General features: G+C 44.1%; 107 protein-coding genes (1 of these 107 running past the window's edge). 14 read left to right on the forward strand and 93 right to left on the reverse strand.

All coding sequences use genetic code 11. The features are described from left to right. Positions 1-146: 146 nt before the first annotated feature. The 7 genes from EUAN_RS06995 to EUAN_RS07025 all read right to left on the reverse strand — a co-directional run bounded on the left by EUAN_RS06995 (position 147) and on the right by EUAN_RS07025 (position 5,908). Positions 147-815 (reverse strand): TVP38/TMEM64 family protein, encoded by a 669-nt coding sequence (locus EUAN_RS06995; RefSeq protein ID WP_425388416.1) that lies wholly within the window; start codon positions 813-815, stop codon positions 147-149. Beyond that, the gene (locus EUAN_RS07000; RefSeq protein WP_071063130.1) at positions 812-1,924 is read right to left on the reverse strand and encodes a (Fe-S)-binding protein; all 1,113 of its coding nucleotides are present in this window, start codon (positions 1,922-1,924) and stop codon (positions 812-814) included. Before EUAN_RS07000 ends, EUAN_RS06995 begins: the two co-directional genes overlap by 4 nt. 34 nt (positions 1,925-1,958) lie before the next feature. Next, a complete protein-coding gene (locus EUAN_RS07005; RefSeq protein WP_071063132.1) occupies positions 1,959-2,663 on the reverse strand; it encodes a TVP38/TMEM64 family protein in 705 nt (234 codons plus the stop codon). Positions 2,664-2,755: 92 nt separating this feature from the next. After that, positions 2,756-3,055, reverse strand: coding sequence for a hypothetical protein (locus EUAN_RS07010; protein ID WP_169817362.1), 300 nt, complete (start codon positions 3,053-3,055; stop codon positions 2,756-2,758). A gap of 104 nt (positions 3,056-3,159) precedes the next feature. Further along, positions 3,160-3,861, reverse strand: a complete 702-nt coding sequence (locus EUAN_RS07015; protein ID WP_071063136.1) for a YdjY domain-containing protein — start codon at positions 3,859-3,861, stop codon at positions 3,160-3,162. 150 nt (positions 3,862-4,011) lie between these two features. After that, entirely contained in the window at positions 4,012-4,704 is a 693-nt protein-coding gene (locus EUAN_RS07020; RefSeq protein WP_071063138.1) for an ABC transporter ATP-binding protein, read from the reverse strand. Between the two features lies 1 nt (position 4,705). Then, on the reverse strand, positions 4,706-5,908 hold the full coding sequence (locus EUAN_RS07025; protein ID WP_071063148.1) for an ABC transporter permease: 1,203 nt from the start codon (positions 5,906-5,908) through the stop codon (positions 4,706-4,708). Positions 5,909-6,141: 233 nt separating this feature from the next. On the opposite strand from EUAN_RS07025, the gene EUAN_RS07030 reads away from it, so the two are divergent. Continuing rightward, complete coding sequence (locus tag EUAN_RS07030; RefSeq protein ID WP_071063150.1) at positions 6,142-6,552, forward strand: DUF4418 family protein; 411 nt, start codon at positions 6,142-6,144, stop codon at positions 6,550-6,552. Between the two features lie 44 nt (positions 6,553-6,596). On the opposite strand, the gene EUAN_RS12230 is transcribed toward EUAN_RS07030, so the two are convergent. The 6 genes from EUAN_RS12230 to EUAN_RS07055 all read right to left on the reverse strand — a co-directional run bounded on the left by EUAN_RS12230 (position 6,597) and on the right by EUAN_RS07055 (position 11,967). After that, positions 6,597-6,740, reverse strand: coding sequence for a FeoB-associated Cys-rich membrane protein (locus EUAN_RS12230; RefSeq protein ID WP_084655818.1), 144 nt, complete (start codon positions 6,738-6,740; stop codon positions 6,597-6,599). 12 nt (positions 6,741-6,752) lie between these two features. Continuing rightward, complete coding sequence (gene feoB / locus EUAN_RS07035; RefSeq protein ID WP_071063152.1) at positions 6,753-8,747, reverse strand: ferrous iron transporter B; 1,995 nt, start codon at positions 8,745-8,747, stop codon at positions 6,753-6,755. Between the two features lie 21 nt (positions 8,748-8,768). Further along, positions 8,769-8,981: a FeoA family protein gene (locus EUAN_RS07040; protein ID WP_071063154.1), complete on the reverse strand. Its 213-nt coding sequence runs from the start codon at positions 8,979-8,981 to the stop codon at positions 8,769-8,771. 71 nt (positions 8,982-9,052) lie between these two features. Continuing rightward, complete coding sequence (locus tag EUAN_RS07045; RefSeq protein WP_071063156.1) at positions 9,053-10,069, reverse strand: NAD-dependent epimerase/dehydratase family protein; 1,017 nt, start codon at positions 10,067-10,069, stop codon at positions 9,053-9,055. An 87-nt stretch (positions 10,070-10,156) separates the two neighbouring features. Beyond that, on the reverse strand, positions 10,157-10,585 hold the full coding sequence (locus tag EUAN_RS07050) for a hypothetical protein (RefSeq protein ID WP_071063158.1): 429 nt from the start codon (positions 10,583-10,585) through the stop codon (positions 10,157-10,159). Continuing rightward, entirely contained in the window at positions 10,585-11,967 is a 1,383-nt protein-coding gene (locus EUAN_RS07055; protein ID WP_211266308.1) for a rhodanese-like domain-containing protein, read from the reverse strand. Before EUAN_RS07055 ends, EUAN_RS07050 begins: the two co-directional genes overlap by 1 nt. A gap of 277 nt (positions 11,968-12,244) precedes the next feature. On the opposite strand from EUAN_RS07055, the gene EUAN_RS07060 reads away from it, so the two are divergent. Then, the gene (locus EUAN_RS07060; protein WP_071063160.1) at positions 12,245-13,654 is read left to right on the forward strand and encodes a sodium/glutamate symporter; all 1,410 of its coding nucleotides are present in this window, start codon (positions 12,245-12,247) and stop codon (positions 13,652-13,654) included. Between the two features lie 58 nt (positions 13,655-13,712). Here the strand turns inward: EUAN_RS07060 and EUAN_RS07065 are convergent, their stop codons facing one another. From EUAN_RS07065 to EUAN_RS07080, 4 genes are all read right to left on the reverse strand, one after another. After that, positions 13,713-14,669, reverse strand: coding sequence for a calcium/sodium antiporter (locus tag EUAN_RS07065; RefSeq protein ID WP_071063161.1), 957 nt, complete (start codon positions 14,667-14,669; stop codon positions 13,713-13,715). Positions 14,670-14,746: 77 nt separating this feature from the next. Next, the gene (gene ftsH / locus EUAN_RS07070) at positions 14,747-16,570 is read right to left on the reverse strand and encodes an ATP-dependent zinc metalloprotease FtsH (RefSeq protein ID WP_071063163.1); all 1,824 of its coding nucleotides are present in this window, start codon (positions 16,568-16,570) and stop codon (positions 14,747-14,749) included. 68 nt (positions 16,571-16,638) lie between these two features. Then, positions 16,639-17,670 carry a sensor histidine kinase gene (locus EUAN_RS07075; protein ID WP_071063164.1) on the reverse strand — a complete coding sequence of 344 codons (1,032 nt, stop codon included), beginning with the start codon at positions 17,668-17,670 and terminating at the stop codon, positions 16,639-16,641. Beyond that, positions 17,663-18,340 carry a response regulator transcription factor gene (locus tag EUAN_RS07080; RefSeq protein WP_071063166.1) on the reverse strand — a complete coding sequence of 226 codons (678 nt, stop codon included), beginning with the start codon at positions 18,338-18,340 and terminating at the stop codon, positions 17,663-17,665. The genes EUAN_RS07075 and EUAN_RS07080 overlap by 8 nt, the downstream gene beginning before the upstream one ends. A gap of 105 nt (positions 18,341-18,445) precedes the next feature. Between EUAN_RS07080 and EUAN_RS07085 the strand changes: the two genes are divergently transcribed. The 5 genes from EUAN_RS07085 to EUAN_RS07105 all read left to right on the forward strand — a co-directional run bounded on the left by EUAN_RS07085 (position 18,446) and on the right by EUAN_RS07105 (position 24,735). Beyond that, complete coding sequence (locus EUAN_RS07085; RefSeq protein ID WP_245674463.1) at positions 18,446-20,806, forward strand: ABC transporter ATP-binding protein/permease; 2,361 nt, start codon at positions 18,446-18,448, stop codon at positions 20,804-20,806. Between the two features lie 21 nt (positions 20,807-20,827). Next, on the forward strand, positions 20,828-21,310 hold the full coding sequence (locus EUAN_RS07090; protein WP_071063170.1) for a DUF456 domain-containing protein: 483 nt from the start codon (positions 20,828-20,830) through the stop codon (positions 21,308-21,310). Between the two features lie 240 nt (positions 21,311-21,550). Beyond that, a complete protein-coding gene (locus EUAN_RS07095) occupies positions 21,551-22,975 on the forward strand; it encodes a uracil-xanthine permease family protein (RefSeq protein ID WP_071063172.1) in 1,425 nt (474 codons plus the stop codon). Between the two features lie 87 nt (positions 22,976-23,062). Beyond that, on the forward strand, positions 23,063-23,371 hold the full coding sequence (locus EUAN_RS07100; protein WP_143000715.1) for a hypothetical protein: 309 nt from the start codon (positions 23,063-23,065) through the stop codon (positions 23,369-23,371). A gap of 62 nt (positions 23,372-23,433) precedes the next feature. Next, positions 23,434-24,735 carry a cyclic 2,3-diphosphoglycerate synthase gene (locus EUAN_RS07105; RefSeq protein ID WP_071063176.1) on the forward strand — a complete coding sequence of 434 codons (1,302 nt, stop codon included), beginning with the start codon at positions 23,434-23,436 and terminating at the stop codon, positions 24,733-24,735. A 20-nt stretch (positions 24,736-24,755) separates the two neighbouring features. Here the strand turns inward: EUAN_RS07105 and EUAN_RS07110 are convergent, their stop codons facing one another. The 15 genes from EUAN_RS07110 to EUAN_RS07175 all read right to left on the reverse strand — a co-directional run bounded on the left by EUAN_RS07110 (position 24,756) and on the right by EUAN_RS07175 (position 39,433). Then, positions 24,756-26,264 (reverse strand): phytoene desaturase family protein, encoded by a 1,509-nt coding sequence (locus EUAN_RS07110; protein WP_071063423.1) that lies wholly within the window; start codon positions 26,262-26,264, stop codon positions 24,756-24,758. A 123-nt stretch (positions 26,265-26,387) separates the two neighbouring features. Beyond that, complete coding sequence (locus tag EUAN_RS12945; RefSeq protein WP_281182083.1) at positions 26,388-26,516, reverse strand: hypothetical protein; 129 nt, start codon at positions 26,514-26,516, stop codon at positions 26,388-26,390. 271 nt (positions 26,517-26,787) lie between these two features. Further along, positions 26,788-27,477 carry an ABC transporter ATP-binding protein gene (locus EUAN_RS07115; protein ID WP_071063178.1) on the reverse strand — a complete coding sequence of 230 codons (690 nt, stop codon included), beginning with the start codon at positions 27,475-27,477 and terminating at the stop codon, positions 26,788-26,790. Beyond that, a complete protein-coding gene (locus EUAN_RS07120; protein WP_071063180.1) occupies positions 27,470-28,630 on the reverse strand; it encodes an ABC transporter permease in 1,161 nt (386 codons plus the stop codon). Before EUAN_RS07120 ends, EUAN_RS07115 begins: the two co-directional genes overlap by 8 nt. Beyond that, complete coding sequence (locus EUAN_RS07125; RefSeq protein ID WP_071063182.1) at positions 28,627-29,289, reverse strand: cobalamin B12-binding domain-containing protein; 663 nt, start codon at positions 29,287-29,289, stop codon at positions 28,627-28,629. The genes EUAN_RS07120 and EUAN_RS07125 overlap by 4 nt, the downstream gene beginning before the upstream one ends. 52 nt (positions 29,290-29,341) lie before the next feature. After that, entirely contained in the window at positions 29,342-30,232 is an 891-nt protein-coding gene (locus EUAN_RS07130) for a questin oxidase family protein (RefSeq protein WP_071063184.1), read from the reverse strand. A gap of 36 nt (positions 30,233-30,268) precedes the next feature. Further along, complete coding sequence (locus EUAN_RS07135) at positions 30,269-30,874, reverse strand: DUF5714 domain-containing protein (protein WP_211266309.1); 606 nt, start codon at positions 30,872-30,874, stop codon at positions 30,269-30,271. 181 nt (positions 30,875-31,055) lie between these two features. Further along, positions 31,056-31,715 carry a hypothetical protein gene (locus EUAN_RS07140; protein ID WP_071063188.1) on the reverse strand — a complete coding sequence of 220 codons (660 nt, stop codon included), beginning with the start codon at positions 31,713-31,715 and terminating at the stop codon, positions 31,056-31,058. A gap of 2 nt (positions 31,716-31,717) precedes the next feature. After that, positions 31,718-32,719: a uroporphyrinogen decarboxylase family protein gene (locus EUAN_RS07145; protein WP_071063190.1), complete on the reverse strand. Its 1,002-nt coding sequence runs from the start codon at positions 32,717-32,719 to the stop codon at positions 31,718-31,720. Next, on the reverse strand, positions 32,720-33,361 hold the full coding sequence (locus tag EUAN_RS07150; RefSeq protein WP_071063192.1) for a cobalamin B12-binding domain-containing protein: 642 nt from the start codon (positions 33,359-33,361) through the stop codon (positions 32,720-32,722). A gap of 15 nt (positions 33,362-33,376) precedes the next feature. Continuing rightward, complete coding sequence (locus EUAN_RS07155) at positions 33,377-34,471, reverse strand: ABC transporter ATP-binding protein (protein ID WP_071063194.1); 1,095 nt, start codon at positions 34,469-34,471, stop codon at positions 33,377-33,379. Between the two features lie 24 nt (positions 34,472-34,495). After that, on the reverse strand, positions 34,496-35,335 hold the full coding sequence (locus tag EUAN_RS07160; protein ID WP_071063196.1) for a carbohydrate ABC transporter permease: 840 nt from the start codon (positions 35,333-35,335) through the stop codon (positions 34,496-34,498). A 3-nt stretch (positions 35,336-35,338) separates the two neighbouring features. Continuing rightward, positions 35,339-36,220: a carbohydrate ABC transporter permease gene (locus EUAN_RS12435; protein WP_071063198.1), complete on the reverse strand. Its 882-nt coding sequence runs from the start codon at positions 36,218-36,220 to the stop codon at positions 35,339-35,341. A 71-nt stretch (positions 36,221-36,291) separates the two neighbouring features. Beyond that, positions 36,292-37,539, reverse strand: a complete 1,248-nt coding sequence (locus tag EUAN_RS07170; RefSeq protein ID WP_071063200.1) for a sugar ABC transporter substrate-binding protein — start codon at positions 37,537-37,539, stop codon at positions 36,292-36,294. A gap of 121 nt (positions 37,540-37,660) precedes the next feature. Beyond that, positions 37,661-39,433, reverse strand: coding sequence for a DUF4091 domain-containing protein (locus tag EUAN_RS07175; RefSeq protein WP_071063202.1), 1,773 nt, complete (start codon positions 39,431-39,433; stop codon positions 37,661-37,663). A gap of 237 nt (positions 39,434-39,670) precedes the next feature. Between EUAN_RS07175 and EUAN_RS07180 the strand changes: the two genes are divergently transcribed. Continuing rightward, positions 39,671-40,669, forward strand: coding sequence for a pirin family protein (locus EUAN_RS07180; protein ID WP_071063203.1), 999 nt, complete (start codon positions 39,671-39,673; stop codon positions 40,667-40,669). A gap of 46 nt (positions 40,670-40,715) precedes the next feature. On the opposite strand, the gene EUAN_RS07185 is transcribed toward EUAN_RS07180, so the two are convergent. From EUAN_RS07185 to EUAN_RS07215, 7 genes are all read right to left on the reverse strand, one after another. Beyond that, a complete protein-coding gene (locus EUAN_RS07185; protein ID WP_071063205.1) occupies positions 40,716-41,225 on the reverse strand; it encodes a DNA-3-methyladenine glycosylase in 510 nt (169 codons plus the stop codon). Beyond that, positions 41,209-42,531 (reverse strand): sensor domain-containing diguanylate cyclase, encoded by a 1,323-nt coding sequence (locus tag EUAN_RS07190; protein WP_211266310.1) that lies wholly within the window; start codon positions 42,529-42,531, stop codon positions 41,209-41,211. The genes EUAN_RS07185 and EUAN_RS07190 overlap by 17 nt, the downstream gene beginning before the upstream one ends. 144 nt (positions 42,532-42,675) lie before the next feature. Further along, entirely contained in the window at positions 42,676-44,259 is a 1,584-nt protein-coding gene (locus EUAN_RS07195; protein WP_211266311.1) for an amidohydrolase, read from the reverse strand. Between the two features lie 101 nt (positions 44,260-44,360). Beyond that, positions 44,361-45,380, reverse strand: a complete 1,020-nt coding sequence (locus EUAN_RS07200) for a PTS sugar transporter subunit IIC (protein WP_071063209.1) — start codon at positions 45,378-45,380, stop codon at positions 44,361-44,363. Positions 45,381-45,558: 178 nt separating this feature from the next. Continuing rightward, positions 45,559-46,035: a hypothetical protein gene (locus EUAN_RS07205; RefSeq protein ID WP_071063211.1), complete on the reverse strand. Its 477-nt coding sequence runs from the start codon at positions 46,033-46,035 to the stop codon at positions 45,559-45,561. A 12-nt stretch (positions 46,036-46,047) separates the two neighbouring features. Then, a complete protein-coding gene (locus tag EUAN_RS07210; protein ID WP_071063213.1) occupies positions 46,048-46,449 on the reverse strand; it encodes a hypothetical protein in 402 nt (133 codons plus the stop codon). Positions 46,450-46,595: 146 nt separating this feature from the next. Beyond that, entirely contained in the window at positions 46,596-46,895 is a 300-nt protein-coding gene (locus tag EUAN_RS07215) for a hypothetical protein (RefSeq protein WP_071063215.1), read from the reverse strand. Positions 46,896-47,590: 695 nt separating this feature from the next. On the opposite strand from EUAN_RS07215, the gene EUAN_RS07225 reads away from it, so the two are divergent. From EUAN_RS07225 to EUAN_RS07235, 3 genes are all read left to right on the forward strand, one after another. Further along, positions 47,591-48,604 carry a hypothetical protein gene (locus EUAN_RS07225; protein WP_071063219.1) on the forward strand — a complete coding sequence of 338 codons (1,014 nt, stop codon included), beginning with the start codon at positions 47,591-47,593 and terminating at the stop codon, positions 48,602-48,604. Positions 48,605-48,699: 95 nt separating this feature from the next. Then, entirely contained in the window at positions 48,700-49,380 is a 681-nt protein-coding gene (locus EUAN_RS07230; RefSeq protein ID WP_071063221.1) for a response regulator transcription factor, read from the forward strand. After that, entirely contained in the window at positions 49,377-51,119 is a 1,743-nt protein-coding gene (locus tag EUAN_RS07235; protein WP_071063223.1) for a HAMP domain-containing sensor histidine kinase, read from the forward strand. Before EUAN_RS07230 ends, EUAN_RS07235 begins: the two co-directional genes overlap by 4 nt. Before the next feature lie 7 nt (positions 51,120-51,126). On the opposite strand, the gene EUAN_RS07240 is transcribed toward EUAN_RS07235, so the two are convergent. The 9 genes from EUAN_RS07240 to rlmD form a co-directional block, all read right to left on the reverse strand. Continuing rightward, positions 51,127-52,056 carry an alpha/beta fold hydrolase gene (locus EUAN_RS07240; protein ID WP_071063225.1) on the reverse strand — a complete coding sequence of 310 codons (930 nt, stop codon included), beginning with the start codon at positions 52,054-52,056 and terminating at the stop codon, positions 51,127-51,129. Positions 52,057-52,085: 29 nt separating this feature from the next. Further along, positions 52,086-52,643: a DUF924 family protein gene (locus EUAN_RS07245; RefSeq protein WP_071063227.1), complete on the reverse strand. Its 558-nt coding sequence runs from the start codon at positions 52,641-52,643 to the stop codon at positions 52,086-52,088. A gap of 184 nt (positions 52,644-52,827) precedes the next feature. After that, positions 52,828-53,268, reverse strand: a complete 441-nt coding sequence (locus EUAN_RS07250; protein WP_071063229.1) for an OsmC family protein — start codon at positions 53,266-53,268, stop codon at positions 52,828-52,830. Positions 53,269-53,466: 198 nt separating this feature from the next. Beyond that, positions 53,467-54,291: a ZIP family metal transporter gene (locus EUAN_RS07255; protein WP_071063231.1), complete on the reverse strand. Its 825-nt coding sequence runs from the start codon at positions 54,289-54,291 to the stop codon at positions 53,467-53,469. A gap of 12 nt (positions 54,292-54,303) precedes the next feature. Then, positions 54,304-54,603 (reverse strand): hypothetical protein, encoded by a 300-nt coding sequence (locus EUAN_RS07260; RefSeq protein ID WP_071063234.1) that lies wholly within the window; start codon positions 54,601-54,603, stop codon positions 54,304-54,306. Positions 54,604-54,628: 25 nt separating this feature from the next. Continuing rightward, positions 54,629-55,804, reverse strand: a complete 1,176-nt coding sequence (locus EUAN_RS07265; RefSeq protein WP_071063236.1) for a M20 metallopeptidase family protein — start codon at positions 55,802-55,804, stop codon at positions 54,629-54,631. Between the two features lie 77 nt (positions 55,805-55,881). Beyond that, positions 55,882-56,868 carry an aromatic ring-hydroxylating oxygenase subunit alpha gene (locus EUAN_RS07270; RefSeq protein ID WP_071063238.1) on the reverse strand — a complete coding sequence of 329 codons (987 nt, stop codon included), beginning with the start codon at positions 56,866-56,868 and terminating at the stop codon, positions 55,882-55,884. Positions 56,869-57,200: 332 nt separating this feature from the next. Continuing rightward, positions 57,201-58,076, reverse strand: a complete 876-nt coding sequence (locus EUAN_RS07275; RefSeq protein WP_071063240.1) for a DUF5050 domain-containing protein — start codon at positions 58,074-58,076, stop codon at positions 57,201-57,203. A 238-nt stretch (positions 58,077-58,314) separates the two neighbouring features. Then, positions 58,315-59,643, reverse strand: coding sequence for a 23S rRNA (uracil(1939)-C(5))-methyltransferase RlmD (gene rlmD, locus EUAN_RS07280; RefSeq protein WP_071063242.1), 1,329 nt, complete (start codon positions 59,641-59,643; stop codon positions 58,315-58,317). Positions 59,644-59,786: 143 nt separating this feature from the next. On the opposite strand from rlmD, the gene EUAN_RS07285 reads away from it, so the two are divergent. Further along, the gene (locus tag EUAN_RS07285) at positions 59,787-60,683 is read left to right on the forward strand and encodes a sensor domain-containing diguanylate cyclase (RefSeq protein ID WP_071063244.1); all 897 of its coding nucleotides are present in this window, start codon (positions 59,787-59,789) and stop codon (positions 60,681-60,683) included. A gap of 15 nt (positions 60,684-60,698) precedes the next feature. On the opposite strand, the gene EUAN_RS07290 is transcribed toward EUAN_RS07285, so the two are convergent. The 9 genes from EUAN_RS07290 to EUAN_RS07330 all read right to left on the reverse strand — a co-directional run bounded on the left by EUAN_RS07290 (position 60,699) and on the right by EUAN_RS07330 (position 70,175). Continuing rightward, positions 60,699-61,031: a branched-chain amino acid transporter permease gene (locus EUAN_RS07290; RefSeq protein WP_071063246.1), complete on the reverse strand. Its 333-nt coding sequence runs from the start codon at positions 61,029-61,031 to the stop codon at positions 60,699-60,701. Continuing rightward, positions 61,028-61,753, reverse strand: a complete 726-nt coding sequence (locus EUAN_RS07295; protein WP_071063248.1) for an AzlC family ABC transporter permease — start codon at positions 61,751-61,753, stop codon at positions 61,028-61,030. Before EUAN_RS07295 ends, EUAN_RS07290 begins: the two co-directional genes overlap by 4 nt. 90 nt (positions 61,754-61,843) lie before the next feature. After that, positions 61,844-62,245, reverse strand: a complete 402-nt coding sequence (locus tag EUAN_RS07300; protein ID WP_071063250.1) for an acyl-CoA thioesterase — start codon at positions 62,243-62,245, stop codon at positions 61,844-61,846. A 16-nt stretch (positions 62,246-62,261) separates the two neighbouring features. Next, a complete protein-coding gene (pyk, locus tag EUAN_RS07305) occupies positions 62,262-64,013 on the reverse strand; it encodes a pyruvate kinase (RefSeq protein ID WP_071063251.1) in 1,752 nt (583 codons plus the stop codon). A gap of 11 nt (positions 64,014-64,024) precedes the next feature. Further along, positions 64,025-64,990 (reverse strand): 6-phosphofructokinase, encoded by a 966-nt coding sequence (gene pfkA, locus EUAN_RS07310; protein ID WP_071063253.1) that lies wholly within the window; start codon positions 64,988-64,990, stop codon positions 64,025-64,027. Positions 64,991-65,007: 17 nt separating this feature from the next. Then, positions 65,008-68,490, reverse strand: a complete 3,483-nt coding sequence (locus EUAN_RS07315) for a DNA polymerase III subunit alpha (protein WP_071063255.1) — start codon at positions 68,488-68,490, stop codon at positions 65,008-65,010. A 51-nt stretch (positions 68,491-68,541) separates the two neighbouring features. After that, positions 68,542-68,796 carry an HPr family phosphocarrier protein gene (locus tag EUAN_RS07320; protein ID WP_071063257.1) on the reverse strand — a complete coding sequence of 85 codons (255 nt, stop codon included), beginning with the start codon at positions 68,794-68,796 and terminating at the stop codon, positions 68,542-68,544. Then, on the reverse strand, positions 68,777-69,754 hold the full coding sequence (gene whiA, locus EUAN_RS07325; protein WP_071063259.1) for a DNA-binding protein WhiA: 978 nt from the start codon (positions 69,752-69,754) through the stop codon (positions 68,777-68,779). The genes EUAN_RS07320 and whiA overlap by 20 nt, the downstream gene beginning before the upstream one ends. A gap of 1 nt (position 69,755) precedes the next feature. Continuing rightward, positions 69,756-70,175, reverse strand: a complete 420-nt coding sequence (locus tag EUAN_RS07330) for an NUDIX hydrolase (RefSeq protein WP_071063260.1) — start codon at positions 70,173-70,175, stop codon at positions 69,756-69,758. A gap of 134 nt (positions 70,176-70,309) precedes the next feature. On the opposite strand from EUAN_RS07330, the gene EUAN_RS07335 reads away from it, so the two are divergent. Next, positions 70,310-70,981 carry a beta/alpha barrel domain-containing protein gene (locus EUAN_RS07335; RefSeq protein ID WP_071063262.1) on the forward strand — a complete coding sequence of 224 codons (672 nt, stop codon included), beginning with the start codon at positions 70,310-70,312 and terminating at the stop codon, positions 70,979-70,981. A 27-nt stretch (positions 70,982-71,008) separates the two neighbouring features. Here EUAN_RS07335 and EUAN_RS07340 read toward each other — a convergent pair whose 3' ends face one another. From EUAN_RS07340 to ftsE, 17 genes are all read right to left on the reverse strand, one after another. Further along, on the reverse strand, positions 71,009-72,286 hold the full coding sequence (locus EUAN_RS07340; RefSeq protein ID WP_071063264.1) for a YvcK family protein: 1,278 nt from the start codon (positions 72,284-72,286) through the stop codon (positions 71,009-71,011). An 18-nt stretch (positions 72,287-72,304) separates the two neighbouring features. Beyond that, positions 72,305-73,159, reverse strand: a complete 855-nt coding sequence (gene rapZ, locus EUAN_RS07345; RefSeq protein ID WP_071063266.1) for an RNase adapter RapZ — start codon at positions 73,157-73,159, stop codon at positions 72,305-72,307. A 2-nt stretch (positions 73,160-73,161) separates the two neighbouring features. Beyond that, complete coding sequence (locus EUAN_RS07350) at positions 73,162-73,911, reverse strand: PHP domain-containing protein (protein ID WP_071063268.1); 750 nt, start codon at positions 73,909-73,911, stop codon at positions 73,162-73,164. A gap of 18 nt (positions 73,912-73,929) precedes the next feature. Next, positions 73,930-74,847, reverse strand: a complete 918-nt coding sequence (murB, locus tag EUAN_RS07355) for a UDP-N-acetylmuramate dehydrogenase (RefSeq protein ID WP_071063270.1) — start codon at positions 74,845-74,847, stop codon at positions 73,930-73,932. A 102-nt stretch (positions 74,848-74,949) separates the two neighbouring features. Beyond that, positions 74,950-78,480 carry a pyruvate:ferredoxin (flavodoxin) oxidoreductase gene (gene nifJ, locus EUAN_RS07360; protein ID WP_071063272.1) on the reverse strand — a complete coding sequence of 1,177 codons (3,531 nt, stop codon included), beginning with the start codon at positions 78,478-78,480 and terminating at the stop codon, positions 74,950-74,952. Positions 78,481-78,643: 163 nt separating this feature from the next. Next, entirely contained in the window at positions 78,644-79,369 is a 726-nt protein-coding gene (locus EUAN_RS07365; RefSeq protein WP_071063274.1) for a phosphatase, read from the reverse strand. Continuing rightward, positions 79,366-80,319, reverse strand: coding sequence for an HPr(Ser) kinase/phosphatase (gene hprK, locus EUAN_RS07370; RefSeq protein WP_071063279.1), 954 nt, complete (start codon positions 80,317-80,319; stop codon positions 79,366-79,368). Before hprK ends, EUAN_RS07365 begins: the two co-directional genes overlap by 4 nt. Before the next feature lie 6 nt (positions 80,320-80,325). After that, positions 80,326-82,191 (reverse strand): excinuclease ABC subunit UvrC, encoded by a 1,866-nt coding sequence (gene uvrC, locus EUAN_RS07375; RefSeq protein WP_071063427.1) that lies wholly within the window; start codon positions 82,189-82,191, stop codon positions 80,326-80,328. 20 nt (positions 82,192-82,211) lie between these two features. Beyond that, complete coding sequence (locus EUAN_RS07380) at positions 82,212-82,598, reverse strand: hypothetical protein (protein WP_071063281.1); 387 nt, start codon at positions 82,596-82,598, stop codon at positions 82,212-82,214. A 15-nt stretch (positions 82,599-82,613) separates the two neighbouring features. Further along, positions 82,614-85,436, reverse strand: coding sequence for an excinuclease ABC subunit UvrA (uvrA, locus tag EUAN_RS07385; RefSeq protein WP_071063283.1), 2,823 nt, complete (start codon positions 85,434-85,436; stop codon positions 82,614-82,616). 5 nt (positions 85,437-85,441) lie between these two features. Beyond that, entirely contained in the window at positions 85,442-87,430 is a 1,989-nt protein-coding gene (gene uvrB / locus EUAN_RS07390; RefSeq protein WP_071063285.1) for an excinuclease ABC subunit UvrB, read from the reverse strand. A 97-nt stretch (positions 87,431-87,527) separates the two neighbouring features. Next, positions 87,528-88,751, reverse strand: coding sequence for a S41 family peptidase (locus tag EUAN_RS07395; RefSeq protein ID WP_071063287.1), 1,224 nt, complete (start codon positions 88,749-88,751; stop codon positions 87,528-87,530). A gap of 96 nt (positions 88,752-88,847) precedes the next feature. Further along, positions 88,848-90,080 (reverse strand): murein hydrolase activator EnvC family protein, encoded by a 1,233-nt coding sequence (locus EUAN_RS07400; protein WP_071063288.1) that lies wholly within the window; start codon positions 90,078-90,080, stop codon positions 88,848-88,850. A gap of 22 nt (positions 90,081-90,102) precedes the next feature. After that, positions 90,103-91,248 (reverse strand): 3D domain-containing protein, encoded by a 1,146-nt coding sequence (locus EUAN_RS07405; RefSeq protein WP_071063290.1) that lies wholly within the window; start codon positions 91,246-91,248, stop codon positions 90,103-90,105. A 75-nt stretch (positions 91,249-91,323) separates the two neighbouring features. Further along, on the reverse strand, positions 91,324-92,469 hold the full coding sequence (locus EUAN_RS07410; protein WP_071063292.1) for a C40 family peptidase: 1,146 nt from the start codon (positions 92,467-92,469) through the stop codon (positions 91,324-91,326). Between the two features lie 37 nt (positions 92,470-92,506). Next, positions 92,507-93,406: a permease-like cell division protein FtsX gene (gene ftsX / locus EUAN_RS07415; RefSeq protein ID WP_071063429.1), complete on the reverse strand. Its 900-nt coding sequence runs from the start codon at positions 93,404-93,406 to the stop codon at positions 92,507-92,509. Further along, positions 93,396-94,085: a cell division ATP-binding protein FtsE gene (ftsE, locus tag EUAN_RS07420; RefSeq protein ID WP_071063294.1), complete on the reverse strand. Its 690-nt coding sequence runs from the start codon at positions 94,083-94,085 to the stop codon at positions 93,396-93,398. The genes ftsX and ftsE overlap by 11 nt, the downstream gene beginning before the upstream one ends. A gap of 371 nt (positions 94,086-94,456) precedes the next feature. On the opposite strand from ftsE, the gene EUAN_RS07425 reads away from it, so the two are divergent. Then, positions 94,457-95,029, forward strand: a complete 573-nt coding sequence (locus EUAN_RS07425; protein ID WP_245674464.1) for a 5-formyltetrahydrofolate cyclo-ligase — start codon at positions 94,457-94,459, stop codon at positions 95,027-95,029. Between the two features lie 41 nt (positions 95,030-95,070). On the opposite strand, the gene EUAN_RS07430 is transcribed toward EUAN_RS07425, so the two are convergent. From EUAN_RS07430 to folP, 19 genes are all read right to left on the reverse strand, one after another. Then, positions 95,071-96,627 carry a glycoside hydrolase family 26 protein gene (locus tag EUAN_RS07430; protein WP_071063296.1) on the reverse strand — a complete coding sequence of 519 codons (1,557 nt, stop codon included), beginning with the start codon at positions 96,625-96,627 and terminating at the stop codon, positions 95,071-95,073. A gap of 9 nt (positions 96,628-96,636) precedes the next feature. Continuing rightward, positions 96,637-97,575 carry a transketolase family protein gene (locus EUAN_RS07435; RefSeq protein WP_071063297.1) on the reverse strand — a complete coding sequence of 313 codons (939 nt, stop codon included), beginning with the start codon at positions 97,573-97,575 and terminating at the stop codon, positions 96,637-96,639. Next, positions 97,568-98,398, reverse strand: coding sequence for a transketolase (locus EUAN_RS07440; RefSeq protein WP_071063299.1), 831 nt, complete (start codon positions 98,396-98,398; stop codon positions 97,568-97,570). The genes EUAN_RS07435 and EUAN_RS07440 overlap by 8 nt, the downstream gene beginning before the upstream one ends. Positions 98,399-98,480: 82 nt before the next feature. Next, the gene (locus tag EUAN_RS12790; RefSeq protein ID WP_071063301.1) at positions 98,481-99,239 is read right to left on the reverse strand and encodes a WecB/TagA/CpsF family glycosyltransferase; all 759 of its coding nucleotides are present in this window, start codon (positions 99,237-99,239) and stop codon (positions 98,481-98,483) included. A 9-nt stretch (positions 99,240-99,248) separates the two neighbouring features. Further along, positions 99,249-100,343: a polysaccharide pyruvyl transferase CsaB gene (csaB, locus tag EUAN_RS12795; protein ID WP_071063303.1), complete on the reverse strand. Its 1,095-nt coding sequence runs from the start codon at positions 100,341-100,343 to the stop codon at positions 99,249-99,251. Next, a complete protein-coding gene (locus tag EUAN_RS07455; protein WP_071063305.1) occupies positions 100,336-102,498 on the reverse strand; it encodes a DUF5693 family protein in 2,163 nt (720 codons plus the stop codon). The genes csaB and EUAN_RS07455 overlap by 8 nt, the downstream gene beginning before the upstream one ends. A gap of 17 nt (positions 102,499-102,515) precedes the next feature. After that, entirely contained in the window at positions 102,516-104,333 is a 1,818-nt protein-coding gene (locus EUAN_RS07460; protein WP_071063307.1) for an LTA synthase family protein, read from the reverse strand. A 104-nt stretch (positions 104,334-104,437) separates the two neighbouring features. After that, positions 104,438-104,797 (reverse strand): type II toxin-antitoxin system PemK/MazF family toxin, encoded by a 360-nt coding sequence (locus EUAN_RS07465; RefSeq protein ID WP_071063309.1) that lies wholly within the window; start codon positions 104,795-104,797, stop codon positions 104,438-104,440. Next, positions 104,782-105,063, reverse strand: coding sequence for a CopG family transcriptional regulator (locus EUAN_RS07470; RefSeq protein WP_071063311.1), 282 nt, complete (start codon positions 105,061-105,063; stop codon positions 104,782-104,784). Before EUAN_RS07470 ends, EUAN_RS07465 begins: the two co-directional genes overlap by 16 nt. Before the next feature lie 126 nt (positions 105,064-105,189). Then, positions 105,190-106,374 carry an alanine racemase gene (alr, locus tag EUAN_RS07475; protein ID WP_211266314.1) on the reverse strand — a complete coding sequence of 395 codons (1,185 nt, stop codon included), beginning with the start codon at positions 106,372-106,374 and terminating at the stop codon, positions 105,190-105,192. Continuing rightward, complete coding sequence (locus tag EUAN_RS07480; RefSeq protein WP_084655823.1) at positions 106,364-107,602, reverse strand: NAD(P)H-hydrate dehydratase; 1,239 nt, start codon at positions 107,600-107,602, stop codon at positions 106,364-106,366. The genes alr and EUAN_RS07480 overlap by 11 nt, the downstream gene beginning before the upstream one ends. Before the next feature lie 18 nt (positions 107,603-107,620). Further along, the gene (locus tag EUAN_RS07485) at positions 107,621-108,235 is read right to left on the reverse strand and encodes a coiled-coil domain-containing protein (protein ID WP_071063317.1); all 615 of its coding nucleotides are present in this window, start codon (positions 108,233-108,235) and stop codon (positions 107,621-107,623) included. 72 nt (positions 108,236-108,307) lie between these two features. After that, entirely contained in the window at positions 108,308-109,660 is a 1,353-nt protein-coding gene (gene glnA, locus EUAN_RS07490) for a type I glutamate--ammonia ligase (RefSeq protein ID WP_084655824.1), read from the reverse strand. A gap of 104 nt (positions 109,661-109,764) precedes the next feature. After that, positions 109,765-111,762: a methyl-accepting chemotaxis protein gene (locus EUAN_RS07495; protein ID WP_071063318.1), complete on the reverse strand. Its 1,998-nt coding sequence runs from the start codon at positions 111,760-111,762 to the stop codon at positions 109,765-109,767. 100 nt (positions 111,763-111,862) lie between these two features. Then, a complete protein-coding gene (locus EUAN_RS07500; RefSeq protein WP_097678063.1) occupies positions 111,863-113,149 on the reverse strand; it encodes an amidohydrolase in 1,287 nt (428 codons plus the stop codon). Positions 113,150-113,151: 2 nt separating this feature from the next. After that, positions 113,152-114,048 (reverse strand): cation diffusion facilitator family transporter, encoded by an 897-nt coding sequence (locus EUAN_RS07505; RefSeq protein WP_245674465.1) that lies wholly within the window; start codon positions 114,046-114,048, stop codon positions 113,152-113,154. A gap of 44 nt (positions 114,049-114,092) precedes the next feature. Then, positions 114,093-114,569, reverse strand: a complete 477-nt coding sequence (gene folK / locus EUAN_RS07510) for a 2-amino-4-hydroxy-6-hydroxymethyldihydropteridine diphosphokinase (protein ID WP_071063320.1) — start codon at positions 114,567-114,569, stop codon at positions 114,093-114,095. Next, complete coding sequence (gene folB / locus EUAN_RS07515) at positions 114,562-114,927, reverse strand: dihydroneopterin aldolase (protein WP_071063322.1); 366 nt, start codon at positions 114,925-114,927, stop codon at positions 114,562-114,564. The genes folK and folB overlap by 8 nt, the downstream gene beginning before the upstream one ends. Further along, positions 114,915-115,343: the 3' end of a dihydropteroate synthase gene (gene folP / locus EUAN_RS07520; protein WP_084655825.1), read on the reverse strand. The gene runs 438 nt beyond the window's last position; 429 of the gene's 867 nt are visible here — the last part of the coding sequence; its start codon lies beyond the right edge, outside the window — the gene reads right to left on this strand; its stop codon occupies positions 114,915-114,917. The genes folB and folP overlap by 13 nt, the downstream gene beginning before the upstream one ends.

The raw sequence follows: 115,343 nt of genomic DNA on the forward strand, positions 1-115,343 counted from the left end.
ATAATCTTCACATACTTTAATTTTAATCTCTTTGCTATATTTAGGTGTTCTGCTCATAAAAAAATACCTCCAAGTAGATTATCTAATTTTAATTAATTAGACTGTCCACTTTGGAGGTATCATATCAATGCCAGGTCTGGCGTTTTTTAAGATGCTTCGTCTTTTCTTTCAAGCCTTTTCTTTACAAATATCGACCCCACTGTCAGTGCTATAAGAAGAGCTATGGAAATACAAAATCCGCTCGAACCAATGTCCGAGGACTTGTCTCCGAGATTCGTGTACACTACGATACCGGGCATTGACCCTATAACTGTCGCAATTGCAAAATCCTTGGCTTTTACATTTGTAAGGCCTGCACTGTAGCTCACGACTTTAAACGGAAACATCGGTATCAGCCTGAGTATCAGTATCAAGAAAAATCCGTTCACCTTGTTGTTCTTGCCCTTGAAAGCAGATATATCTTTTGCATACTTCTGAACGAAATCCTTGCCTACATACCTGGATATGTAGAAGGATATCATTCCCCCTAGAAGAGAACCTATAGAAGTAAGTACTGTTCCCCAACCCAATCCGAAGGCCATGCCTCCCGCTATAACTATCAATGAGTCTGGAAAAAGCAATAGTGGCAACAGAGTAAGCAGCACTACGTAGACTATTGGCCCTAAGCTGCCCTTGCTGTCTATAAACGACCTTATATCCGATATTCCTATATTTTTAACCGCATCTGTCTTATTCATAAAAAACATGCACACCATAAATGCCACAAATAACCCCAATGCTATTTTAACTTTTTTATCAGATTTCAATTTTCTCACCTCTTCCAATTGCTCAGTGCAAATCGATTAGCCCACTTAGCTATGAGCTTGCTTTCTTCAAAGCTCAAGCCGCTGTAGTCTCCAAATAGAAAATCCAGTACGTGGACTGACTTCATACCCTGCTTCTTAAAAGACTCTGTGCACTCCTGGCAGTAAGTCACTATCTGCTTTGACTTGGACTCACCACATCTTCTCTTCATATGGCTTTCCGCTATATCTTTTTGGGATATGCTGACCATAGCTCCTGCTCCGCAGCAAAGTGTCTCTCTTTTATTTAAATCCATCTCATGATAACCTATGCCCATTTTGGTCAAAATGCTTCTAACAGATTCGTGTATATCTTCGTCGGTCCTGCTTGGGCATGGGTCGTGAATTGTGGGGTCTATTGCAAGGCTTGAGTAGTCTAAGCCTAAATCCTCCACCACCTCAAGCTCATCTAGCACAGTCCAGAGAGACTTCACCTCTACGTTTTCAAGCGATTCATCCAATGTCTTGTAGCAGTTTATACATCCGGCCACAACTGTCTTAACTCCTGTTTTATTTAGTTCACTCTGTATCTTCTCTATATTGCCCTTGAACTTTTCGTCTTTACCCATATACCTAGTAGGCTTGCCACAGCAGTGAGTCATTATGTCGCAGCCATTTAGCTTTGCATCCAGGTAAGAGTTGACTTTCAATACCTCGCTTGATTTTGCACCCATAAGTGCACATCCTGGAAAGAAAACAGTTGACTTGTCGTTTTTAAGGCTTTTAGAGAAAAGCTTGGAAAAGCTCAGTCTCTGATGAAGCTCCACTCCCCCAAGATTGAGGTCCTTGGGAAGCTTCCCTCCAGACAGCTGTTCTAAGTCCTCTCTACATCTAAAGAACAGTTCATTGAAGCTGACATCTACGGGGCATACTTCCTCGCAGTATCCGCAGAGCATACATGAGTATGGTAGCTCTTTGCTGAACTGCTTTTCTATATACAATTCATCCAGCAGTTCTTTTGGATTTTCACAGAATTTATCCAGCATAGGACAACCGACCATGCATTTCTTGCACCCTATGCATTTTTCACTTTCCTGGGCTGTGAACTCCGCTGTTTCTTCTGTCATATTATATTTTTCCATGCATTTCACCTGACTTTTCACAAAAAAAGCTGCCTTATTCGGCAACTTTCTTTTCTGATTTTTTAGTTCTGTCGTTGTATACTTTCTTTACAAGGAATATAAGCACTGTCACAGAGAAGAGTATCAGCAGTCCTGTTACAAAGAGCTTAGCTCCACCTGTCAGCATTCCTCCTACGTAAGAGTACACTATAGTGGCCGGTAGCTGTCCCAGCCCTGTAGCCCATAGGAAAGAGAACAGGCTCATAGCCGTCAGTCCTGCCCCGTAGCTTACAAAGTCAAATGAAACAAAAGGCAGAAGTCTAGCTATCAGTATCGCATATCTTCCGTATCTGTCGAAGAAGGCATCCACTTCTTTTACCGCCGTCTTTGTAGTCAGCTTTTCAACTGTCTCTCTTCCAAATATTCTGGCTATATAGAAACAGAGCACCGCTCCTACCATCGCACTTGACCACGAAAGAAGCGCTCCCCACTTCCATCCAAATAGTGCCGCATTAGAGAAAGTGATTAAAAAGGCCGGAAGCGGCGCTGCAACCGATTGAAACACCATCAGCAAGAAAGAGATTATTGGGGCCCAAACTCCAAATGAAAGAATGTACTCCTTTATCTTGTCTAAATCCAAGCTTGAAAGCACACTGGCGAACTCATTTATAGTCCTGTTTACTGGCGCTACAAAAAAGTATACCAATGCCAACAATATTACAACACCTATTTTGGCAATTGTAGTTTTTTTGATATTCATCTTATCATTCCTCAACTATTATTTTATTTTCACTTCTAAAATTCAACTTAAAAGGCTATTGCCATAACTCTAGCAATAACCTTTTGTCTTTATCAGTAACCTCTAGCCTTCCTTTTTTTGTTTTTCAGGGCAATTATCAGCACAGCCGTATTTGCTATTAAAGCCACTGGTACAATCCAAAATGATATGGCTTTTATACTCGTTCCAAACTCTATCATCAGATCTTTAAACAAGTAGATTATCCGACTCGACCTTCCCGTAGCCATTGATACTACCAAGAGCAGTCCCTCTAGGGCAAAGAACACCCAGTAGCGATTCACCTTCTTGAATAGACCTACTATGACTCCTATAACTGTACCTGCCACAATGAAATTAGCTAAGTTTATTCTCATCTCTACCCATACACTAAATCCCAAAAAGAAAGACGCCATCAAACCTAAAACAAATCCACATAGTCCGAAGTAAAGGACGTTTTCCAGTTTACTTTTCATCTAAACTATTTTGCAACTTTAAAAGTCACTGCCACTAGTGTTCCGTCCTCAGGAAGAACGTCTTTATTTCCTGTAAACACTACTTCATCTCTCTTCTCAACAGCCCCATAAGTGTATGTTGCATTGCTGACTATTCCAACTGGACAGCTATCAAGACACATTATACATCCTGTTTGATTCTCTTCTGAAGCTTTAAGGTTCCCTCCGAAACGCATCTCTATCGGCTTTCCGTTGCTGTCGTTTATAACTTCGTCTATTTTATACTCTTTGTCGGCACCTTCCCAAGTAAAAGTAGTCTCTATAGCGTCTCCCTCTACGTTGGTTTCAGCTGCAGTGTCCTTGAACATGTTGTTTCCTGCAGTAGCTCCTATTTCTATCAGTCCGTTGTAGAAGTCTATTTGATCTCCTAGTCCTGTGAATATGGACTTACTTCCAAACTTTCCTCCCTCGTATACGACTGCATGACGAGTTCCCTCTTCTAGATATTTTCCGTTCACCTTAGAAAGTACAGTCACAGTGCCCGCTTCTTTGTCCACTTTTATTGGTTTTTCAACTGAAACCCCGTTTATCTCTGAACTTGCTTCACTTCCGTTGCTCTCGCTTTTATTCTCATTTTTGCTTGTTTCTGTTCCACCACTACTACATGCCGCCAAAAGAAGTGTTGCAGAAAGGCATGCTACTCCCAGTACTCTAAAAAATCTTTTCATTATGAATCATTCCTCCTACTTAATATATAGTTTTAAAATCTTCCTCATCTAGTCAAAATTTTATCATACAAAGCAAATATAGACTATCCCAATAGGTCATGTTCTGATATCGATATTCTCTATCATTTTATCTTTAACTATAGTCTTTTTCTATGCATCTTGTGTAATATGAGCTTGAATCAGCTTTCCGCCTTCAAGCTCAAGTATTTCTTTGGCGCATTTTGCCCACTTTTCATTATGAGTTACAAACACCACAGCCTTTCCTTCCTCTGAAAGTTCCTTGAATATCTTCATGACCTCCATACTCCAGTGATCATCTAGATCGTTTGTAGGCTCATCTGCCAGTATCAATTCTGGATTCCTTATAAGTGCACCAGCTATCATAGCTCTTCTCTTCTGGCCGCCACTTAGCTCCTGTGGAAGATGATTTCTGTAGTCACTTAGCCCAAGCCTCTCCAGTAGACTCTCTAGCCTAGCTCTCTCTTCTTCTCCAAATTTTTTTCTGTTTATCGTGCTTATAAACTTCAGGTTCTCCTCTAGCGTCAGCGCTTTTATAAGATTAGCTTCTTGAAAAATATATCCTATGAAGTTGCCCCTGATTTCTGTCAGCTCATCGTCAGTCTTTCGAGATATAGGCTCGCCCATGTAGTATATCTCCCCTTCTGCTATCTTTAGCAAGCTCCCTATGGCGTACATAAGCGTGCTTTTTCCAACTCCTGACGGCCCCTGTATGCATATAAAGTCGCCTCTGTTTATGGAGTAGCTTATTCCGTCAACAGGGTATATCTTTTCTCCAAGGTCATAGTATTTTCTTATATTCTCCAGTCTGCACAGCTCTTGCATATTACATGTCCCCCTTTGAAATGGCCTCTTGAGGCTCCAGCCTTGAAGACATAAGAGCAGGGTATATAGCTGAAGCTATTCCTATTATCAAAGACAGCCCAATCCCTACAGCTGCATTTTTGACTGCTATCATCATGTCCCACTCTCCTGATGGCAGAACCATTATCTCTGAAACCGTATTGTATAGAGGACTCGTCAAAGCGACTCCGCCTAAAGCTCCTACAATCCCTCCTACAGCTGCTATCATCAAAGCCTCTGTAAGAATCAGCCTCACTATCTTAGATTTCTTCAGCCCCACTGCATGCAGGTAGCCTATCTCTTTCTTTCTTTCGCTCGCCATGGAGTTGAACCTCGCCGCTAGTGCCAACGACGAAGTGAATATAAGCGCCAAGCTGAATCCTCCCAGTATCTTGGACACTGTTTTTATCTGATTTGAAAGCTTGGATATATTGTCTGCTGTAGATATCACCTGTGCGTCAATCTCATTTGACTTTATCTTTCTCATCATATTCCTTGGATCTACTCCGTCTTTTGTTTTTATGAGTATAGATGAAACCAACTGATCTGTGTCTCTTCCATCGAATATATTGTCTGGATTCATTCTTGTGGCCAGGTCCCTGGCCTCTTCTATGTCCATAAATATAGACTCGTCAATGCTGCTTCCTGTCCTGTAAATATCCCCAACAATACTGTACTCTTTATTGAATATCATGACTTTGCTTTCCAAGGCTCTCTCTACTCTTCCACCTATCAAAATTTGATTTTTAGAAAGTCTTTCGACGTTGAAGTCGTTGAACCAAGGCTTCAGTATAAAGTCGGTATTTTGATTTATCCCCACTATTCTCTGCTCTTTTTCATAGCCGCAGCACCCTGTATTCGCCAATGTCTTTATGAAGAACTGCTCTGTTATGCTCTCCACATCCTCCATCGGAATCTTTCCCTTTATTACATCCTTGTCCATATATTCAAGCATGGGGACTCCTGTAAACATAGTCTCTATTTCATTTACATTCGCTTCATTTGGAAGTATCACAATATCTGCTCCCATCCTATCTGCACTTAGCTTTATTCCAGATTCAACTGTTGAATAAAGTGAAAATACAAGTGTAAATATAGCTATAGTTATGGAGACTATTACACCTGATACAAGTGACTTTCCGAACCTCCTCGTCACATTTAAATAAGCCAGTCTAGTTAAATTCATTGTTCCTCCTAGTTTGCTAAATTTTAATCTATCTGATTTCACAAAACTAATTATACCATAGTGAAACTTTCTTTCGATTCTCTAGATAGACTATGACTATTTTATTATTAAATAATACATCTTATTTTTATTTGTTTTTTCTATGCAATTACATCTCCTTTTGTCGGCTCCCCACTTGAAATGGTTTGCCTTTTGCTATACTATTTACCGGTAAGAAAAAAGGAGGGTTTGTTTTGAAAAAGGATTTGTCTAAAATAATTTCTTTTGTTTTAATAGCGCTTGGATTAATCTCGATAGGATCTGTCTTTATATGGGCTCCCGTCTGTGGCGATTTAATTCCTCTAGCTAGTGGGAAAATGGTTCCTATGAAATGCCACTACACCGGTCAAGCTGCTCTGCTGCTTTCTATACTCCTTATAGTAAGCGCAGTTGAGTCTTTGGTGAAAAAATCTCTAAGACCTTGGACTGTCATGGCCATTGGTGCAATGCTGTTTTCTCTTTCATTTGACTCCGTGATAGGGATATGCATGAAAGAGTCTATGTCTTGTCATAGCACCGCCCTATGGATAAAGGTTGTTGGAGCTTTATCTGTGCTATGTGGATTAGTCGACTTATTCAGCAAAACAAAGCAGGTTAAAAACTAAAAACCTTGATTCGGAAACATAAAACGTTTCCGAATCAAGGTTTTTTATCTACAATCTTTTCTCTGCTGTTCCGAACATCCTCCCGAACATCCAGGACACGAATTGTTCTTCATACTGTTTACCGACCTGTATGCTCCATATCCAACTATCCCAAAGAATACAGCTCCTATAACTACACTAGCCATCATATCGCTCACTCCTTATTTAGTAGCGTGTGCATAAACTCCTACCGACTTGTCTTTTCGCTTTATGAGGTAAGTCACTACCCCAACCACAATCACCAATACTACAAGCGAAGCCACAAATCCATTTGCCAGCTCTCCGTATAGAATAATCGTACCAAGCTGGTTTACTACCATGGCTACAGTATATCCAACTGCAAGCTGGAATAGCACAGCCCTTCCAAACCATTTGTTGCTTCCTATCTCTGACTTTATAGCTCCAAGTGCTGCAAAGCAAGGTGGAGTAAAGAGGTTGAACATCAGGAACGATATTGCCATAACTGGAGTGAACATCTCTGAAAGCACCCCGCCTGGAGCAGATATCGCCTCTTCAGAAGCCACTAGCATTATCGCAAGCGTTGCAACTACGTTCTCTTTAGCTATAAAGCCTGTAAGTGCCGCGGCGGCCATCTGCCATCCCACAAAACCTAGCGGTATAAGCAGAGGAGCTATGATACCTCCGACTGATGCAAGTATGCTGGCGCCTGGATCCTCTACAACTTGGATATTCCAGCTGTAAGTCTGCATAAACCAAACAAGAGTGTTCATTACAAGTATTATGGTCGAAGCTTTAACTATGAAGGCCTTGGCCTGATTCATCATCTGTTTAACTGCATGCTTTAAACTAGGCGCTTTGTAGCTTGGAAGCTCTATTATAAAGCTAGATTTGCTCTCGAATTTGAATATCTTCTTAAGCAGAAGTCCGCCTAGAACTATCATAACTCCAGCCATAACGTATATAGCTGGGAACACCCAAGTAGCTCCAGGGAAAAACACTCCAGCGAAAAGCGCTATCACAGGAAGTTTCGCTCCACAAGGTACGAAAGGCGTCAGCATAGTAGTTATTTTTCTCTCGTTCTCGTCTTCCACAGTTCTAGCCGCCATAACCCCTGGTATAGAACATCCAGAGCCTACGACCATAGGTATTATGGACTTTCCTGAAAGACCTATTTTCTTGAAGTATCTGTCCATTATAACTGCAACTCTCGCCATATATCCGCTGTCTTCAAGCAGCGCAAGGCAGAAGAAGAGAAGCATTATAAGCGGCAAGAATCCTATGACAGCTCCAACTCCAGCTATAGCTCCGTCAACTATAAGGCTCTGAAGCAGCGGGTGGACTCCCAGTCCCTCCAAGAATGCATTTGCTGCATTCGGTATAGTCTCTCCGAAAAGCGATTCGTTAAGATAGTCCGAAAGGCTACCTCCAAGTCCATTTATAGAAAACGAATATATTGCCCACATTATAAGTCCAAATATAGGAAGCCCCCACAGCGAGCTTGCCAGCACCCTGTCTATTTTATCGCTTGTAGTTATTTCAGATGGACTCTTAGCCCTCTTCAAGTACTTGATTGTTATCTGCTTTATCTTCTGCTGTCTCAGCTTGTCCTCTTCTGGACTTCCAAGACCTTCAAATTCCAATGAGCTTTGAGTTTTCTTAGACGCCGCATCTATAGCTTTGCCCATGAGTTCATCTAGACCTTTCGAGTCGTTTGCAACAGTCTCCACTATTTCGCACCCGAGTTCTTTAGACAGGCCTTTTACGTCGATTGCATTTCCGCTCTTTTTAAGTATATCCTGCTTGTTAAGCGCTATTACAACTGGAATTCCCAGCTCCATAAGCTGAGTCGTAAAGAACAAGCTCCTCTCTAGGCTTGTCGCGTCTATTATATTGACTATCACGTCTGGGGACTCGCCTGTTACAAAGTCTCTAGTTATAGACTCCTCGCTTGTATAAGGCGATATCGAATAGGCCCCTGGAAGGTCAACTACTCTTACCCTGTTCTTCCCACTCTCCGATTGTCCGCCTTTTTGATTCCCTAGATTCATCCCAACTTTAAACTTTCTCTTTAAGTTAGCTTCCTTCTTCTCCACTGTAACTCCAGGCCAGTTTCCAACGTATTCCGTCTTTCCTGTTATCTCGTTGAAAAGAGTTGTCTTGCCCGAGTTCGGGTTTCCAGCTAATGCTATCTTCATCTCAATTCCTCCTAAAATATTCTACTCCAGCTCTATAGTGCCTGCCATCTTCTTGTCTATAGCATATCTGCTGTCCTTGATCCCAACTATATAGTTGCCTGCCAGTACGGAAACAAGCGTTATCTCTTCACCCTCTGAACACCCAAGTGTAAACAGAAACTTCTTAGTCTTCGGATCTCCTGACACACTCTTTACCACTCCTGTATGCCCTAGCTTCAAATTTAGTAATGACATAAGTACATCCCCTTTTCCGTCTCGTAATTGATAACGATTATCATGATAACTAGATTATATGGGATATTCTTTCACTTGTAAAGAGGTATTTCGAAATATTTTCCTTTTGATATCCAGCTAAGCGTATCTTTTATGCTCTCCTCCATCTCTCTAGGCCTAAATCCCAGCTCTTCGCATGCCTTTTTGTTGCTGAAGTTGGAGTTGCTGGTCAATGTATATAGCGAATAGCTGGAGTAGAGCGGCTTCTGCTTCCTCAGCTTGTAGTAAAGCTCAGAAATAGGGGCAGTGAGTTTCGCCAGAACCATTGGAATTCTATGCAGTATATCCGCTTTCCCCGATAGCTTTGAAAGCAGTGATATAAACTCCTTTACGCTTACATAGTGTCCCGAGAATATATAGCTCTCTCCTTCTCTAGCTCTGTCTATGGCGCTTATTATTCCATCTGCTACGTCTCTGACATCTACAAAGTCGTACCCACCCTCTACTGTCGCCCAAAGCCTTCCCCTGAGATAGTCTAGTATAAGCTGTGTAGTGTGGCCGCATCTGTAATCTTCTGGGCCTATTATTCCTGAAGGATGTATCATCACGTACTTAAGGCCTTTTTTCTGGCTGTCCAAAACCAGCTGGCTAGCCTCAGTCTTTGTCTTGGCGTACACGCCCTTGACCTTTTCGGGGTCGAAGCTTCGAACTTCTTCTATGAGGTCCTTGCCCTCCTCCGGTATTGCATGCACAGAGCTCGTGTATATCATCCTCTTTACGCCGTGATTTATGCATCTGTCTATTATATTCCGCGTTCCCTCTACGTTGACCTGTCTCACTTTTTCCCTGTCTTCAGAAGTTGTAGAGACTATTCCCGCCGCATGCACCACTATCAGGTCAATGCCTTCTGGCACAATGAATGCAGCCTCTAGCGATTCGTATTTGCAGACATCGCCTTCGTAAAGCTCCACATCGTAGCCCTCATAAACTTCTTTCCCAGGCATGCTCCTTACAAGCCCCCTGACCTGCTCACCCTTGTCAATAAGCCTCTTTACTAGCACATTCCCAAGATGTCCCGCAGCTCCTGTTACTAGAATTATCCTGTCCATATCCTCTCCACCTTGTCTTTTTTATAGCCCTATATACCCTAAATACCCTTTCGAGCAGAATTTTTTCAAAAAAAGAGACCCCAAACATCAAAGATGTTTAGAGTCCCCTATAGTCACTATTAAAAACTGCATCGCAAGCACTATCTCGAATACTACTATAAAGTAATGGTACGCTATCTTGCCTGTAAATAAATATGTGATTGCCAGCGCAAACCCTGAAATCACAAGCCCTAGCAAATTTTGCACTTTCCAGAATTTGCTTTTTTCTTTCTTTACGCTTCTGATTGCAGAAAATGCGAAATACCCAGCCAGGACGAGCAGTGCCGCCCTGTGGATATGCATATTCCCCGATGAAAAAACAGTCTGCTCGTATTGGGCTTTTCTGTAGTAGATATGGTGCATCACCCCGGCGCTTTTTTTAGTCAGCTGCTCTAAGTAAAACACCGCCCCTATCAGTGATACCTGGATAAAGAATATCAGAGCATACGCGATTTTCCTCAGCTTTTCTCTTGTCATTACTGCTTTTTAGGCTCCCCAGTCTCCACAGGGTTGCTTGCATCGTTGCTCCAGCCTATCCATCCGTCGCTGTAAAGCGAAACGTCCTCTAGTCCCATAGCATTTGCATAAGTCAGCACCTCGGCAGCTCTCCATCCGCTTCCACACATGAAAGAAAGATGCTTGCTGGTGTCTATTCCTGCTTCTTTCCACATTTCACTTATTTCATATGCATTTCTCATAGTGTCGTCTATATTCCTGTAGTAGTCCAGCGTAGTTGAATCGCCTTTACCTGCGTATCCGAATATAGATCCTGGGATTCTTCCCTTCTTGTCGTGGTAGCTGTATCCAGACTCTTTTCCTATATGCTCGTCCCATGTACGGTTGTCTACAAGCACGAACTTGTCAGGGTTTTCAAGCCCTTCTTTTGCTTCCGCTATTGTATCTATCAGATCAGGGTTTCCTGGTATCGTTCCACCGAAGTCATCTGAAGGCTCAGGTTTGTTCGAAGTAGTCTCAAGCTCGTAACCAGCGCTTGTCCAAGCGGCGTTTCCTCCGTTAAGCACCCTTACATCTTCCACTCCTATATATCTCATGACAAGGGCCACACGGTAAGCTGCCATTGTAGCTTCCCCAGTGACTATTACAGTGTCGTCTTTTTTAAGTCCCAGTTTTTTTGCAAGCTCTGCAAGCGCTTCATCGTTTGCCAGCATCCATGCAGGTGGCGGCTCCACCCAGTCTGTGTTTACGTGGAATGATGTAGGAACATGTCCCTTTGCGTAAGAAGTATCTTCCTCTCCCCAGCTGGCCTCCACTATCTTTATAGCTCCTGAGTTTTCAAAGCTCTCAGGCTTTTTGCCGTCTATTACTTCCTTTACGATCGAAGCTGGAACTATGGCCTTGTAGTTTTCATACTTTGCCATAGGCAGCGATTCGTCTGCAGCCCACTCTTTCACATCGTATACGTATAGGTTCTTGTACCCCTTTTCGCTCAGGTAGTCTGCAACTGCCTTTGCATCTTTTCCGTTGGCGTCATAAAGAACTATATTCTTCTCAGTGTCTATGCCCTTTGTCTTTAGGGCTTCGTCAAGTATCTCGTCTTTTTTTTCCTTTTCTACCTTAAGCCAGTTGGCAGAAAAGTCCACAGCACCCTCTATATGTCCCCCTCTGCTCACTCCCTCTAGAGTCCAGCCATTGTAAGCATCGTTTATACGAGTGTCCACTACTTTCCAGTCCTCACTCTTGTAGTTCTCTTTTAATTCCTCTGTTGTTATAGTCTTAACTGTTGCTGTCTTAGCTTCGTCAGCCTCTTTTTTCTCTTCATTCTTTGTACTGCAGCCTGAGAAAATCATAGCCATAGTCAAAGCCATCGATAAAAGCAAAATCAAGTTTCTCTTTTTCAAACAAAGCACCTCTTTTCTATTTTATTGTATAAATTACTAAGCCCATTATATTATAGTAAGTTTTCACTTACAATTTAATCTAAAGCCAAGGGTTATAACTATTTCCTATGTCGTATTGATTATGTATTTGTTTTTTCTATTGAAATACATGATCTTCATTTGTTTAGTTTTATTCATATATTTGTGCCAATATTTACATATTTATTTTTCTGGTTTATAATTTAGTTTATCTTATTTTTTAGACTTGTATACAACTTGCTTTAAAGGAGGTTTTTTTATGTCACCGTCTGTAATAGGTTTTAGCCTGCTGATACTAGGCTTGCTTCTAGTCGTAGGCAAGATCATCAGGGTCAGAACTCCTGTTCTACAGGACTTATTTTTGCCAAGCTCACTTATAGCTGGCTTTGTTGCACTTATACTGGGACCTGAAATCCTTGGCCAGTTTGTGGATTTTTCCAAATTTTTCAGCCCTATGGACAGCGGACTTTTCCCTGCCGAAAGCCTTGAAGTCTGGAGATCTCTGCCTTCACTTATGATAAACGTAGTGTTTGCAACTCTGTTCCTGGGCAAGAAAATACCAAATGTAAAGTCCATATGGAGGCTTGCTGGTCCTCAAGTAATACTTGGATACATAATCTCTTTTGGGCAGTATGTGGTAGGTCTTTTGCTCGTCGTATTCTTGCTTACTCCAGTCTTCGGAGTGAATCCGATGGCCGGAGCCCTTATAGAGGTGGCTTTTGTAGGAGGGCATGGAACAGCAGCCGGACTTTCTGACACATTTGTCAGCATGGGCTTTCCAGAAGGGCAAGCTCTTTCAACAGGACTTGCTACTGTCGGAGTGTTGGGAGGAGCCATTTTTGGAATTGCACTTATAAACTGGGGCATACGAAATGGAAAAGCCAAGGTTGTCTCTGAGATACAGTCTAGAGACGAGCTAGAGAAAAAGGGAATTACCGAGTTCGACGACAGGGACCCCGCTGGATACCTGAGCACCAGACCTGAGTCTATAGAGCCGCTTTCTCTGCACTTTGGATATATAGCCATTTCTATTATGATAGGTTACGCTATTTTACAGGCACTGGTGAAGATTGAAGCTATGACATGGGGCGCTGCTACAGGTGTATACCTACTTGCATATGTTCCACTATTCCCTATAGCCATGATTGGGGGCATAGTGACACAGATGTTGATAAATAAAAATGACAGGTATCAGACATTGGACACCGAGCTTATAAACAGGCTCCAAGGCCTCGCGCTAGACATACTTATAGTCAGTGCGCTTGCTACGCTTCAGCTCTCTGTCATAAAAGACAATATAGTTCCTTTCCTTGTACTCAGTATTGGAGGTACTCTTTGGACTGTGTTCGCATTTCTTTTCCTCGCTCCAAGAATACTTTCGCTCTACTGGTTTGAAAGAGGAATAGGGGATTTTGGACAGTCTATGGGTGTCACTGCTACTGGACTTATGCTTATGAGGATAACTGATCCTGAAAACAAGACTCCTGCACTTGAAAGCTTTGGTTACAAGCAGCTTTTGTTTGAGCCTTTCGCTGGTGGAGGTATTTTTACAGCGGCGTCAATACCCCTCATATACCAGTTCGGATCTGTAAATATCCTCATACTTACGTCAGTCATACTTTTGGCTCTTTTGATATTTGGATTTACCTACTTCAAAAAATTAAATTAAAAAAACAGCTGAAGCTTCTAAACTAGAAGTTTCAGCTGTTTTGCTTTTAAGGATTCTCTTAAGAAACTGTGCGGAATACAAGGAATGCCGTGTAGACAACATATCCCAGGACCATTATCCCGCCCTCTGCTCTGCTTAGTCTCTTCCCAGTGTACATAAGAGGTATCAACAGCACCGCCGAAGCTAGCAGTATCCATATGTCCACAAAGTTCTCTCTAGCTATAGTCACAGGGGCTATGGCGCTTGAAATACCTAGTACAAACAGCGCGTTGAATATATTGGACCCTATTATGTTTCCGACTGCAATGTCATTCTCACCTTTTCTCGATGCCACTACAGAAGTTATAAGCTCTGGAAGGGAAGTTCCCACAGCGACCACAGTGAGGCCTATAAGCGTCTCCGAAAGTCCCAGCGACTCCGCTATAGAGATGGCGTGCTTCACAGCTAGATCCGCTCCAAATATGACTGCTCCCAGCCCTCCCAGTGTAAACAGCACGCTCTTGCCTACTCCAAGCAGCTTTATGTCGTCCTCTGGATACTCCTCTTTTCCAAGTATCGATATCTCAATCATTGAATAGAGGTAGATGGCAAAGAAAAGAAGGAGCAAGAACCCTTCAGTCCTCAAAATCACACTGCCGTCTGATCCGTCCAGCAAACTGTCCATAGCCATTACCATCATGGCTACAGTTGTCAGAATTACAAATGGAACTTCCTTGAATATAGTCTTCAGCCTTATGTTTATAGGCGATATGAGAGCTGAAATCCCCAGTATCAGCAGCACATTGACTATATTAGAGCCCACTACATTCCCGAACACTATTCCATTAGATCCCTTCAGTGATCCGCTCACGCTTACTGCAAGCTCAGGTGCGCTTGTTCCAAAAGCCACAAGTGTAAGCCCTATGACCATGCTCGGTATGTTGAATCTCTTGGCTATAGAAGAGGACCCTTCCACAAAGAAGTCCGCTCCCTTTACCAGTATTGCGAAACCAAAAATCAAAAGCACAAAGTTCATAATATTCCTCCACAGTCAGAATTATTCCATTTCTACACATCAATTCTATTGATGGAGTCTCCATAAGTCAAGGCTTATTAGCCTTCAAGTATCCTCATGAACTCTTCTCCTGTTATGGTCTCTTTCTCTATCAAATACCTGGATAGCTCGTTTAGCTTGTCCATATTCTCTTTTAGTATATTTATGGCCTTTTCATGAGCGCTCTTTATTATATCTAGAACTTCTTCGTCCACTCTTGAGGACGTTTCAGATGAGCAGGAAAGCGAGGCATCTCCTCCAAGGTACTGATTTGTAACTGTCTCAAGTCCCATCATATCGAAATTTTTGCTCATTCCAAGCCTTGTGACCATCATCCTGGCCATCTTTGTAGCTTGCTCTATGTCGTTTGAAGCTCCAGATGTGCAAGTCCCAAATACAAGCTCCTCGGCAGCACGCCCTCCTGTATAGGTGGCTATCTTGTTGAAAGCCTCCTCTTTCGTCATAAGCACGCTTTCAGCCTCGGAAATCTGCATAGTGTAGCCGAGAGCCCCTGATGTACGTGGAACTATGGTTATCTTGTGTACAGGAGCTGATTCCGTCTGCTTGGCGGCCACTATGGCATGTCCTATCTCGTGGTAGGCTATCATCTGCTTCTCTTTAGGAGATATGACTGCTCCCTTTCTCTGGTATCCTGCTATTACAATTTCCACCGACTCCTCTAGGTCAGTCTGGATTACATAGTTCCTTCCGAACTTCACAGCCCGAAGCGCCGCCTCATTGACTATATTGGCAAGCTCCGCCCCTGAAGCCCCCGAGGTTGCTCTGGCTATGGCATTGAAGTCTATATTGCTGTCTAGCTTTACTTTCTTGGAGTGCACTTTCAGGATTGCCTCTCTCCCCGAGAGGTCAGGAAGCTCGACTGGGACTCTTCTGTCAAATCTCCCCGGCCTGAGAAGCGCTTTGTCTAGCGACTCAGGCCTGTTTGTAGCCGCGAGTATCACGACTCCTTTTTCTCCACTGAAGCCGTCCATCTCTGTAAGCAGCTGATTCAGAGTCTGCTCTCTTTCGTCGTTTCCTGAAAACCCTCCACTGTCACGCTTCTTTCCTATAGTGTCTATCTCGTCTATAAAGATGATACACGGAGCCTTTTCCTGTGCCTGCTTGAATAGGTCTCTCACTCTGGCGGCCCCCATGCCGACAAACATCTCTACAAACTCAGATCCAGATATAGAGAAAAACGGCACCTTGGCCTCTCCAGCCACAGCCTTGGCCAGAAGAGTCTTTCCTGTTCCAGGAGGCCCTACAAGCAACGCGCCTTTAGGCATTACAGCCCCTATGTCTTTGTACTTTTCTGGATTGTTCAAAAAGTCCACTATCTCCGTAAGCGCTTCCTTAGCCTCATCCTGTCCTGCGACATCTGCGAAAGTCTTTCCTGTTTTAGTCTCGACGTATACTTTGGCGTTGCTGTTACCTATGTTCATCATGCCGCCCATATTTCCGCCCATCTTCTTTCTGACCGACCTCATGAACAGCTGGCCTAGCGCTACAAATATAAGTATCGGGAAAAGCCAGGTCAGTACAAAGTTGGTCAGTGGCGAGTTCTCCTTTGGTATCACTTTTGAAAACTCCACGTCGCTTTCATACAGCCTGTCCACAAGCTCAGGGTCGTCCATTATGCCTGTGACGTATATAGCTTCTTTTCCATCTTCATCTAGTGCACTGTAAGCTATCTGCTTCTCCCCTATCTCTACAGTCTTTACATCTCCCGCCTCAACTTTTGCGAGAAAAGTTCCGTAGTCCACCTGCACTATATTTCTCTGCTCGAATATCGGGAACACAAAAGCATTCAACAGCATTACGACTGCCATAATAATGGCATAGTAGTAGATTATAGGCCTTTTAGGACTCTTGTCTTTATTCAAATTTCTCAGCTCCTATCTATTGGTCTTCTCCTTATTCTAAATCCTCATTGTAAACTGAATGTAAATTTTCACTCGTTTTTAGGAAGTCTGACTATGAATTCACTTCCCTTTCCTATCTGGCTTTTGACGGATATTCGCCCACCGCACAGCTCCACTACACGCTTCACAAGGGAAAGCCCCAGTCCGTTCCCCTCTGACTTTCTAGACGAGTCCCCTTGATAGAACTTTTCAAATATATGAACCCTCGTTTTGTCGTCCATACCAATGCCCTCGTCTTTTATATTCACTTTCACATCCGACATCTCCTCTGCGCATCTTATAGAAATCGAACTGTTGGGCTCGCTGAACTTGATGGCGTTTGAAATTATGTTTGTCCATACATAAGACAACATCTCCTCGTTCCCAAAATACTTCAAAGGATCTAGGTCGAGCTCAAAATCTATATTTTTCTCTTCCCACTGCTGCTGTAACAACAGTATGCAACTCCTTATCTGCTCGTCTAGAAAAAAATCCTCTTTCCCAGTTATTATCTCTTGGTTTTCAAGCTTTGTAAGCAGGAGTATGTTTGAAGACATATTCGTCAACCTCTCGGCTTCACTGACTATTATCTCTGCATATTCCTTTCTCTGTTCATCTGTTAGGTCGCTGTTTTGAAGCTGCTTTGCAAAGCCCCTAATAGAGGCTATTGGCGTCTTGAGTTCGTGGGAGAAGTTGTTTATAAAATCCCGATGGAACATGCCTATGCCCTTTAGCTCTCTTGTCATGTAGTTGAAGCTCTTCACTAGCTCTCCTATTTCATTGTCTTTATCTAGTTCCTCTACCTCTACTTCAAAATTACCCCTTGCCACCTCTCTAGTTGCCTCTATCAGCTCATTTAGAGGCTTAAGCACTTTTCGGCTCAGTGCCAGCGCCAGAGTCGTACCTATGACTATACTGACTCCAAGCGAAACTAAGGATAGCACAGTCGGAGCCATCCTTATGTCTGAAATCAGCTCGTATCTGTAGAGCAGATGTATTATAAGACCTGTAGATGCAGCTGAACAGGCCATGATCAAAAATACAAATACCACAAGCGCTAAATTCAAAGTCCTTCTATTCATGATTTGCCACCGCCTTGTAGCCAAGCCCCCTCACTGTCACTATTTCAAAGTCGTCATTTCCCTTTAGCCTGTCCCTTATTCTGTTTATATGGACGTCTACAGTTCTTCCGTCTGTATCCGTATCTGGGCCCCATATCTCGTCCATAAGCTGGCGTCTGGTGAAAATCTTGCCTCTATAGGAAAGCAGCTTGAAAAGTATCAAAAACTCCTTCTGGGGTAGCTCCTGAGATTCTCCATCCACGCTCACAGTCATGGAGTTGTAGTCAAGCTTTGTACTGCCTATGGTGAGCTGATGATCACTTGTGGCCTTGTACCTCCTTAAAAGAGCAGCTATCCTGAGCAGCATCTCCTCTTCATCTACAGGCTTCACCATATAGTCGTCTGTTCCGCTCAAGAAACCTCTTTTCTTGTCTTCAAGCGACTCTTTGGCTGTGACCATGAGTATAGGGATTTCATATCCATGCTCTCTAAGCGTATAGGTAAGCTCATATCCGTCTATATTCGGCATCATCACATCTAGAACTATCAAGTCTATGTGAAGCCTGTCTAAAAGCTCAAGAGCCTCTGCCCCATCACTTGCCGAAATTGCTCTGTATCCGCTTCTCTCCAACACTGTCTCCATAAGCTTTCTGGTGTTCTTGTCGTCTTCCACAACCATTATTTTGAACAAATTTATCCCCCTCTCAGCTTTCTTCTATTTTCTATAGATATCTACCCAGTTTATATTTAGTTCATATTCCTATTATATATTTTATACACCTCAAAAAGAAAGGAGATGAACGACTTGCTTCAATTAAAAAATATATCTAAAAGCTATACTACAGGGGACTTCACCCAAATCGTCCTCGACAACATCAGCCTCAACTTCAGGCAAAGCGAGTTTGTAGCTATTCTAGGACAGAGCGGCTCGGGCAAGACAACCTGCCTTAATATAGTGGGAGGTCTCGACCACTACGACAGCGGGGACCTTGTTATAAACGAAAAGTCTACAAAGAGTTTCAAAGACTCCGACTGGGATGCCTACAGAAACAACAGTGTCGGCTTTATTTTCCAGAGCTACAACCTCATAAACCACCTCAGCATAATGGACAATGTAGAGCTTGGAATGACGCTCAGCGGAGTATCCTCCGAGGAAAAACACAGAAAAGCATTAGAGGTGCTAGACCGTGTAGGCCTTAAAGACCATATCCATAAAAAGCCCAATCAGCTCTCGGGAGGACAGATGCAGAGAGTTGCCATAGCCCGCGCCCTTGCAAATGACCCAGATATAATACTGGCTGACGAACCCACTGGCGCTCTAGATACACGTACAAGTGAACAGATAATGGAGCTTATAAAGGAAATAGCTGACGACAAGCTTGTTATAATGGTAACTCATAACCCAGAGCTTGCTGAAAAATACGCAGACCGTATAGTCAACTTCCAAGACGGAGTGATAGCAGGAGACAGCAACCCATACGATGCAATCTCCAAAGAGTCTGAGTACAGCCTTAAAAAGACAAGCATGAGCTTCTTTACAGCCCTAAAGCTCTCAGGCCGAAATATAGCCACCAAGAAATGGAGGACACTGCTTACAGCCTTTGCATCCAGTATAGGAATAGTGGGAATTGCGCTGATACTCAGCCTTTCTTCCGGATTCCAGATTCAAATAGATAAATTCCAGGAAGACGCGCTTTCGGAGTTCCCCATAATCATATCTCAAAACGCCATGAAAACAGATCAGGAAAGCCTAAAGGAAATGCGCGGCGAGTTGAGCGGAAAAAAAGAGTTCGAGGACTCTGAGAGGGTATATCCTTACGATCCATCCGAAAACGAATTGATCCATAAGAACAATATCACAGACGAATACCTTGAATATATAAACAAAATGGACCCCGATGTACTAAACAGCATAGGATATACAAGGCTGACTGGAATGAATCTTCTCAGGAAAGACGGTGAAAAGACTTTTCCTGTATCGCTCTCTATGGGAACCAATACAGCTGGCAACTCCTCTCAGCAGATGGGAGATATGTCGAGCATGAGCAGTGCCGGGCTCTCTTCCTATCCAGAGACTTTAGACGAGAGCTCGCAGTCATACCTTGAAAAAAACTATGATATACTGAGTGGAGTGTATCCAGCTGACGAAACAGACTTGGTGCTGGTTGTGGACAATAAAAATCGAGTAGGAGAATCTGCTTTAGAAAGTTTAGGTTTTGATACTTCGAAAGATTCCTTAAACTTCGAGGATATAGTAGGAACTAAGTTCAAACTTGTTTCAAACAACGACTACTATCAGAGAACTCCTCTTGGAAACTTCATCCCTAAAACAGACTATGAGAGCATGTATGACTCCCCTGACAGTGTAGAGCTTGAAGTCTCAGGGATTGTACGCCTTAAAGAGGATGTGGATATAGGTACGCTTGGAACAGGACTCGCCTACAGCGATTCGCTTGTGCAGCGGGTTATAGACAATTCCAATGACTCTGAGATAGTCTTGGCTCAGCGTAGCTCTGACAAAAATGTCATCACTATGGAAAACATAGATGAGGATACGAAAAAAAGCCTTATCTCTTATCTTGGTGGCGACTCTACTCCGTTTGTAGTCTATCTTTATCCGTCAGACTTTGAGTCCAAGGACGAGATAATCTCCTACCTCGACAGCTATAATGAAGGCAGACCCGACAAAGACATGGTGCTCTACTCAGACCTTGCAAGCTCTATAACCGAGATGACAGGCGGAATAATGGATGCAATAACGCTTGTGCTTGTAGCCTTCGCAGCGATATCGCTGGTGGTTTCGCTTATAATGATAGGCATAATCACCTATATATCTGTCCTGGAGAGAACAAAAGAGATAGGCGTACTGCGTGCTCTTGGCGCTAGAAAAAAAGACATAACGCGAGTCTTCAACGCAGAGACCTTTATAATAGGGACTTGTTCAGGCCTGCTTGGAATAAGCATTGCATACCTTCTCACTCTGCCTATAAACATATTCATAGAGAATATGGCAGATTTAGAAAGTGTAGCTAGACTCAATCCACTTCACGCTATTCTACTCGTTGCAATAAGTGTTATACTGACTCTGATCGGCGGAGCCATCCCGGCAAAAATAGCTGCTAAAAAAGACCCCGTCGAGGCTCTAAGGTCCGAATAATTCGTATAGGAGGTTTTTAACTTGAATGCAACAGCTCTCTTAATTGCTATAGTCTTTTTTGTGATCGGATTCATTGGGACAGTGCTCCCAATGCTTCCTGGTCCTATTCTTGTATACGGTGGCATGGTGCTATATGGCTTTATGACAGACTTCCAGTCACTAGACGTTCTCTTCTTTGTGGTCCAAGGTGTCGTTCTGCTCTTGATATTTGCAAGCGACTATGTTTCCTCTGCAGCCGGTGCAAGGTTTTTCGGCGGAAGTCCAAAATCTTCGGTAGGGGCTGTGCTGGGAACTCTAGTTGCAGTTCTATTTCTAGGTCCCTTGGGAATAATAATCGGACCGCTTGCAGGAGCTTCAATTGTGCACTTTCTACAAACAGGTGATTTTAAAGGTGCTTTGAGAGCAGGATTTGGAACTTTTTTAGGCACCCTGGGAGGCACTATTTTCAAGCTTTTTGCAGAAATCGTCATGGTGATTTATTTCTTTGTTACAATACTTCTTTAGCTCAATCTTATTGCAAGATTTGTTTATTAATGATATGTTGTTTTGTGTATATGTGCTTTAACTTATTTTGCTTTCCCACTTCTCCTGTAGTTTCTAATGCAATTTTCATTAGATTTGTTTCCTAGTCATACGTTCAAACCGTTTTTTGATAAGCTTTAAAAAACAGGCCATATACTGTTATAGTGGCTTGTTCGCTTGCGGAAAACGTTTATTATATATCAATATTAAAGGAGGGTTTTTTTGAGTACAAATTTAGAAACAAAGTCAAAATCAGCATTTGAATTCTATGGCAAGCCTGAATTCAGCACTGCGCTGCCACTAGCTATTCAGCATATCCTGGCCATGATAATAGGAAATATAACTCCTGCTCTAATAGTTGCTGGAGTTGCAAACGGTCTTGCAGCTGAAAGAGGTGTGGAATCTCTTGGAGGAGATCCTACAGTCCTAGTTCAGAGCGCACTTTTCATAGCAGGTATAGCAACACTTGTTCAGCTTTTTCCCATAACGATAATAGGGTCTAGACTCCCTGTAATAATGGGTGTCAGCTTTGGATATATTCCAACGCTTACTGCGGTAGGCGCGCAATACGGTCTTCCTGGGATTCTTGGAGCTCAGGTTGTTTCAGCCGTGGTTGGTATTGTGGTAGGTCTTTTCATAAAGAGACTTAGAAAATACTTCCCACCTATAGTCGCTGGAACTGTTGTTCTCAGCATAGGGCTTTCGCTCTACTCTACAGCTGTAAGCTATATAGGAGGAGGCGCTGCTCTGAAAGGCACTCCTGAGTTTGGATCTCCTAAATACCTTGTAGTTGGAGGCCTTACATTAGTTACGGTCCTACTTATAGGTCAGTTCGGAAAAGGTATGCTAAAGCTCTCTTCTATCCTTGTCGGAATAGCGGTAGGATATATTGCAGCCCTAGCATTCGGAATGGTTGACTTCGCGGCTATAGGCCAAAAAGGATGGTTCGCCCTTCCTGCTGTGGGACAGTTCAAGATGGAGTTCCACATCCCGGCTATAATTTCTATGTCTATAATCTTTATCGTCAACTCTGTTCAGGCAGTAGGTGATTTTTCAGCCACTACTATGGGTGGATTTAACCGTGAAGTTACAGATGAAGAGCTTCAAGGTGGAATAGTTGGTTGTAACGTAAGTTCTATGGTCGGAGCTTTCTTTGGAGGACTTCCTATAGCTACTTATAGCCAGAATGTCGGAATGGTCTGTACAACTAAGGTAGTAAGCAGATTTGTTTTTGCAATGGCTGGAATCATAGTTCTTATAGCAGGATTCGTGCCTAAGTTCGGTGCACTTATGACTACAATACCTCAAGCTGTTATAGGTGGTGCTACTATAGGGGTTTTCGCCAGCATAACTATGTCTGGAATAAAGCTTGTTATACAAGAGGAGCTTTCCTACAGAAATACAACTATAGTCGGACTTGCACTGGCTTTGGGAATGGGTATAACTTCTACTCCTGAGATACTTGCAAGCTACCCTGACTGGGTTGGCATGATATTTGGAAGCTCTCCTGTAGTAATAGCTACTTTGGTGGCTTTCACTCTCAACATAATCATACCTCAGAAATCACTTGCTGAAGAGCAGCGTGAAAGAGATGAAATGGAAGCTGAGAAAAACTCTGCGCAGTTGAAGGAAAGTCTTAGCTCGTAGATTTTAAAACTAAAATCATCTTCACTTTTGTTTAGAGGCTTTTCCGAGGGGTATACTATGAGAAACATAGTTCAGGGAGGGATTGTCATGAGTAATTTGAAATTTGAATTCGGAGACGATGTCAAGGAGTACCTAAAATACGAGGTGAGCGATACGCTTACAATAATTCGAGAGCCTCAGCAGAGCGAGTATGCTGTACAGTGTGAGTTTATCACAAGCACTACTCCTCCAAAAGAAGGTGATGGGGACTTCGAAAAGTTTGTTCAAGACGGTATAACTTTCCATGTTTCTAAGAAAAACATAGACCTTTCGGAAGTAAGCGCCATAAAGCTTAAAGTAAGTGAATACGAAAGCGACCTTGCAGGAAGAAACATCGATGTAGAGCTCGTAAAGTAGGTTTTGGCCTGTAAACTTCGGTTTGCGGGCCTTTTAATTTTACATAGAAAGGCGGTTTTGACATGGACAACATTATAATAATGGGAGCGGCAGGTAGGGATTTCCACAATTTCAACACCTATTTCAGGGATAACCCAGACTACAGAGTTGTCGCTTTTACAGCGAACCAGATACCGGGAATAGAAAACAGGACTTATCCCTCTTCTCTATGTGGCAAAATGTACCCAGAGGGTATACCTATACTGCATGAATGCAATTTGTCTGAGATTATAGAGCAATACAATGTAGACCAGGTGGTGTTTTCATACAGCGACATCTCGCACGAGGATGTAATGCACAAGGCTTCTCTAGTTCTCTCTTGCGGAGCGGATTTCAGGCTTCTTGGCCCTGAAAACACCATGATAGCGTCCTCGCTTCCTGTGATTGCGGTTACAGGAGTGCGCACAGGCACTGGAAAAAGCCAGACTTCCAAGTACATATGCCAGATGCTTATCGCCTTAGGCAAGAAAGTCTCGGTGATAAGGCACCCTATGCCCTATGGGGACCTTGAAAAGCAAGCTGTTCAAAAATTTTCAACCTACAAAGACCTCCGTATTCACAACTGCACCATAGAGGAGCGGGAGGAGTACGAGCCCTATATAGAGCTTGGAATGAGCGTATACGCCGGAATCGACTACGAAAAGATACTTCGTAAAGCAGAGCTTGAATCTGATGTGATTGTATGGGACGGAGGAAACAACGACCTCCCCTTCTACTTTCCAGACCTCCACATAGTTGTAGCCGATCCGCATAGACCAGGCGACGAGCAGAAGTTCCATCCAGGCGAAGCCAATCTGAGGATGGCTGATGCGGTCATCATAAACAAGGTGGATTCGGCAGCTGACGGCGATGTGGAAGCTGTAAGAGCCTCTGTCCTGTCCTTAAACCCCGATGTAGAGTTAGTGCTTGCCAACTCAATCATCTCAGTTGAAGACGGAGAAGTGCTTAGAGAGAAAAGTGTACTTGTAGTCGAAGACGGCCCCACCCTTACACACGGAAATATGCCCTACGGTGCAGGATTTCTTGCCGCAAAGATGTATGGAGGAGTTCCTGTAGACCCCAGAGTCTATGCCACTGGAAGCATAGCTGACACTTTCCAGAAGTGGAGCCATTTAGAGAGCGTGCTTCCAGCCATGGGGTACAGCGAAGGCCAGATAAATGATTTGGAAAAGACTATAAACAACACCCCTGCCGATTTAGTGCTTATAGGTACACCTATAGACCTCGCCAGGTTTATAGATATAAAAAAGCCTACTTTAAGAGCTAGGTATGTACTGCAAGAGGTCCAACCTCTGCTTGAAGACATAGTAAAGAGAGTCCTGTAGTTAAATACAGGGCTCTCTTTCTAGTTGAAATCGTCTTCAGGATTGTCTCGCCTAAGCTCCTCTGCGCATATCTTTCCGCTCTCCAACACTATCGGAACGCCGGCTCCTGGATGTACGCTCGACCCTGCAAAGTACAGATTCTCGCAGCTCTTGCATTTAGCCTGTGGCCTCCAGTGGTTGCTCTGGCGAAGTGTCGGCTGAAGCCCGAAGGTCGCTCCGTTGTATGCGTTGAACTTGCTCTCAAAATCCTTTGGAGTCATCATTGTCTCTGTCACTATTTCATTTCTGACGTTTTCACAACCTGGAAGCTTCTCTATCTTCTGAAGAGCCTTCTCTCTGTACTTGGCTATGATTTCATCGTTGTACTCGTACTTTGCTGTTGAAAGCTCTGAAGTCGGCATCAGTACGTAGAACGCATCCTTGCCCTCTGGGGCCATCTCCTCGTCTCCCCTAGAAGGTATGCTCAGGTATATTGAGGCGTCCTCTATATACTCTCCACTGAATATCTGGGTGAGGTTCTTATCCAAATCCTCTGAGACTACAAAAGTATGTGTCTCCACACCCTCGTACTTCTTGTCCATTCCCCAGTAGAATATAAGGCATGAGCAGGAGTAGTCCATGCTGTCCAACTTGCGGTCTGTGTACTTGCCCTTGCTCTTCTCATCTTTCACCAAGTTCTTCATAGTGTAAGGGAAATCGGCATTTGAAACCACATAGTCCGATTCAAATATCTCGCCATCTACCTTAACTCCCTTTGCCTTGCCGCCTTCTATAAATATCTCCTCTACCTCTGAGCTGTATCGAATCGTTCCACCCAGCTCTTCAAGCAGCTTCGCCATGCCCTGAGCCATGCTGTGCATACCGCCTTTTAGAAACCATACGCCGTACATAATCTCTATCATCGGGATTATATTGTAGAGCGAAGGCCCGTTTTGAGGGGATACCCCTATGTATAGAGTCTGGAAAGCCAGCATCTGCTGTATATCCTTGTCCGGTATATACTTCGCCATCATATTGTTGGCGCTGTCGAAGGTCTTTAGCTTCATGGCCTGTCTTATCATAAAGGGATTGTATATATCTTTCCAGCTCCTGAAAGGCCTTGTGATAAAATGCTTTTCAGCTACTAGATATCTCTTGTAGATCTCGGCAAGGTACTGCTGAAAACCCAGCATAGTCTCCGGTCCCTTCTCTTTCATCATCTCCCCCAGCTTCACAAGGTCCGAGCTCACATCGTACCTTGGATACTCTGGCCTGTTGAAGTAGACAGAGTACATCGGCTCTAGCCTCTTCATCTTTATGTAGTCCTCTGGATCTCTTCCAGCGTCTCTGTATACATCTTCATATATCTTAGGCATCATTACAAGGGTAGGTCCCACGTCGAAAGTGTATCCATCCTGCTTTATCTGATTCATCTTCCCCCCCGGGATTCCGTTTTTTTCAAACAGCTCTACCTTATAGCCTTTCGATTGAAGCCTAACGGCTGTGGCAAGCCCGGCTACTCCAGCTCCTATAACTATTACTTTCTTCATTCCCATCATTCCTCGTTTCTAATTTCGTCTATACCCTAATTCTACCCTTTTTTCTCTGAATCAAAGCAAAATAAAACAGAGAAACTCTTTGAATGGCTTCTCTGCTCTTTCGCTCTATTTGCTTTATTGTGAAAGTTGATATTTGTATACAAGGTCCATTCCGCCTGGTCTCTCTGCCATCATGTACTTCATTATATTCACTCTTACAGGCTGGTTTCTAAGGTTAAACTCCAGCTGTTTTACAGATTCCATATAACTTTTCACAATGTCTCTATCATCCATTGATATTTCTTCTTGCACATCACACGGAAGTGCTATTATAGCGTAAGGGTTTCAACTGGTGCAAGCCTGTGCTATCCTATTCTCCAATGACCTAGTTATGCTTTCTATAAGCTCTTGTTCTATATTTCCACTTTTTCCGAACAAATCAATCACCTCTATGTTTTATTATATTTATATATTGCGATATAACGTTATATAGGTCAAGCTTTTTCTAAAAATAATAAAGAGGCCTTTCGGCCCCCTATATTTTCGAAAAATCACTGTGTATCTTTCCGTCTTTTATCTCTATTATCCTGTCCGTCTTTTCGGCTATTCTCCTGTCATGCGTTATGACCAGGAAAGTCGTGTCAAAGTCTTTGTTCACCTTACGGAGCAGCTCGTAGACCGTTTCGCTTGTGTCGGAGTCTAGGTTTCCTGTCGGCTCGTCTGCAAGCACTATCTTGGGGCTGTTTATAAGCGACCTGGCTATCGCAGTTCTCTGCTGCTGCCCTCCCGACATGCTTCCAGCCATGTTGTTCTTTACGTTTGAAAGCCCTACTATGTCCATAAGCTCGTTGGCCCTCGCCTCAAGCTTCTTGTCTACTCTGCCACTCTTTATATAGTGTGGCATAAGCACATTTTCTATGGCTGTAAACTCCGGAAGCAAATAGTGGAACTGAAATATAAAGCCTATAGTGCTGTTTCTAAGCTCAGCCAGCTCGTTGTTGCTGAGATCAGATACGGCCTTACCCTCTATATATACCTCCCCTGAAGTAGCTCTGTCCAGTGTTCCAAGTATATTTAGAAGCGTACTCTTCCCGCTTCCCGACTGCCCTATTATCCCATTGAAAGTACCTTGCTTTACGCTGAGGTCTATGTCATACAGAACCTGAGTCTTTATCTCCTCGCCGTATATCTTGCTGACCTTTTCTAATTTAACTATGCTATCCATTCCTGATCACCTCTATTGGGGAAAGATTTTTCGACTTTATAGCCGGTATAACCGACGCAATTGTAGCGGACACCACGGCCACAAGCCCCGACACAGCTATAAATAGAGGATCTATATATATAGGCACCACAGGAGTCCCATCTGCATTCAAGGCAAACTTGGTGAACACGAAGAGAAGCCCTATTCCAAATACTATGCCTAGAATCCCTCCGAATATGCCCAGTATAAAGCCCTGCATCAAGAAAACCAGGCTTGCAGTGCTGTCTTTTATGCCCATGGCCTTCAGTATTCCTATCTGTCTGGACTTCTGCATCACAGTTATGGCCAGTACGCTTGATATCCCAAGCACAACCGAGATTATTACAAACACCTGTATCATAAGGCTTGAAGTGCTCTGACCCGAAAGCCCGCTGAGCAGCTGCTCATTCGAGGCTTTCCAGTCCCTGTACCTCAGGTCGTCTCTCGCTATTTCGGACTCAAGCTCAAGCGCTATTGCGTCGGCGCTGAAAGGCTCCTCTACTTGCATCTCTATGGAGCTCACTTCATCTTCTTTAAACCCGAATATCTCTTTGGCCTTCTCTATGTCTCCAACCACCCATGATTCATTCAGAGCCGCCACTTTAAGGTCTATAAAACCAGATACTTTCAGCTCTGTAGACTCAGCTTCCGGCGCTGTCACCTTCACGGTATCGCCTATCTCTATTCCGTTTTCCTCTGCTATGGCAAGTCCTAGAAGCACTTCGTCACCGCTTGGCATCTTGCTTCCCTCTGTAAGTGAATCTTCAAAAGCGTAAATGCCCTCGGCCCTTTCAAAGTCGAACCCTCTGAAAAGCACCTGTATAAACTCGTCACTAAAGGAGATAAAGGCTCCGCTACTTATGTTCGGTGAGACCTCTGTTATTCTGCTTTCCTCCTTCAGCACCTCCTCGATATCTCCGTAGCTTTCCACAGACTCACTCTTCTCTCTGTTGGATATAGTGATATGAGAGGCATTTCCTATAGTGCTGTCTAGAAGATCTATCTGAAGTCCCTCTATAAGTGAGCCAATGAATATAAGCACAGCTATCCCTATGCCTATCCCTAGCGATATAAGAGCAGTCTGTCCCTTACTCTTTGCTAAAAATCTAGTCGCTATCTTGAATGCCAGATTCATAGAATCGCCTCCTTTATCTTCGCCAAGTCGCTGTAGGAATTGGCGAAGTAGTCTGGCTTCACATGCTCTTTAGCTCCCTCTGTATTGGCGACAGCGTATCCTCCCACCACAACAGTGAGCTTATCCGACTTTCCGCCAAAGACAAGCTCTTTTAGAGCATCTATTACCTCCTGCACCTTGACCAAGTTGTAGAAATTACTTACACTTATGCACACCAGTGCTGGCTTCAATTCTATCACAGCGTCTACAGCCTCTTCAGCAGGCGTATTTGCCCCTATGAAGTACGAGTCGAACCCTAGTAGCGTCAGAAAGTCTGTAGTCATCCTGGCTCCCAATTCGTGGTATTCCTCCTCGATGCAGAAAATCATAGCCCTTGGACTGCCACTGTGGACTGTGTCTTTTTTGACTATATATGGATATGAAAGCTCTATGGCCATCCTTACAGTACCGCTTCTCATATGCTCGTCCCATATCCTTATCTTCTGCTCTTCATTGTTTCCAGATATAGACGAAAGCGAGGGAGCCAGCACACCTTCGTAGAGCTCCACTACGCTCAGTGCTCCACTCTCTAAACTTTCTAAAACCAGCTTAGCGCAACCAGTCTTATCTCTTGAAAGCATCTTCTTTTGAAACTCTTCTCTTATTTTCGAAACGCTCAAAAAATCATCTCCTCTCTATGCTGTAATTGACTTATACCCCGCAAAAACTCTATTAGATTTCAATCCTCTTTAAAGCTGCATACTTCAGCTCTTCTAGTCCATACATTTTGTAAAGTTCATATGATGAGTAAGCCAGCTTTACTGCATGGACATCAGAAGCTTTAGAGCCTTTGCAGATTATCTCGTCCCAGGTTTTAGACGATATTTCCATGTCGCTTACTCCGTCCTCAAGTCCGCCGTCAGCCTTGAGGTATGAAGCTATGCAAGCTGTCATTATGTCCACAGCTTTGGAAAAGTCCCTATAGTAGCTCTTCAGCACTGTAAGTGCGTGTATCCCCGTTATGCAGTGTAATGCCACTATGCTCCCCGTGCTTATGTAGTTGGATGTCGCAATCTTCAGCAAAGACTTTATTTTTTCTTCCTGGCTGCTTTCCGCTGCAAGTCCAAGCTCCAAATAGTCTGAGTCCTGTGTATTCCCTGTGAATACATCAGCCTTCTTGTATGCCGTTATATAGTAGGCCAGCGATCTTCGAATCTCTCTAATCATCTCCCTGTCCATCTCATACCCTTCCACCGAGTATGCCAACCTTATAAGTACATGGAAAAGCCCTGAGGACATCCCCGTATCATATCTATTCAGGATATCCTTGATAAATTCATCCTTTTTACAGTCATCTACTCTACTTTCAAACAGTTCCAAGCAGGACTCGTACAGCTCTCTTTTTCCCACGCATTCCTCTAAAGTGTCTACCTTGTGATACTCCGGCTTGACCCTGTCTATTCTGTACATAGATAAGAACAGCTCCGAGTAGTCCTCGACCTTTTTCAAATCTCCAGTCATCTTATAGATTGCAAGCTGTCCCATGGGCAAATGGTTCACAAAGCCGCCCATATAGGGGGAATATTTTTCTCCGTATTCATTTACGATGTTTCCTATCGACATGACAACCACCTCTCTATATAGTGATGTTTAAGCGTACTATGTTAGCTTGGGATAGTACTTGCACCTTTCTTTTCTGCAGCCATGAGGATGCCTTTCGCTATCGCTGCAAGCAATCTCGCATTCGCAAGGAAGTTCGATTTTTAAATATTCTTTCGCCAAAATGCAGCTTTCCGACAGTGCTGTATACACGAAGTTTTTACAGCAGCATGGCCCTGCCTCGTTGGCAATTGCCTCTATTATTTTAGATACGACTTTCATCGTGGTGGCTGTTTCTCTGTCTTTAGGACAAGCCGCCCCCAAAATAACGCTGAACGAAGCCCCTATAGCAGGCGCTATCCCGCATACACCTGTAAGCCCGCAGTATGCTCCAATAGCTTGTCTTCTAGTCCTGTTTAAGGCCTCTCTTATCTGCTCGTCGCTTACGCTTATCGTTCCATTGTTCTTTATCGCAACAAGAAACGATCCTGCAGCAATCCAGGCATGCTCACACCCCAACATGGGAACATGCGACTCAGCTACAATCTTTTCAGCTATGATCAATGGATTTTCGCCTTTTGAAGAAAATATCAATTCCAGTACAGTTTTGAAGTCGTTTTCTCCGTGACAACTGTCGCAGACATAATGCCCTTTTTCGCAGTACACATATCCTGTTTCTATTTTCCCGCACTCTACACACTCAAATTCCTGTCCTATCTCTAAATACTCCAGCTTATTCCCACAGATAAGACAGTTTTCTGCACTTTGTCCCTGGTGCTGACCAGCACTATTTTCTTCAGGCCCTCAACAGCTGCCAACCTTATTTATAATTTCATTAGACATATAGTTACCCCCGCACGGTCTCTTTATCACATTTACTTTCACATCTATCACACATTCCGTAGCTGCACTCTGTTTCCCCAATTCCAAATATTGCAGCCACTGTCTTTAGGGGAATGAACTGACTGCTGCTGTTTATGCTGATCGAATTTGACTCATCGCTTAGCAGCTCATATATAGTTTTCTGGTTTGAAATATCAAAGTCGCCTTGGGAAGGGTATATTTCAGCCGATATGTGAAGCATACCTATCTCTCTAGATATAGATTCTTTGATCCTCTCTTTTACGAAGTCCAGCGCCACTATGCCTATCTTGTCCAATATCATGGCTCTTATCATCTCGGCACTGCTTGAGTGCTCGGCTATTTTCTTCTCTATCTTCTGTCCTACAGTGTAGAGTACAGCATAAACTGAGCTCGAGCCAGCAAGCTCCTCTGCCGCATAGCCGCTTTCAATCACTGCTCCGCCTTCTATCAAGACAGCTTTCTCTTTCGTCTCCACTATCTTAAGCCTTCTGTACAAAACTTCTATCTCCAGCAAATCCTCCGCCTTTTCAAGCTCCTCTTCTAGCTTTTTTAGAATTATCGAAGGGGGCTTTTTGGAACCATACCCCAGAAACTTAAGTACTCGCTCCCTGTCTATTTCTACATGGTCTATATTCAGCTTCATATCTATACCTCTAGGCTGTCCAGCTCTTCATCTGTCATCATACCAGTCTTTATGGCCATCTGAAGCTTCTCTACCGGAGTGTCGTTCATGCAGTTGCACCCGAAGGCGCACATATAGTTGCTGTAAGGCCTCATCTTCTTGAGCAGCTTTATGGTCTCGAGCCTAATGGTCTCTATGTCGGAATTGTAGAGCAGATCCAGCGGATCTAGGTTTCCAAGCAGCACCACGTCGCTAGGGATTCTTCCGGCCACCTTTTCGTAGTCCATGATCTGGTCAAGACTTATGGCGTCTATATGACACTCAAGCATATGGTCCAATAGGTCGGTGGTGTCTCCGCATATGTGGAGCGCCCTCCAGCAGCTAAGTTTATCATATATACTGTTCAGGTTTTTCACGACAGTCTTTTCAAACCTCTTGGGGCTAAGTGTCACAGTTGCAGGCTCTGCTATCGATATATACTGGGCCCCGGCCTTTTCAACGGCCAGTGCATACCTCTTTACAGTCTCTGTGGTGAACTCAAGCAATTCGTGCACAAACTCAGGGTCCTTTATAACATTCCTCAGTAGATGCGTCGCCCCTGCAAGCTGCACTGCCAGTGTGAATGGTCCCTGTATTGAAACGAAGAGAGGCTTGTCTATATTCTCTGCAATCAGCTTGAGGCTCTGTAGGTTCACGGGCATCCTGCCTGAGCTGTAAGGGTCGGGGACGCTGTACTTCTTAAGCGAATCCATGTCCACTATAGGATGCTCCACCACGCTTGGAAAATCGAAATCTGGCTTCAATAGCTCCAGTCCCAGCGTCTCGCAGAATATGGCTCCGTCGCAGAGCGAGTATATGAAATCTGTTTCAAAAGTCTTGTTCATCTTTTTGGCAAGTTCAAGCTGTTTCTCCGGGCTTTCGTACACCTCGTAAGCGGTATATCCGGTTAAAAAAAGTCCATTAGTCCCCATATCCGGCAGAAAGAAGCCTCTTTTTTCGCTGTTTATATATTCAAGCAGTTTCATCTACTTCTCCCCCTCCAGTATCTGTTTTACAAGCTTTACAGCAGTCGGGGCATTTGCCGCATATCCATCTGCGCTTATATCGGAAGAGTAGCTCTCTGTTATGCTCCCTCCGCCTATAAGCACTCTTGGCTTCTTGGGGATGTCCATTTCCTCCAGCTTGTCTATAAGCCTCTTCATCTCGCCTCTTGTGGTCGTCATCATAGAGGAAAGCCCTATCACTTCAGCCTTTTCTGCAATCGCCGTCTCTATTATATCTTCAGGAGTCCTGTTCACCCCCATGTCCACCACCTCGTAGCCTGCCGCCTCGAGCATTATCTTGACTATGTTCTTGCCTATCTCGTGCGTGTCTCCTTCGACGACGGCAAGCACTATCTTGCCCTTGCTCTCGCTGCCTATACTGCCGTATCTTCTGAGCACCTTAAGCCCCTTGTTCAGCACATCTGCACATACTATGACTTCAGGTATGTCGTAGAGCTTTTTCTCATACCTGTCTATGGCCTCCACCATTCCGGCATTCAGCCCCTCTGTATAAATATCCTTAATATCCATATCGTTCATACCTACAGCTTCCACTATAAGCTCTTCAATTTTGTCCTCGTCCATCTCAACTATGCAGTCTGAAATTCTCTTTAAAATATCCATTTCGAATGCTCCCTTCTATATCCTCTCTTCGCTCTCTCTGTCGAAGTAATGAATTCTGGAGATGTCTCCGACTACCTCTATCTCGTCTCCAATTTCAACTTCGGACTCTCGTGACAGCTTAGCCACGATTTCGCTCTCTCTGTATTTAATGAAAACATGCTTCTCGCTTCCCATGTTTTCGACCGCCTCCACTATGCCTTTCAAGAGAAGTCCGCCCTTTCCGATGTCAGCCGACAAGTCCTCTGCCCTTAGCCCCAAGACTACACACTTTCCCGCATATCCTTTCGACTTTAACAGCTCGGATTTTTCAGCTTCTAGCTCTACACTATGACTTCCTAGCTCTAGAGCCAATTTGCCGTCTTTTTCAGCTATATCCGCCTCCAAGAAATTCATCTGGGGACTTCCTATAAACCCTGCCACAAATACATTCACCGGCCTGTTGTATAGCTCCTGAGGAGATGCAAACTGCTGTATAAAGCCGTCTTTCATAACCACTATCTTGTCCCCCATAGTCATGGCCTCTGTCTGGTCGTGGGTTACGTATATGAAAGTGGTCTTCAGCCTTTTGTGGAGCTTGACTATCTCGGCCCTTGTCTGGACCCTCAGCTTTGCATCCAGATTGGAAAGCGGCTCATCCATCAAAAACACCTTAGGACTCCTAACTATGGCCCTTCCAAGTGCTACCCTCTGCCTCTGTCCGCCTGAGAGCGCTTTTGGCTTCCTGGAGAGCAGCTCCCCTATTCCAAGTATATTCGCGGCCTCCTTGACATTTTTGTCTATCTCATCTTTAGAGACTTTTCTCATCTTAAGCCCAAAGGCCATGTTCTCGTACACTGTCATATGCGGATAAAGCGCATAGTTCTGGAACACCATGGCTATGTCCCTGTCCTTGGGCTCCACGTCGTTTACGACTTTCTCGTCTATATAGAGCTTGCCTTCGCTTATCTCCTCCAGCCCAGCTATCATCCTGAGCACAGTGGACTTTCCGCAGCCAGAAGGCCCTACGAATATCACAAACTCCTCGTTTTTTATCTCCAGGCTGAAGTCCGAAACCGCCCTGACTTCGCCAGGGTAGACTTTCCCCATCTTATCGAAAACTATGTTTGACATATATATCTTCCTCTCTCTATTAATCTACTCTTTTACGCCTCCGGCTGCAAGGCCTTTCACAATATGCTTCTGTATCATCAGAAACAGCACAAATACAGGCACTACAGACAGTACAGACGCCGCCATCATGCTGTGCCAAGACGTTTCAAACACCGACTTGTAGGACGTAAGCGCCACAGATATAGTCCTCATCTCAGGCCTTGTAATAAAGGACCTCGAGAAAAGCAGGTCGTTCCAGGACACTATAAATGCGAAAAGCCCTGAGGTGACAAGCCCCGGCGCCATTATCGGCATAAGTATCTTGGTGACTGCCTGAAGCCTTGTGCATCCGTCCAGCATTGCGGCTTCTTCCAAACTTGAGGATATCCCGTCTAGGTATCCGTAGAGAAGCCACACTGTCATTGGAAGCGAAAAGGCTGCGTTCGGTATTATCATGGAAAGATATGTGTTCAAAAGCCCAAGGTCCCGCATTATTCCGTACATAGGTCCCACAAGCACTACTGGTGAAAACATCTGAGTCAAGATTATTGTAAACAGAAATGTCTTCTTGCCCTTGAAGTTGAACCTGGATACGCCGTAGGCTGCGAAGGACCCAAGCAGCACACATATTCCCATGGTGCTTGAAGAGACTATCACACTGTTTAAAAGAGCTCGCTTTATGCTGCCCTCTCCGCTCCACACCGCGCTGTAGTTTTCCCATCTAAGCATTTCCGGTATCCAGCTAGGCGGCCATTTGGTGACTTCCGCATATGATTTTAAAGAGGTGGATATCATTATGAAAAAAGGAGCTACCATAAGCCCCACTAAAAGTGTAAGTATGAATGTGATCAGTATTTTAGATATATTCGACTTTTTTGTATTCATATTCTAGTCGTCCCCCCTGCTTATCTGCTTCCAGTAGTATACGCTTAGTGCCGTAAGCACTATGAACACCGTGACCGAGAGAGTCGAGCTCATGCCCAGATTGTACTTCCCAAAAGCCTCTCTGTATATCCTTATGGTCATAACCTCTGTCCCTCCCATGGGGCCTCCGCCGGTGAGCACGTATATCACGTTGAAGGAGTTGAAAGTCCATATGGTCGTAAGTGTCGTGGCTATCAAGAAGACCTTTCTTATGCCAGGTACTGTAACCCATCTAAACCTCTGAATTACATTCGCCCCGTCTATCTTGGCCGCTTCGTAAAGAGAGTCCGGTATTGCCCCTAGCCCGGAGAGGAACATCATGGCCACAAGCGGAATTCCTATCCATGCGTCTACAAACGAAGTGGATGCAAATGCAAGAGTAGGATCGGAGAGCCAAGCTATAGGCTCTCCGCTGTAGCCCAATTTGCCCAGATAGTAGTTTAGATATCCGTATCTTCCATCTAGAATCCACGACCAGAGTATGGCCACCGCCACCTGCGGTATGGCCCAGGGTATCAGTACCATCACCCTGTAGAGCTTTTTAAGGTATATTCTTCCGTTTAAAAAAAGGGCCACTATAAAGCCCATCCCTATCTTCAGCACCACTGTCAGCGCAGTCCATTTCAGCGTTAAAAAAAGCGTCCCGTAGAAACTAGGGTCTTTTAAAAGGCCTATGTAGTTTTCAAAACCCACAAATTCGCTGCCGTCTCCTATAAGGGAGACCTTTTGAAATGAATACTTAAACGTCAACATCAGCGGGTAGCCATATACAACCCCGATAAAGATAAGCACCGGAATTACAAGCAAGTAAGGTGTGATTCTTTTCTTGTTCAAATCTGTAATCATGTCTTTTCTCCTAAGTAGTTTTTTAAAATCATAAAAAGGTAGCCGGATTCCAGCTACCTTCTTTATTTAAATTAGTTTTTCAAAAGCTCTTCTTCGGCCGACTTAAGTGCCTCTTCAGCAGTTGCAGCTCCCGTCATTACCTTCTGTACAGCTTCTGTGAATTCCTTGTTGAAAGTATCCCATACAGGTACGTGTGGCTCTGGCACTCCGTGCTGTATCATCTCTTTGAACGGCTTTAGGAACTCGTCTTGGTATCTTGCTTCGCCTTCTTCAGCCTTGAGTATAGGGAAGAATCCTATGGCTTCGTCGTAAGCGTTCTGATACTCGAACTTGCCCATATGCTCTACAAGTTTCCATGCAAGCTCCTTGTTCTCGCTCTGCGAAGATATAGAGAAAGAGTCAGTCACAAGAGTCTCAGCCATCTTCTGTCCTGCTGGAAGAAGCGCCACACCGTAAGGAGCCTTTTCAGCGCTTTCGTCTAGCACTTTCTTCTCCCAAGGTCCTGATACGAACATAGCCAGGTCTCCGTTTTGGAACATCTGAGCTTGATCAGCTCTGGCTGTAGAAACTGGATCAGGTATAAGCCCTGCGTCGTTGAACTTCTTAAGATACTCAAGAGTTGCCACGTTTTCAGGTGTATTCAGCTTTATGTTTCCGCTTTCGTCAGTTGCACTTCCACCATTTTGGTAGATGAAGTTGAAAAGCTCGTCTGTTCCAGAAGTTATATCTGTTGGAACAGCAAATCCGTACATCTCAGGGTTTTCCGACTTAACTTTCTCTGCCGCAGCTAGAAGCTCGTCCCAAGTAGTAGGTGCCTTCTCTATTAGATCTGTTCTGTAGTAAAGTGCTCTAGAAGAGAAAGCTAGAGGTATTCCGTACTGCTTTCCGTCTATTTTAGCAGTTTCAAGCACATTCTCCACACGCTCAGCCTTGAAATCGTCTGTGATAAATCCGTCTAAGCTCTCTATTGCTCCCATTTCAGAGAACTGTCTAAGCGACCTAGTTCCAGTTATCATCACGTCTGGAGCTTCATTTGCCTGTATAAGAGAGACTATCTTGCTGTTGGCCTCGTCCCAACCAGCAGGTATAACCTCTACTTCAACTCCATTTTCCTTTTCAAAGTCATTTATTCCAGCGTCGTAAAGGCCTTTCCAAAGCTCGTCTTCATACCCTGGTATGAATATCTGCAGCGCCTGAGTTTCACCTTTTTCTACTTCGCTTTCTCCGCCTTCTTTCTCGTTTCCGCTGCACGCAACCATAGATACAGACAGCAGTGCTGTAGCCATAAGGGCTATTGCCGATTTAAATCTTCTTTTCATCTATTTCTCCTCCTGTTTATGTGTTTTAAACATATGTTCCTATTGCTAATAACATTACAATTCTATAATACCTTGAACATAAGTATCAAATAGGTTTTCTCTATACTTAATCCCATTTATATTACTTTTTTCTATTCAAAAACATCTTGAACATATCGCTTCTGCACTCCTTATAAGCGCTGTAGTCAGCCCTGTACTCTACTTCCATGCTTCTTTCACCTAATACTTTCATTGATTCAAGCCTTCCTAGCAGCGGAGTTATAAATACGTCTTCCAGCTCAGACTTGCTGTATCCACTCTTCTCTATAGCCTTCAACAGCTGAAAGTCCTGTATTCCGAATTTCAGATTTTCCCAGCGTTGAGACCTGACAGGCCTTCCATTTGCACCAGGGTATACAAAGTACATGTCCCCTGCTGACCAATATGGCTGCTTGTAGCTTGGGCTGCTCCAAGGATCAGACGGCCATATAGCATAGTCCCACCTCAAAAACCCGTCAAAACCAAGCAGATAAGTGTACCATCCTACGAGTCTGTTCTCTAAAAGAGGAGAGCTGATAAAGTTGTTCGGCGCTTCAGGAAACCAGCACACATACCATGTCGTCTTGCCGCCCTTTGAATGTATTTCTCTTTTAAGCTCTCTAAGCTCACTTCCCATCTTAACCGAAAGAGGGAGAGATAGTGACACATCGTCTAGCTTCGAGCTGTGCTTTCTTATGACATCTTCCCTGTATATGGCGCTTTTGAACTTAAGCTTCCCGCTTCCTGCGACGCTCTCTATAAACTCCTTGCAGCTTTCAAACACCATGTCGTCAACCGGATGGTCGCTCATTATCCTGGTCTTCTCCAGCCAATTTCGCTCCTCTAGATGATTTAAAAGCTGCGCTATATACTCGGCGAGCTCGTATTTTTCGCTCATATACCTGAATGTGCCTGTGCACTCGTCGTAGTAACTTATCTTTAGCGCATCCTCGTAGTCCTTAAGGGGATTTCCGAATCCTCTGTCCCATACGCCTATAAGCCCGAACAAGTCTATCTCTTTGTCTATCCCAAGGGAAAATGCCAGCTCTACATATCTGTCTAGAGCGCTGAAGTCGCATAGGTAGCCTCCAGCCATGTCTTTTTTCACTCTGACCATATTGTACTCGAATAGATTCGATGGGTTGCTATACTCCTCGTAGCACTTCTGCCCTGCCCAAGGAAAGTCCGAGACTATAGCAGTCACCACCTTATTTCCTGCTGAAGCCAGCTCTCGGAGGTTATGACCTATCACCTCGAAATGATCATCAGACCAAAGCCCCACATGGTACATCCTTGCCCAATTGCTTGGATGCTGCCAAAGATCCAGATAGAACTCACTGCTTTCCGCTATCTCGTCCATGGAAATATCGGCTATTTTGAGCTTTACGCAGAGGCTTTTCACTCTCTGCTCGTCTTCGTATCCCTCCCGCGAGTACATGTCTATAGCTATTTCTGTTTCTCTGAGGTTGCAGCCTTTTGGCACCTTGCCCTCGACCCATATGCACTGTGATATGCCTTTTTCTGCCAGAAGCTCCGTGTCTTCGAGTATAGGGTCACTAACCACAGTTCCCTCGTCGTCTTTTACGTATCCCAGAAACTTCATGTCAAAGCAGCCCTCTAGCTCTGGAGGCGCCTTGAGCTCAAGCCTTACCCTGTCTGTAAGCCCTTTCCAGCTTATGCTGTCCCTCTTCTCCACTGTGTACTGGCACTCTGTATGATTGTAGCAGACCATTATCTGAAATGCGAATCGTTCCTCTTTCGCTACAGACAGCGTCTTGCTATCAGTACTCCAAAACGATTCTGGAAACTTTCTGTACTTAACATGCCTAAACCCTGGGTCTACAATTGTCGCAACTAGCTCTTTTTCGAATTTCATCTAATCAGTCCTCTTCCTGTTCTTATTTACCTTAATTGATATTAACATAGGATTTTTCTATTTTGCTTATTTAGAAGCCCTCTTATCTATAAGCTTTATCTATCAATTCATTGTTTTGGATAGGTTTTTTAAATACACCTTGCTATATATTTTCCATATCCTGAAACTGTTTAGCTCTATGTAAAAAGTGGTACTTTAAAAATAGGAATACCTAGAAAACTTAGAGGAGTTGATTTAATGGCTATATTGGAAAGTGGAATATACCAGCATCAGATGCCGACTCAGAATCCTTTTGTGGCGTCTATGCACCATCTGGACTATTTCCCAAAGGGCGATGCAAATATGAGGCCTGTGGAAAGAACCGATGAAAACAGCGGATTCAACCATAAAGCCGACTGGCGTATGTATCATGGAGAAAATATCCCAGGATTTCCTGCACACCCGCACAGAGGTTTTGAAACTGTAACCATAGTCACAGAGGGAATTGTGGATCACACAGATGGGCTCGGATCCAGAGGGCGCTACGGACACGGAGACGTGCAGTGGATGACTGCGGGAAGCGGTCTGCAACACTGCGAGATGTTCCCGCTCGTAAACGAAGATTCTTCAAATACACTGGAACTTTTTCAAGTTTGGCTAAGTCTAGATGCAGCACATCGAATGGTCGAACCAGACTATAAGATGCTCTGGAACGAAGAGATCCCCAAGCTTAAATTTGGGGGTGCTGGCTCTGAAGTCAGAGTCACGCTTATAGCTGGGGAGCTAGGTGGTGTATCTGCAATTAAGCCGACAAAAGACTCCTGGGCAAGCAACCCTGAAAACAGGCTCTCTATACAGCTTATAGAGCTAGATCCTGGAGCTTCCTACACTCTTCCAAAGTCCAGCCCTACAATGAACCGCTCGTTATACAACTACAGCACGGGAACTGCCGAAGTGGAGAAGCAGGAATTCTCTAGAAAGCACTATATGTTCCTCTCAACTGATGAAAACACTGAGATCTCAAATATCTCAGATGAAGTGGTAAAGCTGTTGCTGCTTGAATCCGAGCCTATAGATGAACCTATAATCTCGTACGGTCCCTTTGTAATGACTACTGAGGAAGAGATAAGACAGGCATACGCCGACTACCAGAAGACACAGTTCGGAGGCTGGCCTTTCTCAGAGTTTGAAGTCGTTCATGAACGTTCTACAGGAAGATTTGCTGAGTACCCTGACGGGCAAGTTGAAAAACCCTAAATTTAAAAGCACCCATGAGATTTTCAAAGTCTCATGGGTGCTTTGTTTAAAGATAAATCAAAGTGAATCTCCAAAGGCGATTTTGGTCCTCTTGGCTTGCATACCCTATCCCTATTCGCTTTCCAGCCTCGAAAACCGGACTGCATCCATCATCTTCCAGCCAAAGTTCTTCTGAAGTCCTCATGTCCGCTCCATTCAAGCTCCTGTCAATCTTCATCGCCTTGGTCAATTTCCCAGGCCCATCGTAGCCTTCAACACCCCGGATCAGGCAAGCTTCCGGAAAGTCCTTTTCTCCTGAAACTATATTCAGCATATTGTGAATTCCATAGCATAGGTATATGTAGGCAACTCCACCCTCTTGGTACATTGTTTTGGTCCTTTCAGTCTTGCCTCTACTTGCATGGCACGCTGTATCATCTTCCCCGAAATAGGCCTCCGTCTCCGTTATCCTTAACTTTATAACCTTGCCATCAACCCTTCTACAGAGCAGTTTCCCAAGCAGTGCCTTCGCCATTTCAGGAGCTCTCATCTTGTAGAAATCATTTTTGACTCTCACTATAGTCCTCCTCTACATTTTTAAAAAACCTTATACCTCCTTTTCCATTCCTTTTGACTTCATACATTGATGAATCAGCATTTTTCAAAAGCATCTCGCTATCGGCACTATCGTCAGGGTATATGGCAACACCTATAGAAGAATTTACACTGCACTCAAAAGAATCTATAGTTATCGCCTCTTGTAAAATATCGTGAATCTTCTTCACAACGCCGTGTATGCTTTTTCTATCTTCAGCATTTCGAATTATAAGTGTGAACTCGTCTCCGCCCATCCTCGCGACTGTATCAGATTTTCTAACGCATTCTTGCAGCCTGTTTCCAGCTGCAATCAGCACTTCATCTCCTGCGTCGTGTCCATATCTGTCGTTAATCTCTTTAAATCCATCAAGATCCAAAAAGAGAAGCGCAAATTTACTTCCATACCTCTCGCCCTCAACTACCATTTGCTCTAGCCTCTCGAAGAACAGTCTTCTGTTTGGCAGCCCTGTCAGCTTGTCGTAATTGGCGTACCTTTGAAGTTCCAGCTCCAGCTTTTTACGCTCAGTGATATCTGTAGCCGAGCCCACTATATGGGTTATTCTGTTTTTTTCATGAATAGGTGTAAGTGTGGTCAGCCAAACACGCTCTCCGCCAGGCAAGTTCAGCTTTTCTTCATATGTTATGCTCTCGCCATTTTCAATGCACTTCTGATAGTTTCTTGAGACTATGTCTCCCATATCTTTGCCCAGCAATTCCTGAGGAGACTTGTTCGCTATCTGCTCAAGAAGAATTCCTGTTTTACTTTGATGCGCAAAATTATTTCGAATATATTGAAAGTCTCCCGCTTTCAAGACTTTTATTAAAAACATGGCATCTTGGGTACCGTTAAACACCCTCTCGTATTCCCTTGCCATCCTCATGAGTTTGCTTTCCGTTTCCTTTAAACCCGTAATATCTGTATGTGCTCCCAGCATACGGATTGCCTTTCCACGCTTGTCTCTAATGGCCAGTCCTCTACACCTTATCCACACAGTCGATCCATTTTTATGCCTATATCTCACAATTTGGTCATAGGGATGGCTGGGGTCAGAGCAGTGCTTTTCAAAGTTCTCTACAGCTAGCTTTAGGTCCTCTTGAAAGATGATATCCTGCCACTCGCTGGCCAAGTGCATTTTTTCATTTGGATCATACCCAAGCGTCTCCCAAAACTTAGGGCTCATCCATTCATTTTCTGGGGCTTCTAAGTCCCAATACCAGACTCCATCCAGTGAGCCCGACTGTATGAACTCAAATATGCTATCGTCAACGCTTATTAAATTATACAACTCGCTCTTTAAGTAATTTTCCCCCATATGCAATAAATCCCTCCATTCTAGTATGTATATTTTACACCATAAGCGCAGAACCCACCATGATTATTGTAATGAAAAAATGCACCTCCAAAAATTTTATTTGGGGTGCACTTCAGTTTATGGTCTTCTGTATATTGTTTTTCCGTCCTTTATGGTCTCCATGACTTTGATATCCCGTATGCCCATGGAATCTACTTCCAGCGGATTCCTGTCAAGCAACACAAAATCTGCATTTTTCCCTGGACTTATGCTTCCCTTGCTGTCTTCCTCAAAGTACTGGTATGCAGAGTTTATTGTAACGGCCTTTAGGGCATTCAAGACGTCTATCCCCTCTTCTTTTGAAAGAGCCTTTCCGCCTTTAGTAATTCTATTTACAGCGCACCACACACTTTCAAGCATATCCGGAGCTGTAACAGGCGTGTCTTGATGGAAAGTGAATCTAATGCCCCTTTCAAGACTCGATTTTGCAGGGCTTATTCTAGAAGCCCTTTCTTCTCCGAAGTTCTCTACATGGATATCTCCCCAGTGATAGACATGCCCTACGAAAAAGGAAGGTATCAAGTTCAGCTCCTTTACAAGCTCAAGCTGATCACGGCCTATAAGCTGAGCGTGGATTATAACAGGTCGAATCTTGTCTATGCTTCTGTATTCACCGATCTTCTTAAACTTCTCTATATACTGGGCTGCTGCCCTGTCCCCATTGCAGTGGGCTATTAACTGAAGATTTTTCTCTAAAGCTAAGTTTATGGCATCTTCTAAATCCTTATCTTCCATAGTTCCATATCCACAGTAGTCAGCTTCACCTTTGTATGGCTCTCTCATCCATGCAGTCCTAGCCTGTGGCGACCCGTCTAGAAAAACCTTGTATCCACCCAGCTTGAAGCCTCGATCGTAAGCTCCTATGGACCTGGAGAATTCTTTCATTATTATTCCAGAATCTTTCACATCGGAGTATCCAACAACGTCAAGCTTGAGCAATCCTCTATCCAACAACGACCTATAAAACGGTATCATCTCTTTTACCATAAATCCCTCTTGAATCGTTGTAATCCCGTAAGAAGCATAGTAGTCCTGGGCTTTTGAATAAGCCTTTAAAAGATCATCTAGTGATGGCATTGGAACTTTTTTCAGGTACTCTACAAACGCATTCTCCTCCATATATCCTGTCAGTACACCTTCTTCTTTCCCTATAAGGCCACCTTCTGGAGGTTCAGTGTTCTCATCTACACCTATCGCTTCAAGCCCTCTGGAGTTAAACACCCCCATATGTCCAGATGAATTCTGTATGACGACTGGGTTTTCAGGACAACAACTGTCCAGAAAAGCCCTGTCTGGATGACGTTTTTCCTTCAGGCTGTTGTGGTCGTAGCCTTTGGCATTTATCCACTCCCCTTTACCGATACCTCTTTCAGCAATAAAAGCTCTTATCTTGTCAGCTATCTCTGAAAAAGACTTCGCATCATCTAGTGAAACTTGAAGGCTTGAATTTGCAGTCGCAGAAAAATGGCTATGTGCATCAATAAAAGCCGGCATCATAATTCTACCCTTTAAGTCCACTTTTTCAAATTCTCCAAAGTCCTCGTCTACATCAGCTAAACTACCTGCGAAGGCAATCTTGCCGTTTTCCTCTATGACTGCCTCTACTACAGGGTTTTCATCTTCCATAGTGAGTATTTTCCCGTTGCAATATAGTTTTTTCAATATTAAGACCTCCCATCTGTCTTATGTGACATTTAATATCTTATTTTTACCCAATTTGCAAATAAAAATACGGACACCTTAGTAGGGTCCGTATTTTTATTTTATGAGTCCGCGAGAGCAGTGCTTTTCTGGACTTTTCTGGACATCATAGTCAGTGTAGATCCTATAAGTCCTGCAAATATTCCCCCTGCTATGGCGAATACAATTGCAAAAATCACATTTTGCGGACTGTTAAATCCGAATGGAGCTATAAGCCCCGGTATTGGCGAGGCCGTTCCAGGAGCATTGTTTATTATGTTGAAGTAGGCCGCTGCTATACCGGCAAGCCCTCCTCCCAAGAAATTCGAACCATATATAGGCACTGCATTTTGAGTTACAACATCTGCCTGAGTAAGCGGCTCCAGCATAACTCCCATGACCTTGCTTGAATCGCCAAGTTTCAGTCTTTTAAACATTATTCCATTCGTAAAGGATCCTCCTACGCAAGCTATAGAGGATATCCCCATGGCTAGTCCTTGAAGTCCAAGCATTGCAGTAACTGCCATAGAGCTTAGAGGCGATGTACATATAACCTTCATTATTCCCCCTAGCAAAAATCCCATAAGATAAGGCGATTGAACCGCTGCTACTGAGACCATATTTCCGATGCTTGCAAGCGTGCTATCTACAACCGGTGCCGATATCATACCTGTAAACCTTGCAATCGGAGCTATCAAAAGCGCCCCGAATATCACATCTACTCCCTTCGGTAGTTTTTTCTCGAGTATAGGAGCTAGCATTCCTACGGCATATCCGGCTATAAAACCTGGTAAAATCCCATATCCCGCCATTGCGGCACCTGCGGTCACTGCAAATATAGGGTTTGCTCCCATATTCAACGAAACCAATATAGTCGCAGCTATTCCTCCTACTCCACCCGATGCACTTCCAACTTCACCTAGAAAGCTCAGATTCAAAAAGTCTCCATTTATGTACTTGTGTATCGCCTCTATCAGAAAAGTAGATATTGCAGCTCCTGAAAGACCCGACATGGCCTCTTGACCTTTTGGAGCTCTCAAGCTAATGCCTGAAAAAATAATTAAAGTTAAAAACAACAATCCCATACCTTTTACTATGTCCATTTAGAAACCTCCCGTTGCTGATTAAGTATACCCTTAGCGTGTATTGTATACACCATACGTATTCTAAACTTTTTGTATACATAAATCAAGCCCTTGTGCATGGGAGTTTTCTATTCATATTTAGATAAATATTCCTTTTAACAATGGGATTAAAAGTCATATAAGAGCTCTTTGCTTTTTAGCTGTCAAATTTAATATAATAAAGGGTGTTGGTATCCAAGTCTATTACTCCCAAGCTGTAATTCCCCGTATGCTCGTAGTATACGTTTGGCTCAGTATCCAGCTCGTTATTTAGTCGATATCTATCCAAGAAAGTCCAATATCCATTGTCTACTTTAGGTATAAGCGCTTCCTCGAACTCGTTGCCATATACCCTTCTCTGAATTTCCAAAGGCATAGGTGTTTTCATCCAATCTCTCTCTGATTTCTCCACTATATCACGTATATGACTGTCTTCTAACTTTGCCTCAGCTATAGTTGCACCATCACCTAGAAATCCTCCGTGAGTGTCTTCATATTCAAATTGCAAAGTTATTGGAATATCAGAATCTAAGTCTCTAGATATCTTCCTGTTTATTGAGTTGTAGTAAATGATATAGCCGACAATTAGAGAAAATATCAGTAGTACAGCTATAGTGATATGCCTTTTTTTCATGTTTAATACCTCCTAGACCCTACTTTCTTGCTTGTCCGCTTTATAAAAACTGGTAACAACTACATATCCAAGTATCAATTGAAACACCCCGGAGTTGGCGAAAATAGCTGAGGTTGAGATTCCTATAAAAGTAGATTTTCCGAAGAATATAAATGGAGAAAACCCAATTATTAGTGAAGGGAGTCCCACTGAAACTAATTTAGGAATATTCACTTTCCAAGGACTTTTCTTTTTTAACTCAGAAATAAAGTCCTCAATCCCTAGCAGTACTCCCAGTATTACATTTATAATCATCGCCCCTAAGTTCCACAACCCAATAAAAGTCATTCCCGCAAGTACGGTGAAGTATTGGCGGCTAAAAGCCATTGTGCAAATAACAAGAGTATATAAAATGTATCTTGTCCACGTTCTCATTTTTAAAACCTCCCTAGACGCCTATTATAGTTAAGAGTTTTTTCTTATATAGATTTTTAACGCCTTTATAATAAGATAAACAATGTACAATGAGCATGTTGGTCACAGATTTCCCCTCCTCTTTCTTGACATGTATTTCAGTAATATTATTGGCGAATGAAAGTCATGATAAGCGGAATAGAGAGTATGACTATAACACTTGTAAAAATCATTATTTTTATAAATTTAGTATTATGAGTCAAAACACTCAGTGCTATACTTGAAGCACTGGCCATAAGCATAACTAAAACAAATGTTCCATTGCTTTGGAATAATATATTTCTAGCTAAAAAAACACCTACTGCAATTATCAGACTTAAAATTGAGCCTAGCTTAAACCAAGATTTCATAGTAACTTTCTCAACCCCTTTAAATATTAAATCGAAAATCACTCCTAATGGATTCAAGCTACCTCCCCCCTCAATGCTTCATTTTTTGATACAGCGCTTTTGTTATCATAAAATGAGGTATCGCGACAATAAAAGATAGCGATGAAACTGCTAGCTTTATTCCCAAACTAAACTCCATAAAACTTAGTGAAAATAAAAATGTCATTATCATAAACGCAATTTGTATGATTAGACTTTGTCTATAGCTTACACTTACCACATTGCCTAATATAACGGTCAGCAAGTGTAGCAGTATTGATGAAAATATGAAAAGCGAAGGTAGAAATATCACAAGTGTGATATCTGTAAATAGTGGAAATTCATTGTTTTCATAGTCGGGATAGAGAGCTCTCAGTAAAAAAACGCAAGCAATAGTTGAGACCATGACCCATAACAAGTATAATTTAGTGTGTATTTTTTCCATTTAGTAATCCCCTTAAAATTCTATCTATCAATCTCACTATACCCAATTCACAGTAAAAAAAACCAAACATATCCACAATCAACATCTCAAAACTAAGTACTCTGATATTACTTCTATTCCAGGCACTTCTACATCTAGCTACTGAATCCGATTCCCTGGATTTTTAGTTTTTAAGCGTATGCTCTCTTTTTTTCCTTTATTATAAAAATCTTTCTAAATTCATATGAAATTCATACGTCCAGGGTATAATTGAGTTAGAAGTAAAATAATATATCCGGGGGGAATTAATATGCTAAATAGAAAGTTCAAAAAAGTTGTAGGAAGTGCAATTTTGGGATCAGTTGTGCTTTCAAGTACAGTTGGGTTTGCAGAAGCTCTAGCTGTGGATGGGGTGCTATCAACTCAAGCCATAGAAGAAGGCTCTACAGATATCTATATCGATGAGGTGCTAGATCCAGTTATGAGTCAGCTTATATCCGAGATAAAAGACCTTTCACAGAAAAAGAAAGCTGAAATCATGCTGAGAAGCATAGAGAATATGAATTCAAAGATCTATGACAAGCATGAGGAAATGGAAAAAATCATGTATAACGAAGATGTACAGTTCAGACAGCTTCTAGACAGCCTTGGCGTGAGTGAGGGCATAACCCAAGACAAGAAAGATGAACTAAGCAACCTCTTCAATCAAGCTTTAAAGGCAGAAGAATCCGGTGACTATGACAAGTCTGGAGAGATTTGGGATAGGATATACACTGAATATACGGATTCAGACAAGCAAAAAGACTACGAGTTCGAAGAGCTTATACAAAATCTAGGCCTAGGAAAGGCTATAACAGATGAGCAGAGGTCAGAGCTTAGAAAGCTATTCGACGAAATTACCTTGGCCGAAAAAGCAGAGAATTACGAAAAGGCTGACGAGATATGGAACCAAATATACGAAAACTATCAAGACTATGAAAACTACGAATGGAATGATGACTGGCAATACAGATACTTAAACGAGAGTGACAAGGCTAAAGTAAAGAAAATATCTGCTGAGATAGATAGTATATATGAGGAAATATCTAAACTATACGAAGACCTTTATAGCGTCATAGACATTGAAGAATATCAGTTCAGATCTTATCTGGACTATACAGGGCTTGCGGACACTATAACGGAAGAGCAAAAAGCTGATATCAGATCTCTATTAAAAGAACTGAACAGCGCATACGAGAATGAAGACTTTGAAAAAGCCCAGCAAATCGAGGATAAGCTGAGCACATTCTATGAGTCGGAGAGTTATGAAATAGAAGCTAGATAGGTCAAAGTTGCAGCTCTAAACTACAGGGCTGCTTTTCTTTTTACCAGCATAATTATGATATTATAGTTATAGTATCAAAAAGAAGAGGTGATAATATGGGAAAGAGGATAATGATTGCAGAAGATGAGGACAGAATAAGAGAGATAGTTGCAGAGTATCTAGAAGATGATGGTCACGAAGTTGTTCAGGCCGAAAACGGTAGAGAGGCAATTGTACTTTTTGATAAGTACAGTATCGACCTTGCAATAATCGATATAATGATGCCAGAAATTGACGGCTGGAGCGTTTGTAAGAAGCTTAGGAACTGTTCAGACGTACCTATTATAATAATAACCGCTAGATCCGACGACGATGACAAGCTAATGGGATTCGAACTTGGAGCGGACGACTATGTCACAAAACCATTCAGCCCTAAAGTACTGAATGCAAGAGTGAAAAGCTTGTTGAAAAGAGCAAATGGTACAGTCGGTGCAAATCCCGACATTTTGAAACTAGGTGATCTAGTCGTAGAAAGAAGATCATATACCGCTAAGCTGAGAGGAGAAAACTTGAACCTAACAACAAGAGAGTATGAAGTATTAAAGCAGCTAATGGAAAATCAAGGGAGCGTGCTGACGAGAGACTATCTTCTCGATACTATATGGGGTGAAGACTACTTCGGAGATGGTAGAATTGTAGACGCACATATAAAAAAGATTCGAAAAAAGCTGAAAGACTATTCTCCGAATATCAAGACCGTACTGAGAGTCGGTTATAAGTTAGAGCTAGATATATGAGATATTTTGGAATAAAGGGCAAACTTTTCACTGTGATACTTATAACCTTCACACTGCTTATAGGTATAATACTTGTAGGCTCTGCATACTATTTTGAGCCATATTATAGGAGTAAGAAAATAAAGAACCTAAAGGAGCAGATGGTCGTATTCAAAGATCAAAACCTTGGATCTAAAATCTATGATAAGGAACTGCTTTTAGATCGAATGAAGGCTTTTTCGGACCAGAACAGCAGCCCTCTTATAGTTGAAACGCCTGACAATGAGCTCTTATATCCAACTGATAATTTCATAGCAACATTGGATAGTGATGGGCAAAGTCTATTGGTAGATCTCTACTACCCCATAGTCGACATGCTAGATAAAGGTGTTAAGTTGAATACAGGACTTGACATAGGGTTCCGTGGATTTTGGGAAAACGATAAGTTTATAGCAATATACCTGAGTGAATTGGATGGAAAGAAGCTGGAGTCTGACGAAGAGATTGATCAGCTCGAGGAATGGCAAGACCTAGAGACGGTTAGAGGTAAGATAGTCTCTTATGATATGCCTAAGTATGATTCTGGATACATATACAGGCAGGAGACTCTCCTCTACTTGATAGATAAATATGAAAAAAATTCTAAAAAAGTAATTCTATACACAGACAACGCGACAGGAATAGACAATTATCTGGTCAAAATAAGTCATGGAAAATTTACTGTTTACTCTATTTTCACAACCCAGCCTATAAACGAGCTCTTGTCTTTCATGCCAGAGTTCATGAAATATGTGATTATAGTGGCTGTATTTCTCAACTTTATAATATCTCTTGTAATAACTAAGTTGATAGTCAGACCGATACTGGAAATACGGAATACTTCTTCTAAAATGGCTAATCTAGACTTTTCTGAACGCATACTGATAAAATCTAAAGATGAGATTGGAATGCTTTCGGAAGACTTCAACCTCATGGCCGACAGACTTGAGTCTACAATCCAGGAAATAGAGTACAGCAACAGAATGCTTTTAAACGAGCTTGAAAAAGAGAAGCAGCTTGAGCAAGCCAGAAAGAACTTTGTAGCAGATGCATCCCACGAACTAAGGACACCACTTAGTATAATTCAGGCATATGGGGAGAGAATAGTTGATAAATATCATTTCGACGACAAGTTTGACAAGTATATGGCTGTTATTCTTGAGGAGCAGCGCAAGATGAATAAGCTGATAGATGATTTGCTTGAGCTTTCAAAGTTGGAATCTTTGACTTACAAGATGAGTCTGGATCAATACGACATAAACGAGGACATATTGGAAGTCATTGACAGACTCTTTGCGATCTTTGAAGATAAAAATTTGAAGTTGCACTGCAACTTAGCTGATAAAGGCACTATAACTGCGGACAGGGAGAAAATGAGCCAGGTTCTGATGAATGTAATATCAAATGCTTTTAAATATACTCCTGACAGCCAAAACATATGGATTGAAACTGTGAACTGTGGTGAATTGCTCAAAGTTTCAATTTCCAATGAAGTCGAAAACATCGACTCAATAGACTTGGAGAAGCTATATGACAGATTCTATAAATCAGATAAGTCTAGAAGTAGAAAAATGGGTGGAACAGGACTTGGTCTTGCAATCACTAGAATGATTCTCAATCTGCACGAGATGGAATTTGGATTTAGGAAGTCTGAAAATAGAATTGAGTTCTATTTTGTTTATGCTTTCTTTGACACTCAAACAGTAGCTCCTCTTGTTTAAGCAAAGTCTATTGTCTTTGAGCAAGACTTTCTATGAAAGTTTTACCTTCCCTATAAATAGTATCTGCCTCAAATTGATGAACATAATGTCCTGCTTCCAAATATATAAGTCTGCATTTAACAAGTTCGGAAAATTCGCTTATCTCTTCTCTGCTTTCTTCGTCACTAGATACAAAGTTTAGAATTGGAACTTCTTTTATCATATTGTATTCAATTCGGTCAAAGTTTTTCAACATAGCTGAAGTTTCATTTCTCATGTCTATATTGAATGCGTTTCTATTTGTCAAATATCTGGCCTGATCCATTTCCAAAGGTGTCAAACCTATGTATTCAACTGGATAGATAAATGGAACACGTTGTAATCCTATAAGTCGTGCCATCTTCATGACAGAATTCGCAATTGGAAGGACTCTTATATTGTCTGCTGCCTCTGGCACAGACATGTCCAGTCCAATAATTCCCTTGACCTCATCAGGATATTTTTGTGCCCAATACAATGACTCTATGCCTGACATAGAATGTGGGACTAGAATATAAGGAGCTTCTTCACCAGCTAGTGAAAGCGCCTTTCGTGTTTCTTCTAGCACCTTATCTAAGTCTCGTGACAATCCGCTTGTTTCTGAATAGCCGTAGCCAGATCGTTCCACTACTGCCGTTCTGTAGTCAATTGAAAATTTAGAGTATATAGCTTTGAAGTCATAAATAGGTGCAGCAGTTCCTGATCCCGATAAAAATACTAGCGTTGGCTTGCCTCTTTTCCCTTCAGAGTAAACATGCATATCGTGTCCATTCACAACAACCATTTTGCCTAAAGGCTCAATCCTAATCGATTCAACTTTCAGCATAATATTATGATATATGGCCTGCCCCACAATTAAAATTATTATAGCGTAAAGCAAGCGTCTACTAATCTTCCTGTTATCTCTACTCTTTTGCATTGACTCCCCCCTGTATAGGACAAGTATCTCTAAAAACCACTGCCTGGCAGCTCCAAGAATTTGAGCTCTTCTTCAGTGGACTTACGGTTTAAAGCCTCGTTCCTATGAGGATATCTGCCGAATCTGTCCAGTATTTCCTTGTGACGGTATTCATAGTCTAGTGTTTCCCTGTCGGCATATTTTTCAAACAAAGTAACTGCCTGTTCATGTATTTTGGATGACTCGGAATGCATAAACGGCATAAGTATAAATTTCCTTGATTCCTCCGACAGTTCAGGAAATCCTGGATGGACTATAGCCTCCTGAGACAGCACCAATGCCATAGTGTCCTGAGTAAATGCACCTGCTTTTCCTCTGCATAGGTTCCTAGAGAACTGATCTAGTACTATTATTTCCGCCAACCTACCTTCAAGGCTCTCTCTCCAGCTTGAAAGAAGCCCCTGGCATCCTCTTTTCCATATCTCATAGAAATTGTCGTATATCTGCCTGTCGAAATCTTCACTTTTTTTGAACCAGTAAGGACGGTTATCTGGATCAAACCAGAAGTCCAGCACCATTTTCCATTCTTCGTTTTTTAATCTACTCATAAGAAATGCACCCCTTTCTAGTATCTTTAATTGTTATTATACCCCAATCTCCATATAAGACACTTTTATAGTCCCATATGGTCTGCAAGTTTTGAAAATTAAAGGCCTGATCCCTTCGAACTATTAGTCGAGAAATCAAGCCTTGTTTTAAATTCTGTATAGTATTTTAAACTTAAGAGTAATTTTAGCCTTCTATAACAATTTCAGAAGATATTGACGCCGAATTCTTTATAGTATCTCCGACAGGGCAAGTTTCTTCTACAAACTTTACAAATTCCTCTATTTCTGCTCTTGAGTTTTTGGCTTTGACATGAGATTTACATCTTATTGCTTGAATTCCAGGCTTCACTGTCTTATCTCCTTGGAATCCACGAACATCTAAATCCCCTTCAACTTCAACCCAGTACTCTTCTAGTTCTATTCCTTTTGCCTTTGCATAGCAAGATGCTACAATAGCTTGACATGCACCTAGCGCGCACAGCGTTGCTGCTATTGGATTCATTCCTGTATCTGATCCACCTAATTCCTTAGGCTCGTCTAGCACAAACCTGTGGTCTCCTGATTGGCACTCTACAGCCATACCTTCCATTAATTTCGCTGTTCCCCTGAATACAGTTAATGACATAGTCATTCCTCCTTTTTGAATGTAGGGACATTATATATAGCCTTTTTACAATCCCTACTATAGTCATAGTATCAGAAAGCTCAGTTTATTTAAATCATATTTTTTTAATTTCATCTCACCGAATCACAACTTTTGCTCTAATGTCTTCCAAGATACAGAGTATCTAGAGTTTGAACCTTAAGATTATCCCTCTTTTTTCTATCCAAGCGCCACGTCTAGAATCATCATCACTGTAAATCCGAACAGACATCCCAGAGTGGCGATGTCCGTCTTAGATCCACCCTCTTCTCTCTGTGCCTCTGGAATAAGTTCTTCCACCACTACGTATATCATAGCTCCTGCCGCAAACGCCAGCGCATAAGGCAGTATATGCTGCATCTTTATGACCGCATAGGCACCTACAACGCCGGATATAGGCTCTACAATCCCCGAAGCCTGCCCATATAGAAAGGCTTTTTTTCTGCTGAATCCCTCTCGTCTAAGAGGAATAGAGACTGCAGCTCCCTCCGGGAAGTTCTGAAGCCCTATTCCTATTGCGAGCGCCACAGCCCCAGCGAGTGAGGCGCCTGTTCCTAGGTCTGAGGCTACTGCTCCGAAAGCCACCCCTACTGCCAGACCCTCCGGTATGTTGTGAAGAGTTATGGCCAACACTAGCAGTATGCTTCTCTGCCAGTTTGTCTTTATTCCTTCGGCCTTGTTTGTATCAAGTCCCATATGCAGGTGGGGAAGCAACTTGTCTACTGCGTAGAGAAATCCTCCCCCTGACAAAAAACCTATCGCCGCTGTAATATATGCAACCTGTCCTAGCTCTTCTGCCATCTCTATACCCGGTGCAAGCAGCGACCAGAAACTTGCAGCTATCATTACTCCAGCCGCAAATCCTAGCATTCCATTGAGAACTTTCTTGTTTATAGTTTTAAAGAAGAAAACGAGCGAAGCTCCAAGCGCAGTGACTCCCCAGGTGAACATAGTTGCAAGCAACGCCTGCTGAACGTGGCTGAATCGTCCTATCCATTCAATCATTTGTATTCCTCCTTAAAACATCTCTATAAGTCCTCGGCTACCATCGTACCAGTACTGCTTCAAGTCTTCGTACATCCCCTCGAGATACCTATCATCTGATGCCGCGCTTTTTCCCACATAGCCCTCTCCTGCCTCGAATGTCTCAAATCTGAACCTGAGACCATCTGTATCTCTATCGCCTACGATTGTAGATATGTAGATTTCGCCCTCTTCAGTAACCCTTATCTGATTGTCCACACTGTCGTCAGCACTTGCGATAAGGTCCTTGAACTCCTCCGGTGTAAGTGTCTTGATATTGTATTTTTTTTGCATTGTAATTCCTCCTTTAAATTTCTTGTTAAATAGTATCTAAAAGCCTAAGCGCTCCAGCAGCCATAGTCCTTGTGCACAGCTTTATGCATTTTTCATCGACGAAAAACTTCGAGCTATGCTGCGGAGCATAGTCGCCTGTCCCCACCATATAGTATACAGATGGGACTATACGCGAAATGTATCCAAAGTCGTCAGCAGTCATCAGGGGCTTATGCTCTGAAACACTCTCGCCCATGACAATTAGGTCGCGGCTGAACAAGTCTCTGATTTTATCGACCAGCTTTTCGTCGTTAACTATGCTCGGATACCCCTCCCGTACTTCTGTTTCAGCATGACCGCCAAAACTCTCTGCAATCCCCCTAGATATAGAGTTCAGGTTTTCTCGGATTGCATCCCTAGACTCCTCCGTGTCGGCCCTTATCATCCCCGTCAGCTCCACGTAGTCCGGCACTATATTATTGGCCCTTCCGCCTTTTATCTTCCCTATGGAAAAAGTGGCTGAAACTCCCGGGTCTACATTCTTGGACAGTATGGAGTTCAGCCCCACTATAACATGTCCGGCAATGTGGATGGCGTCCACTCCGTCTTGAGGCCTTGAAGCATGGGCGCTTTTGCCAAATATCTTTATGGTGAATCCGTCGGAGTTGGCAGTGATGTTCCCCTTTGACAGCAGCAGCTTGCAACTCTCCACAGGCATTACATGGAGCGCCAGTGCTGCGTCTACAGACTTACTCCCTAGCAAGCCGTCATCTAGCATCTTCTTGCATCCGCCGCCCTTTTCCTCTCCTGTCTGGAACATAAACATGACGGTGCCTTTGAAGTCAAGTCTTATGTCTGAAAGAATTTTCGCTACGCCCAGCAGATTGGCCGTGTGGATGTCATGGCCGCAGGCGTGCATAACTCCAGGGTTTCTGGACTTGAATTCGACATCCAGCTCCTCCTGAATGGGGAGCGCGTCCATATCCGCCCTGAGAAGCACCGTTTTTCCCTTTTCATGCCCTTGAAGAACTCCCAGCACTCCGTTCCCCGCTATTCCGCTTCTTGTTTGGATATTCAGCTTCTCAAGCTCCCCAATGACCAGACTGCTGGTTTCATGCTCCCTGAAGCTCAGCTCCGGGTTGGAGTGGATTCTCCTGCGCATATCTATAATGTAGTCTTCATATTTATCGGACAGCGCTTCTATCTTGTCCAAAATCGTCATATTTTCACCTCCTGATTCCCAATCTTTAATCATATATCCTACTCATGACTAATTAATTTGATTTTCTATTCACTCCATCAGCAGTCTCTTTGTCTTTCACTTTTTGACTTAAGCTTCTCTCTTCGTTTTCTGTACTCTATAATTGGCAAATCTCCTTGAATCAGATTCTCTTTCATAGACAGCTCGGTCTTTTTAGGAATCTGGGTGATTACGACTCTTCTGTCCTGATGCAGTATCACTTTGTTTCCCACATTCCCTACAAAGTCGGAGATCCAATTGAACAGAAGCGGAAGTTTTCCCTTTCTATACGACCTGATGTATATATGTGTATTCTCCTCGTCTATCGGGGCAAAAATAGCAACTATCCTGAAGTTCGGAGATATAACGTTCTGCCATAGATTGGGCATTTGAAACTGGAGCGAAAACAGCTTTTCATAGTCCAGTATTTCTCCGGGCTTTTCAGGACTCTGTCCTCTGTCTGTCTGGTTCTTTACGTAGAAAGTCATCAAATTGTCTTGCCACTTCACTACCGGCCCGTTCACTAGCGTCCTGTTTCCCCTGCCGATTGTAGTCTTGTGCACAAACGGCAGATGGACTACGTCAAGCTGGTTCTCTATGGCTCTGCTGTAGTGTACCGGCCATGTTTCAGAAAATCCCCCGTAGAAAAATCCCGACTTCAGCTCCTGAAAAAACGGAATCTCAGGTACGTTCTCTCTGTCTTCGCCGTACCAAATCCATACAAGCCCGTATGCCTCTTTAGCCAGATAGGAGTTAACCTTGAAATTGTCTGGGACTTCGGCGTTCATTCCGTTTGCAGGAATTAGAACGACTTTGCCGGTAGTCTCATACTGGAATCCGTGGAACGGACATTCCACCGCTCCATCCACCAGCTTCCCAGCCGAAAGACTTGCCCCTCTGTGGCAGCATTTGTCGAATATGCAGTGGATCTGACCACCGCTGTCTCTCCAGAACACCAGCTTCTGCGACATCCTTGTAGCTCCTGTAAGCCTGCCTTTCTTCACCTCTTTCGAGTCCAGCACGGCATACCACTGAGATTTAATCATGCAATCACCCCTTCCAGAGTCGCCTATTCTGACTATGCAAAAAGGACAAGAGACCTCGACAGATCTTCTTGTCCGAAATGACCTTCTTCACATAGGCCTTTTTTACTTTATCGACTTCAATATTCTGATATCGTTTAAATTCTTGAATGACCTTCAATCAACTGCTTAAAAATATCCATTATCTGCTTATCCACTCCGAGCATCTCCTTTTCCAAAGACACATAAAAAAACCACACCTAACTGAGTCCATTCTATCATATATCCCTGGATTTTTGAACTGAAGTCAACAGTTATCCATCTATCTTCTTTAATCCTAATATACTCCAATATCCCTACTCAATCCTAACTTTACCACTGCCGTCCAAGTTGATCCTGTAGGCTGCACCCGAGTACTCGATGTAGTAGATGTATTTGTCGTCAACCTCGCATATAGTGAACATCTCTTCCTCGTTCAGCTTCTCTTCAGCTGTTCCGTCCAGCTTAGATCTGAAAAATCCGTCTTTTTTCCCGTAGTACATCCAGTTTCCTTCTATAGCTACGAAATTCCCCTCTACAAGCTTTGATTTCTCAGAACCATCCAGTTTCATCCTGTATGCACCAACTATTTCACCTTTTTTCGACTCTTCGCCGTAGTAGATCAGCCCGTCTTTTATTTCATATATCCAAACTCTTTCTGAAATCCTCTCAGCGCCTGTTCCGTCTGTCTTCATCCTGAACAGATTCTCGCCATCTTCGTAGTAAATCCAACCATCTGAAACCGTCATGCTTCCATTGAAAGAATTTATCTGGGCTATCTTGCTCTTTTCAGTTCCATCTGTCTTTACTCTGTAGACTTCTCCTGACTTGAGTGGATAGTAGATCCAGTCCCCTGAAACATAGAATCCAAACATATTTTGTTCCTCTGTATCCACAACCTTGACTTCTCCTGTTCCATCTATCTGAATTTTCCTGATGCCTTCTCTGCCAAGATAGTATATAGTGTCTTCTTGGATCACGCTGTAGTTAGTAGCGACTCCAGGCTCGAATTTCGTCTTTTCCGAAAAGTCAGGCTTCATCTTGTAGAGCGTATCTTCTTTGATATTTACATAGTATATCCAGCCATTATTCTCCATTATTCTGCTGACAGTTGTCCCGCTAAATGACTCGCAGCCGCTCAGCAACACTATACTTGTAACAAAAAGCAGAAGCAGTCCCATAATTTTTTTCATATCTATACCTCCCTCCGATAAGTCTTCATACTCTTAACGTCTATAGTATAGATATATACCCATGGAAAAAGGCACCTAACCTTTCAGCCAGATGCCTCTAAAATAATTCTATATTCTAAACTTCTTCAGTCGCTCTACTCCTTCACAAGCAGTGTTACGGCTTCAACCGTAAAATTCACCAATCACTCTTCGCTTCGCTCGTGTTCTTGGGCATTTCTGGCATGAGACGTGCCTCTACTTACTTTGTAAGTAGGGCTACGGCTTCAACATGTGAGCTCATTGGGAACATATCCACAGGCTGAACCTTTTGCACGCTGTACCCGTTCTCCACTAGAAATGCTATATCCCTTGCCATTGTGGAAGGATTGCAAGATACGTAGACAACTTTCTTTGGCTCTACCTTGACTAGAATCTCAAGCACTTTCTTTTCGCAGCCTTTCCTAGGTGGGTCTATGACTACAACATCCGCTTTCCTTCCGTCTCTATATAGGTCCGGCATAACGCTCTCGGCCTTTCCTGCATAGAACTCCACGTTGGAAATATTGTTCAGCTCCGCATTCTCTATCGCGTTGGCCACAGACTTCTCCACATACTCCACACCGTACACAGTCTTGGCCTTTTCCGCAAGCATAAGCGTTATAGTACCTATTCCGCAGTATATATCGTACACGCATTCGCTTCCGTCAAGCGCCGCATACTCCATTACCTTGCTGTAGAGAAGCTCCATTCCATCTGTATTTACCTGGAAGAAAGTCTCTGGGGAAATCTTGAACTTGTGCTCTCCTACGTAGTCGTATATATATCCTTCTCCGTACACCACTCTGCTCTTAGGTCCAAGTATACTGCTTCCACCCGCCGTGTTTATATTCTGCACCACTGTCTTTACCTCTGGAATTTCCTCCACCAACAGGTCTGAAAGAAGCTCTATCATAGGCATCTTCTTCGCAGCCGTGACTATTACAACCATAGTATCTCCAGTCTGCTTCGAGTCCCTCACCACTATATGCCTTACGCAGTCTATATGATTTTCCTCTAGCCAGTCTTTAACTAAATCTGCGACTTTTCTGCTGACTTCGCTGTTTATATTGCAGCTGTCTGTGTCCACTACGCTGTGGCTTCCACGCTCATAGTAGCCTATCTTTATCTCGTCGCCGTTCTCTATGTGAAGATTGACCTTGTTTCTATAGTTTTCAGTCTTTTCAGCTGAAATTATGCTCTCGACCTCTACATCTACTTTTGCAAGCTTTGAAAGGGCGTCTTTTACCTTCTTCTCCTTCATCTCCAGCTGCTTCTCATATTTAAGCTCCTGAAGCTCGCAGCCTCCGCATCTTTCTGATACAGGACACCTGCTCTCTATTCTGTCTTTCGAGTACTCAACTATCTCAACCATCTTCGCCTCGGCGTAGTTTTTCTTCATCTTGGTTATTTCAGCCTCTACAGTGTCTCCCACTAAGGCTCTGTCTACAAATACAGCCAGGCCCTCTTCGGTTCTGCCCACTCCTTTGCCCTCATGCGTCATATCCACTATCTTTAACTTAACTTTTGAACCTTTATCCAAATTTATCATCTCGCTCTCTTTTCAAACCAGTTTGCCTGATCTGTATTGTAAAATTATATCCTTTACTCATGATTAAATCAACGCAATTAGAGTTGTATATTTCTACTTTTGGGTTTAAAATCATATTACATATACATATTGGGGGGATTGGATTGAAAAATGAGGATTTTTATAAAAATCTTCTAGACACTGTGGAAGATGGGATTTACTACGTGGACACAAATAGAAAATTAACTTTTTGGAACAGAGGCGCCGAAATCATAACCGGCTTCTCTGCAGCTGAGGTTGTAGGCTCATACTGCTACGACAATATACTAAGCCACGTGGATGACGATGGGAACAAGCTCTGCCTCGGAGGATGTCCTCTTCAAAAGACACTTGAAGACCATACAAACAGAACTGCATCTGTCTACCTTCACCATAAAAACGGACACAGGGTTTCTGTCTCGGTAAAAGTCATACCCATAATCGAAAACGGCACTGTAGTCGGAGCTGTAGAGACTTTCACAGACAACTCCAAGGAAGCGCTCATAATGAAAGACATTGAGCAGCTCAAGATACTGGCAAACCAGGACCAGCTTACAGAGCTTCCAAACAGGCGCTACACTGAGAGTTTTCTTAAGTCCAGGATGGACGAGTTTAACTCTTTGGGGATTCCTTTCGGGGTGATTTTTATGGATATAGACCACTTCAAGCGTTTCAACGATGATTATGGCCACGATATTGGAGACGAGGTGCTTAAAGTGGTTTCAAAAGTGTACAGGGGAGCCAAGCGAAGCCAGGACATTATAGGCAGATGGGGCGGCGAGGAGTTTATAGGGGTGTTTTCTGATGTAAACATGGAGCAGCTCTCGACTATAGCCGAGAGGATCAGGATGCTGGTTGAAAATTCTTCAGTCAGAGGGCATGGTGAGGAGCTTCGTGTCACCATTTCGCTTGGTGCCACTCTTGTCAGAGAAGGTGACTCTATAGAAGACATAGTCAAGCGGGCAGACAGCCTTCTCTATGAAAGCAAGCATAACGGAAGAAACAGAGCGACTTTGGATTAGTCGCTCTGTTTCTTTTTAAAACAATGTCTGGACAAGTGCCATGTACATTGCAGTTCCTCCGCCTATGCTCAGCAGCGTGCTCCGCCTCCAATTGTGCAGCAGCACTATGAAGAGTATGGAAGCAGCCTCTGGAATTCCGTGTGAAGGCCCTTTTAAGTCCACGCTCTTCAAGCAGTATACAACCAGAAGACCCATTGCCGAATAAGGCAGTACTTTCCCCAAATAGTCTATATAGGGATTGCTTGCGTTCTTGCCCTTGAATATGGCAAAAGGCAGAAACCTGGTGATCATAGTTCCAAAAGCCACCATAGCTATTATCACAACTATTTCAAAAGTCGTAAGCTTCACTCTATCCCCTCCTCTAGTACACCGCTTTCGCTTGCAGCTTTGTCCTTTTTGCCTCTAGCCAGTGTAAGTGAGACAAGTATTGAGATCATGGCCGGGATTATAAATCCGTCTTTTCCGAAAGCCAAAAGACTTAGGGCAGAACAGGTCACGCCTATAACTGCCGGCATATGGTTCTCCTGCGACTTCCACTGCTCTACAAAAGTCACTACGAATAGGGCTGTAAGCACAAAGTCCAGTCCCTCTATGCTGAAAGAGACCATGCTCCCTAGAAAAGCTCCCAGAGCTGACCCTGCAACCCAGTAAAAGTGGTTGAGCGCCGTTATAAAAAACATAAACCAGTTTCTATCCACTCCCTCGGGCGGCTCCGAGGAATGGACTATCGAGAATGTCTCATCGCAAAGCCCGAATATGAGATAGGGCTTTAAAGCTCCTGTACCCTTGAATTTATCTAGCAGCGAAATGCCGTAGAATAGATGCCTTGCGCTTACCATTATCGTCATAAGCAGCGCATAAAGCGGATTGAATGCAGTTGTAAGAAAAGTTATTGCAAGGTACTGAGAAGCCCCAGTAAATACAATAAAACTCATAAGCGCTGTCCATCCAACTCCATATCCCTTGCTGTTCATAAGTATTCCGTATGCTATCCCCAAGAAAGTAAACCCCGTGAAGACTGGAATTGTATGTGGGAATGCGGCTTTCAACGATTCTATTTTTTCTTTCAAATCCTTCACCACCTGTGTCTAAACTAAAAAAAACGGCGCAAATTCCCCCGTTATCTAAGTATACCACAACTAGAGTAATCTGCGCCTTTGTTATCTATTCAATTTTTCCCACATCTGTGGATGTTGCTTTTTCAAGTTTATAGGCCTGAACTCTGAGTCCACAAATATATGCTCTGTCCTCCCGGTTGCAAGCAGCTCGGAGTCCTCTTTTCTGAACACCATGTACTCAAAGTAGAACTTGGCCCTCTTTACCTCGGAAAGCCTAGTCTCTACAGTCACTATGTCGTCATACTTGGCTGGATGGCGGTACTTGCAGTTCACTTCAAGCACCGGCACCATTATTCCCTGGCTCTCCATAGCTCTGTAGTCAAGCCCTATATCCCTCAGGTATTCAACCCTTCCGACTTCAAACCAGGCCAGGTAGTTTGCATGGTATACAACGCCCATCTGATCTGTCTCGGAGTACCTAACTCTTATCTCTGTTCTATTCATCTAATTGCAAGCCTTTCTAAACCTTTATAGAATTCTTGTATATAAGCCCTTTAAGCGGATCCATTCTTATGACTTCGTCGTCTTCAAGCCTCAACTTGGCGTCTTCCACCCCGACTATCACAGGTATTCCTATGTTGAGCGCGACTATCGCTCCGTTTGAAGTGTAGCCTCCCTCTTCTGTTATAAGCCCCGAGGCTTTTTCAAGGTATTTAACCATAGGCTTTTCTACGCTCATAGCCACTACTATGTCTCCTGGCCTGAACTTTTTCTTGAAGTCCTCTAGAGTGGATATATTACATACCCTTCCATCTATAGGTGCCCTTCCTATTCCAGTTCCCTTGAGTATACTCTCACCTACTCTCTGGACTTTTATCATATTGGTACTTCCAGCCACCCCTACAGGTATACCTGTAGTTATGACTATAAGATCGCCGTCTCCTATAAACCCGTTGTCTATAGACGCATCTATCGAATGCTCTATCAGGTCATCTGTGGCATCCGACTCAGTAGCTATTACAGGGTATACTCCCCATACAAGCGAAAGCCTTCTGAACACTTTTCGAGACTCTGTAGCTGCTATTATAGGCGACTTAGGCCTGAAGCTCGAAACCACTATAGGCGTGTATCCACTTGCCGTAGGCGAAAGTATCGCCTTGGCCCCTAGGTTCTGGGCTGTGGCACATGCTGAGAAGCTTATGGCATCTGTGATGCTCGAGTCCTGCTGTATGGACTTCTCTTTCAGAATCCTCTTGTAGTTCATGGAGTCCTCTGTCTTTATAGCTATGTTCTTCATGGTTGTGACAGCTTCCACAGGGTATTTGCCCATCGCAGTCTCGCCAGAGAGCATTATGGCGTCTGTTCCATCGAGTATGGCGTTTGCCACGTCAGTGACCTCTGCTCTTGTAGGCCTTGGATTCCTTATCATGGAGTCCAGCATCTGCGTAGCTGTGATTACAGGCTTTCCAGCCTCGTTACATTTCTTTATGATATGCTTCTGTACCATAGGCACGTCTTCAGGCGGAATCTCGACCCCAAGGTCTCCCCTAGCCACCATTATTCCGTCCGAAACCTCTATTATCTGGTCTATATTCTCCACGCCTTCGTGGTTCTCTATCTTGGATATTATGTGTATGTCGGTGCCGTGGTTCTCCTCTAGCACCTTCCTTATGTCCAGCACATCCTGCGCCTTTCTCACAAAAGAGGCGGCTATGAAGTCCACTTCCTGCGCTATCCCGAATTTTATATCCGATACATCCCTCTCTGTGACGGCGGGCAAGTTTATGTTGACCATGGGGATGTTCACGCCCTTGTGGTTTGAAACAGGCCCTCCATTTTTCACCTTGCACCTTATCTCTGTTCCCTCTATCTTGACTATCTCAAGCTCTATAAGCCCGTCGTCTATCAGTATCCTGTCTCCTACCTTCACGTCGTCTGCCAGATGTTCATAGGTGACGCTGCAAATGGTGTTGTCTCCAACTATGTCCCTTGTTGTCACAGTGTAGTCCTGACCGTCCTCCAGTATTACTTCCTTTTCCGCAAAGTCCCTTGTCCTTATCTCTGGCCCCTTGGTGTCTAGCATTATGGCTACAGGAAGCTCAAGCTCTTCTCTTACAGCCTTTATCGTCTCCATCCTGGCCAGATGCTCAGGGTGAGATCCGTGGGAGAAGTTAAGCCTCGCCACATTGAGTCCCCTCTTCATTATCTCGGCCAAGACTTCTCTGCTGTCTGAAGCAGGCCCTATAGTTGCAACTATCTTAGTCTTTTTCATCTTCATCCCCCTTAAATCGAAAGTATGTCCGTCAGCTTGTAGGTCTCCTCATCAAATACCTTTTCCATTGAAAGCCCAATTTCTATTTCCTCTGCTACAAGCACTCCGTTTCGCCTTCCCACTAGCTTCCCTGCATCTCCTTCCAGTAGAAGCTGCACTGCCTTGGCTCCCAGCCTACTGGCAAGTGTCCTGTCAAAGGCAGAAGGACTTCCTCCTCTTTGCAGATGTCCCAGTATAGTCACTCTAGTGTCTATGTCCGTGTTCTTCTTTATAATGTCTCCAAGCTCGTAAGGCGTTACATCTCCAACTCCTTCTGCAAATATTATTATAGAGTGCCTCTTGCCTCTATTTCTGGAGTCTATGAGCTTCTTGCATATATTTACTTCGTCTAGCCCGACTTCAGGGACTATTACGCTGTCCGCCCCACCTGCAAGCCCAGACTGCAGCGCTATATCTCCGCACCTTCTTCCCATCACCTCTATTATACTGGCCCTTCCGTGCGACTCAGTTGTATCCCTTATCTTGCCTATGGCGTCTACCACTGTGTTTACAACTGTGTCGAAGCCTATAGTGTAGTCTGTATACCCAAGGTCGTTGTCTATCGTCCCTGGAACTCCTATGACAGGAACACCTAGCTTGCTAAGGTCCAGCGCTCCTCTGAAAGTTCCGTCTCCGCCTATGACTACAAGTCCATCTATGTTGAACACCTTGAGTATGTTCAGCGCCTTTTCCTTTCCTCTGTCAGTCATAAACTCGTCGCTTCTAGCGCTTCTGAGGATAGTTCCACCTCTCTGGATTATATTGGCCACAGATGAAAGCTCCATCTCCTCTATCTTGCCTTCCATAAGACCCTTGAATCCCTCTTTTATTCCAAGCACCTTCAGGCCGCTGTATATGCCGTATCTCACCACAGCCCTTATGGCCGCGTTCATTCCCGGCGAATCTCCTCCACTTGTAAGCACACCTATTGTCTTCAAACTAATTCCCCCTTGGTTTAAACTACTTTTATATTGCCTGCTCCAAGGAGAGATTCAACTCTCTCCTCTAGGCTTTCCTCTGATATATTTACCCAAAATTCCCTTGAAGCCTTAACTGTTTTCTTATTTTTTTCTAGATATATATACACAGGTATGTCTCCTGGGTAGTCTTTTAGCACGTATTTTATGTTTTCAATTTCAGCTATATCCCTGTCGTATGGCAGTTTTATATACACTTTCTTAAGCCCTTTCGACGCCTCGTCTATGTCGTGCAGTCGCTCCGCTATTATGGACTTTCTGCCCTCATCTTCAGATATGCTGAGTTTTCCGTCTACAAGCACTATCCTGCCCTCTTCCAAGAGCTCTCTGTGCCTCTCGTAGACAGCCGGAAACACCACGACCTCTATGTCTCCGAAGAGGTCTTCTATAGTCACGAAGCTCATCATGTTGTTGTTTCTGGTGAGCTTGTTTTTCTTGGCGCTTATTATCCCAGCTATCTTGACTCTCTTGCCGTCTTTGACCCTTTGGTCGAAAGAGCCTTCCTCTGATCCGTCGCTGTTTATATCGTGTGTGTTTATATTAGAGAGCTTCTTTACAGCCTCCTCGTAGTCTGAAAGAGGGTGCCCAGTTATATATATCCCTGTCATCTCTTTTTCCATGGAGAGAATTATTTGCTTGGAAAACTCCTCTATGTCTGGAAGGCTGTCCAGATCCAGACTCTTGTTCTCTGAAGTGTCAACTGTCTCAAAGAGCGAGAACTGCCCTTCTATGTTCTTCTTCTTTTCCTTCTGCACTCCGTCTAGTATCCTCTCGTATACAGCTATAAGCTGGGCCCTCTTGTACCCAAGAGAGTCGAAAGCGCCGGCCTTTATAAGGCTCTCTATCATCCTCTTGTTGATTGATGAGTCGGCCCGCTTGCAGAAATCCACAAAGCTCTTGTACTTCCCGCCATGCTGTCTTTCTTTGACCATGTCCTCTATGGCATTTTTCCCCACGTTCTTGACCGCCGAAAGCCCAAATCTTATCTTGCCATCCACAACTGTGAACTTGAGATAGCTCTCGTTTATGTCCGGAGGCAGTATATCTATTCCAAGCCTTTTGCACTCGTGTATATACAGCGATACGGAATCCGAGCTGCCCATGACGCTTGAGATAAGCGCCGCCATAAATTCCACAGGGTAGTAGTGCTTTAGCCACGCAGTCCTGTAGGCCACAAGCGCATACGCCGCCGAATGCGATTTGTTGAACGCATATTTGGCAAAATCTATCATTTCATCATAAATCCGGTTGGCGGTGGATTCGTCTACACCTTTCCTGAGCGCGCCCTCTATCTCGCAGTTGCCGTCACTGTCCAGCTTTCCGTATATGAAGTTCTTCCGCTCTTCCTCCATGACGTCCATCTTCTTCTTCCCCATGGCCCTTCTCACAAGGTCCGATCTGGCCATAGAGAAGCCTCCTATGTCCCGGACTATCTGCATTACCTGTTCCTGGTACACCATGCATCCGTAGGTAACATTGAGAATTGGTTCCAGAAGCTTATGTGCATACTCCACACTCTCAGGATTCTCTTTATTCTCTATATACCTAGGTATCTGGCTCATAGGCCCCGGCCTGTAGAGCGAATTGGCCGCAACTATGTTCTCGAACTCAGTAGGCTTCAGCTCTTTCAGAACCTGCCTCATACCCGGGCTTTCAAACTGGAATATTCCAAGTGTCTCCCCACGGCTGAACATCTCGTACACTCCGCTGTCGTCTTCGCCTATGCTCTCAAGCTCCACTTTCCTGCCGTAGTTGCGCTCTACAAGCTCCACTGCATCTCTTATGACAGTAAGAGTTCTGAGGCCCAGAAAATCCATCTTTAAAAGCCCAAGCTCTTCAAGCTCTGTCATGGTGAACTGTGTAGTTATACTGTCCCCGTTTCTGGAGAGCGGCACGTACTCTGTGACAGCTTCCTTGGATATCACTACCCCTGCTGCATGAGTCGAAGTGTGCCTTGGAAGCCCTTCCACTGCTCGGGCCAGGTCTATAAGCTCCTTTGTGTCGTGCTCGCTGTCGTATACAGCTTTCAGCTCCTTGTTGACCTCTAGCGCCTTGTCTATAGTCATTCCAAGCTCCATAGGTATCTGCTTGGCTATCTTGTCCACCTTGCCGTAGTCCATATCTAGGGCTCTTCCCACATCCCTTATGGCCCCTCTTGCCGCCATCGTACCAAATGTGACTATCTGTGCGACTCTCTCTGAGCCATACTTCCTGACTACGTAGTCTATGACCTCTTCCCTTCTCTCGTAGCAGAAGTCTATATCTATATCAGGCATGCTCACTCTCTCGGGATTCAGAAACCTCTCGAAGAGCAGATTGTACTTAAGCGGGTCTATATCTATTATGTCCAGCACATAGGACACGACACTTCCCGCCGCTGATCCTCTTCCCGGGCCTACCATTATTCCGTTGTCCTTTGCATACTTTATGAAGTCCCAGACTATGAGGAAGTAGTCCACATATCCCATATTCTCTATTGTCTTTATCTCGAACTCCAGCCTTTCCACAAGGCTTTCATCTATCTCTGAGTACTTCTTTTCAAGCCCCTCGTAGCAAAGATGCCTAAAGTACTCGCTATGATTTCCGTAGCCTTCCGGAATCTCATACTCCGGGAGGTGGAGTGTGTCAAAGTCCAGCTCCACATTGCACCTCTCACTTATCCTTGCAGTGTTTTGAAGCGACTTTTCTGGAAACAGCTTCGCCATCTCCTCGTAGGACTTCAGGTAGAACTCGTCTGTGGGGAATCTCATCCTGTCCTCTTCCCCTTCTGTCTTGCCTGTCTGTATGCAGAGCAGTATGTCGTGAACCTTTGCATCCTCTTTTCTTATATAGTGGACGTCGTTGGTCGCCACAAGCTCTATCCCGGTTTCCTTTGAAATCCTTATGAGCCCCTGGTTTACCCTCTTCTGCTCCTCTATATAGTGGTCTTGAAGCTCCAGGTAGAAGTTTTCCTCCCCGAATATATCTCTGTAGAGAAGCGCCTTTTCCTTGGCCGTCTCCGGCTGCCCGTTCAAGATATACTTCTGCACCTCTCCTCCAAGACATGCACTAAGAGCTATAATGCCTGTGGAATATTCTCTTAGCGTTTCATAGTCTACTCTAGGCTTGTAGTAGAACCCGCTTACATAACCCTCCGAGACTATCTTCAAGAGGTTCTTGTACCCTTCCTGGTTCTCTGCTAGCAGCACAAGGTGGTACATGCCGGATTCCCCTTTTACAGTCTTCTCTCTTCTGTCTCCGCTGGTCACATAGACTTCGCATCCTATTATCGGCTTTATGCCTTTTTTTCTGGCCTTCTTGTAGAAGTCCACCACTCCGAACATAGACCCGTGGTCTGTTATGGCTATGGAGTCCATCCCAAGCTCCGCTGTCCTGTCTAGCAGATCCCCTATCCTGGCTGATCCGTCTAGCAAGCTGTAAGAAGTATGGACGTGGAGATGAACCATATTTCCTTTTTCCATAAAATCACCTCTTTATTTCAATCAAAAAAAGATAGCATTTTCACACTATCTTTAAAGCTCCTCCAACACTTTCACTATTTCGGACATGGCCCTCTCTTCATCGGGTCCATCCACAATTATCTCCACTTCGTCTCCTTCCGAGATGCCCATGGCCATTATTCCCATTATGCTTTTTGCATTTATCTGGAAATCGTTTTTCTTTAAATATATCTCGCTCTTGTACTTGGAGCATTCCCTTACGAAAAGAGCCGCAGGCCTAGCGTGTAGCCCAAGCTCGTTTTCTATTTTAACAGTTTTCTCTATCAACTCTCTTACCTCCTTCTGACAGTTCATCAGCTATTTCCTCTAGCTTTCTCAGGCGATGGTTCACTCCGGACTTACCCACAGGCGGGCTCAGCAGTTCGCCAAGCTCTTTCAGGCTTGCGTCCTGGTTTTCAATCCTAAGCCTTGCTATCTCCTTCAGGTTTTCAGGTAGATTCTCTATCCCCATCGTGTTGTCTATAAACTCTATCTTCTTTATCTGCCTTAGAGACGCATTTATCGTCTTGGCTAGATTTGCAGTTTCGCAGTTTACAATTCTGTTTATGTTGTTTCTCATCTCTTTGAGCACTCTTATGTCTTCAAGCCTTAGAAGTGCGTTGTGGGCTCCCATTATGTTGAGCAAATCCACAACCTGCTCTCCTTCCTTTATATAGACTATATAGTAGTCTTTCCTTGTCACTACTTTGGACTTAAGCCCAAACGAATTCACAAGCTCAGAAAGGTCCTTGCTGTACTCGTCGTCGTTAGTTATGAATTCAAAGTGGTATGTCCTCTCAGGGTTGCTTATAGAACCTCCTCCGAGGAACGCCCCTCTTATATACGCTCTCTTGCAGCATCTGTCCTTGACTATGTTAGGAGATATCCTGTTACTAAGTCCGTAGTAAATGCTTTCTCTGTCTCTAAGCACCTCTATATCCCTAAGTATATGCTCCACCTTTTCAGACCCCTCTACATTTATCATGTAGCTGTTGTTTTTCTTGAGCTGTCTGTTTTTCCTGACCACTATGTCGCTGTGCACTTCGTATATTACCTTCAGCAGATTGAATATCCTTCTGGCTATGGATGCATTTTCAGTTGTCACCTTGAGGGAAATCCCTCCTCCGCTTATGCTAAGGCTTCCACTCATCTGTATTATAGCCGCTATTTCAGCTCTGAGGCAGCACTTTGATTTTAGTTCAAGTTTCGATATTTCGTCTTTAGTTGTTGTAGAAAAAGAAGGCATCTTAGTCGCTCTCCCCCTTTATCGCCCTAACGGCCCTGTCTATTATCTTCTTTTCGTCTCTGTACTTGAGAAGCGTCTTTGCCCGGTCTATATGAACAAACTTCACGTCTACGAATCCCTCAGATCTTTGAGGAACTGCATTCATGTTCTTGGCCTTCATAAGATACCAGTGCACCGTCTTTCTTATAAGCCTGTGCTCTTCTTTCATGCTTCTGAACTTGTACTTTATATATCCTAAATAAGTTATAATTTCAGCTTTCACTCTTGTCTCTTCCATCACTTCTCTTGTAGCTGCATCTTCTATGGTTTCACCTGGCTCAACTCTACCTTTGGGCAATACCCAATCTCCGTTGTACTTCTTGAGCAGTAGTATTGCATTGCCAAATATGACTATCCCTCCAGAGCTTATTTCTTCTCTCAATTTTAGACCACTCCCATAGTATTGTCTTTATTGATTATATCATATTATAAACCTCACAATGTTATAATTTGTATACTTTAATATGTTTTTATTGTATAATTGGTCTATAATTCTATGAAGAGAGGCGGTATTGTATGGAAAAGAATTTTATCCCAGAGGTATCTAGCTACCTTAGAAAGAATATGATCTACGTGCCTAAGGTTATATACAAGAGTTCTGGCATAAGAGTCAACGGAAAGCTGATCAGATCCCTTGTGTTCTCTACAGATGTTGCTATAATAAGGAATATAAATGCTGACGCTGTTATAGCCGTATACCCTTTCACTCCTCAGCTGGTGGTGACGCAGGCGCTTATGACTGCGGCCGATATCCCGGTCTTCTGCGGTGTAGGCGGTGGAACCACTACTGGGAAGAGGACTGTCAACATTGCGCTTCACGCTGAATTTCAGGGAGCCTTCGGTGTGGTAGTAAACTCTCCCACTGAGAACAGCGTCATAAGTGCGCTAGACGAAACAATAGATATTCCCATAGTTGTGACTGTCGGGTCTGAAAATACAGATATAGATGCCAGGCTGAAAGCAGGGGCGGATATACTGAACGTATCGGGTGGCCCTAGGACTATAGACATAGTAAAGAGCATAAGAGACAGATACCCTGATGTGCCCATAATCGCCACAGGAGGCCCTAACGAGCACACCATACTTCAAACAATAGAAGCTGGTGCAAATGCAATTACATATACGCCTCCTACTACGGCTGAACTCTTTTCCCCTGTGATGGAAAAGTACAGAAATCTGAATGACTAAAAACGCTGGCGAATTTTCGCCAGCGTTTTACTTTAGTCTTGAAGCAAGTGCTATTTTCACTATTATCTGGCTTAACTCGTTGCTGTCATGCCTTATCTTCTCTTTGTCTGACTCTACAAGCTTGTCTTTTACGAGAACTATTCCCTTTGCTCTCAGCTTCTCCTCGTCTTCTTCTGTTATAGAAACCATTTCGGCCCCATCTTCGCTATACCTCTTAAGAGTCTCCTCTGGAATCACACCTATATTGGAGATCACGTAGTCTATCATATCGTCATAGGAGTGTTCAAGCACGGCCTCTACATGGTCGTATATCCCGTATCCATCCGTCTCTCCTGGCTGTGTCATTACGTTCCCTATGTACACTTTAGTAGCCTTCGACTCTTTTACAGCCTTGGCCATGCCTTCCACAAGCAAGTTAGGTATTACGCTTGTGTAGAGGCTTCCAGGCCCCAGTACGATACAGTCTGCATTCGATATTTCAAAGAGGCTTTCATCTAGGGGCTTTGAATGATCCGGCTCTATTCTGACTCTCTCTATTCTCTTCCCTGTCTCTCTGCTCTTTATAGGGATTTCAGACTCTCCCTTCACCTTTATGCCTCCCTGAAGTTCAGCCACAAGCTCTATGTCTTCAAGCGTCACAGGAAGCACCTTGCCTTTTACAGCAAGCACGTTGCTCATCTCTTTTATGGCCTTGTTGAAATCTCCGTATATCTCATTCATGGCCGCTATAAAGAGATTCCCAAAGCTCTGCCCTTTAAGGCTTCCCTCTTTGAACCTGTGGTTTAGAAGCTTCTGCATCGTAGGCTCTGTGTCTGCAAGCGCAAGTATGCAGTTTCTGATATCTCCTGGCGGGAGCATCCCCATCTCGTCTCTGAGAACTCCTGATCCTCCTCCGTCGTCTGCCACAGTGACTATTGCCGTTATGTTGGAAGTGTAATTTTTAAGCCCTCTTAAAAGTACAGAAAGCCCTGTTCCACCGCCTAGGACCACTATCTTTGGTCCCTTTGAAAGCACCTGCTCTCTGTGAATTATCTCATCTACCGCATTGCTGTCGAACACCCTGTAGTTATTGAAGCTTCTGATTATTTTCAGCAATGCCCTTATTCCTCCACTCCCGGCTACTCCCAGCAGAAAGACTCCAAGTATTATAAGCGTTGAGGAAAACATCCTGTCGTTTCTCCAAGGTATCTGCACTCCATAGAAAAAAGTCACCACTCCGGACAGAAAGAGAATGAATCCGAGAGCGCCGAGAGCTATCCAGTGCTTTATATTGAAAAGCAGCCTTCTCCACCTTAAAATCTTCATAGTTATCTCCTCTTGACCTTACTTTTCCTGCTCTCTGTGTATAACCGTAACCCTGTATTCCTTGTCTAGCAGATATTCATTAAGCTCGTTGGCTATAGTGACTGATCTGTGCTTGCCCCCAGTACAGCCTATGCCTATCACAAGCTGGCTTTTTCCCTCTTTTATATAGTATGGAATCAAATACTCCACCATGCCCTTGAGCTTCTCTAAAAAAACTCTAGACTCTTCAAAGCCCATGACATATTCTCTTACCTCGCTGTCGTTTCCAGTAAGAGGTCTGAGTTCGTCTATATAGTAGGGATTGGGAAGAAATCTGACGTCGAAGAGCAAATCTATGTCCATAGGTATCCCCTTCTTGAATCCGAATGACACTACTGAGATGGAAAGCTTCTCGGACTTGCTTCCCTCTAAGAATATCTTCGTTACCTCTTCTTTGAGTTTTCCAAGCGTCATATTCGACGTGTCTATTATATGGTTTGCCTTGCTCTTTATGCCCTTGAGCTCTTCTCTTTCAAGCTCTATTCCCTTTACTATGCCTCCGTCTGGGCTGAAAGGATGTGGCCTTCTAAGCTCCTTAAATCTCTTTGTAAGCACCCTGTCAGATGCGTCTAGGAAAAGTATCTCGTAGTCTATGTCTGACTCACTCAGATCTTTTATGTTTTCAAAAAACTTGTGTATTGCGTCACTCTCTTTGGTGTTTATAAGAAGCGCCACATTCTCGAAATCGCTTTTCTTGCTCATTGTGAGCTCCACAAAGTCCTTAAGCAGCACAGGTGGAAGGTTCGCTATACAGTAGAATCCCTGGTCCTCTAGCACTTTCAGCACTTCACTCTTTCCCGCTCCTGAAAGCCCTGTTATTATTATAAACTTCATCTCTATTCCTCCCAATCTTCTTTCCACTCGCAGTTCTGTTCTACGTTGTAGATCAGCTTTCTGTTCAGCCTAGCCATCTTGACTACTTCCATAGCCCTGCTGACTTCCCCAACCCTTTCAGGGCTGTGAGCATCGCTGTTTATCACAAACTTAACCCCGGTGTCTTTTGCAATATTCAGATTTCTAAAGTTCAGCTGCCCATGGTTGGGGCTTGCATTTATCTCAAGCATAGTCCCATGCTCTTTTGCAACCTCAGCTATCTTTTTTATGTCTACTCTCATCCTGTCGCCTAGATGGGTTATTATATCCACATTGTACTTCTTTATGGCACCTATTATCGCATCGCTGTTTAGCTGCCTTATCTTCTTGAAGCTGAACAGGTTCATTGCATACATCCTGTAGAGATCTATCCACTTCTTCATCCTGGTGCCATAATGGTATCCTACAAGCAGTATATCCATTATATCAAGTATCTCCTGGTCTACATCTATATTCCCGGAGTAGTCCACTATATTGGCTTCAACTCCCAGCAGTATCCTTATATCCTTGTACTCCTGGTTCAAGCTGTCAACCTCTTCTCTCATCTTGAAGAAGCTCTCTCTCTTGGTCTTGAATACAAGGTGTCCTGGCCCGTGGTCTGTTATAGCTATTTCCTTTAATCCCTTTTTCAGGGCTGCCTCCACGTTCTGCCTAATAGTGCCTTTGCCGTGACTGTAAACAGTGTGTGTGTGGTAATCTCCAGTCAGTATCATCAATTCACCGTCCTGTCGCTATATTTCTTCCCCTATTATCCTTATCTCCGGCTCAAGCTGAATACCAAATTTGTCGTATACAGTCTTCTGTACAACGCCTATCAAGTTCAGTACATCTTCTGCCTTCGATTCGCCTAGATTGACCACAAAGCCGCAGTGCTTTTCAGAGACCTGTATATTCCTGTGTCTAAGTCCTCTAAGCCCTGCGTCTTCTATCAGCTTTCCGGCAAAATATCCCTCAGGTCTTTTGAAAGTGCTACCACCACTTGGAAGATGCAATGGCTGCTTGCTTGTCCTTCTCTCTGTGTAGTCATCTATCTTGGACTTTATCTCGTCTCGGTCTCCTCGATTAAGGCTTATCTCTACCTTGAGCACTACAAGCCCTTCAGCCTGGACAAGGCTCTTTCTGTATCCAAAAGCCATCTCCTCTCCGCTGTACTCTTTCACCTGTCCCTCGGAGTCTATACAGGTTACAGCGCTCACATAGTCCTTTATCTCTCCGCCATAAGCTCCTGCGTTCATAGTCACAGCTCCGCCTATTGTGCCTGGGATTCCGCTTGCAAATTCGAATCCACCTAGCGAATGTTCAAGCGCTTTGCTGGATATCTTGCTCATAAGCGCACCCGCCTCGGCCACTATCTTCTCTTCGTATACGCTTACATCCGACAGCAGCTCCGCTATCTTAACCACTACTCCTCTTATGCCCCCGTCTCTCACAAGCAAATTGCTTCCATTTCCTATTACAGTTACGGGGATGTCTTCGCTCCTGCATATATTCAGAACATCTTCGACTTCCTCTATGCTTGAAGGCTCTACAAGCAAGTCTGCAGGCCCTCCTATCTTAAAAGTGGTGTGGCGTTTCATAGGCTCGTCCACCATCACTCTCCCGTTTGCTACCACACTCTCTATCTTCTCTAAAATTCTCTCTTTATCCATCTCTGCACCTCTGCTCTGTTATCTTTCATACCTTAAGTATACTCGGTTTTCATGCAAAATAAAAGACTGAGTAGCTATGTACTCAGTCTTTTTGGGTTTATATTAATACTCTGACAATCTCTTGTAAGTTTCGTATCTTTCTTTTGCCTCTTCTTCTGCCTTGTCAAAAAGCTCTTCAGCTATATCTGGGAACTCCTTAGCAAGTGAAGTGTATCTAACTTCGCCTTTTATAAAGTCCTTGAACGACTCTACAGGCTCTTTAGAGTCTAGCGTGAATGGATTCTTTCCTTGCTCTTTTAGCTCTGGGTTGAATCTGTATAGATGCCAGTATCCAGAGTCAACAGCCTTTTTGGCTTGAGCTTGAGTTCTTCCCATTCCCTCTCTGATTCCGTGGGCTATACATGGAGCATATCCTATTATAAGCGAAGGTCCATCGTATTTCTCAGCCTCTATAAGAGCTTTCAGGAAGTGGTTCTTGTCTGCTCCCATAGATACTTGAGCTACGTATACATATCCGTAGTTTGTAGCCATAAGCCCTAGGTCTTTTTTCTTCACTCTCTTTCCTGAAGATGCAAATTTGGCTATTGCAGCTGTAGGAGTAGACTTAGAAGACTGTCCTCCTGTATTCGAATAAACTTCTGTGTCCATTACAAATACGTTTATGTTTTCTCCTGACGCAAGCACGTGGTCTAATCCGCCGTATCCTATGTCGTAAGCCCATCCGTCTCCACCTAGTATCCAGATAGATCTCTTGACTAGGTACTCCTTGTCTTTCTCTATCTCTTTAAGTAGAGCTTTAACTTCTTCATCTGACTCGCTGTTGTTTGAAAGAAGGTATAGTATCTTGGCTGTAGCCTCTTTCGAACCATCTGCGTCTTCTTTGTTGTCTATCCAAGCCTGTAGTCCTGACTTAAGCTCTTCTGAGATGTTCATCTCAAGAAGACTCTTCATATTGTCTTCTATCTTAGCTCTGGCATGCTTAACTGCCATAGCCATTCCATATCCATACTCTGCGTTGTCTTCAAACAGCGAGTTCGCCCAAGCTGGCCCTTTGCCGTCTTTGTTCGCACAGTATGGCGTAGACGGTGCAGATCCACCCCAGATTGAAGAACATCCTGTAGCGTTCGCTATCATCATTCTATCTCCATAAAGCTGAGTCACCGCTTTTATATAAGGTGTCTCTCCACAACCTGCACAAGCTCCTGAGAACTCAAGCAGCGGCTGCACGAACTGGCTTCCCTTTACAGTTGTAGGAGCCATCAAGTCGTCTTTCACGCTGACTTCTCTTGTAAGGTATTCCCAATGTCCTGCTTCTGCCTCTTGTTGCTCTTCAGCCGACTTCATGATAAGCGACTTCTCCTTAGATGGACAGATGTCAGCACAGTTTCCGCATCCTGTACAGTCGTAAGTCGAAATCTGTATCTTGTACTCCAGGTTTTCAAGTCCTTTTCCTATAGCCTTCTTAGTTACAAGAGTTTCTGGTGCATTTTTCTTCTCTTCCTCGTCTAGCAGGAACGGTCTTATGGCTGCGTGTGGGCAGACAAACGAGCATTGGTTACACTGGATACAGTTTTCAACTTGCCACTCTGGAACCATTACAGCTATTCCACGCTTCTCGTAAGCAGCAGTTCCGCAAGGGAAAGTACCGTCTTCTCTGCCTTTGAAAGTGCTGACTGGAAGGTCATCTCCCTCTTGTCTGTTCATAGGCTCTAGCACTTTTTCTATAAACTCTGGAACCACTTCGCAGTTTACAGTATCTTCTACAGCGCTGCTCCAGCTTGAAGGAACTTCTACCTTGTTAAGCGCCCCTATTCCTCTGTCAACTGCCTCGTAGTTCATATTTACTATCTTTTCGCCTTTCTTTCCGTAGGCTTTAACTATTGCACCTTTTAGATGCTTGACTGCGTCATCTATATCTATTACGCCTGCAAGCTTGAAGAATGCAGACTGCATCACCATGTTTATTCTGTTTCCAAGTCCAATCTCTTCAGCTATCGAAGTGGCGTCTATAGTGTAGAAGTTTATCTCGTTGTCAGCTATATACTTCTTCATGCTTGCTGGCAGCTTCTCGTCAAGTTCCTCTCCAGACCACATGCAGTTCAGAAGGAAAGTTCCTCCTTTTTTAAGTCCTTTAAGAAGGTCATACTGGTTTACATACGCTTGGTTCGAGCAAGACACGAAGTCAGGACTCTGTACAAGGTAAGTAGACTTTATAGGGTTCTTTCCAAATCTCAGGTGAGATATTGTAACTCCTCCAGACTTCTTAGAGTCGTACGAGAAGTAAGCCTGAGCATACATATCAGTGTTGTCTCCTATTATCTTTATGGCGCTCTTGTTTGCACCAACTGTTCCATCTGATCCAAGTCCCCAGAACTTACATCTTATAGCTTCCTTCGGATTTGTGAAGAAGTTTTCATCTATCTCTAGCGATTTATTTGTAACGTCGTCCACTATACCTATAGTGAAGTCGTTTTTCGGACTCTCTTGGTTTAGGTTGTCAAATACAGCCTTTATCTGTGCAGGAGTAGTGTCTTTTGAACCTAGTCCATATCTTCCACCCACTATTACAGGAGCATTCTCTTTGTTGTAGTAGATAGTTCTTATGTCCAGATGAAGAGGCTCTGCTATAGCTCCTGGCTCTTTAGTTCTGTCTAGTACAGCTATCTTCTTGACTGTAGAAGGCATCACGTTGAAGAAGTATTTATCAGAGAAAGGTCTGTAGAGTCTTACTTTCACAAGTCCTACTTTTTCCCCTGCCTCTAGAAGCTCGTCTATTGTCTCTTCTATAGTCTCGTTTACAGATCCCATAGATATTATTACTCTCTCTGCATCTTCTGCACCGTAGTAGTCAAAAGGCTTGTAGTCTCTTCCAGTTATCTTGCTTATCTCAGCCATGTAGTTGTTTACCATGTCAGGCACTGCTTCGTAGAACGAGTTTGCAGCTTCCTTAGCTTGGAAGAATATATCCGGGTTCTGTGCAGTTCCTCTAGTCACCGGGTGTTCCGGGCTAAGCGCGTTGTCCTTGAATCTCTTTATAGCGTCGTAGTCAACTAAGCTCTTGAAGTCTTCATAGTCTATAGTCTCTATCTTCTGTATTTCGTGTGAAGTTCTGAATCCGTCAAAGAAGTGAAGGAAAGGAACTCTCGACTTTATAGCTGCAAGGTGAGCTATTCCTCCAAGGTCCATTACCTCCTGCACGCTTGAAGATGCAAGCATTGCAAACCCTGTCTGTCTTGCAGACATTACGTCTTGATGGTCTCCGAATATCGAAAGCGCATGCGATGCAAGTGCACGTGCACTTACGTGGAATACTCCCGGCAGCAGTTCTCCCGCTATTTTGTACATATTAGGTATCATAAGCAGCAGTCCTTGTGACGCTGTGTATGTCGTAGTCAGCGCTCCTGCAGCCAGTGATCCGTGAACCGCTCCCGCAGCTCCTGCCTCTGACTGAAGTTCAGATACCTGAACTGTCTGACCGAATATGTTCTTCTTGCCATGTGACGACCACTCGTCTGTCACTTCCGCCATATTTGAAGATGGAGTTATAGGATAAATTGCAGCTACTTCTGTAAATGCGTAGGAAACGTATGCCGCAGCCGTATTTCCATCCATTGTTTTCATGTTTTTAGCCATTTGAATTCCTCCTTAGAATTTTTTGCTAGCTCGCTATTTCTTGTATACAATTTTGCCTCATGTTCTAGAGTATACTTGAATATATGCCCTTTAGTCAAGATTCTGAAAATTCTTTTTACGTATAATCAATCTTATTTTCACAGGTTTTTTCTATATTACCACTCTATTTAAACCTATGCTTGCCTTTGCTCTTGAAGTAATCTATCATCTTGTCTTCAGAAGTGCTTAAAAACGAATCTTCGCCTATTGACACGTACTTGAACACTTCCTCTATCTTATCTGTACGCCCGATGTCAAAAGCTATATGAGCATCGCTCCCCACTACCATAGGCACCCCGTACTCCTCGCACATCCTGGCTATCTCCATGCAGTTGCCCATGCTTCCAGCTCTGCTTGAGAGAAAAGAACTATTGTTTATTTCTATAAGTGTGTTCGTCTCCTTGGCCTTCTTGACTACAACTTCCTTGTCTATTGGAAAATTCGGGTTCCCCAAATGTCCTATTATGTCCACATACGGATTTTCCATGGCTTTCATAACGGCATTAGTGTTTTCCTTGTAATTTCCTGGTCTTATGCAGACGTCATGCATCGAAGCTATGACAACGTCAAGATTCTCAAGCACTGAATCCTCTATATCCAGATTCCCCTCGAAGTCCAGTATATTGGCTTCAACTCCCTTTAGTATCTTAACTCCACATATCTCGTCTGGAATTACCTTCTGGTTTATTATATGGTATATATTTGGGCTCCCTGGCATAGACGGTCCATGGTCTGTTATTGCCACCATCTTAAGCCCCTTTTCACTTGCCACTTTCGCTATCTCCATAACAGTGCTGTATGCGTGTCCGCTTGAGACTGTATGGCAATGCGTATCTACTACAAATTTCATTCTATCCACCTCACTTGTTTTAGCGATTCCTTTCTCTTTTGAAGCTCCTCTTTCAGCTTTTTGTCAAGCTCTGCAGCCGCATTGTATCCGAACTGCTTCTGCCTTGTATTTCTGGCGGCCACCTCGACTATCATGGCCAGATTCCTTCCAGGCTGAACAGGAACGGTGACTCTAGGTACATTTATACCCAGTATGTCTTTCGTATTCTCATCCATTCCAACTCTGTCATACTCTTTGTGCTCATCCCAGTGCTCAAGCTCCACCACAAGGTCCAGTATCTCCCAGGTCTTTACAGCCCCAACGCCGTAGAGCCTCTTTATGTCGAGTATACCTATTCCTCTTATCTCCATGAAATGCCTTATGATAGCAGGCGATGTGCCCCTGAGCATGTCGTCTATTCGCTTTATCTCTACGGCGTCATCTGCTACAAGCCTGTGTCCTCTCTTTATCAGTTCCAGCGCCGTCTCGCTCTTTCCGACTCCACTCTTGCCCATTATAAGCACTCCCATGCCGAAAACCTCGAGGAGCACTCCGTGCATGGTGGTCTTTGGAGCCAGCACGTCCTCTAAATAGACTATGAGCTTGCTTATAAACTTGGTGGTCGGAAGCTTTGTCTTCAGCAGTAGCACGCCGTGCTTCTCGGCCAAACTCTTTATGTCCGGGAAAGCGTATATATTGTTGGCTATTATAAAGGCGGGGATTGGGTACTTGAAGAGCGTCTCTATCCTCTCCGACCTCAGGTCTTCAGGGAGCGAGAGCAAATACTCCTTCTCCTGCTCACCTAGAACCTGTATCCTGCTCTGTACGAAGTGCTTGTAAAACCCTGTCATTTGAAGGCCTGGACGGTTTATCTCTATCCCAGATATGTTTATCTTTTCCAACCCCTCTGGCCTGTATATTATCTCTAGCCCTACATTTTTTATAAGGTCGTGCAAGTTGAGAGAATACAAATATCATCACCCCTGTCTCTTTCTAAAGTATTCATATAGTTCACTGGCGACTTTTAAGTTCATGCCCTCCACTTTCGAAAGGCTCTCTATATCAGCGCTTTTTATATTGGCTATGCTTCCGAAGTGAGCCAGCAGGTTCTTCTTTCTCACGGCCCCTATGCCGGGTGCGGTGTCCAGCACAGACTTTATCATCTGCTTGTTCATAAGCTCCCTGTGGTACCCTATGGCAAATCTGTGGGCTTCATCCTGTATTCTGCTTATAAGCTTGAACGCAGGGGAGTTCTTGGCAAACTCTATCTCCTCGTTCTCGTATATAAGCCCTCTCGTCCTGTGAGCGTCGTCTTTCACCATTCCGCAGACAGGTATTTCAAACCCAAGCTTTTTCAAGACCTTCTTGGCAGTGTTGACCTGGCCCTTTCCCCCGTCCATCATTATGAGGTCGGGAAATACAGAGAAGTTCTCTATAGCTATCTCTCTCTTCTTGGACTCTTCCAGTTCCTCAATGCCTCGCCTGAACCTTCTCTCCAGCACTTCTTCAAGCGAGCTGTAGTCATCAGGCCCTTTGACGTACTTTATCTTGAACTTCCTGTAGTCTTTTTTGCTCGACTTCCCGTTTTGAAACACCACCATAGATCCGACCGAGTTTACGCCCTGTGTGTTCGAAATATCGTAGGCCTCTATTCTGAGAGGGATTTTCTCAAGACCCAAGCAAGATTTCAGCTCGTCCAAGGCAAGAGTAGAGTCGTCTTTCGAAGCCCTTATCTTGGTGGAGTTTTTCTTAAGCGACTCGAAGGCATTCTTCTTCACCATCTCCATAAGATCTGCTCTTTCCCCTCGCTTCGGGACTGTCACATGGCTTTTCTTGCCCTTGAGCCCTGAAAGCCAACCCTCCAACAGCTCTAAGTCTAAAAACTCCTCTTCCACCAATATCTCCTTTGGAATATGAGATGCCGTCAAATAGAACTGCTTTATAAAAGAGGACAGCAATTCGCCTTTGGAAAGACCCTCTGTATTGTCCAGCATATAGTCTTCCCTTCCAACTATTTTACCACTTCTGATGTAGAAAATCTGCACGCAGGCTTCATCCAGTCCTCTGGCTATACCTATTACATCCTGGTCCAAGCTGTCGTCTCTCACTATCTTCTGCTTTTCAACTATGGCTCGGAGCGATTCCAGCCTGTCTCTGTACTTTACAGCCTCTTCAAATTCAAGCTTTTCGGCTGCTTCCATCATCTTGGACTCTATCTCTGAGACTAGCTTGCTGCCCTTGCCCTCTAAAAACATGATGACCTCTCTCACCATTTCACCATACTCAATTTCATCTATCTCTTTAAAGCACGGCCCGGGACATTTCCCTATATGGTAGTTGAGGCACGGCCTCTTCAGCCTTGGACCCCTGTCTAAGTTCAAACTGCAGGTTCGGAGTTTGTAGCACTCGCCGATTATATCTATTACGTCGTTTACGGCAGTAGCATTTGTATACGGTCCGAAATACCTCCCGCCCCTCTTTTTCTTGGAGCGCGTCTTTATGACCCTTGGATATCTTTCGTCTGTAGTCACCACTATATACGGATACTGCTTGTCGTCTCTCAGAAGTATATTGTACTTGGGCTTATGCTTTTTTATCAGATTTGCCTCAAGTATAAGCGCCTCCATCTCTGTGTCTGTGATTATATACTCGAAGTGGTCTATATTCGAGACCATGACTTTAGTCTTCTGGCTGTGGCTCTTCCCTGACTGAAAGTACTGGCTCACCCTGTTTTTAAGGGACACGGCCTTTCCCACGTATATTATCTCCTCTAGCTCGTTCTTCATAATATAGACTCCAGGAAGCTTGGGGAGGCTCTTTAGCTCTTCTCTTATATCAAACAAGTCTCTCACCACTGTTCTCTCTATTTCTCAAGTTTTGCGTTCACCCATTCCGAGAGCTCAGCTATCTGGCACTCGTCTAGCTCGCCTATGTTTTCCAGAAACACATGCGTATAAGACTTTTCATCTAGCCTTCTGGCTATAGTCTCTAAGCTCATGTCGTAGAAAGTCGTGACACTTCCATTTTTCCTAAACCTGTCTAGCGACTCTGCGTCTCTTATCTCCAGGAAGCTTATGCCCAAAGTCTCCACGTTCTCCCTTATCTTGTATGGCTCTTGCTGGTTCACAAATGTGTACATATGGTTTTTCCAATTGTCCACAGAGCTGTAGACCTCGACATTCACCCTGTTCAAATCTGAAACCTCGATATTTATTCTCACCATCTCGTCTAACTTCTGTTTTAAGTCCATCTCTATCCCACCTCTCTATTTTTTAAGGCTTTTAGCTAAAAACTGACCTGTGTACGACTCTGGCACTCTGCATATCTCCTCCGGTGTTCCGGTGGCCACTATGCAGCCTCCCTTGTCCCCGCCTTCCGGACCTAGGTCCACCACGTAGTCCGCCACCTTTATGACGTCTAGATTGTGCTCTATGACCACAACTGTGTTTCCGCTCTCCACCAGCTTGTCCAGCACAGTTATAAGCTTGTGCACGTCTGCCGAGTGAAGCCCTGTTGTAGGCTCGTCCAGTATATAGATGGTCTTGCCTGTACTTCGCTTGCTGAGCTCTGTTGCAAGCTTGACCCTCTGGGCCTCTCCTCCCGAAAGCTGTGTCGAAGGCTGGCCTAGCTTTATATAGCCAAGGCCTACATCGTTCATCACCTTCAACTTTCTGGATATCCCCTGTATATTCTCGAAGAACTCCACGCCTTCCTCCACGGTCATATCCAGTATCTCGGAGATGTTTTTCCCCTTGTACTTGACTTGAAGAGTCTCCCTGTTGTATCTCTTACCCTTGCACACCTCGCACGGAACGTATACATCCGGCAGAAAGTGCATCTCTATCTTTATTATACCGTCTCCTTTGCAGGCCTCGCATCTTCCGCCCTTTACGTTGAAGCTAAATCTGCCCTTGCTGTAGCCTCTAGTCTTGGCCTCCTGAGTCATGGCGAACACGTCCCTTATCTGGTCGAATATCCCCGTGTAGGTCGCAGGGTTTGACCTAGGAGTCCTGCCTATAGGCGACTGGTCTATCTCTATTATCTTGTCTATATGCTCAGCACCCTCTATAGAGCTGTGCCTGCCCGGCTTTTCCTTTCCCTTGTGGAGCTTCTGGTGCAGCCCCTTGTATAGTATCTCGTTTACAAGTGTACTCTTGCCCGATCCAGAGACTCCTGTCACTGCCGTAAGCACCCCTGTAGGGAATGCTACATCTATATTTTTGAGGTTGTTCTCCGAGGCATTTTTTATGACTATGGAGTTTTCTCCTGGAACTCTTCTGCTCTCTGGAACTTCTATGCGCTTTCTGCCGCTAAGGTAGTCCCCCGTTATGGACTTCTCATTGGCTATTATCTCCTCCACAGTTCCGGTGGCCACTATCTCTCCGCCGTGGACTCCTGCCCCAGGCCCTATGTCCACTATATAGTCTGCCTCATACATAGTGTCCTCGTCATGCTCCACGACTATAAGCGTGTTACCTATATCTGTCAGATTCCTGAGCGCCTTCAGCAACTTTGAATTGTCTCTCTGGTGAAGCCCTATGCTAGGCTCGTCCAGTACATAAAGCACACCTAGGAGACTGGACCCTATCTGGGTTGCAAGCCTTATCCTCTGCGACTCCCCTCCTGAAAGCGTTCCGGCCTCCCTGGACAGTGTCAGGTACTCAAGCCCCACTTCAAGCAGGAAATTAAGCCTAGAGTTTATCTCTTTCAGGATCTGTCTGGCTATATGAATCTGCTTCTCTGAAAGCTCCAGATTCTCTACAAAGTCTAGCTCCTCTCTTATAGGCATCTGGGTCAGCTCGTATATGTTCTTTCCACCTAGCTTCACAGCAAGGCTTTCAGGTCTCAGCCTTGCCCCTTTGCAGTCGGGACATATCTTGTTGCTCATAAAGCTCTTTATCTTGTCTCTCATGTAGTCGGAGTTTGTCTCTGCAAATCGCCTTTCAAGGTTCGGAATAACCCCTTCAAAGCTACCCTCGTATGTCTTCCATCCTCCAAACCTGCTGTCAAAGTCGAACTTTATGTGGTTCCCGCCTGTGCCGTAGAGTATTTCCTCTACAAGCTCCGCCGGGGCGTATTTTATCTTTTCATCCAAGCTGAAGCCGTATTTTTCGCATATAGACTTGAAGCTCCTGAAGTAGTATCCCTCTTCCGAAGTTGTGGCGAAAGGCGCTATGGCCCCCTCTCTTATGGAAAGCTCAGTATTGGGTATCACAAGCTCCGGGTCCACGTTCAGATGGCTGCCTAGCCCGTTACAGGTAGAACACATGCCGAATGGGACGTTGAAGGAGAACATCCTTGGGGATATCTCGTCTATGGCTATTCCGCAGTCGGGACATGCGAACTTCTGGCTCATCATTATCTCGTCTCCGTCTATGACGTCCACTATGAGCAGTCCGTTCCCGAGCTTCATAACCGTCTCTATGGAGTCTGTAAGCCTCTTCTCCACTCCAGGCTTTACGACTACTCTGTCCACTACTACCTCTATATTGTGCTTCTTGTTCTTGTCTATACTTATCTCTTCCCCAAGCTCCTGTATCTCTCCGTTGACTCTAACTCTGACGTAGCCTTCGCTCTTTACACTCTCCAAGAGCTTCTTGTGCTCCCCCTTTTTACCCCTGACTACGGGAGCCAAGAGCTGTAGCTTGGTCTTCTCCGGAAGCTCCATTATGGCGTCCACCATCTGGTCTATGCTCTGGGAAACTATCTCCTTCCCGCAGCTAGGGCAGTGTGGAGTCCCGACCCTTGCGAACAGCAGCCTCAAGTAGTCATATATCTCTGTCACTGTTCCCACTGTGGACCTCGGGTTCCTGCTGGTTGTCTTCTGGTCTATGGAGATTGCTGGAGAAAGCCCCTCTATATACTCTACGTCCGGCTTCTCCATCTGTCCAAGAAACTGCCTTGCATACGAAGACAGACTTTCCACATACCTCCTCTGCCCCTCTGCGTATATGGTGTCGAAGGCAAGGGACGACTTCCCTGATCCGCTGAGGCCGGTGAACACCACAAGTTTGTCTCTGGGAATCTCCAGATCTACATTCTTGAGATTATGCTCTTTAGCCCCTCTAACTACTATCTTGTCTTTCAATTTTCTCACCTCTTTTTCTTTCCGCTTATCTTCTTGAGTTTCTCTATCTCGTCTCTGAGCTCGGCCGCTTTTTCAAACTCCAGTATGCCGGCCCAGTACTTCATCTCTCGCTCTAATCCTGCTATTTTCTCTCCTACCTCGGCTCGCTCTATTTCACTCATATCCACTGCCTTGTAGTCTGCTCCATCTTCAGCCACCGCTGTAGCCTCTATTACATCCCTTATGCCCTTCACTATGGTCTTAGGGACTATGCCGTGCTCTGTGTTGTAGCTCTCCTGTATCTGCCTTCTTCTGTTTGTCTCGTTTATGGCCTTCTCCATGGACTTTGTCACTGCATCCGCATACATTATGACATACCCGTTTGAGTTTCTAGCCGCCCTGCCTATGGTCTGCACTAGAGATGTCTCGGACCTTAGAAAGCCTTCCTTGTCTGCGTCCAGTATGGCTACAAGGGACACCTCCGGTATGTCCAGTCCTTCCCTCAGAAGGTTTATGCCTACAAGCACGTCGAACACGCCTTGCCTCAGCTCCTTCAGTATCTGCATCCTCTCTATAGTCTTTATATCAGAGTGGAGGTACTTCACTTTTATCCCGGCTTCCTTGAAATAGTCTGTAAGGTCCTCCGACATCTTCTTGGTCAGAGTCGTGACAAGCACCCTCTCGTTCTGCTCAGTCCTCGCCATTATCTCGCCCATAAGGTCGTCTATCTGGTTTCTGGTGGGCCTTACGTCTATGATTGGGTCTAAGAGCCCTGTCGGCCTTATTATCTGCTCTACTGTGTTCTCCGAATGCTCCAACTCGTAAGGCCCAGGCGTTGCGCTTACGTAGAGTATCTGGTTTATGTGGTCCTCGAACTCCTCGAACTTAAGCGGCCTGTTGTCAAGCGCCGACGGAAGCCTGAATCCGTAGTCTACAAGGCTCTGCTTTCTAGACTGGTCTCCGGCGTACATGCCCCGAATCTGAGGTATAGTCACATGCGACTCGTCCACAATCATAAGGTAGTCGTCAGGGAAGTAGTCAAGCAGTGTGAACGGCTTGCTCCCCGGTTCCCTTCCGGCTATATGCCTGGAGTAGTTCTCTATGCCCTGGCAGAAACCCATCTCTGTAAGCATCTCTATGTCGTACATCGTCCTCTGCTTAAGCCTCTGGGCCTCCAAGAGCTTGCCTTCTCCTTCCAGCTCTTTCAGCCTCTCCTCCAGCTCCTGCTCTATGGTCTCTACAGCCGCCTTCACCTTCTCCTCAGAAGTTGCAAAGTGCGAGGCCGGGAATATGGACACATGGGATCTCTCACCTATGAGATTTCCCGTGAGCGCATCTATCTCTGTAACCCTGTCTATCTCGTCTCCAAAGAACTCTACCCTTATGGCGTTCTCGTTCGATGAAGCCGGGAATATATCCACTATGTCTCCCCTAACCCTGAAAGAGCCCCTGGTGAAGTTTATGTCGTTTCGCTCGTACTGTATGTCCACCAGCTTTCTGAGCACTTCATCTCTGTCTTTCTCCATGCCCGGCCTAAGCGAAAGCACCAGGTTTTCATAGTCTATCGGGTCTCCCAGTCCGTATATGCAGGAGACGCTCGCCACTATTATCACGTCGTCCCTCTCGAAGAGCGATGCAGTCGCCGAGTGCCTTAGCTTGTCTATCTCGTCGTTTATGGACGCATCTTTCTCTATATACGTGTCTGTATGAGCCACATATGCTTCCGGCTGGTAGTAGTCGTAGTAGCTTACGAAGTACTCCACTGCATTTTCAGGAAAGAACTCCTTGAACTCACCTGCCAGCTGTCCTGCCAACGTCTTGTTGTGCGCTATTATTATAGTCGGTTTCTGATTTTTCTCTATTATATTCGCCATTGTAAAGGTCTTCCCAGAGCCTGTCACTCCCAGAAGCACCTGATGTTTCTTGTTTTCCTCCAGCCCCTTTGCTATTTTCTCTATAGCTTGTGGCTGGTCTCCAGTTGGAGAATAATCTGAATGTATCTTGAACTTGCCCAAACAAATCACCTCTCTTTATACCATTATATATTATCTCTGCTGTAAAAGTCATCAAAGCTGATCAGAATATTCAGAGTAGCAAAAAACAGCAAGAACACTATCTTGCTGTTTTCAAAATCTCAACTGCCTTCTGAAGCTGCACATCCTCATCTATGGCGTCTATGCCTATCGACTCCACAGTCTCAGGAAGCTCTACCACTACATCAGGAGTGATGCCTTTCTTGTTTATCTGTCTACCCTTTGGAGAAAAGTACTCTGAAATAGTCAGCTTGAATCCGCTTCCGTCTGGCAGGTCGTTTACAACCTGTATAACACCTTTGCCGTAGGTCTGGGTTCCCACGATTGTCCCTGCCTTCATGTCCTGAATTGCCGCTGTGAGTATTTCGGAAGCTGAGGCGCTGGACTTGTCAACTATTACAGCAAGCGGAAGTCCCAGCTTATCTGGTCCGGACTTTATATACTCTCGCTTTCCTTGCTTGTCCTCTGTGTAGACCACAGTGCCCTCTCCCAAGATTTCATCTGCTATGTCTGCACATACGCTTACAGAGCCTCCGCCGTTCCCTCTCAGGTCCAGCACAAGCGAGTCTATGCCCTTGCCTTTCAATTCATCTAGATGGCTCTTGAAGTCTTCGTAGCTTGTCTCGTCGAATGAGGAAAGCCTTATATACCCTATGCTGTCCTCTATGGTGCCGCTCTTTACACTGTCCACCTCTATCTTGTCCCTGACTATCTCTTTCTCTAGCGTCTCCTGCTTTCCGTCGGAGTTTTCCCTAATTATGGTCAGCTTTACTTTTGTGCCTTTCTCGCCTTTTATATTGCTCACAGCCACGTCAAGCTGGCTTCCGCTGTATTCTACTCCGTCCACTTTGATTATCTTGTCGCCAGGCTTAAGGCCTGCCTTGTAGCCTGGGGTGCCCTCCATAGGCGAGACTATTTCAATCATATCGTCTTCGTTTTGGCTGACCACTATTCCGACTCCTACAAAACTTCCCGAGTTGGCCTCTGTGAACTGCTTGAATTCATCGGCGTCCATGTAGACAGAGTAAGGGTCGTCCAGAGCGCTGAACATGCCCTTTATGGCTCCGTCTACTATCTGGTCGCTGCTGTACTCTCCCAGATAGTTCTGGTCTATATAGTCTTCCATCACGTCTAGCTTCCCGTACTTGTCGTATATGTCCACTAGCTCTGAGTATTCGTCTCTTGAAACCAGAACTGTGTTTCCAAACGGGATATTTATAAGCTTGCCTGCAAAGACTCCAGCCACGCCTGTAGTCATGGCTGCGATAACCGAAATTAAAACCATCTTTTTTCTAGATATCATACTGCACCTCTTCGTGTCCTTATTTTTTATTATTATATCAGTTTATCGAAACCATGTCAGCTTTACAAAACAAAAACACTGGCCGAAGCCAGTGATCTAAAAGTTTATATAGTTTCTTGGATTTACTTTTGCTCCGTTTACCACCACTTCGAAGTGAAGGTGGGGCCCAGTGCTGTCTCCCGTGTTTCCAGAGTAGGCTATGACCTGGCCTTTCGACACTCTCTGCCCCTCTGAGACAAGTCTTCTGGAGTTGTGGGCGTATATAGTTACAATTCCGCCGCCGTGATTTATAAAAACTACCTCTCCGTAAGAAGAAGAGTAGTATGATCTGGCCACAACACCGTCTGTCGAAGCCAGTATAGGAGTGCCTGTAGGTACACCTATATCTATCCCCTTGTGTACAGTTCCCCATCTAGGTCCAAACTCTGAAGTGACAGGTCCTGACGCAGCCGGCCTTATCATACCCGAGCTTGAAGATGGTTGCGACGGTGCAACCTCTATATCTGGGCTGCCTGAATTTGAGCTTCCTGTACCTGTAGACACAGAAGAGCCTGCGGATGGCGGCTGTGGCTTTGAAGCCGATTCAGCAGCTTTCCTGGCTTCTTCTGCCTGTCTACTTTCTTCAGACTTTATACTATCTAGTATCTGTGCCGACTCTGCTTCAAGTCTGGCTATGCTGCTTCTGAATGCCACTTCATCGTTCTTAAGCGTCTCCATGTAGGCAATCTTGGAGTTCGAGATACTCTCTAGCTCCGCCCTCTTTGTCTCGGCCAGCCTAGTGGCCTCCTTGGCTTCTGACTCCTTTACCTTCAGCTCCTCGCCTTTAACCGATATTATCTCTTTCTGATTTTTAACTTCAGCTATTATCTCTGCGTCATATCCCACTATGTCTTTTATCATGCTGATTCTGTTGAACAAGTCCACTAAATCTGTAGATCCAAGCACAACTTCTAAGTACCCTGCAGAGCTGTTTTTATACATCACGCTGACTCTTGAGTTGAACATCTCCTGCTTTTCCTCTAGCTTTGTCTCTGCGGCTTCTAGCTCTTTTTTAACCGCTACAACTTCCGCCTCTATCTTCGCAAGCTCTGATTTAGCTTTTTCCAGCTCGTCTGAAGCCGCCCTCATCTGGGAGTCGATTTCTTCTATCTCTTTTACCAGTTTGTCGACTTCTCCCTCTTTCTTGTTCAGCTTCTCCTCAAGCTCCTTCTTCTCCTCTGAAGCTTGGTTCAGTTTCTGCTTGCTAGCATCTATGTCCACACCGTAAGCTGTCACACTCGATCCTGCCATCGACAGCATAAGCAGCGATAAAATCAGTTTTCTCTTCAAACAAAACACCTCTTTCAATTTTCTATTTCAAGATATAGAGCTTCATATCCCTTACTCCGAATTTTATGGCATCTGCATTGTTCATAAAAAGTATGTCTATCCTGTTGCCCTTTATGGCTCCACCTGTGTCCTCCGCTATGCAGTATCCGTATGGTGTGCCGTCCATATGCTCTATATACACTTTTGTTCCAAGCGGTATGACCTTTGGATCTACAGCGATAACGCCAGGCCTTAGTGCCGTTCCCATGGCCGTAATGCCTCCGTAGCCCCCGTTTTGCTCAGGAGATGGATCATAAGCTGTAGCCTTGACTACCATGGCTTCGCCTTTTTCGGTATTGCTGTAGTCTATCTCAGGTGCAGCCCCTGTATACTGGTTTCCTGAGCCCCCAGAGCTTGAGCTCACCTGACCTCCAGCCTGACTTTTGCCTGCATCCTCTGAAGGCTTTGCATTCTTTTTCTCTGTCTCAAGCCTTATCTCCTGCATTGTCCTCTCCGACTCCGAGTCAAGCGTCTCTATCTGAGCCCTGTACTCAGCTTCATTCCTTTTAAGGCTGCTCACTACAGCCTCCTTGGATTTAGCTAAATTAGAGGCTTCAAGCTTTCTCTGCTCTAGCTTTCTAGCTGCCATCTTGCTTTCTTGCTCTCTTTTCTCTAGCTGCTCTCTTTTCTCTATTATATCATCTTTTTGGGCTTTTACATCCTCTATAATGTCTTTGTCGTGAGAAACTATGTTCTTCACCATGTTGAGCCTGTCGAATAAGTCCACCATGTCCTTTGAGTCAAATACAACTTCTATATAGCTAGCAGATCTATTTTTGTACATAGAGCTGAGCCTGGACCCTAGGAGCTCTTGCTTTTGATTCAGCTTGTCTTCTGCATTCTTTAGCTCGCTCTTCGAGCTTGCTATATCTTGATTTAGCTTCACGAGCTTTTCCTCGTACTCCCTGAGCTCTCTGCTTGTAGACTCGAAGTCTTCTTCTATAGCTTTCAGCTCTTTTTCCATCCTATCGGCTATGGCACTATTCTGCTCTAGACGCTTTTGAACTTCAAGCTTTTGAGAGTTTATCTCTTCGTACCTGTCTTTCATCTCGCTTAGCTCTTCCCCATATGTAGTTGCTGGCATGCACAACATAGCAGTCAATGCTGCCAAAACAAACTTCTTGTTCAAATCGAACACTCCCCCATTTATAAAGAGAGAAAGCCGGACATCCAACTTTCTCTCTTTTTATACATCATATCTCTATTATCTGAGAACTCTTGTAGCTGATGTAGCTCCTTTAAGTGTAGCTACTCTTACAACGTCACCAGTAGTAGGTGCGTGGATATAGCTTCCTCCACCTATATATATTCCAACATGGTAAGCTGGCGATCCCCAGAACACTAGGTCTCCAGGCTGAAGTGCTGAAAGGCTGACCTTAGTTCCAAAGTTCTGCTGCTGTCTAGCTGTTCTAGGTATGCTGATACCCATCTGTCTGTACACGTAAGATGTAAATCCTGAACAGTCGAACCCGCTAGGTGTAGTTCCACCCCAAACATATGGCACTCCTAGGTACTGGTATGCCGTGCTCACTACAGCGCTTGCACTTCCAGTAGAAGGTGCTGGAGCCGGTGTAGATGGTGCCGAAGGCTCAGAAGGTGCAGTTGGAGCTGTGCTTCCCGTATTGTTTGCATTAGGCTCTCTAGTGCTGTTTTCTCTTGAAGGTGTCTGCGATGCAGCCGCCTCTGCAGCCGCTCTCTGTGCCTCTGCTTCAAGATTTCCTATCTGAGCTGTAAGGTTCTGGCTCTTAGAGTCTAACTCTGCCACTAGTACCTCTTTAGCTTTAGCCGCTTCTACAAGCTCATTTTTCTTTGACTCAGAAGCCGCTTTAGCTTGCTCTGCTTGACTTAGCTTAGTCTCTAGCTCTTTCTTCTTCTTGTCTATATTCTCTTTTTCTGACTTCAGTTCAGAAATAACTTTCTGGTCGTGGTTTACAAGGCTCTTGACCATGTCTACTCTTGTGAAGAAATCTCCTATGCTCTCTGAGCTGAGTATTACTTCCATATATCCTGTACTTCCACTTTTGTACATAGCCTCTACTCTTGAGTTAAGCTTGGCATTTCTCTCGTTGTACTTCTTCTCCGACTGCTCAAGCTCTTTCTTTATGCTTTCCACTTCTGCCTTTGCCACGTCGTAAGCTTCTTGCATCTTCATCATTTCCTCAGTGGCTTTGTTAAGGCTTTGGTCAAGCTTTTCTATCTCTGACTTTATGCTTTCCTTCTTGTTGTTGTTTTCCTCAAGCTGCTGCTTTAGAGTGGCTATATCAGAACTTCCAGTATCAGGCGCTGCGTAAGTAATTCCTCCGAATGTTATAGATAGTGCTAGCATTGAGCATATTAATCTCTTCTTCATCTAACAATCTCTCCTTTTCTCTTCTTTTATCTAGTTTCTATACGTTTAAGTATCTCTTAAGCGAAATCACACTTCCAAGCATTCCTATTCCCACTCCTATAGTCAGGAATATTATCAGTAGGTCTGCCAGTATCTGCTGAGGTGCTATCATATATGCGGCCATTATGTGGTAGAGTCTTTCAGTTATCATGGCGAATACGTATTTGTACCCTGCGTAGACCACTGCAAGCGCCACTCCCATTCCTATAAGTCCGAGCACCACCCCTTCCACTATGAAGGGTCCTCTTATGAAGCCATTTGTAGCTCCAACATACTTCATTATCCCTATTTCTTTCCTTCTAGCTGCGACTGTTATCTTTATCGTATTGGATATTATAAACACAGATATGAATATCAATACTCCTATTACAACAAGTCCTCCTATCCTTATGAAGTTAGCTATCTTTGTAAGTCTTTCAACTACATCTTTGTAGTAGTTAGTCTCTGTTATGCCTTCTATCTTGCTGAGACTTTCGACTACTTGATTTGATTTGTCCAAATCATCTATCTTTACTATGAAAGAGTTTGGCAGAGGGTTTTCTGCTTCCAACCCGTCAAGGAGATATCCTTCGCTTCCCCAGCTTTCCTTCATCTCCTTGAGTGCATCTTCCTTTGACAAGAAAGTGGCTTCCTTTACATTCGGCACTTCGCTTATCTTGTCAGACACCCCTGTTATCTCTTCTGCAGTAAGATCTTTGCTTAGGTAAACCTGCACCTGGTCGAACTGCTCTTGTGTGGATGTAGCCACACCGTTTATATTCAGTATCATAAGCAGTATTATCCCAAGTATCACTAGAGTGGCTGAAACAGATCCTATAGAAGCCAAGCTCATTCCTCGGTTCCTAGATATGCTGGTCATACCTCTCTTCAATATATCCAGTAGCATTCTAGGCTTCATAACCATACACACCTTTCTCTTCATCTCTTACTATCTTTCCATCTTCAAGGGCTACAACCCTTCGCTTCATGAAGTTAACTATGTCTTTGGCATGAGTGGCCATTACCACTGTAGTTCCTCTATTGTTTATTTCCTTTATGACTTTCATTATCTCCCATGCAGTTTCCGGGTCTAGATTTCCGGTAGGCTCGTCGGCTATAAGCACTGTAGGCTTGTTCACTATTGCCCTTGCTATGGAAACCCTCTGCTGCTCTCCACCTGAAAGCTCGTCCGGGTAGTCCTTTTCTTTGCCCTTAAGTCCAACCATCTCTATCACCTGGGGCACTTGCCTGTCTATCTGCTTTTTGCTGGCTCCTATTATCTCCATCGCGAAAGCGACGTTCTCGAACACCGTCTTGTTCTCTAGCAGTCTGAAGTCCTGGAATACAACTCCCAAGCTCCTCCTTATATAGGGAACTCTTCTTCCCGTCACATGGGTTATGTCCTCTCCATTAAGTATCAACTTTCCGCTTGTAGGATCTTCTTCTTTCAGCAAAAGCCTTATAAGACTGGACTTTCCTGCTCCACTCGATCCCACTATGAACACGAATTCTCCCTTTTTTATCCTCAGGTTTATATTGGTCAAGGCTATCGCCTTGTTGCTGTCGTACTGCTTGCTAACGTTTATATATTCTATCACTCAATCACCTCTACAGTCTTGAAACTTTATCCACCATGTTCTGTGGATAAGTTTGCACTAGACCATTATAATACTTTGTATTTTTTTTTTCAAACTTTTCAGAGCATTTGTAACCTTTATCCCTATTTATAGGACTGAAAAAGGGTAATCCTTTTGAAAGAACTAGTTATATTATAGTACTTTTTTGTTACCCTTTTGTAACCCTGAACTTTTGTATTTCCTCTTTATTTGAATTTAGCTCTTGTTTACTTTACATTTCACACCCTAATCACTAATAACTAACTATTTCACTTATGACATTTAAGCTCTATAAAACGCAGTGTTTCTCTAGTATAATCTACTTATACTATTTTAAATTTGGGGGTATTCTTGTGAAAAAAATTCTTAGAAAAGAGATACTAGAGGCTAGAAAATCAATGGATCCTGTTGATGTTTCCTCTAAAAGCGACAGTATTGCCGACGCTCTTTTTGGCTCTGAATTCTACAGAGACTCTAAAGTGATAATGGCCTATATCGACTTCAGAAACGAGGTAAAGACAAAAAGGTTTATAAAGCAGGCCGTAGCAGATGGAAAGCGTGTAGTGATTCCCATATCTGTAGTAGAGACAAGGCAGCTCATCCTGTCCGAGATAATAGACTACGACAATGAGCTTGAGTCAGGAGCCTATGGAATACTAGAGCCTAAGCCTGAATTCATTAGAGAGGTCGACCCTCTTGAAGTAGACCTTGTGCTTGTTCCTGGAGTGGCGTTTGACGAGAAGGGCTACAGGATAGGTTATGGCGCCGGGTACTACGACAGGTTCCTAGAGAGAGTCAGACCGTCTATACCTAAGGTGGCGCTCGCCTTCGAGCTACAGATGGTAGAAGACGCCTGTCCAGACGAGCACGACTTCCCTGTGGAGTATGTAGTCACTGAGAGCAGGTTGATTGACTGTAAAAAATAGATCAAAAAAGCGTATGAGTCCTAGACCCATACGCTTTTGATTTATTTGAAGTTTTGAAGCCCGTCTCTAACTGCCTCTATCACTTCATCGTTCTCATCTATTCTGTATTCTCTAGCTGGAATATTCTTTCCGTCTTTCATATCCCAGTCTGTGCCGTTCCAGAGCACGGCGAGCTTTATTCTGTCATAGTCTTTTATAGATTTGAACATGTCGTTAAACCACTTTACCTTGTCTCCTCCAGTCGAAGCCGAACTGAACTCGGTTATTATAAGCGGCTGATCGAATCTCTTGCTGTAGTCCGCGTAGAGATCCTTGTAGGCCTCGTCAAAGCTCCTCCATATCTCACCTTCATAGTAGTTCCCGGTGTTGTATGCCGTAAGCCCAACTACGTCTACATACTCGTCGCCTGGATAGTAGGCCAAGTAACTGTTGTAGCTGAAGTCTGGAAACGACTTCTCGTTTGGATTGAACACGTATATGAGGTTGTCGACTCCACGAGCTTCAAAGAAGTCATGTATATACCTGTAAGTTTCCACGTAAAGCTCAGGATCTTTTCCCATATGGTAAGAGCTGTAAGATACCCAGTCTCCGTTCATCTCGTTGTTCAGCCTAAAAAGCACAGGCATGCCAAACTCCTTGAATCCTTCAGCGTACTCCTCGAATACAGAGTCGTACTTTCCGTTCAGTATGTCCAGTGTCTTCTCGTCCTGAGTCGAAATATCGGGTCCTCCTTCAAAAGTACTGAAAGTCAGCTCTGGTACCCTACCTTGCTCTTTTGCGGCTGCGAAAAAATTCTGCTTCAGCTCTCCAAATCCATCCTGAAACACCGTATTGGTGCTGTAGGACAGGACTGCTGGAAATCTGTACTGTAGCTTCTGCTCTAGCTCTTCCAGACCCGTAAAGTCTGCCGCCTTATCCCAAGTCTCCACAGACGGATAGTATATGCCAAAGCTCTGCTGGCCTTTTTTCAAGAGATATCTGTCTACAAAAGCTCTCGTGTCTTCATTGAACTGTCTTGAGCCAATCAGTGACTTTGACTTGAACGCTTCCAGCTTTCCTTCCCTTTCGGTGAACTTGAACCCTTTCAGGATTTTATTTAAGTCAATGTCCTTGCTCTTTGACTTTACAGCTATGGTGTATATCTCCTTATCTGTCCTAGGTACAGATACCGTAGTGTAGTGGTTCTTATCGTTCTCCACTTTCGAAAGCTTTTCTCTGCTGTACTCTAGAACCTTGCTGCTTATTCCGTCAACTTTGACTGAATGTTCTTTGTCTAAGCTGAAAAGCTTCGAGCTCCTGATCCCTTCGTTTCCGTACCCGTCGTACTCAACCTTTGTGACTCCACCTAGCCTTTTTAAGTCGTCGTAGTATATAGTGATCTCTAATTCACTGTTTTCAAATTTTGTAAATATTTCAGACTTGGATGAATCCACTTCCATTTCTTCATCTGTCCCAAACTTGTATCCCAGTGGTTTATTTTCATATACTGAGCTGTAATGCCTTTCAAAGTTAAGTTCCTGAAGTTTTCGGCTTAGAAAGACTCCCACAGTTACAAGCATAAATACAGTTATTAAAATCCCAATATTCCTTTTAGTCATATCTATCCCCTATTTTTTAGATACAAGCTCCCTAGAAGCCTCTGCTATTTTATTTGAAGTGAGTCCGTATTTCTCCATAAGCTCGTCTCCGTCTCCAGACTCTCCGTATGTGTCCTGAACCCCTATTCTTCTCATCATCACAGGGCATTCCTCTGAAAGAACTTCCGCTACTGCGCTTCCAAGCCCTCCTATTACGCTGTGCTCTTCTGCTGTAACTATAGCCCCAGTCTCCTTGGCCGCTTTAACTATAAGCTCTCTGTCTATAGGCTTTATAGTGTGGATATTTATGACTCTGGCGCTTATTCCCTCTTTAGAGAGCTCTTCGGCCGCTTCTAGGGCCTTAGAAACCATGTTTCCTGTAGCCAGTATAGACACGTCGCTTCCCTCTGAAAGCACTATGCCTTTTCCAAGCTCGAACTTGTAAGTGTTCTCGTCAAATATAGTTGGAACCTTGCTTCTTCCAAGCCTTATATACATAGGTCCAACGTACTCTGCAGCGCTCAGTATGGCCGCTTTCGCCTCTACACCGTCTGCCGGATTCACAACTACCATATTAGGCATAGACCTCATTAGAGATATGTCCTCTATCGCCTGATGCGAAGCTCCGTCTTCTCCAACAGTAAGTCCTGCATGTGTAGCCGCCACTTTTACGTTCAGCTTTGGATATCCTATCGAGTTTCTGATTATCTCGTAGGCTCTTCCTGTAGCAAACATCGCGAAAGTGCTTGCAAAAGGTATCTTGCCTGTAGTTGCAAGTCCTGCCGCTATGCCCATAAGGTTCTGTTCAGCTATACCTACGTTTATAAATCTCTCTGGGCATACTTTCAAAAAGTCTGCCGTCTTTGTGGATTTTGAAAGGTCTGCGTCGAGCACGACTACCTTTTCGTTTTTCTCTGCCAATATTTTAAGCGCCTGTCCGTATGCGTCTCTAGTAGCCATACTAGTCATTTTGCATACACCTCCTCAATTCTTCTAGTGCTTCGTCTCTCTGCTCTTCGCTTGGAGCTGCTCCGTGCCATCCTGCTTCATTTTCCATGAAAGACACTCCTCTACCCTTGGTAGTCGAAGCTATTATTATGCTAGGCACACCCTTTGCCTCTTTGGCTTTTGCTATCGCATTCTGTATCGATTCGATGCAGTGTCCGTCTGCCTCTATTACGTTCCATCCGAAGGCCTCGAACTTCTTCTCTATAGGGCTTATATTCATTACATCCGAGTTTTTTCCGTCTATCTGAAGTCCATTGTGATCTAGTATCGCTGTAAGGTTGTCTAGTCCGTAGTGAGCCGCAAACATGGCTGCTTCCCAGACTATTCCCTCTTGAGTTTCACCGTCGCCTAGCAGCGCATATACTCTGTAGTCGTCGTTTGAAATCTTAGCTGACTTGGCCATTCCACATGCAGCAGAAAACCCTTGGCCCAGCGAGCCTGTAGACATGTCCACTCCTGGCGTCCCCTTCATATCAGGGTGCCCTTGAAGCATTGATCCAGTCTTTCTAAGCTTCTTCAGCTCTTCTTTCGGGAAATACCCTCTCTCAGCAAGCGCAGCATATAGCACTGGCGCGCCGTGTCCCTTTGAAATGACGAACCTGTCTCTGTCTTCCATATTCGGATTCTTTGGATCTATATTCATTTCATCAAAGTACAGAACCGAGAGAATCTCGCAAGCTGAAAGCGAACCTCCAGGGTGTCCTGATTTAGACTCGCAGAGCATCTTTATTATGTCTTTTCTGAGCCCATTGGCTATTTGCTGCAGTTCTTTTTTATCTCTCATCTTTCTCCTCCTACAATCTTCTTGTGTATATCGTACACATTCCTATAGTATTGTAACATCTTTGAATGCTTTTTTTAAGGCGTTATTTCACACTATCTCTAGTAAATATGACCGTCAGCATAAAAAGCGGCAGCGAAAGCTGTCTCGTTATACGCCTAGGATCCTTAATCAACCTGTAGAACCACTCCAGACCTAGCTTCTGGTATATCTCAGGAGCCCTTTTTGTCTTTCCGGCAAGCACATCCATAGTTCCGCCGTTTCCTATGGCCAGCTTTATGTTCAGCTTGTCCTTGTTCTCCTCTATCCAGTACTCCTGTTTTGGGGCGCCAAAGCCCACAAACAGTATGTCGGCTCCTGAGCTGTTTATGTCAGAGATTATCTTCTGCTCTTCCTCATGTCCGCCCTTTCCTATATGCGCTCCCTTGAAATAGCCGTTGTGGTATCCTGCTATCTTAGCTCCAGGATATCTCTTGACTATCTCTTCGCCTGCTTTCTTGGCTATTCCCTCTTCTCCTCCCAGAAGATAGATAGAGTAGCCTCTTTTGTCGGCTATGTCCAGCATCTCTATTGAGAGGTCGAAGCCTGCCACCCTCTCTTGCAGAGGCTTCCTCTTTATTCTAGAGGCGTATACAAGCCCAATTCCGTCAGGCACAACAAGGCTTCCCCTGTTCAGTATCTCCCTGAGCCTCGTGTTTTTTCTAGCCTCCATGACTATCTCAGTGTTAGGGGTGTATAGGGTGTCTAAACCGTCTCTAGCTAGAAACTCTTCCACTGTAGCTCTAGCTTCCTCCATGCTTTTATTTCCTATAGATACTCCAAGTATTTCTACTTTTTCATTCATTTAATCACCTTATTTTTCTAATAGTCTATCTATTTCAGACGTGTTCTTCTTGAGTTTTTCTCTTAGATAGCTCATTTTCTTCTTTATCCTGTTCTTGTTCTCGCATTCAAATTCAAGTTTTCTAGCTATTTCATCGTAAAGCAGCTTAAAGTCAAGCTCGTCTATTTTCGCAAACACACTCTCGGATATATTGCCCATGAAGTTCTCTATCTTAGGGTCGTACGAAAGGGCTATCATCGGAACAGACATGACTGCGCTGAATATTATGGAGTGCAGCCTCTCTCCAACGAGAAGGTCCATATTGCCGAGTATCCCCAGCAGTTCTGGAATCTCGTAGCTTTTGTTTAAAAATATGGCCTCGTTTTTCATCTTGGCCTCTATCTCAGACAGTATATCTATGTCTTCTCCGTGGTGAAATGGAATAAATACAACCCTTAAGTCCAGCTCTTCTACTAGCTTGTCGGAAAGCGCTGCAATATCCGCTATAAACTTGTCTGACTTCGCCTTGCCTCTTATTGCAAACCCCACTAGCTTCCTTCCATTTTGCTTTAGTCCTTCCTTTTCCAGCATCTCCAGCCCTTTCGACAGATCGCCAGGCTCAAGCGCCACCACCGGGTCAGCGGTCACATATATGTTGGGATTTTTTACGTTTAGCTTCCTAAGCTCCTGCTCAGACTTTCCGTCCCTGAGAGTTATGACGTCCACCCTGTCCAAGACATGCTTGGTCAGCTTTTTGTTGAGCGAGTGGCTTATAGGTCCAATTCCCTGACTGTATATCAGCACTTTCTTTCTGAGCATTATGCCTATGCACATTATGGCCAAGTAGTAGATTATGCTCTTCTTGCTAGTGCTGTCTTGAAGCAGCGATCCGCCGCCGCTTATAAGCAAATCGCATTTCTTTATCGAGCTTATTATTTGAAATGGATTTTTTCTGCTTATAGCCTTGACGCTGTGCTTGCTCTCTGTCAGTTCCGGATTTTTAGAGAGCACAGTTATGTCTATGTTCTCTACATTTGTCTTTAAATCTGAAACCAAGGCTCTCAGTATTGACTCGTCTCCAATGTTGTTAAAGCCATAATAGCCCGAAATAGTAATCTTACTCATCTGAAGTTTCTCCCTTTGTTTTTCCAAACAGTCTAATTAGTGCGTATAACGCAAAAGTGTACAGGACTCCTAAAGCAAGCCCTATGACTAAAGAGTAAACTGTTCTGGCAAATGATATATATATCGGAGTCTTGAAGTGGCTGAATGTGTTTATTATAGATGTCTGTCCAATCACAGCAGCAAGTCCAGCTATAAAGACGCCCAGCTTCCATCTCTTTACAGCCATATATGTCCCCACGACTATTGCCGGGAAGGCTATCAAGAATTCCTTGGTTCTCGGCCTCGCAAGGAACTTAAGCTCCATGGTGTTTCTGAATATCATCTCTAGCTCAGAAGGCTGGATATTTGACTCATGGCCAGTCCTAGCTAAGTATACATATCCTGCTCCCGCTATCGCCACCGCTATTATCATGTATAGTACTTTCACATTGTCTTGTAAAACCTCTTTGAAGTCCTCTATTGTAGCCCTTGTCTCAGATGACGACTTTTCACTCTTATAGCCGAAGTACCCTAGAAACAGCAGCATGTAGACTACGATAGGCGCCATTTGTGATAATTTCACTCCTTGGAAATACTTTATGTCAAGCAGGTTGACTATATCCGACATGATCGCCCCCACTACAAGGGCTCCTGTCAGAGATATCAGCGATGTGACTACAAGGGCTTTTGAACCTGAAACGATAGCTCTCTTGACGTCGCCTCCGTTCTCCAAGTACTGACTTTTCAATACGCCAACTAGGTATACCATGGACACGCTCGGGAAAACTATAGACACTAGAAGTGCAATCACCATATATCCAAGCGATCCTCCAAACAAGCCCAGCACGGCCACTCCTAGCAGTCCAGCTATCGCCGCCAAATTCCTAATCTTTCTGTCTACGTTGAATAAACGCTCTAAAAGTATCAGACCTAGAGCCACTGCACTAGTTCCAGCTATTATCCCTAGTATTTTGTTTACATGGTTGGATTTGAAAGGCACGGCCTCTCCATAAGATATCCCGTGGTCTTCAAGTCTGTTTGCCAAGCTAGAGAACATCCTCTCGTATTCCCCAAGCTCTGTCACGTATCTTTTTTCTTCCGACTTAAACGGCCTGAAGTAAACCAGCTTTATATTCCTCTCGGTAACTCCTCTGTATATGGTATTCTCTATCTCTTCGGAGCCTTCGTAGTTGTAGTACTTGTACCTCTCCTGTATATAAGGAGCGATGCTGAATACTTTGACTGCGCTGTAGTCCAGCCTCTCTAGAAGCTTGTTCATTCCTTTTTGGCTTATATAGCTTCTCTGTACGTCTGTCTCTACAATCCCAAGCTTCAGTTCCTCTGAATTTATGAGCTCTTCAATCTCGTCAATCCTGTCGTCTTGATCAGAATGCCCCAGTATCTCTTTTCCTCCAAATATAAGGTAGTCCGACCTGTTCTCCAAGTCTTTGTATTCTTCTACTATACTGTTGAAATAGCTCTTTCCGTTCCATCCTTCGACTGTATTCGAGATCCTAGGGAGCACTTCAAGTCCTGACTCCTTTATAACCTCAAGCTTTTCAGGGTCGAGACCTATATTCAAGTCTTCAACCTTTGAGTCAAGCATATTAGACTCTTGAGCTATCTTGTTTCCCTCTTCATCTATAAGGTATTCTGTCTCTGGGTAAAGTGCTTCCGACATCCCTCCGTCTATGACCAGGTATCCATTCTCTTCCGACCTAAACACCGAGACTTTCTTTCCATATTTCGACTTCATGTTCTCGGCTATAAAGTCGAAGCTCTCGAAGTTGTCCACAGATACCAAAATATCATACTTATCTGTCTCCGGGCTGTTTATATAGTCCACAACTTCTTTGGGGTAGTTCTGCTCCCACTCTACTTCCTTTTTCAGCTGGTAGAGAAGCACTGTGGATATTCCGTCTCTCTCTTCTTTCATGCTTCTAATGGTCTCGTAGTTTATGGCTACGGCACTAGCTCCCATGTTTCCCAGCTTCTCGAGCCACCATCCTAGACTTTTGTCAGACTGCTCTGCAAGTTTTTCTATTTCATAGTAATCCAGTACAAAGTCAATCTTTCTGTCGTTCATCTCTGTGGATATTCTGTTGAACATAAGCAGACTTGAAGACAGCAACGATGCAATTAGTAAAATAATTATCATTCTGTTGTTCTTTATCATATTTTCTCCTTTCACAGCTAGTTGTCTCTGTTCCTGCTGTAGTAGTATTCTATATTCTCGAATTCTGATATCTCCGTCTTCCCGTCAGACGATAGCTTTTTGGTATAATCTCCATTTTCCTTGAAAAGTATATTGTTTAAAACGTCTATCTTCTTCTTGACGTCGCTCGAGTACTGCATAAACTCATTTCCCTTCCATCCTACATACTCGAAAAGCTCTGTCATCAGGAAATTAGGGCTTATTGTATCTCCTTCCCCTTCAAAGTCTACTTTCAAGGCCTTCTTTGCAGCTTCGTTACCCCAAAATATATACTGGGTTTCATAGTGGTTCACTGCTCCGTCTATTTTAGAGAGATTGTCGTCTATGCCTAGCATCTCGAAGCCTACGTTGTTCTCTCCAAGGCTCGGGTTGTGGTCTCCAAACAGCACCACCACGGTCGGCTCTTCGGAGTCTCTAAAGTACTCTATCAGCTTTTCAATCGCCTTGTCTGTCTTCTCTATCCCAGCGAAGTAGTTGTTTGCCACATTGTAAGTCTTTTCGTCATAGCTCTCCTGGAACTTGACTGATGGACTCTCCACTTCCGTATCTGGGTAAGGACCGTGATTTTGGTATGTTGTGGCAAATCCAAAGTACTTTTCCCCTTCATCCACACTCTTCTCAAAGTCTTCTATTATATGGTCAAAAAAATCGTAGTCCTCTAGGAAGTGTTCGCTTACCTGACTGTATTTATTCTCGAAATAATAGAAATCGTCAAACCCTATATTGGGATTTATATTCTGTCTGTTGTAGAACCATCCATATATCGGATGATGAAACTCTGTCCTGTATCCCTGCTCTTTGAAGTACCAAACATATGAATTGGTGGGTATCCTGTACTTGGGGTTGTTATAATTACCTGTCAGATAGCTTCTCTCGGTCTCTATTGTCCCACCGCCAAATACATTAGTAATCAAGTTCCCTCTGTAGGACTCTTCCTCAAGCTTGTGATAGTATTCGTACGGGCTTCTGTTCCACTCTATGCTTTCGTACTTTGTAAAGTCGCTATACGCCTCCAGCATGATAGACACCACGTTCACTTTCTCGCTAGGCGCTATGTCGGTGTAGTGGTACGATTCAAGCGTCTCTTTCGCTTTTTTTTCGTCATATCCCTCTGGCTCGCTGTCAAAAGAGTCCTTTATGCTGTATATGAAGGGATATACAAAGCCTTTCGACTTAAACTGCTGTGTCTGCGACCATATGTTTATAAGCTCCTTGTCTCCTAGCTTTGCATATACGGCGTCAGACTTGTATACTCCACTGTAGACAAAGCCTCCTAGAATTGCAATCGTCACAAGCAGCTTTGCTCGCATCTTTTTCGAGTCTATTCTGTAGTCGAAAAAGAAGAACAATATCGCCGCTATTGCAACAAGACCCGCCACCATTAGCTTCATGTTGGAAGTCAATGCTATGCTGTACTTGTCAGCCATGGCGGTTGACTCTCTAAAGAGCACTATATCTATAAATAGAAATGGCTCGTCTCTGTATATCAGCTTGAACTTGTTTACAATAGACATCGCAACCCAAAGCGCGGAAGACGTTAAAAAGCCTATCCAAAGCCTGTTGCTCAAAATATAGACTGATGTGAATACTAAAGCCACTGGCAGGAAATTCAAAAACATCAGAAGCGGGTCTTCAAAGTAGCTTAAAAACAGGGGCGAGTCTAGAAGCGCCACTTCATCTGAGAACATGAATGTAAAGAATGTTATCAGACAGCTCAGAGCTGAGATCATAGCTCCAATCAAAGCAGCCTTTTTGACTTTACCTTCTACCCTAAAGATCTCTCTTCTTTTATCCATTAAGTCGTCCCTCTCCCTTTAACATTTGTTCTATATGTAAATTTAGCATATATATAGTTTTTTCTCTACAATTTAATAAAGATGGTATCTTGTTTAATACCATCTTAAATGTCAGATAGGCCAAAGCTGGTCTTAAGTGCTTCGTCTACCTTTTCCATCATATCGTCGTCAAAGCGTCCTATTTTTTCCTTGAGTCTTTTTTTATCTATTGTTCTGACTTGCTCTAAGAGGACAACAGAGTCTTTTGTAAGTCCATACCCAGGCGCAGGTATCTCTACATGAGTCGGCAGTTTAGCTTTGTTTATCTGAGAAGTTATAGCTGCAACTATTATCGTAGGGCTGTACTTGTTCCCTATGTCATTTTGCACAACTAAAACGGGTCTGACCCCTCCCTGTTCTGAACCTATAACAGGACTCAAGTCAGCATAGAATATATCCCCTCTTTTTATCAAAAGCTTCCACAACCTGTAAGGCTTATTTCATAAGAAAGAAAATCTCTTATATCTTGCGAGAATCCGTCCTCTGAAAGCTTCCTATTTATATGACTCATCTCCAAATAGCCACTTTTCATGGCCTCTGTCATCTTTATCCTTCTCCGCTCTCTTAGGTAAAGCTTCATAGCTTCTCTTACAAATTTGCCTTTTTGTATGTCTTCATTATGTGCTGCTTCTTCTAGTTCATCTATCAAGCCGTTTTTAAATTCAAGCTCAATTTTTTTGGTCTCAGCCATGCAAGCACCTCCCCAGACTTAAAATAGTTTCTATGTACAATAGCCCTGACTCGCGATACTTAAAACCATTATATATGAGTATCTTTGCCTAGTCAACAGCGTTAGGCCTACTATGATGTCTATGTTCTATTGTAAATAGTCAGCTATCTCCAAAAGCTTTCCGCCTGAAGTATAGACTCTCGGTATTCTCATTCCAACCATGCAGAGTATTTCATAGCTTATGGTACCCAGCGCCTTTGCCAAGCTGTCTGCATTGTTCACATCGCTGCCGTATCCAAATGCTATAACTTCGTCTCCTATTTTCGCCTCTTCTATGTCAGTGCAGTCTATCATAGACTGGTCCATGCATATATTGCCTATAAGCTTTGCTCTTTTTCTTCCCACAGACAGGCTGAGCTTGCCCGAAAGCAGCCTTGTAAACCCGTCCCCGTAGCCTAAAGGCACTGTGGCCACTTTAGTAACTCTCTCCGCTACATAGCTTCTTCCATATCCAACCGACTCTCCCGGCTCTATCTGCTTTATATTTGAAATCCTGGTTTTCAGCGTCATGACTTCTCTCAGCTTTATTTTGCTCCTCGAAACTTCATCTGAAGGGTAGTAGCCGTAAAGCATTATACCAGGCCTCACTATGTCCAGTGTATACTCCTGGAGGTCTATTATGGCGCCGCTGTTTGAGACATGGGTGTTCTTTACCTCAACTCCTCTTGATCTCAGTTCATCCAGTATGTCCGAAAACTTCTTGAACTGTGTAGCCGAGTAGCTCTTGTCTCTTTCGTCTGAAGTTGCGAAATGCGTGAAAAAGCCGTCTAGCTCTAAGTTTTCTAGATCTTTTAAGCTCACTATCTCTTCCACTGCTTTCTCGCCTGCTCTAAATCCAAGCCTTCCCATTCCAGTGTCTATCTTTACATGGACTTTAGCCACTCTTCCAAGACTTTTGGCCTCCTCGGAAATGGCTTCAGCCCCCTCTCTGTTGTAGACCGTGAGGATTACTCCACGCGAAATGGCTTCTCTAAATAGCTCATGCGGAGTGTATCCCAATATCATTATGTCCTCTGTTAAGCCTGCGTTCCTCAGCTCCAGCGCCTCAGACACAAGTGCCACTGCGAACAAGTTGACTCCCTCACTTCTTAGCGCTTTAGCCACTTGAATTGCCCCATGTCCATATGCGTTGGCCTTTACAACTCCCATTATTCTGGTTTTTTCAGGTATGCTCCTCTTTACCTCCGACAAATTGTGTTTAAGATTGTCTAAGTCTATCTCAGCCCAAGCTGATCTGCCTATATCCATCGCCCTGTCTCCTTTAATCGTCAACTATTTCCATTATCGCCTCTGGTATGCTCTCTATTATATCTCTGGCGAGAAGCCCGTACTCCCCTTTCGACTGGGATGCTATATCTCCAGAGAGTCCATGAATGTAGACACCTAGCTTTGCCGCCTCCAGAATCTCTATCCCCTGCCCTGCAAGGCTTGCTATTATGCCTGTGAGCACGTCGCCGCTTCCCGCCGTCGCCATACCTGGGTTTCCAGTCTTGTTTACATACACCTCGTTTCCATCGGTGACCAAGGTCTCATGCCCCTTTAAGACCACTGTCAATCCATATCTCTTCGCTGTCTCCACAGCGTACAGTTCTCTGTTCCGTTCTATCTCGCATAACTCTAAGTCCAGAAAGTTTGCGAACTCAGCCATATGAGGCGTTATGACGAGCTTCCCTCTCGACTTCGCAAGTCTACGCTTCAGTTTCTTCAAATGGTATATCCCGTCTGCGTCCACCACTAGACTCCCTTTAAAGTGCTCAACCATAAGTTCTAGAAAGCGGGACGTTTCAGGGTTTCTGCCCATACCTGGCCCTATTGACACCACATCTAAGCTCTGAAGCCTATCCTCTATTCCCGCAAAAGAGTTCTCGCAGAAAAAACCCCTGCCACTGTCTTCTAGGGGGATGACTATATTCTCTACCGACTTTATCTGCATGGCCTCTGAAATCGCCTCCGGCACAAAGCTGTATACAAGCCCTGATCCCGTTCTGAGAGCCGACATAGAGCTCATATACACAGCTCCTAGCATTCCGCCGCTTCCACCCACTATTCCAACTTTTCCGTAGTCTCCTTTGTGGGTATCGCTCGCTCTCTTTGGAAGTCTAAATCCGCACTCTGCCCCTGTCCGCCTTTCACCCTTAAACTCCCCGATGGCTACGGCCACTATGCTCTGGTCGCTATGGCTTATGCTTATATCTAAGTCGGACAGTCCTTGTTCTCTTGCTATATCTAAAGCTCCGCCGTAAAGGAACACTTCCGGCTTTCCGAGCTTGTCGTGCCTTACCTCTATATCTCTCCATCCAAATCCTCTGATACCCGTTCCAAGCAGCTTGCTTACAGCTTCCTTGGCGCAGAATATGCCTCCTGCAGACCTATACCCGCTTCTGCTCTCTATATGGCTTCGCTCGTAGTCTGTGAATACTTTTTCGCTGAAACGCACGCTCCTCTTTAATGCCCTCTCTATCCTAGAGATCTCCAATATATCTGTGCCAACTCTGTACAAAAGATAACCCCCTAGAATCTACTTGAGTATGTCGCCGTCTAGTTCATTTAGCTTTTCATTCCCAAGAGAGTTGTGAAGAAAAGAGTAAATCCTGTTTATTCTCTCTTCATTGTCGCACTTTCTGGCAATATAGTCTCTCAGTTTTTCCCTGAGCTCTGAAAGCTCTCTGTTTATTTTCTCGAGCTCTTCCTCTTTTTCAACAAGCTCAGAGTATGCGCATTTTACAGTCGACTCCAAGAGCTTCAAGTTAGCCTCTCTTATGCTTCTAGGCATCATTTCAAGCTCAAACATGAGGTCGTCTATCTCTTCGTTCATCCTGTTTATCTCCTGCTGGGACTCTTCTAGGATGCTTATGTTCTCCACCTTGTTGTTGTTGTTTATCTCGTCTGAAAGAGTTATGATTTTGGCCATCATCCTCTTTTTATCTGCCTTTATATTCTCAAGCTTTCTGACTGTCTCTTTTTCCTTGGATACAAGTTCTAAAAGAGCGGCCTTGTCTTTCTGTATCTCCTTGTTCTTGGTACTCCCAAATATCTGGCCCCACTCTTTATTCTCTATTAAAAGCGGTATCTTGTTTTTTAAAAGTATGTCGTACTCTATGTCTACGTTTAATTTCTTGAATAGCTTTTCCATGTTTCGGCTCCCTCTCTGAACTACGGTCTCTTTATGTAACCTATAAAAAACCAGCCATAGGCTGGTTTTTTATTAGTGTGCTTTTAGATACTCCTCTATTTCCCAACTGTGAACAGCTTTTCTATAAGAATCCCATTCATCTAGTTTCGCACTTATGAACTTCTCTGTAACGTGTTTCCCTAGTGCTCCTTTAACTGTGTCACTCTTGGCAAGCTCTTCTATAGCTTCGTACAAGCTTATAGGAAGAGAGTCTATAGACTTCTCAAGTCTTTCCTCTAAGTCCATATCATATATATTACCAGCTATCGACTTTGGAGGCTCTATTTTGTTCTTTATTCCGTCTAGTCCAGCCTTAAGCACTACTGCAAGCGCAAGGTATGGATTGCATGCAGGATCCGGGCTTCTAAGCTCCACCCTTGTGGAAGTCCCTCTCTTGGCAGGAACTCTAACTAGAGGGCTTCTATTTTTGTGGGACCAAGCTATATATACAGGAGCCTCATATCCTGGAACAAGTCTCTTGTAAGAGTTGACTATAGGATTTGTGACAGCCGTTATAGCCTTAGAGTGCTTCAGAAGCCCCCCTATAAAGTGTACCGCCTCGTCACTTAAGCTGTTCTTGGCGTCTGGATCAAAGAATATGTTCTTTCCATCTTTAAAAAGCGACATATTCAGGTGCATTCCAGATCCTGCTATTCCCTCTACAGGCTTAGGCATAAAGCTTGCAAACAGCCCTAGATCGTCAGCTATCTTTCTGACTATATACTTGAAAGTCATTATGTTGTCTGCAGTGCTCAGAGCGTCTGCATATTTAAAGTCTATCTCATGCTGTCCAGGTCCGCATTCGTGGTGAGCAGCCTCAACCTCAAATCCAGCTTCCTCTAGAGCCAAGCTTATATGCTCTCTCACTTCTTCGCCTTTGTCTAGTGGCGCCATGTCGAAGTATCCTGCCTTGTCGTTGTTCTCCAGTATAGCGTTTCCTTTTTCGTCTCTGTCGAATATATAGAACTCAGGCTCTGGCCCTACGTAGAACTCGTATCCCATGCCCTTAGCCTCTTCTAGCGCCTTTCTAAGCACCTGTCTAGGACAACCTTCAAAAGGCTCTTCATTAGGGCTGTATACGTCACATATTATCCTAGCTATACTGTATCCGTTGCACGCCTTCCATGGCAACACAAGGAAAGTAGACAAATCTGGATACAGGTACATATCAGACTCCTCTATACGGGCAAACCCATCTATAGAAGAACCGTCAAACATAGTCTCGTTGCTGAGTATCTTTTCTATCTGGCTAACAGGAAGTATTATGCTCTTCGAGGCCCCCATTATATCTGTCAGTTGAAGTACTATAAACCTTATGTTCTTCTCTTCGATTGCAGCTTTTATTGTAGAGATCTGCTCATCTCTGTCCATTTTTTGCAAATCCATCTCTTCACGCTCCCCTTTTTTGTTCGAGTTTCATCTATCTCGACCTACATCTACAGTCAATACGTTAATCTTATCAAATAATAGGTCTTTTGTGAACTACTATCTTAGATTTTAAACTTGTATGTCGCCTCTCTAAGTTCTGAAGCTATATCTACAAGCTTGGAACACTCCATTTCAACTTCCTGCATAGCTGCATTCTGCTCTTCTGTGGAAGCTGAAACCTCCTGAGTCCCTGCGGCGTTTTCCTCTGAAATTGAAGAGAGGTTCTGTATCATATTCACTACGTCGTTCTTTCGTTCTTCCATTATGGCGTTTGACTCATTCAAACTCTCTATAGTTTGAACCACTTCATTTATAGAAGCAAGTATCTCGTTGTACTTTTCCTCTGTCATTCCAACCTGCTCTTGCTCTTCCTCTATATAGGACTTTACCTTCTTTATAAGGCTTACAGAGCTTTCCGAATCCGACTGAAGCTCTTTTACAGCTCCGTCTATCAGCTTTGTAGACTCCCTAGACTGCTCAGCTAGCTGTCTTATCTCGTCAGCTACAACTGCAAATCCCTTTCCAGCCTCTCCAGCCCTCGCAGCTTCTATAGCGGAGTTCAACGCCAGTAGATTTGTCTGCTCTGATATAGATGATATCAGTTCGCTCGCCTTGCCTATATTCTCAGCTGAGTTGTTTGTCTTTATTATTCCGCTGTACACTTCTTCCACCGAGTTTCCGCTTTCCCTCGACCTTTCTGTCAGCTCCTTGACTATGGCAACTCCGTCTTCAACAGACCCAAGCACTTCTTCTGTTCTTCTGTTTATCAGGTTCAGATTTTCATAGTTTTCGTCCATCTTGCTCCCAAGGTCGTACAGCCTAGTGAGACCTAAGTCCATATCCTGAGCCTGCTCTGTAGCTCCTTGGGCCATCTGGTCTACGGTGGTAGCTATCTCGGTGGATACAACTGAGACCTTCTGTGAAGTATCTTTCAAGTCGTTTGCGCTCTTTACAAGGCTGTCTGAAATGTCTGTTATTCTACCTACAAGGCTCTTCAGGTTCTGCCTCATATTTTCAAATCCGTTCGCAAGCACCCCTATCTCGTCTTTTCTCTCTATAAGCTTTTCTGGAATGCTAGATGTGAAGTCTCCCTCTGTTATCCTGTCAGAGTATTCTGATATCTCCTTTAGTGGCCTTGTTATGCTTCCCGCCACCGCAAATATCAGAAGTGAAAACGCCGCAATTATGATCACAGAAGTCACCGTTAGCTTTCCTCTAAGCGAATTCACCTCTTGAAGCACTTCGTCTACAGGGGCAGTTATCCCGACTGACCAGCCATTCCACTCTACAGGTGCATATCCCATTATGTTCTTCTTTCCGCTGAAACTGTACTCGCCGGTTCCAGCCTCTCCTGAAATCATCTTGGATACTACTTCTGAAGCTTCAGCTAGATTAGAGTCTGACTTGGCTTCATCTATAAAGTTGAATCCGTTTTTAACAAGTTCTGGATCTGGATACGCTATCAGTGTTCCCTCGGAGTTGACTATGACTGCATGGCCCGACTCCCCTATGACTATATCTTTAACTATATCCGAAATCTTAGTCGAAGGCTCGACAGTCGCCACCATTCCAACCACATTTCCATCTCTGACTATCGGAACAGAGAATATTACTAGAAAGTTCACTCCGTCTCCACTTAGGAAAGGCTCTGAGATATAGGGCTTTCCTGTAGCCAAAGGCTCAGTATAGTGCCCCTGCTTTGATGCGTCAAAGACCCTGTCGTCTGTAGTTGTAGCCCTTCCACTTTGGTCTATTATCTGTATTCCGCTGAAACCTTGTGCTTCTCTTCTCTGCTCTAGTATTTTGAGCTTGTCCGCCAGCGGAACTTCTGCGCTCACAATCTCTGGCCTGCTGGCTATCTCGTTGAGTGCTCTTATCTCTGCGTCTAGTTTTGCCTCCACTGTTTCGCTGGCTCTCACAGCTATGTTCTCCAAGCTGTCGCTTGACGTCTGCTTAAGTATGCTAGACGAATAGAAATATGCCAGTCCGACTAGGGCTATACACCCTATTATTGCTATGGGCAGAAACTTGCTAAGTATTTTGCTTTTCAAACTCCTCAAAACGAATTCCTCCTCTGTCTAAGCTGCATCTTATCCAAGACACATATGAGATAATTTTAACACAAAAAACGTTTTCTTTGAATCTAAATGCATAAATAAACTATGCATTCAGTATTCTTTTAGATATGCTTTTCACCATGTACTTGGCCTTTTCCATATCTATTGTCTTGTGCTCTCTATTTTCAAGGAGTATGTTCCCATCAACTATGACAGTCTCTACATCTGAGCTCTGAGCGGAGTATACCAGCGCAGATAGCAGATTGTTCTGAGGGCAGAGGTGTGCTGAGTCGAGACTGATTATAGCTAAGTCGGCTTTTTTCCCGACTTCTATGCTTCCAATTTCATCTTCCATTCCCATTGCGATCGCCCCGTTTACAGTACCCATTTTAAGCACTTCTAGCGCCGGAACAGAGAGTGGGTCTTTGTTCACCCCTTTGTTCACAAGGGCAGCCAAGTGCATCTCCTCGAACATGTTCAAGTTGTTGTTGCTTGCCGAGCCGTCTGTTCCTATCGCCACGTTTATCCCTAGCTTCAGCATCTCGTCTACCCTGGCGAATCCATTTCCAAGCTTCAAATTGCTAGATGGGTTGTTCACTACATTCACATTTTTCTCTTTTAATATTTCCATATCTCTATCCGAAAGGTATACACAGTGGGCCGCAACTGTAGGCATATCCAGAAGGCCCAGATCACTCAGGTACTCGACTGGGGACTTGCCGTAGTCTCTCAGGCTTTCATCCACCTCTTTTTTGCTTTCAGATACATGTATGTGTATTCTCTGACCGTACTTTGAAGCGAGCTCCATTGCCTCTGATATATAGTCTCCGGAGCAGGTGTATATGGCGTGGGGAGCCACCATAGACTTAATCCTCCCGTTTTGGGTGTTGTGCCAGTTCTTTATAAAGCTCTCTGCTTCAGCCAACTGCTCTCTTGAGCCGTCGTCACTTCCTATAAGTCCCCTTGAAACAAAGCCTCTCGCCTTGGCATCGCAAAGCGCCTGCCCTATCGAGTCTATGTGGAAGTACATGTCGATAAAGCTGGTTATCCCTGAGTTAAGCATCTCCCCTAAGCTCAGCATGGCCCCCCAGTATACGTCCTCCGGTGTCAGATACTTTTCAGCCGGCCATATCTTGCTGTTCAGCCAGTCCCAAAGGGGAAGGTCGTCTCCGTAGTTTCTGAGCAGAGACATAGGTATATGTGTGTGTGAGTTGCATATTCCCGGCATTGCAACTCTGTTTTCTCCCTCTATAACCTTCTCCGCTTTAAAGCCCTCCAGAATATCACCTACAAAGACTATCCTGTCTCCGTCTATCCCTATGTTCACATTTTCCTCTATTTTTTTTTCCTTTATATTCAGCATGCTTATATTTCTGATAATTGTCTTCAACTTTAGACCTCCTCGTCGCACCCTGGCTCCACGTGCACTATTACTTCATATACCCCTTCACGCCTCTCTATAATCCTGTTCTCTATCCTGTGGGCTATGTCGTGGGCCTCTTCTATAGTCTTGTGCCTGTCTACACCTACGTGAAGGTCTATCATTATGTGGTCATCTTTCCCTCTAGTCCTTATCTTGTGGCAGTAGCACACCTCTTCAAACTCCATGACTATCTCGTGTATGTCGTCTGTGTCCATCATCTGGGCGTCTATAAGCACATCTATCGCCTCTTTCAGTATCTCAAGCCCAGCTTTCGCTATAAGAAGCGATATCACAAAAGAGATTATAGGGTCCGCTATCGGGAAGCCCATCTTTATAAATATAAAGCCGAGTATGACTGAAATAGAAATATAGATATCGCTCTGGGTATGCTTTGAGTCGGATATGAGTATGCTGCTTCTAAGCTTATGTCCCTTGGCCTTTTCGTACACCACTACAAATATGTTTATAAAGGTCGTGACTATCATGACGGCAAAGTTCAAAAAGCCTATTTCGGGCTCAGTAGGGCTCACTATCCTGCCGTAAGCATCTATGGCTATCTTTATAGCTACAAAGAAAAGCAAGAAGCTTATAGCTATTGTCGAAAGGGTCTCCACCTTGTGATGCCCGTAAGGATGTGTCTCGTCTGCCGGCTTTCCAGATATCCATATCCCAACTATCCCGACTACGTTAGAAGCTCCGTCTGAGAAAGAGTGGAATCCGTCGGCTATCATACTGGCAGTGTTGGATATTAAGCCGTATACGATCTTGGCCAGCGAAACAATTATGTTGAGCACAAGTATCTGGGCCAGCACTTTTATCACTTCACCGTACTTCAATTTCTGAGCTTCATGCTCTATATTTTTCAATTCAATTCCCTCCAATTAAAAAACAGGAAGCTCACACCCCCTGTTTAAAGTTTATTTATTTCCTCGCCTTCAAGTGACTCCATGAGTTCAGAGATATGCTTTCCGGCTATCTGTAAGTCGTCGTTTATTTCATACAGCGGAACCATCACAAAAGCCCTTTCAGTCATCCTAGGATGCGGTACTGTAAGGTCTTCTGCATCAGACTCATATCCTTCGTAGAGCAGTACGTCTACGTCTATAGTTCTAGGACCCCACCTTATGAGCCTGACTCGTTTTAGCTCATTCTCTATACTCTGGCAGTATCCCAGCAGTTCATATGGAGACAATGTAGTCTTTATCTCCACAACTACATTCACAAACCAGTCTTGGTCTTCATACCCTACAGGCTCGGTCTCGTAAAGCGAGGACACTTTTGTGACCTCTATAGAGTCGCTGCTTCTAAGTATCTCTATTGCACCCTCTATATTGGCCTTTCTGTCCCCGATATTTCCGCCTATGCCAAGGTACGCCCTCTTACTCATTTCTGGCTCTCCTTATCTCGACTCCAAAGTAGTCGTATATGCCGGGAACTGGAGCTTCTGGCTTCTTTATGAGGAGCACTATCTCTTGAACTTTAGAGAATTTCTCCAGTATCCTAGATGTGATATTCTCTCCTAGCGCCTCTATCAGATTGTACCTCTCTTTTTCAACTACGCTCTTTACAGTCTCGTAGACCTCCCCGTAGTGAACAGTGTCCAGCACGTCGTCAGTCTTACCAGCATTCTCTATGTCGCACAGCAGCTCCAAGTCGAAGTAGAACTTCTGTCCGAGTACGTTCTCCTCCGCCATGGCACCGTGGTATCCGTAGAAAGCCAGATTTTTCATGATTATTTTATCCATGAGTCTACACCTCTTATTATGGCGTCTGAAACCTTTATGGCCCTTGCATTTTCCTTTACATCGTGAACCCTGACTATGTCCATGCCCTGAACTACTCCCATCACAGAAGTAGCCACAGTGCCCTCGACTCTCTCTTCAGCCGGAAGGTCTAGTATCTTGCCTATCATAGACTTTCTGGAAGTTCCGAGCAGTATAGGGTAGCCCAGGTCGTTTATCTCGCCTAGCCTAGCCATCATATGGGCGTTCTGCTCCGGCGTCTTCCCAAAACCTATGCCTGGGTCTAAGACTATGTTTTCAGGCTTTATTCCGGCCTTTAGCCCTATGGCTATCGACTCTCTCAGGAAGTCGCATACAGTCTCCACCATGTCTTTTTCATAGTCTGTGCCGTCCTGATTGTGCATTACTACAACTGAGGC

The organism is Andreesenia angusta, assembly GCF_001855385.1.
Taxonomy (GTDB): Bacteria; Bacillota; Clostridia; order Tissierellales; family Gottschalkiaceae; genus Andreesenia; species Andreesenia angusta.

Excerpts from the sequence above, each read along its gene's own strand:
- EUAN_RS07000 (WP_071063130.1), bottom strand. The coding sequence starts at position 1,924 with ATGGAAAAATATAATATGACAGAAGAAACAGCGGAGTTCACAGCCCAG.
- EUAN_RS07005 (WP_071063132.1), bottom strand. The coding sequence starts at position 2,663 with ATGAATATCAAAAAAACTACAATTGCCAAAATAGGTGTTGTAATATTG.
- EUAN_RS07010 (WP_169817362.1), bottom strand. The coding sequence starts at position 3,055 with ATGAGAATAAACTTAGCTAATTTCATTGTGGCAGGTACAGTTATAGGA.
- EUAN_RS07015 (WP_071063136.1), bottom strand. The coding sequence starts at position 3,861 with ATGAAAAGATTTTTTAGAGTACTGGGAGTAGCATGCCTTTCTGCAACA.
- EUAN_RS07020 (WP_071063138.1), bottom strand. The coding sequence starts at position 4,704 with ATGCAAGAGCTGTGCAGACTGGAGAATATAAGAAAATACTATGACCTT.
- EUAN_RS07025 (WP_071063148.1), bottom strand. The coding sequence starts at position 5,908 with ATGAATTTAACTAGACTGGCTTATTTAAATGTGACGAGGAGGTTCGGA.
- EUAN_RS12230 (WP_084655818.1), bottom strand. The coding sequence starts at position 6,740 with ATGATGGCTAGTGTAGTTATAGGAGCTGTATTCTTTGGGATAGTTGGA.
- feoB (WP_071063152.1), bottom strand. The coding sequence starts at position 8,747 with ATGAAGATAGCATTAGCTGGAAACCCGAACTCGGGCAAGACAACTCTT.
- EUAN_RS07040 (WP_071063154.1), bottom strand. The coding sequence starts at position 8,981 with ATGTCATTACTAAATTTGAAGCTAGGGCATACAGGAGTGGTAAAGAGT.
- EUAN_RS07045 (WP_071063156.1), bottom strand. The coding sequence starts at position 10,069 with ATGGACAGGATAATTCTAGTAACAGGAGCTGCGGGACATCTTGGGAAT.
- EUAN_RS07050 (WP_071063158.1), bottom strand. The coding sequence starts at position 10,585 with ATGACAAGAGAAAAGCTGAGGAAAATCGCGTATGCTCTGATATTCTTT.
- EUAN_RS07060 (WP_071063160.1), top strand. The coding sequence starts at position 12,245 with ATGTCACCGTCTGTAATAGGTTTTAGCCTGCTGATACTAGGCTTGCTT.
- EUAN_RS07065 (WP_071063161.1), bottom strand. The coding sequence starts at position 14,669 with ATGAACTTTGTGCTTTTGATTTTTGGTTTCGCAATACTGGTAAAGGGA.
- EUAN_RS07075 (WP_071063164.1), bottom strand. The coding sequence starts at position 17,670 with ATGAATAGAAGGACTTTGAATTTAGCGCTTGTGGTATTTGTATTTTTG.
- EUAN_RS07085 (WP_245674463.1), top strand. The coding sequence starts at position 18,446 with ATGAACGACTTGCTTCAATTAAAAAATATATCTAAAAGCTATACTACA.
- EUAN_RS07100 (WP_143000715.1), top strand. The coding sequence starts at position 23,063 with ATGAGTAATTTGAAATTTGAATTCGGAGACGATGTCAAGGAGTACCTA.
- EUAN_RS07105 (WP_071063176.1), top strand. The coding sequence starts at position 23,434 with ATGGACAACATTATAATAATGGGAGCGGCAGGTAGGGATTTCCACAAT.
- EUAN_RS07110 (WP_071063423.1), bottom strand. The coding sequence starts at position 26,264 with ATGAAGAAAGTAATAGTTATAGGAGCTGGAGTAGCCGGGCTTGCCACA.
- EUAN_RS12945 (WP_281182083.1), bottom strand. The coding sequence starts at position 26,516 with ATGGAATCTGTAAAACAGCTGGAGTTTAACCTTAGAAACCAGCCTGTA.
- EUAN_RS07115 (WP_071063178.1), bottom strand. The coding sequence starts at position 27,477 with ATGGATAGCATAGTTAAATTAGAAAAGGTCAGCAAGATATACGGCGAG.
- EUAN_RS07120 (WP_071063180.1), bottom strand. The coding sequence starts at position 28,630 with ATGAATCTGGCATTCAAGATAGCGACTAGATTTTTAGCAAAGAGTAAG.
- EUAN_RS07130 (WP_071063184.1), bottom strand. The coding sequence starts at position 30,232 with ATGTCGATAGGAAACATCGTAAATGAATACGGAGAAAAATATTCCCCC.
- EUAN_RS07140 (WP_071063188.1), bottom strand. The coding sequence starts at position 31,715 with ATGAAGCTGAATATAGACCATGTAGAAATAGACAGGGAGCGAGTACTT.
- EUAN_RS07145 (WP_071063190.1), bottom strand. The coding sequence starts at position 32,719 with ATGAAACTGCTTGAATATATAAACAGCGAAAAAAGAGGCTTCTTTCTG.
- EUAN_RS07150 (WP_071063192.1), bottom strand. The coding sequence starts at position 33,361 with ATGGATATTTTAAAGAGAATTTCAGACTGCATAGTTGAGATGGACGAG.
- EUAN_RS07155 (WP_071063194.1), bottom strand. The coding sequence starts at position 34,471 with ATGTCAAACATAGTTTTCGATAAGATGGGGAAAGTCTACCCTGGCGAA.
- EUAN_RS07160 (WP_071063196.1), bottom strand. The coding sequence starts at position 35,335 with ATGAATACAAAAAAGTCGAATATATCTAAAATACTGATCACATTCATA.
- EUAN_RS12435 (WP_071063198.1), bottom strand. The coding sequence starts at position 36,220 with ATGATTACAGATTTGAACAAGAAAAGAATCACACCTTACTTGCTTGTA.
- EUAN_RS07170 (WP_071063200.1), bottom strand. The coding sequence starts at position 37,539 with ATGAAAAGAAGATTTAAATCGGCAATAGCCCTTATGGCTACAGCACTG.
- EUAN_RS07175 (WP_071063202.1), bottom strand. The coding sequence starts at position 39,433 with ATGAAATTCGAAAAAGAGCTAGTTGCGACAATTGTAGACCCAGGGTTT.
- EUAN_RS07180 (WP_071063203.1), top strand. The coding sequence starts at position 39,671 with ATGGCTATATTGGAAAGTGGAATATACCAGCATCAGATGCCGACTCAG.
- EUAN_RS07200 (WP_071063209.1), bottom strand. The coding sequence starts at position 45,380 with ATGGACATAGTAAAAGGTATGGGATTGTTGTTTTTAACTTTAATTATT.
- EUAN_RS07205 (WP_071063211.1), bottom strand. The coding sequence starts at position 46,035 with ATGAAAAAAAGGCATATCACTATAGCTGTACTACTGATATTTTCTCTA.
- EUAN_RS07210 (WP_071063213.1), bottom strand. The coding sequence starts at position 46,449 with ATGAGAACGTGGACAAGATACATTTTATATACTCTTGTTATTTGCACA.
- EUAN_RS07225 (WP_071063219.1), top strand. The coding sequence starts at position 47,591 with ATGCTAAATAGAAAGTTCAAAAAAGTTGTAGGAAGTGCAATTTTGGGA.
- EUAN_RS07230 (WP_071063221.1), top strand. The coding sequence starts at position 48,700 with ATGGGAAAGAGGATAATGATTGCAGAAGATGAGGACAGAATAAGAGAG.
- EUAN_RS07235 (WP_071063223.1), top strand. The coding sequence starts at position 49,377 with ATGAGATATTTTGGAATAAAGGGCAAACTTTTCACTGTGATACTTATA.
- EUAN_RS07240 (WP_071063225.1), bottom strand. The coding sequence starts at position 52,056 with ATGCAAAAGAGTAGAGATAACAGGAAGATTAGTAGACGCTTGCTTTAC.
- EUAN_RS07245 (WP_071063227.1), bottom strand. The coding sequence starts at position 52,643 with ATGAGTAGATTAAAAAACGAAGAATGGAAAATGGTGCTGGACTTCTGG.
- EUAN_RS07250 (WP_071063229.1), bottom strand. The coding sequence starts at position 53,268 with ATGTCATTAACTGTATTCAGGGGAACAGCGAAATTAATGGAAGGTATG.
- EUAN_RS07255 (WP_071063231.1), bottom strand. The coding sequence starts at position 54,291 with ATGATTGAATGGATAGGACGATTCAGCCACGTTCAGCAGGCGTTGCTT.
- EUAN_RS07260 (WP_071063234.1), bottom strand. The coding sequence starts at position 54,603 with ATGCAAAAAAAATACAATATCAAGACACTTACACCGGAGGAGTTCAAG.
- EUAN_RS07265 (WP_071063236.1), bottom strand. The coding sequence starts at position 55,804 with ATGACGATTTTGGACAAGATAGAAGCGCTGTCCGATAAATATGAAGAC.
- EUAN_RS07270 (WP_071063238.1), bottom strand. The coding sequence starts at position 56,868 with ATGATTAAATCTCAGTGGTATGCCGTGCTGGACTCGAAAGAGGTGAAG.
- EUAN_RS07275 (WP_071063240.1), bottom strand. The coding sequence starts at position 58,076 with ATGAAAAAAATTATGGGACTGCTTCTGCTTTTTGTTACAAGTATAGTG.
- rlmD (WP_071063242.1), bottom strand. The coding sequence starts at position 59,643 with ATGATAAATTTGGATAAAGGTTCAAAAGTTAAGTTAAAGATAGTGGAT.
- EUAN_RS07300 (WP_071063250.1), bottom strand. The coding sequence starts at position 62,245 with ATGAATAGAACAGAGATAAGAGTTAGGTACTCCGAGACAGATCAGATG.
- pyk (WP_071063251.1), bottom strand. The coding sequence starts at position 64,013 with ATGAAAAAGACTAAGATAGTTGCAACTATAGGGCCTGCTTCAGACAGC.
- EUAN_RS07315 (WP_071063255.1), bottom strand. The coding sequence starts at position 68,490 with ATGGAAAAAGGAAATATGGTTCATCTCCACGTCCATACTTCTTACAGC.
- whiA (WP_071063259.1), bottom strand. The coding sequence starts at position 69,754 with ATGCCTTCTTTTTCTACAACAACTAAAGACGAAATATCGAAACTTGAA.
- EUAN_RS07335 (WP_071063262.1), top strand. The coding sequence starts at position 70,310 with ATGGAAAAGAATTTTATCCCAGAGGTATCTAGCTACCTTAGAAAGAAT.
- EUAN_RS07340 (WP_071063264.1), bottom strand. The coding sequence starts at position 72,286 with ATGAAGATTTTAAGGTGGAGAAGGCTGCTTTTCAATATAAAGCACTGG.
- rapZ (WP_071063266.1), bottom strand. The coding sequence starts at position 73,159 with ATGAAGTTTATAATAATAACAGGGCTTTCAGGAGCGGGAAAGAGTGAA.
- EUAN_RS07350 (WP_071063268.1), bottom strand. The coding sequence starts at position 73,911 with ATGATACTGACTGGAGATTACCACACACACACTGTTTACAGTCACGGC.
- murB (WP_071063270.1), bottom strand. The coding sequence starts at position 74,847 with ATGGATAAAGAGAGAATTTTAGAGAAGATAGAGAGTGTGGTAGCAAAC.
- nifJ (WP_071063272.1), bottom strand. The coding sequence starts at position 78,480 with ATGGCTAAAAACATGAAAACAATGGATGGAAATACGGCTGCGGCATAC.
- EUAN_RS07365 (WP_071063274.1), bottom strand. The coding sequence starts at position 79,369 with ATGAAATTTGTAGTAGATACGCATTGCCATACAGTCTCAAGCGGACAC.
- EUAN_RS07380 (WP_071063281.1), bottom strand. The coding sequence starts at position 82,598 with ATGGACTTAAAACAGAAGTTAGACGAGATGGTGAGAATAAATATCGAG.
- EUAN_RS07395 (WP_071063287.1), bottom strand. The coding sequence starts at position 88,751 with ATGATATCTAGAAAAAAGATGGTTTTAATTTCGGTTATCGCAGCCATG.
- EUAN_RS07410 (WP_071063292.1), bottom strand. The coding sequence starts at position 92,469 with ATGAAGAAGAGATTAATATGCTCAATGCTAGCACTATCTATAACATTC.
- ftsX (WP_071063429.1), bottom strand. The coding sequence starts at position 93,406 with ATGAAGCCTAGAATGCTACTGGATATATTGAAGAGAGGTATGACCAGC.
- EUAN_RS07430 (WP_071063296.1), bottom strand. The coding sequence starts at position 96,627 with ATGACTAAAAGGAATATTGGGATTTTAATAACTGTATTTATGCTTGTA.
- EUAN_RS07435 (WP_071063297.1), bottom strand. The coding sequence starts at position 97,575 with ATGACTAGTATGGCTACTAGAGACGCATACGGACAGGCGCTTAAAATA.
- EUAN_RS07440 (WP_071063299.1), bottom strand. The coding sequence starts at position 98,398 with ATGAGAGATAAAAAAGAACTGCAGCAAATAGCCAATGGGCTCAGAAAA.
- EUAN_RS12790 (WP_071063301.1), bottom strand. The coding sequence starts at position 99,239 with ATGAATGAAAAAGTAGAAATACTTGGAGTATCTATAGGAAATAAAAGC.
- csaB (WP_071063303.1), bottom strand. The coding sequence starts at position 100,343 with ATGAGTAAGATTACTATTTCGGGCTATTATGGCTTTAACAACATTGGA.
- EUAN_RS07455 (WP_071063305.1), bottom strand. The coding sequence starts at position 102,498 with ATGATAAAGAACAACAGAATGATAATTATTTTACTAATTGCATCGTTG.
- EUAN_RS07460 (WP_071063307.1), bottom strand. The coding sequence starts at position 104,333 with ATGGATAAAAGAAGAGAGATCTTTAGGGTAGAAGGTAAAGTCAAAAAG.
- EUAN_RS07470 (WP_071063311.1), bottom strand. The coding sequence starts at position 105,063 with ATGGCTGAGACCAAAAAAATTGAGCTTGAATTTAAAAACGGCTTGATA.
- EUAN_RS07485 (WP_071063317.1), bottom strand. The coding sequence starts at position 108,235 with ATGGAAAAGCTATTCAAGAAATTAAACGTAGACATAGAGTACGACATA.
- glnA (WP_084655824.1), bottom strand. The coding sequence starts at position 109,660 with ATGGATTTGCAAAAAATGGACAGAGATGAGCAGATCTCTACAATAAAA.
- folK (WP_071063320.1), bottom strand. The coding sequence starts at position 114,569 with ATGAGTAAGAGGGCGTACCTTGGCATAGGCGGAAATATCGGGGACAGA.
- folB (WP_071063322.1), bottom strand. The coding sequence starts at position 114,927 with ATGGATAAAATAATCATGAAAAATCTGGCTTTCTACGGATACCACGGT.